The sequence below is a fragment of the Streptomyces sp. NPDC029526 genome, from assembly GCF_040637405.1.
Classification (GTDB): Bacteria; Actinomycetota; Actinomycetes; order Streptomycetales; family Streptomycetaceae; genus Streptomyces.
The window spans coordinates 1093232-1208574 of sequence record NZ_JBEZWE010000001.1 but is presented as its reverse complement, the minus strand read 5'-3'; the positions used below and the strand labels follow the sequence as shown (position 1 = coordinate 1208574).

Annotated in this window: 99 protein-coding genes, 3 tRNA genes and 1 pseudogene (1 of these 103 cut by a window edge); 40 read left to right on the top strand and 63 right to left on the bottom strand. The window is 72.9% G+C overall.

Annotated features, from left to right (window positions below):
* From AB0F01_RS05430 to AB0F01_RS05420, 3 genes are all read left to right on the top strand, one after another.
* Positions 1-1300, top strand: partial view of a peptidoglycan-binding protein gene (locus AB0F01_RS05430; protein ID WP_362090109.1) — the 3' portion only. Its footprint begins 11 nt before the window's first position; the window shows 1300 of its 1311 coding nt (coding positions 12-1311); the start codon falls outside the window, past its left edge; it ends in the stop codon at positions 1298-1300.
* A 122-nt stretch (positions 1301-1422) separates the two neighbouring features.
* Positions 1423-2550 (top strand): SPFH domain-containing protein, encoded by a 1128-nt coding sequence (locus tag AB0F01_RS05425; protein ID WP_362090107.1) that lies wholly within the window; start codon positions 1423-1425, stop codon positions 2548-2550.
* Positions 2551-2705: 155 nt separating this feature from the next.
* On the top strand, positions 2706-3311 hold the full coding sequence (locus AB0F01_RS05420; protein ID WP_362090106.1) for a lytic polysaccharide monooxygenase: 606 nt from the start codon (positions 2706-2708) through the stop codon (positions 3309-3311).
* Between the two features lie 224 nt (positions 3312-3535).
* Here AB0F01_RS05420 and AB0F01_RS05415 read toward each other — a convergent pair.
* From AB0F01_RS05415 to ehuB, 6 genes are all read right to left on the bottom strand, one after another.
* Positions 3536-3609, bottom strand: a tRNA-Lys gene (locus tag AB0F01_RS05415).
* A gap of 178 nt (positions 3610-3787) precedes the next feature.
* Positions 3788-4546, bottom strand: coding sequence for an IclR family transcriptional regulator C-terminal domain-containing protein (locus tag AB0F01_RS05410; RefSeq protein WP_362090104.1), 759 nt, complete (start codon positions 4544-4546; stop codon positions 3788-3790).
* 196 nt (positions 4547-4742) lie between these two features.
* Positions 4743-5534, bottom strand: a complete 792-nt coding sequence (gene ehuA, locus AB0F01_RS05405; RefSeq protein ID WP_362090102.1) for an ectoine/hydroxyectoine ABC transporter ATP-binding protein EhuA — start codon at positions 5532-5534, stop codon at positions 4743-4745.
* Entirely contained in the window at positions 5524-6174 is a 651-nt protein-coding gene (gene ehuD / locus AB0F01_RS05400; protein ID WP_362090101.1) for an ectoine/hydroxyectoine ABC transporter permease subunit EhuD, read from the bottom strand. The genes ehuA and ehuD overlap by 11 nt, the downstream gene beginning before the upstream one ends.
* A complete protein-coding gene (ehuC, locus tag AB0F01_RS05395) occupies positions 6171-6869 on the bottom strand; it encodes an ectoine/hydroxyectoine ABC transporter permease subunit EhuC (protein WP_362090099.1) in 699 nt (232 codons plus the stop codon). The genes ehuD and ehuC overlap by 4 nt, the downstream gene beginning before the upstream one ends.
* Entirely contained in the window at positions 6866-7783 is a 918-nt protein-coding gene (gene ehuB / locus AB0F01_RS05390; protein ID WP_362090098.1) for an ectoine/hydroxyectoine ABC transporter substrate-binding protein EhuB, read from the bottom strand. The genes ehuC and ehuB overlap by 4 nt, the downstream gene beginning before the upstream one ends.
* A gap of 97 nt (positions 7784-7880) precedes the next feature.
* Here ehuB and AB0F01_RS05385 point away from each other — a divergent pair, with 97 nt between their 5' ends.
* Positions 7881-8375 (top strand): DUF3830 family protein, encoded by a 495-nt coding sequence (locus AB0F01_RS05385; protein WP_362090096.1) that lies wholly within the window; start codon positions 7881-7883, stop codon positions 8373-8375.
* Here AB0F01_RS05385 and AB0F01_RS05380 read toward each other — a convergent pair.
* Together AB0F01_RS05380 and AB0F01_RS05375 are read right to left on the bottom strand one after the other, a co-directional pair.
* Positions 8356-9921 (bottom strand): amidase, encoded by a 1566-nt coding sequence (locus AB0F01_RS05380; protein WP_362090095.1) that lies wholly within the window; start codon positions 9919-9921, stop codon positions 8356-8358. The two genes, AB0F01_RS05385 and AB0F01_RS05380, sit on opposite strands and share 20 nt — an antisense overlap.
* A gap of 17 nt (positions 9922-9938) precedes the next feature.
* Positions 9939-10922 carry a D-2-hydroxyacid dehydrogenase gene (locus AB0F01_RS05375; RefSeq protein WP_362090093.1) on the bottom strand — a complete coding sequence of 328 codons (984 nt, stop codon included), beginning with the start codon at positions 10920-10922 and terminating at the stop codon, positions 9939-9941.
* 181 nt (positions 10923-11103) lie between these two features.
* On the opposite strand from AB0F01_RS05375, the gene AB0F01_RS05370 reads away from it, so the two are divergent.
* Positions 11104-11937 carry an aspartate/glutamate racemase family protein gene (locus tag AB0F01_RS05370; protein ID WP_362090091.1) on the top strand — a complete coding sequence of 278 codons (834 nt, stop codon included), beginning with the start codon at positions 11104-11106 and terminating at the stop codon, positions 11935-11937.
* Positions 11934-12665, top strand: a complete 732-nt coding sequence (locus tag AB0F01_RS05365; protein ID WP_362090089.1) for an aspartate/glutamate racemase family protein — start codon at positions 11934-11936, stop codon at positions 12663-12665. The genes AB0F01_RS05370 and AB0F01_RS05365 overlap by 4 nt, the downstream gene beginning before the upstream one ends.
* A gap of 168 nt (positions 12666-12833) precedes the next feature.
* Here AB0F01_RS05365 and AB0F01_RS05360 read toward each other — a convergent pair whose 3' ends face one another.
* Entirely contained in the window at positions 12834-13199 is a 366-nt protein-coding gene (locus AB0F01_RS05360) for an antibiotic biosynthesis monooxygenase (RefSeq protein WP_362090087.1), read from the bottom strand.
* Between the two features lie 442 nt (positions 13200-13641).
* Between AB0F01_RS05360 and AB0F01_RS05355 the strand changes: the two genes are divergently transcribed.
* The gene (locus AB0F01_RS05355) at positions 13642-14760 is read left to right on the top strand and encodes an LLM class flavin-dependent oxidoreductase (RefSeq protein ID WP_362090085.1); all 1119 of its coding nucleotides are present in this window, start codon (positions 13642-13644) and stop codon (positions 14758-14760) included.
* A gap of 41 nt (positions 14761-14801) precedes the next feature.
* On the opposite strand, the gene AB0F01_RS05350 is transcribed toward AB0F01_RS05355, so the two are convergent.
* Positions 14802-16775 carry an EAL domain-containing protein gene (locus tag AB0F01_RS05350; RefSeq protein WP_362090083.1) on the bottom strand — a complete coding sequence of 658 codons (1974 nt, stop codon included), beginning with the start codon at positions 16773-16775 and terminating at the stop codon, positions 14802-14804.
* 336 nt (positions 16776-17111) lie between these two features.
* Here AB0F01_RS05350 and AB0F01_RS05345 point away from each other — a divergent pair, with 336 nt between their 5' ends.
* Complete coding sequence (locus AB0F01_RS05345) at positions 17112-18443, top strand: M6 family metalloprotease domain-containing protein (RefSeq protein WP_362090081.1); 1332 nt, start codon at positions 17112-17114, stop codon at positions 18441-18443.
* Positions 18444-18545: 102 nt separating this feature from the next.
* Here the strand turns inward: AB0F01_RS05345 and AB0F01_RS05340 are convergent.
* From AB0F01_RS05340 to AB0F01_RS05310, 7 genes are all read right to left on the bottom strand, one after another.
* Positions 18546-18619, bottom strand: a tRNA-Lys gene (locus AB0F01_RS05340).
* On the bottom strand, positions 18610-19320 hold the full coding sequence (locus tag AB0F01_RS05335; protein ID WP_362090079.1) for a hypothetical protein: 711 nt from the start codon (positions 19318-19320) through the stop codon (positions 18610-18612). The genes AB0F01_RS05340 and AB0F01_RS05335 overlap by 10 nt, the downstream gene beginning before the upstream one ends.
* Positions 19321-19571: 251 nt before the next feature.
* Positions 19572-19937: a hypothetical protein gene (locus tag AB0F01_RS05330; protein WP_362090078.1), complete on the bottom strand. Its 366-nt coding sequence runs from the start codon at positions 19935-19937 to the stop codon at positions 19572-19574.
* Positions 19938-20068: 131 nt separating this feature from the next.
* Positions 20069-21418 (bottom strand): AAA family ATPase, encoded by a 1350-nt coding sequence (locus AB0F01_RS05325; protein WP_362090076.1) that lies wholly within the window; start codon positions 21416-21418, stop codon positions 20069-20071.
* On the bottom strand, positions 21415-23010 hold the full coding sequence (locus tag AB0F01_RS05320) for a hypothetical protein (protein ID WP_362090074.1): 1596 nt from the start codon (positions 23008-23010) through the stop codon (positions 21415-21417). Before AB0F01_RS05320 ends, AB0F01_RS05325 begins: the two co-directional genes overlap by 4 nt.
* Entirely contained in the window at positions 23001-24143 is a 1143-nt protein-coding gene (locus AB0F01_RS05315) for a hypothetical protein (RefSeq protein ID WP_362090252.1), read from the bottom strand. Before AB0F01_RS05315 ends, AB0F01_RS05320 begins: the two co-directional genes overlap by 10 nt.
* Positions 24094-25089 (bottom strand): phosphatase PAP2 family protein, encoded by a 996-nt coding sequence (locus AB0F01_RS05310; protein ID WP_362090072.1) that lies wholly within the window; start codon positions 25087-25089, stop codon positions 24094-24096. Before AB0F01_RS05310 ends, AB0F01_RS05315 begins: the two co-directional genes overlap by 50 nt.
* 186 nt (positions 25090-25275) lie before the next feature.
* On the opposite strand from AB0F01_RS05310, the gene AB0F01_RS05305 reads away from it, so the two are divergent.
* Positions 25276-25875: a histidine phosphatase family protein gene (locus AB0F01_RS05305; protein WP_362090071.1), complete on the top strand. Its 600-nt coding sequence runs from the start codon at positions 25276-25278 to the stop codon at positions 25873-25875.
* Positions 25876-26221: 346 nt separating this feature from the next.
* Here the strand turns inward: AB0F01_RS05305 and AB0F01_RS05300 are convergent, their stop codons facing one another.
* Positions 26222-27682, bottom strand: coding sequence for a hypothetical protein (locus tag AB0F01_RS05300; RefSeq protein WP_362090069.1), 1461 nt, complete (start codon positions 27680-27682; stop codon positions 26222-26224).
* 289 nt (positions 27683-27971) lie between these two features.
* On the opposite strand from AB0F01_RS05300, the gene AB0F01_RS05295 reads away from it, so the two are divergent.
* A complete protein-coding gene (locus AB0F01_RS05295) occupies positions 27972-28415 on the top strand; it encodes a hypothetical protein (RefSeq protein WP_362090068.1) in 444 nt (147 codons plus the stop codon).
* A gap of 188 nt (positions 28416-28603) precedes the next feature.
* Positions 28604-29473 carry a fused MFS/spermidine synthase gene (locus AB0F01_RS05290; protein ID WP_362090066.1) on the top strand — a complete coding sequence of 290 codons (870 nt, stop codon included), beginning with the start codon at positions 28604-28606 and terminating at the stop codon, positions 29471-29473.
* A 246-nt stretch (positions 29474-29719) separates the two neighbouring features.
* On the opposite strand, the gene AB0F01_RS05285 is transcribed toward AB0F01_RS05290, so the two are convergent.
* A complete protein-coding gene (locus AB0F01_RS05285) occupies positions 29720-30292 on the bottom strand; it encodes a hypothetical protein (RefSeq protein WP_362090065.1) in 573 nt (190 codons plus the stop codon).
* A gap of 110 nt (positions 30293-30402) precedes the next feature.
* Between AB0F01_RS05285 and AB0F01_RS05280 the strand changes: the two genes are divergently transcribed.
* Together AB0F01_RS05280 and AB0F01_RS05275 are read left to right on the top strand one after the other, a co-directional pair.
* The gene (locus tag AB0F01_RS05280; RefSeq protein ID WP_362090063.1) at positions 30403-31137 is read left to right on the top strand and encodes a response regulator transcription factor; all 735 of its coding nucleotides are present in this window, start codon (positions 30403-30405) and stop codon (positions 31135-31137) included.
* Entirely contained in the window at positions 31134-32612 is a 1479-nt protein-coding gene (locus AB0F01_RS05275; protein WP_362090062.1) for a HAMP domain-containing sensor histidine kinase, read from the top strand. Before AB0F01_RS05280 ends, AB0F01_RS05275 begins: the two co-directional genes overlap by 4 nt.
* Before the next feature lie 447 nt (positions 32613-33059).
* Here AB0F01_RS05275 and AB0F01_RS05270 read toward each other — a convergent pair whose 3' ends face one another.
* The 4 genes from AB0F01_RS05270 to AB0F01_RS05255 all read right to left on the bottom strand — a co-directional run bounded on the left by AB0F01_RS05270 (position 33060) and on the right by AB0F01_RS05255 (position 37964).
* Complete coding sequence (locus AB0F01_RS05270) at positions 33060-34496, bottom strand: GH1 family beta-glucosidase (RefSeq protein ID WP_362090060.1); 1437 nt, start codon at positions 34494-34496, stop codon at positions 33060-33062.
* 166 nt (positions 34497-34662) lie between these two features.
* Positions 34663-35571 carry a carbohydrate ABC transporter permease gene (locus AB0F01_RS05265; RefSeq protein ID WP_362090058.1) on the bottom strand — a complete coding sequence of 303 codons (909 nt, stop codon included), beginning with the start codon at positions 35569-35571 and terminating at the stop codon, positions 34663-34665.
* Positions 35572-35583: 12 nt separating this feature from the next.
* On the bottom strand, positions 35584-36603 hold the full coding sequence (locus tag AB0F01_RS05260) for a sugar ABC transporter permease (RefSeq protein WP_362090250.1): 1020 nt from the start codon (positions 36601-36603) through the stop codon (positions 35584-35586).
* 5 nt (positions 36604-36608) lie between these two features.
* A complete protein-coding gene (locus tag AB0F01_RS05255) occupies positions 36609-37964 on the bottom strand; it encodes an extracellular solute-binding protein (RefSeq protein WP_362090056.1) in 1356 nt (451 codons plus the stop codon).
* A gap of 355 nt (positions 37965-38319) precedes the next feature.
* Between AB0F01_RS05255 and AB0F01_RS05250 the strand changes: the two genes are divergently transcribed.
* Positions 38320-39375 carry a LacI family DNA-binding transcriptional regulator gene (locus tag AB0F01_RS05250; RefSeq protein WP_362090054.1) on the top strand — a complete coding sequence of 352 codons (1056 nt, stop codon included), beginning with the start codon at positions 38320-38322 and terminating at the stop codon, positions 39373-39375.
* Positions 39376-39596: 221 nt separating this feature from the next.
* On the opposite strand, the gene AB0F01_RS05245 is transcribed toward AB0F01_RS05250, so the two are convergent.
* From AB0F01_RS05245 to AB0F01_RS05230, 4 genes are all read right to left on the bottom strand, one after another.
* Positions 39597-39669, bottom strand: a tRNA-His gene (locus AB0F01_RS05245).
* 115 nt (positions 39670-39784) lie between these two features.
* Positions 39785-40387, bottom strand: coding sequence for an oligoribonuclease (orn, locus tag AB0F01_RS05240; RefSeq protein ID WP_362090052.1), 603 nt, complete (start codon positions 40385-40387; stop codon positions 39785-39787).
* 251 nt (positions 40388-40638) lie between these two features.
* Complete coding sequence (locus AB0F01_RS05235; protein ID WP_362090050.1) at positions 40639-41910, bottom strand: helix-turn-helix domain-containing protein; 1272 nt, start codon at positions 41908-41910, stop codon at positions 40639-40641.
* 410 nt (positions 41911-42320) lie between these two features.
* Positions 42321-42608 (bottom strand): hypothetical protein, encoded by a 288-nt coding sequence (locus tag AB0F01_RS05230; RefSeq protein WP_362090048.1) that lies wholly within the window; start codon positions 42606-42608, stop codon positions 42321-42323.
* Positions 42609-42946: 338 nt separating this feature from the next.
* Between AB0F01_RS05230 and AB0F01_RS05225 the strand changes: the two genes are divergently transcribed.
* Positions 42947-43474: a universal stress protein gene (locus tag AB0F01_RS05225; protein WP_362090047.1), complete on the top strand. Its 528-nt coding sequence runs from the start codon at positions 42947-42949 to the stop codon at positions 43472-43474.
* 597 nt (positions 43475-44071) lie between these two features.
* On the opposite strand, the gene glmS is transcribed toward AB0F01_RS05225, so the two are convergent.
* The 8 genes from glmS to AB0F01_RS05185 form a co-directional block, all read right to left on the bottom strand.
* Positions 44072-45889: a glutamine--fructose-6-phosphate transaminase (isomerizing) gene (glmS, locus tag AB0F01_RS05220; protein WP_362090045.1), complete on the bottom strand. Its 1818-nt coding sequence runs from the start codon at positions 45887-45889 to the stop codon at positions 44072-44074.
* A 49-nt stretch (positions 45890-45938) separates the two neighbouring features.
* The gene (locus AB0F01_RS05215; protein WP_362090043.1) at positions 45939-46196 is read right to left on the bottom strand and encodes a hypothetical protein; all 258 of its coding nucleotides are present in this window, start codon (positions 46194-46196) and stop codon (positions 45939-45941) included.
* Positions 46197-46281: 85 nt separating this feature from the next.
* Positions 46282-47199: a DUF4429 domain-containing protein gene (locus AB0F01_RS05210; protein ID WP_362090042.1), complete on the bottom strand. Its 918-nt coding sequence runs from the start codon at positions 47197-47199 to the stop codon at positions 46282-46284.
* A 96-nt stretch (positions 47200-47295) separates the two neighbouring features.
* The gene (locus tag AB0F01_RS05205) at positions 47296-49068 is read right to left on the bottom strand and encodes an IucA/IucC family siderophore biosynthesis protein (RefSeq protein ID WP_362090040.1); all 1773 of its coding nucleotides are present in this window, start codon (positions 49066-49068) and stop codon (positions 47296-47298) included.
* Positions 49065-49604, bottom strand: coding sequence for a GNAT family N-acetyltransferase (locus AB0F01_RS05200; protein WP_362090038.1), 540 nt, complete (start codon positions 49602-49604; stop codon positions 49065-49067). The genes AB0F01_RS05205 and AB0F01_RS05200 overlap by 4 nt, the downstream gene beginning before the upstream one ends.
* Positions 49601-50902 carry a lysine N(6)-hydroxylase/L-ornithine N(5)-oxygenase family protein gene (locus AB0F01_RS05195; RefSeq protein WP_362090037.1) on the bottom strand — a complete coding sequence of 434 codons (1302 nt, stop codon included), beginning with the start codon at positions 50900-50902 and terminating at the stop codon, positions 49601-49603. Before AB0F01_RS05195 ends, AB0F01_RS05200 begins: the two co-directional genes overlap by 4 nt.
* Positions 50886-52328: a lysine decarboxylase DesA gene (gene desA, locus AB0F01_RS05190; protein ID WP_362090035.1), complete on the bottom strand. Its 1443-nt coding sequence runs from the start codon at positions 52326-52328 to the stop codon at positions 50886-50888. Before desA ends, AB0F01_RS05195 begins: the two co-directional genes overlap by 17 nt.
* A 1066-nt stretch (positions 52329-53394) precedes the next feature.
* Positions 53395-54438 carry an ABC transporter substrate-binding protein gene (locus AB0F01_RS05185; RefSeq protein ID WP_362090033.1) on the bottom strand — a complete coding sequence of 348 codons (1044 nt, stop codon included), beginning with the start codon at positions 54436-54438 and terminating at the stop codon, positions 53395-53397.
* 139 nt (positions 54439-54577) lie between these two features.
* On the opposite strand from AB0F01_RS05185, the gene AB0F01_RS05180 reads away from it, so the two are divergent.
* Complete coding sequence (locus AB0F01_RS05180; RefSeq protein WP_362090031.1) at positions 54578-54967, top strand: hypothetical protein; 390 nt, start codon at positions 54578-54580, stop codon at positions 54965-54967.
* Between the two features lie 112 nt (positions 54968-55079).
* On the opposite strand, the gene AB0F01_RS05175 is transcribed toward AB0F01_RS05180, so the two are convergent.
* From AB0F01_RS05175 to AB0F01_RS05160, 4 genes are all read right to left on the bottom strand, one after another.
* Positions 55080-56240 (bottom strand): acyl-CoA dehydrogenase family protein, encoded by a 1161-nt coding sequence (locus AB0F01_RS05175; RefSeq protein ID WP_362090029.1) that lies wholly within the window; start codon positions 56238-56240, stop codon positions 55080-55082.
* Positions 56241-56245: 5 nt separating this feature from the next.
* Positions 56246-57193 (bottom strand): hydroxymethylglutaryl-CoA lyase, encoded by a 948-nt coding sequence (locus AB0F01_RS05170; RefSeq protein WP_362090027.1) that lies wholly within the window; start codon positions 57191-57193, stop codon positions 56246-56248.
* Positions 57190-59199, bottom strand: coding sequence for an acetyl-CoA carboxylase biotin carboxylase subunit (locus tag AB0F01_RS05165; RefSeq protein WP_362090248.1), 2010 nt, complete (start codon positions 59197-59199; stop codon positions 57190-57192). Before AB0F01_RS05165 ends, AB0F01_RS05170 begins: the two co-directional genes overlap by 4 nt.
* A 62-nt stretch (positions 59200-59261) precedes the next feature.
* A complete protein-coding gene (locus tag AB0F01_RS05160; protein WP_362090025.1) occupies positions 59262-60878 on the bottom strand; it encodes a carboxyl transferase domain-containing protein in 1617 nt (538 codons plus the stop codon).
* Between the two features lie 87 nt (positions 60879-60965).
* On the opposite strand from AB0F01_RS05160, the gene AB0F01_RS05155 reads away from it, so the two are divergent.
* The 3 genes from AB0F01_RS05155 (at position 60966) to AB0F01_RS05145 (ending at position 63893) form a co-directional block, all read left to right on the top strand.
* Entirely contained in the window at positions 60966-61574 is a 609-nt protein-coding gene (locus AB0F01_RS05155) for a TetR/AcrR family transcriptional regulator (RefSeq protein ID WP_362090023.1), read from the top strand.
* 224 nt (positions 61575-61798) lie between these two features.
* The gene (locus AB0F01_RS05150; protein ID WP_362090021.1) at positions 61799-62956 is read left to right on the top strand and encodes an acyl-CoA dehydrogenase family protein; all 1158 of its coding nucleotides are present in this window, start codon (positions 61799-61801) and stop codon (positions 62954-62956) included.
* Positions 62957-63008: 52 nt separating this feature from the next.
* Positions 63009-63893, top strand: a complete 885-nt coding sequence (locus AB0F01_RS05145; protein WP_362090019.1) for an acyl-CoA thioesterase II — start codon at positions 63009-63011, stop codon at positions 63891-63893.
* Positions 63894-64033: 140 nt separating this feature from the next.
* Here AB0F01_RS05145 and AB0F01_RS05140 read toward each other — a convergent pair whose 3' ends face one another.
* The gene (locus tag AB0F01_RS05140) at positions 64034-64753 is read right to left on the bottom strand and encodes an NUDIX domain-containing protein (protein ID WP_362090017.1); all 720 of its coding nucleotides are present in this window, start codon (positions 64751-64753) and stop codon (positions 64034-64036) included.
* A 135-nt stretch (positions 64754-64888) separates the two neighbouring features.
* Between AB0F01_RS05140 and AB0F01_RS05135 the strand changes: the two genes are divergently transcribed.
* The 6 genes from AB0F01_RS05135 (at position 64889) to AB0F01_RS05110 (ending at position 72692) form a co-directional block, all read left to right on the top strand.
* Positions 64889-66949: an Hsp70 family protein gene (locus AB0F01_RS05135; protein ID WP_362090016.1), complete on the top strand. Its 2061-nt coding sequence runs from the start codon at positions 64889-64891 to the stop codon at positions 66947-66949.
* The gene (locus AB0F01_RS05130; RefSeq protein ID WP_362090014.1) at positions 66946-68262 is read left to right on the top strand and encodes a GTPase; all 1317 of its coding nucleotides are present in this window, start codon (positions 66946-66948) and stop codon (positions 68260-68262) included. The genes AB0F01_RS05135 and AB0F01_RS05130 overlap by 4 nt, the downstream gene beginning before the upstream one ends.
* 353 nt (positions 68263-68615) lie before the next feature.
* Entirely contained in the window at positions 68616-68909 is a 294-nt protein-coding gene (locus AB0F01_RS05125) for a hypothetical protein (protein WP_362090012.1), read from the top strand.
* A complete protein-coding gene (locus tag AB0F01_RS05120; RefSeq protein WP_362090010.1) occupies positions 68906-70924 on the top strand; it encodes a dynamin family protein in 2019 nt (672 codons plus the stop codon). Before AB0F01_RS05125 ends, AB0F01_RS05120 begins: the two co-directional genes overlap by 4 nt.
* On the top strand, positions 70921-71505 hold the full coding sequence (locus AB0F01_RS05115; RefSeq protein ID WP_362090008.1) for a hypothetical protein: 585 nt from the start codon (positions 70921-70923) through the stop codon (positions 71503-71505). Before AB0F01_RS05120 ends, AB0F01_RS05115 begins: the two co-directional genes overlap by 4 nt.
* Positions 71502-72692 (top strand): hypothetical protein, encoded by a 1191-nt coding sequence (locus tag AB0F01_RS05110; RefSeq protein WP_362090007.1) that lies wholly within the window; start codon positions 71502-71504, stop codon positions 72690-72692. The genes AB0F01_RS05115 and AB0F01_RS05110 overlap by 4 nt, the downstream gene beginning before the upstream one ends.
* A gap of 145 nt (positions 72693-72837) precedes the next feature.
* Here AB0F01_RS05110 and AB0F01_RS05105 read toward each other — a convergent pair whose 3' ends face one another.
* Entirely contained in the window at positions 72838-73635 is a 798-nt protein-coding gene (locus tag AB0F01_RS05105) for a phosphatase (RefSeq protein WP_362090006.1), read from the bottom strand.
* 153 nt (positions 73636-73788) lie between these two features.
* The gene (locus AB0F01_RS05100) at positions 73789-73947 is read right to left on the bottom strand and encodes an Arc family DNA-binding protein (RefSeq protein ID WP_362090004.1); all 159 of its coding nucleotides are present in this window, start codon (positions 73945-73947) and stop codon (positions 73789-73791) included.
* A 104-nt stretch (positions 73948-74051) separates the two neighbouring features.
* On the opposite strand from AB0F01_RS05100, the gene AB0F01_RS05095 reads away from it, so the two are divergent.
* Positions 74052-75209, top strand: a complete 1158-nt coding sequence (locus AB0F01_RS05095; protein WP_362090247.1) for a transposase — start codon at positions 74052-74054, stop codon at positions 75207-75209.
* A gap of 55 nt (positions 75210-75264) precedes the next feature.
* On the opposite strand, the gene AB0F01_RS05090 is transcribed toward AB0F01_RS05095, so the two are convergent.
* Positions 75265-76770: a helix-turn-helix domain-containing protein gene (locus AB0F01_RS05090; protein ID WP_362090002.1), complete on the bottom strand. Its 1506-nt coding sequence runs from the start codon at positions 76768-76770 to the stop codon at positions 75265-75267.
* Between the two features lie 188 nt (positions 76771-76958).
* On the opposite strand from AB0F01_RS05090, the gene AB0F01_RS05085 reads away from it, so the two are divergent.
* The 3 genes from AB0F01_RS05085 to AB0F01_RS05075 are packed head-to-tail and all read left to right on the top strand — an operon-like array spanning position 76959 to position 81134.
* Positions 76959-78428 (top strand): sodium:solute symporter, encoded by a 1470-nt coding sequence (locus AB0F01_RS05085; protein WP_362090000.1) that lies wholly within the window; start codon positions 76959-76961, stop codon positions 78426-78428.
* A 55-nt stretch (positions 78429-78483) separates the two neighbouring features.
* Complete coding sequence (speB, locus tag AB0F01_RS05080; protein WP_164334629.1) at positions 78484-79452, top strand: agmatinase; 969 nt, start codon at positions 78484-78486, stop codon at positions 79450-79452.
* A complete protein-coding gene (locus tag AB0F01_RS05075; RefSeq protein WP_362089998.1) occupies positions 79449-81134 on the top strand; it encodes a thiamine pyrophosphate-binding protein in 1686 nt (561 codons plus the stop codon). The genes speB and AB0F01_RS05075 overlap by 4 nt, the downstream gene beginning before the upstream one ends.
* Positions 81135-81637: 503 nt before the next feature.
* On the opposite strand, the gene AB0F01_RS05070 is transcribed toward AB0F01_RS05075, so the two are convergent.
* The 4 genes from AB0F01_RS05070 to AB0F01_RS05055 all read right to left on the bottom strand — a co-directional run bounded on the left by AB0F01_RS05070 (position 81638) and on the right by AB0F01_RS05055 (position 85542).
* Entirely contained in the window at positions 81638-82252 is a 615-nt protein-coding gene (locus tag AB0F01_RS05070; RefSeq protein ID WP_362089996.1) for a hypothetical protein, read from the bottom strand.
* A gap of 534 nt (positions 82253-82786) precedes the next feature.
* Positions 82787-84070, bottom strand: coding sequence for an ATP-grasp domain-containing protein (locus AB0F01_RS05065; RefSeq protein ID WP_362089994.1), 1284 nt, complete (start codon positions 84068-84070; stop codon positions 82787-82789).
* Positions 84071-84548: 478 nt separating this feature from the next.
* Positions 84549-84758, bottom strand: a complete 210-nt coding sequence (locus AB0F01_RS05060; protein WP_362089992.1) for a DUF397 domain-containing protein — start codon at positions 84756-84758, stop codon at positions 84549-84551.
* The gene (locus AB0F01_RS05055; RefSeq protein WP_362089991.1) at positions 84748-85542 is read right to left on the bottom strand and encodes a helix-turn-helix transcriptional regulator; all 795 of its coding nucleotides are present in this window, start codon (positions 85540-85542) and stop codon (positions 84748-84750) included. Before AB0F01_RS05055 ends, AB0F01_RS05060 begins: the two co-directional genes overlap by 11 nt.
* A gap of 166 nt (positions 85543-85708) precedes the next feature.
* Between AB0F01_RS05055 and AB0F01_RS05050 the strand changes: the two genes are divergently transcribed.
* Positions 85709-86032 (top strand): hypothetical protein, encoded by a 324-nt coding sequence (locus AB0F01_RS05050; RefSeq protein ID WP_362089989.1) that lies wholly within the window; start codon positions 85709-85711, stop codon positions 86030-86032.
* A gap of 56 nt (positions 86033-86088) precedes the next feature.
* Positions 86089-86382: a hypothetical protein gene (locus AB0F01_RS05045; protein ID WP_362090245.1), complete on the top strand. Its 294-nt coding sequence runs from the start codon at positions 86089-86091 to the stop codon at positions 86380-86382.
* Here the strand turns inward: AB0F01_RS05045 and AB0F01_RS05040 are convergent.
* Complete coding sequence (locus AB0F01_RS05040; RefSeq protein WP_362089988.1) at positions 86345-87175, bottom strand: endonuclease; 831 nt, start codon at positions 87173-87175, stop codon at positions 86345-86347. The genes AB0F01_RS05045 and AB0F01_RS05040 overlap by 38 nt on opposite strands.
* Positions 87176-87457: 282 nt before the next feature.
* Here AB0F01_RS05040 and AB0F01_RS05035 point away from each other — a divergent pair, with 282 nt between their 5' ends.
* From AB0F01_RS05035 to AB0F01_RS05025, 3 genes are all read left to right on the top strand, one after another.
* Positions 87458-91171: an ABC transporter ATP-binding protein gene (locus tag AB0F01_RS05035; RefSeq protein WP_362089986.1), complete on the top strand. Its 3714-nt coding sequence runs from the start codon at positions 87458-87460 to the stop codon at positions 91169-91171.
* A gap of 202 nt (positions 91172-91373) precedes the next feature.
* Positions 91374-91760, top strand: coding sequence for a hypothetical protein (locus AB0F01_RS05030; RefSeq protein ID WP_362089984.1), 387 nt, complete (start codon positions 91374-91376; stop codon positions 91758-91760).
* Between the two features lie 121 nt (positions 91761-91881).
* The gene (locus AB0F01_RS05025; protein WP_362089982.1) at positions 91882-93315 is read left to right on the top strand and encodes a S28 family serine protease; all 1434 of its coding nucleotides are present in this window, start codon (positions 91882-91884) and stop codon (positions 93313-93315) included.
* Between the two features lie 16 nt (positions 93316-93331).
* Here AB0F01_RS05025 and AB0F01_RS05020 read toward each other — a convergent pair whose 3' ends face one another.
* The 5 genes from AB0F01_RS05020 to AB0F01_RS05000 form a co-directional block, all read right to left on the bottom strand.
* Positions 93332-93985 carry a hypothetical protein gene (locus AB0F01_RS05020; RefSeq protein ID WP_362090243.1) on the bottom strand — a complete coding sequence of 218 codons (654 nt, stop codon included), beginning with the start codon at positions 93983-93985 and terminating at the stop codon, positions 93332-93334.
* Positions 93986-94186: 201 nt separating this feature from the next.
* Entirely contained in the window at positions 94187-95974 is a 1788-nt protein-coding gene (locus tag AB0F01_RS05015) for a glycoside hydrolase family 3 protein (RefSeq protein WP_362089980.1), read from the bottom strand.
* Positions 95975-96731: 757 nt separating this feature from the next.
* A complete protein-coding gene (locus tag AB0F01_RS05010; protein WP_362089979.1) occupies positions 96732-97532 on the bottom strand; it encodes a sugar phosphate isomerase/epimerase family protein in 801 nt (266 codons plus the stop codon).
* A gap of 83 nt (positions 97533-97615) precedes the next feature.
* Positions 97616-98221, bottom strand: a complete 606-nt coding sequence (locus AB0F01_RS05005; RefSeq protein ID WP_362089978.1) for a dihydrofolate reductase family protein — start codon at positions 98219-98221, stop codon at positions 97616-97618.
* 565 nt (positions 98222-98786) lie between these two features.
* A complete protein-coding gene (locus AB0F01_RS05000) occupies positions 98787-99833 on the bottom strand; it encodes a LacI family DNA-binding transcriptional regulator (RefSeq protein WP_362089977.1) in 1047 nt (348 codons plus the stop codon).
* A gap of 184 nt (positions 99834-100017) precedes the next feature.
* Here AB0F01_RS05000 and AB0F01_RS04995 point away from each other — a divergent pair, with 184 nt between their 5' ends.
* A complete protein-coding gene (locus AB0F01_RS04995; protein ID WP_362089976.1) occupies positions 100018-100149 on the top strand; it encodes a hypothetical protein in 132 nt (43 codons plus the stop codon).
* A gap of 330 nt (positions 100150-100479) precedes the next feature.
* Here the strand turns inward: AB0F01_RS04995 and AB0F01_RS04990 are convergent, their stop codons facing one another.
* From AB0F01_RS04990 to AB0F01_RS04950, 9 genes and pseudogenes are all read right to left on the bottom strand, one after another.
* The gene (locus tag AB0F01_RS04990) at positions 100480-101010 is read right to left on the bottom strand and encodes a pentapeptide repeat-containing protein (RefSeq protein ID WP_362089974.1); all 531 of its coding nucleotides are present in this window, start codon (positions 101008-101010) and stop codon (positions 100480-100482) included.
* Positions 101011-101762: 752 nt separating this feature from the next.
* Positions 101763-102282, bottom strand: a pseudogene (locus tag AB0F01_RS04985) (HD domain-containing protein).
* 201 nt (positions 102283-102483) lie between these two features.
* Complete coding sequence (gene rbsD / locus AB0F01_RS04980) at positions 102484-102873, bottom strand: D-ribose pyranase (RefSeq protein WP_362089972.1); 390 nt, start codon at positions 102871-102873, stop codon at positions 102484-102486.
* Positions 102870-103787 carry a ribokinase gene (locus AB0F01_RS04975; RefSeq protein WP_362089971.1) on the bottom strand — a complete coding sequence of 306 codons (918 nt, stop codon included), beginning with the start codon at positions 103785-103787 and terminating at the stop codon, positions 102870-102872. The genes rbsD and AB0F01_RS04975 overlap by 4 nt, the downstream gene beginning before the upstream one ends.
* A gap of 238 nt (positions 103788-104025) precedes the next feature.
* Complete coding sequence (locus AB0F01_RS04970; RefSeq protein WP_362089969.1) at positions 104026-105981, bottom strand: substrate-binding domain-containing protein; 1956 nt, start codon at positions 105979-105981, stop codon at positions 104026-104028.
* A complete protein-coding gene (locus AB0F01_RS04965; protein WP_362089967.1) occupies positions 105971-107572 on the bottom strand; it encodes a sugar ABC transporter ATP-binding protein in 1602 nt (533 codons plus the stop codon). Before AB0F01_RS04965 ends, AB0F01_RS04970 begins: the two co-directional genes overlap by 11 nt.
* Positions 107569-108756, bottom strand: a complete 1188-nt coding sequence (locus tag AB0F01_RS04960; protein WP_362089965.1) for a LacI family DNA-binding transcriptional regulator — start codon at positions 108754-108756, stop codon at positions 107569-107571. Before AB0F01_RS04960 ends, AB0F01_RS04965 begins: the two co-directional genes overlap by 4 nt.
* Positions 108757-108919: 163 nt before the next feature.
* Positions 108920-109306 (bottom strand): ankyrin repeat domain-containing protein, encoded by a 387-nt coding sequence (locus AB0F01_RS04955; protein WP_362090241.1) that lies wholly within the window; start codon positions 109304-109306, stop codon positions 108920-108922.
* Positions 109307-109380: 74 nt separating this feature from the next.
* A complete protein-coding gene (locus tag AB0F01_RS04950) occupies positions 109381-109791 on the bottom strand; it encodes an ATP-binding protein (protein ID WP_362089963.1) in 411 nt (136 codons plus the stop codon).
* A gap of 218 nt (positions 109792-110009) precedes the next feature.
* Between AB0F01_RS04950 and AB0F01_RS04945 the strand changes: the two genes are divergently transcribed.
* From AB0F01_RS04945 to AB0F01_RS04930, 4 genes are all read left to right on the top strand, one after another.
* The gene (locus tag AB0F01_RS04945) at positions 110010-110846 is read left to right on the top strand and encodes a helix-turn-helix transcriptional regulator (RefSeq protein WP_362089961.1); all 837 of its coding nucleotides are present in this window, start codon (positions 110010-110012) and stop codon (positions 110844-110846) included.
* Positions 110847-110851: 5 nt separating this feature from the next.
* A complete protein-coding gene (locus AB0F01_RS04940) occupies positions 110852-111040 on the top strand; it encodes a DUF397 domain-containing protein (RefSeq protein WP_362089960.1) in 189 nt (62 codons plus the stop codon).
* 92 nt (positions 111041-111132) lie between these two features.
* Positions 111133-111675 carry a DapH/DapD/GlmU-related protein gene (locus AB0F01_RS04935; protein ID WP_362089958.1) on the top strand — a complete coding sequence of 181 codons (543 nt, stop codon included), beginning with the start codon at positions 111133-111135 and terminating at the stop codon, positions 111673-111675.
* A gap of 34 nt (positions 111676-111709) precedes the next feature.
* Complete coding sequence (locus tag AB0F01_RS04930) at positions 111710-111898, top strand: DUF397 domain-containing protein (RefSeq protein WP_362089957.1); 189 nt, start codon at positions 111710-111712, stop codon at positions 111896-111898.
* A gap of 180 nt (positions 111899-112078) precedes the next feature.
* On the opposite strand, the gene AB0F01_RS04925 is transcribed toward AB0F01_RS04930, so the two are convergent.
* Positions 112079-112630: a lamin tail domain-containing protein gene (locus tag AB0F01_RS04925; RefSeq protein WP_362089955.1), complete on the bottom strand. Its 552-nt coding sequence runs from the start codon at positions 112628-112630 to the stop codon at positions 112079-112081.
* A gap of 441 nt (positions 112631-113071) precedes the next feature.
* On the opposite strand from AB0F01_RS04925, the gene AB0F01_RS04920 reads away from it, so the two are divergent.
* A complete protein-coding gene (locus AB0F01_RS04920; protein ID WP_362089953.1) occupies positions 113072-115342 on the top strand; it encodes an ATP-dependent RecD-like DNA helicase in 2271 nt (756 codons plus the stop codon).
* Position 115343 lies beyond the last annotated feature (1 nt).

Here is a 115343-nt window from a genome sequence, read left to right as displayed (position 1 = left end):
GGTATTCGAGGAATTCGATCCCGCGAGCGATTGCGAGTGCCCCGGCTGTGTTCACGGGCGTCGAATTCTGCCGCAGGGGCCGGCCGGCCGTCCGGCCGCCCACCGGACGGTGGTCGTGGCGGCCGCCGCCTCGACGGTGATCGGGGGCGCCGCGGTACCGGCCCTCGCCGCCCCGCAGTCCGCCCAGCGGCCCGGCTCCCCGGACGTTTCCGCAGCTGACGAGCCCGACACTCCCCAGGGGCAGCGGGCCCCGCTGCACGGCCCGAGCGCCCAGACGGCCCTGCCCGCGGCCCCCACGAGCACCCCGGCGACCACCCGGGCGGAGATCATCAACCGGGCGAAGACCTGGGTCGCCGCGAAGGTCCCGTACAGCATGACCGCGTACTGGTCCGACGGATACCGGCAGGACTGTTCGGGTTATGTCTCGATGGCCTGGAACCTCGCCGGAAACGAATGGACCGGAAGCCTCGGAAAGTACGCCGACAAAATCACCAAGGACGAATTGCAGCCCGGCGACATGCTGCTCTTCCACAACCAGTCCGACCCGCACGCGGGATCCCACGTCGTCCTGTTCGGCGGCTGGACGGACCACACGCGCACCGCCTACGTGGCCTACGAGCAGACCCGCCCGCACACCCGCCGGCTGAACACCCCGTACGCCTACTGGAGCGACTCCTCCCGCTACGTCCCGTACCGGTACAAGGGGGTGACGAGCGGCACGGCCGGCTCCGAGCCGGACACCGCGAAACCGGCCACCCCGGTGGCCACGCCCTTCCCGGGGGCCGCGTACTTCGGGCCGGGGGCGAACAACGCCCACGTCACCCGGCTCGGCCGGATGCTGGTCGAGCGCGGCGGCGCCCGCTTCTACACCGTCGGCCCCGGCCCGCGCTGGACGGAGGCGGACCGCAGGGCGACCCGGGCGTTCCAGGAGGCCCAGGGCTGGCGGGGGGCCGAGGCGGACGGGCTGCCGGGGCCGGTGACGTGGGAGCTGCTGGTGACCGGCCGCGGCAAGGACGTCCGGGCCGCGGCCCCCGGCGCCGGGACACCCGCCTCGCCCGGGGTGCCCGGCTACCCCGGGCGGGCCTTCTTCCGGCCCGGCGCGCACCACGACCACGTCACCGTCCTGGGGCGGCAGCTGGTGAAGAAGGGCTTCGGCCGGCACTACACGACAGGACCGGGCCCCCGCTGGAGCGAGGCCGACCGCCGCAACGTCGAGGATTTCCAGCGGGCCCAGGGCTGGCGGGGCGGGGCCGCCGACGGCTACCCGGGTCCGGAGACCTGGCGGCGGCTGTTCTCCTGACGGCCGGGGAGCCCCCGGCCCGTCCGTGCGCCCGCCGGTGACGCGGGCGGCACCCGGCCGCCCGGCCCGGCCGGCCGGACCCATCCGATGTGACGCATCTGGCGCGGAGGCTGGAGGCACGCATGACCACGACCACGTCCCACACCCCGGAGTCCGAGCAGCCCGCGGAGGGCGGGCCGGCCGCTCGTCCGGCCCGGCTCATCCACACCGAGTCCACCACCGAGATCCCCGTCCACCTGCTGTTCCGCGACGACCCCGACCCGGCGCCGGTGCCGCTGCGGCCCGCCGTGGTGGCGCGCCGGCAGGGCACCGGGGAGCAACCGCGGCTGCGGCGCCCGGCCCCCGAGAGGCCCGAGGCGCTGCCCCGGGTCGACCCCGACCTGGTGGAGCGGCCCGCGCGGGTGCTGCCGGGAGCCGTGGGGGTGCTGGCCGGTGTGTGCGGGGCGGCCGGCTGCCTGGCCACCGCGTGGTGGAGCGGGGCGCTCCCGCCGCTCGCGGCCGGGGCGCTGGGGCTGCCGTCCTCGCCTGTGGCCGGGGCCGGCCCCGCGCAGTGGGCGGCGTACGCGGTCGCGGGGGCGGCCGGACTGTTCGGCTTCGGCGGACTGGCCCGCGGGCGGACCGGCCGGGCCTGGGTGCTCGGCCTGTTCGGTCGCTACCGGGGGACGGTGCGCCGGACCGGGCTGCTGTGGGTGAATCCGCTGCTGCTGCGCCGGCGGGTCGACGTGCGGCTGCGGCACTGGCGCAGCGAGCCGATGCCGGCGGCGGACCGGGGCGGGGTCGCCCTGCGGGTGGTGGTCACGGTGGTGTGGCGGGTGCGGGACACCGCGCGGGCCACGCTCGGGGTGGAGGACCACGAGACGTACCTGCGCGAGTGCGTCGAGGCGGCGCTGCTGCGGCTGCCGGTGGAGGCGCCGGGCGCGGGCCAGGGGGCGATGGACGCGCTGCGTGACGCGCTGACCCGTCAGGTCGCGACGGACACCGCGCCGGTGGGGGTGGAGGTGTTCGCGGTGCGGCCGGTCCGGGTGGAGTACGCGCCGGAGGTGGCCGCGGCGATGCACCGGCGCCGGATGGCGGCGCTGGACGCCCGGCACCGGGCGAGCGTGCTCAGTTCGGTCGTGGACTCGGTGGAGGACACGGTGACCCGGCTGACCGTGCGCGGGCTGGTCGAGCTGGACGACTACGAGCGCAAGGCGCTGGTGAAGGACCTCACGGTGGCGTTCTGCGCGGGGCGGGGCGAGGCGGTGCCCTGACCCGCGTGAGGGCCGTCCTCCGTGGGTGGTTGAAAGCGTCGTGCATCTGGTCTGGACATGTCCATGCCGCAGTCCTACGCTCAGACTTGGTCTAGACCTACTCGCACCACCCTGCACGGCTCACTGACACCCCCACGTTCACCAGGAGCGGCAGCATGCGCACACGGACCAAGCTGTACGCAGCCGCGGTGGGACTGGCCACGACCGGAGCACTCGCGTTCTCCTCCGGCGGGGCCAGCGGCCACGGCTACACCGACCTGCCGGTCAGCCGGCAGAAGCTCTGCCAGAACGGCACGGTCACCAACTGCGGCGCCATCCAGTGGGAGCCGCAGAGCGTCGAGGGACCGAAGGGCTTCCCCTCCTCCGGGCCCGCCGACGGGCGGATCTGCTCGGGCAACAACACCCGGTTCTCCCAGCTCGACGCCCCGCGCACGCCCTCGGGCGGCGCCTGGCCCACGACCCGGGTCAGCGGCGGCCAGAACTACACCTTCCGGTGGCAGTTCACGGCCATGCACGCCACGACCGACTTCAAGTACTACGTGACCAAGCCGGGCTGGAACCAGAACCACGCCCTGACCCGGTCCGACCTCAACCTCACCCCGTTCTTCACGGTGCCCTACAACGGGCAGCGGCCCCCGCAGACCCTCTCGCACACCGGAAGGCTGCCCTCGGGGCTGAGCGGACACCACGTGATCGTGGCCGTCTGGACGGTCGCCGACACGAACAACGCGTTCTACGCCTGCTCGGACGTCACCTTCTGAGCCGGCCCGGCGGGGCAGCCCCGGAACCCGGCCGCCCCGCCGGAGCGAACCGCCGGGACCGTACCGGCCGAGCGGGCCTCGAGCCCCGAGCCCCGAGCCCCGAGCGCGAGCCGGAGCCGGAGCCCGGGCCTGAGTCCGGGCCGGCGCTCGAGCCCGGGTCGGCGCCCGACCCCGGGCCGGAGAACACCGAAGGGCCTCCCGCTCCCACGAGAGGCCCTTCACCGTGCGCCGCCAGGGACTCGAACCCCGGACCCGCTGATTAAGAGTCAGCTGCTCTAACCAACTGAGCTAGCGGCGCATGACTCCCGCCGTCCGCTTCCCGCGGTCGGCGACGCGAAAAATAATACCCGCTGCCCAGGGGTGCTCCCGACCACCGCCCGCCACCGCCCGGACCACCGAGCCGGGCCCGCCGCGGGGCCTCGCACCGGGCGCCGCTGCGGGTCTCGCACCGGGCGCCGCTGCGGGCCTCGTGCCGCTCAGATCGTCAGCGACAGCAGCACGGGGGCGGCGCTGCGGTTCAGGGTCTCGGCGGCCCGGCGCAGCCGGTGGGCGTGCTCGACCGGAAGCGACAGGGCCAGGCAGCCCACCGAGGAGCCCGCCGTGATCGGGACGGCCGCGCACACGGTGCCGACCGCGTACTCCTGGAGGTCCAGCACCGGGACCGAGGGCGGCTGGGTGGCCAGCTGGGACAGCAGCAGCTTGTCGCTGGTGATGGTGCGCGAGGTGAGCCGGGCCATCCGGTGCCGGGCGAGGTGGTCGCGCCGTCCGCTGTGGTCCAGCTGGGTGAGCAGGCTCTTGCCGACCGCCGTGGCGTGCGCGGAGCTGCGGAAGTCCACCCACTCGTTGACCTTCGGGGTGGCCGGGCTGTCGGCGTACTGGGTGACCTTGACCTCGCCGTCCTCGTACCGGCTCACGTAGACGGCGGCGCCGACGCGGTCGCGCAGCCGGTCCAGGGTGCGCTGGAGGGTGTCCCGCACCGCCTCGTCGTGGCCCTCGGCGGCACCGAGGCGGGCGAACGCCTCCCCGGTGACGTAGGCGCCGTCGGCGACCTGCTCGACGTACGCCTCGCGGCGCAGCATCCGCAGCAGGGTGGTCAGCCGCTGCCCGCCGAGGCCGCTCTCGCGGGCCAGGTCGTGGTCGGTGACTCCGGTGGTGTGCCGCGCCACCGTCTCCAGGACGCGCAGGGCGTCCTGGGCCGAGTGGTACGGCGCGGTCGGCTCGTGCTTCAGCGCCACGGTTTCCCCCTGCGCTCGCTCGGTGGGCCGCGATCCGGTCGGCGAATCCCGTCCACGATAGCCGCCGAGCGGCCGTCGCAGAGGGGGTGTTGACAAGATTGCGGCACCTCCGAACTGCGGCGCAGACCCTCTGGCATATGCGGGCGACATGAGCCAAGGCGTGGACCTCGGCTCTTCGCCCGCACACACCCCGTGGTCAGAGGACCGCGCTGAGGAACTCCCGGGTCCGGTCGTGCTCCGGTTCGCTGAAGATCTTCTCCGGCGGCCCGGACTCGATGACCCGGCCCGAGTCGAACATCAGGACCTGGTCGGAGATGTCCCGCGCGAAGTTCATCTCGTGGGTCACGCACAGCATCGTGATGTCCGTGGAGCGGGCGATGTCCCGCAGCACGTCCAGCACGCCCGCGACCAGCTCCGGGTCCAGCGCCGAGGTCACCTCGTCCAGCAGCAGCACCTGCGGCCGCATGGCGAGCGCCCGGGCGATGGCCACCCGCTGCTGCTGGCCGCCGGACAGCTGCGCGGGGTGCTTGTCGGTCTGGTCGGTGAGGCCGACCAGCTCCAGCAGGTCCCGCGCCCGCTCCTCCGCCTCGTCCTTCGACAGGCCGAGGACGGTGACCGGGGCCTCGGTGATGTTCCGCAGCACGGTCATGTTCGGGAACAGGTTGAACTGCTGGAACACCATCCCGATCTTCTTGCGGACCTCGCGGACCTGCTTCTCCGGCGCGGGGAAGAGCTGGTCACCGTCGACGGTGATGGTGCCCTCGTCCGGCTTCAGCAGGGTCATCAGCAGCCGCAGGATCGTGGTCTTGCCGGACCCCGACGGGCCGATCAGCGTCACGTGCTTGCCGGCGTCGACGGAGAAGTCCAGGTGGTCCAGGACCGTGTGGTCGCCGAACCGCTTGGTGACCTGCTCCAGCCGGATCAGCTCTCCGGTGCTGCGCGGGGTCCCGGGCTTCTTCTCGAACGGTACGTGGGTGTCAGTGGACAAGGCGTCGCTCCAGGGCTCGCAGGGCAAGGGATGCCAGGTAGGAGATGACGATGAAGGCGACGCCGATCACCGTCAGCGGCTCGGTGAACTGGAAGTTCTGCTGGGAGAACAGCCGCGCCTGGCCGAGCATCTCCAGCACGGTGATGGCCATCAGCAGCGGCGTGTCCTTCAGCATCGAGATGACGTAGTTGCCGAGGGCGGGCACCACCCGGCGCACGGCCTGCGGCAGGATCACCACGGTCCACGTCCGGCGCAGCGGCAGGTTCAGCGCCGTCGCCGCCTCCCACTGGCCCACCGGCACGGCCTCGATGCCGGCCCGGTAGACCTGCATCGTGTACGTCGAGTAGTGCAGCCCGATGGCGAAGACGCCGGTGGTCAGGGCCGAGAAGGTGACCCCCCACTCGGGCATCACGTAGTAGAGGAAGAACAGCTGCACCAGCAGCGGGGTGTTGCGGACGAACTCCGTCACCGCCCCCACCGGCCAGGTCACCCAGCGCGTCGGCACCCGCATCAGCAGCGCCCACACCAGTCCCAGCGCGAACGAGATCAGCGAGCCCAGGACCAGGATCTGCAGGGTGACCAGCAGACCGTCCCAGAAGTACGGCATGAAATCGGCGACCGCGCCCCAGTCCCACTTCACGAGACACCACTTCCCTCGGGCACGCGCACGGCGGTCTTCTTCGTCGGGGTCCGGCCGACCCCGGCCTTCAGCTTCTTCTCCAGCCCGCGCATGAGGCGGGTCAGCAGGAAGGCGATCACGAAGTAGATCAGCAGGATGTAGGTGTAGATCTCCGCGCTCTCCTGGAGCGCCAGGCGCACCAGGTTGGCGCTGAACGCCAGGTCGCCCATGCCCATGATCGACACCAGGGCGGTGCCCTTGAGCAGCTCGATCAGCAGGTTGGAGAACGGCGGGATCATCTCCGGCACCGCCTGCGGCAGCAGGATCAGCCGCATCCGCTGGGCGGGCGTGAAGCTGAGGGCGATGCCGCCCTCACGCTGGGCCGGGTCGACCGCGGCGAGCGCGCCGCGCACGATCTCCGAGCCGTACGCCCCGTAGGTCAGGCCGAGCGCCAGCGTGCCCGCCCACAGCGGCACCAGCTGCCAGCCGAACGCCGGGGGCAGCACGAAGAACACCCAGAAGATCATCACCAGGGCCGAGGTGCCGCGGAACACCTCGGTGTAGAAGCCCGCCAGGAAGCGGACGAACTTCAGCCGGTGCGTGCGCGCGATGCCGACGACGAACGACACGGCCGTCGCGAGCAGCGCGCTGAGGACGAGCAGCTGGATCGTGACCCAGACGCCCTCCAGTACGCGTTCCCAGAGTCCTGAGGTCATCCGCCGCACAACTCCTTCGCGGTCAGATCCGTCATCTCGTCCTCGGTGAAACCGAAGGGCTTGAGGATGCGGAGCAGCTCACCGCTCTTCTTCAGTTTGTGCAGCTCCTCGTTGAAGGCGTCCCGCAGCTTCGTCTCCGTCGGCCGGAAGGCGAACGCGCCCCCGTCGACGTGCGGCTTGCCGTTGACGATCGGCTTGAACGGCTGGGTGACCTCCGCCTTCGTCGACTTCTTCACCACCTCACGGGTGGTGAGCGCGGTCCCCGCGAACACGTCGACCCGCCCGGCCTCGACGGCGTTCAGGCCGGCCACCTGGTCGGGGACGATCAGGATGTCGCTCTCCTTGTACCCGGCCTCCACGGCGTACGCGATCTCCGCGTAGCCGGTGCCGGTGGCGAACTTCGCCTTCTTCTCGACGACGTCCTGGTAGTTGTGCAGCCCCTTCGGGTTGCCCTTGCGGACGATGAAGGAGTCGAGCATCTGGTAGTCGGGGTCGGAGAAGATGACCTGCTCGCAGCGGTCGGGGTTGACGTACATCCCCGCGGCCACGATGTCGAACTGCTGCGAGTTCAGTCCCGGGATCAGGGAGCCGAACTCGGTGGGGACGGGCTGCACCCGGTCCACGCCCAGCCGTTTGAAGATGACCTGGGCGAGCTCCGGCGCCTCGCCGGTCAGCTCGCCGTCCTTGTTGATGTAGCCGAAGGGTATCTCGCCGGCGATGCCGAGCCGGGCGACGCCTGCCGCCCGGAGCCGTTCCAGCAGGTCACCGCCGTCCGCGCTCGACTCCGTCGGCACCCGCGAGCAGCCGACGGCGCCCAGTGCGCCGAGCGCCGCGACCCCCGCGAGCAGCGACCGGCGCGAGGGCCCGGAGGCAACTCCGTTACGTCTCAGTGGTTGTCCCAGTGGTGGAGCCATGGCGGCGCAGCTACCCGATGGGATGACACTTATTCCGGCCAATTTCAGCCCCGTTCGGCGGTCGGGCGGTCTTGACCGGCACGGGACCATGGGACACATGGTCGACCGATACATCGAGGTCTCGCTGGTCACGCGCGGCGTCACCGCGACCGCCCGGCTGCTGGACGACCGGGCGCCGGTCACGTGCGCGGCCGTCTGGGACGCGCTGCCCCTGAGCGGCGACGTCTACCACGCCAAGTATGCCCGGAATGAGATCTATGCGCTGTTCGAGCCGTTCGCGCCGGCCGAGCCGCCCCTGGAGAACCCGACGGTCACGCCCATCCCCGGTGACCTGTGCTACTTCTCCTTCGCCGGTGCCGAGCTGGGCACCACGGCGTACGGCTACGACCGCGAGGTCCGCCCCGGCGCCACCGTGGTGGACCTCGCCCTCTTCTACGAGCGCAACAACCTGCTGCTCAACGGCGACGTCGGCTGGGTGCCCGGCATCGTCTGGGGGCAGGTGGTGGACGGGCTGGCCGGGCTGGCCGAGGCGTGCAACGACCTGTGGCGCACCGGGGCGGCGGGGGAGACGCTCAGCTTCCGCCGGGCGTGACCGCGCTGCCCGCGCCGGCCGCGCGGGCCACGCCCGCCGCGTACAGCGCGTGCGCGGCGCGCAGCACCAGCGCGTCCCGGTGGCGGGCGGCCACCAGCTGCAGCCCGATCGGCAGCCCGTCCGCGTCCGTCCCCACCGGTACGGTCGCCGCCGGCTGCTGGGTCATGTTGAACGGGTACGTGAACGGCGTCCAGCCCGTCCAGCGGCCCAGCCCGGAGCCCCGGGGCACCTCCGCCCCCGCCTCGAACGCCGTGACCGGCATCGTCGGGGTGACCAGCAGGTCGTAGGTGTCGTGGAACAGACCCATCCGGCGGCCCAGGTCCATGCGCACGTCCACCGCGGCCAGGTAGTCCAGCGCCGACAGCCGCGCACCGGTCGCGCACACCTCCCGCAGCCCCGGATCCAACCGGGCCCGCTGCTCCCGCCCCAGGTGCTGGGTCACCCGGGCCGCCCCGGCGAACCACAGCGTGTGGAAGGCGTCCACCGGGTCGGCGAGGTCCGGGTCGGTCTCCTCCACGTACGCGCCGAGCCCGGCCAGCGCCTCGACCGCCCGCCGCACCGCCGCCGCCACCTCCGGCCGCACCGCCACCTGCCCGCCCAGCGCCGGCGAGAACGCCACCCGCAGGCCGCGCACCCCGCCGTCCAGCTCCGCCGAGAAGGAACCGGCGGGCGGGGCGAGCGCCGACCAGTCCCGCGAGTCCGCGCCGCCGATCACGTCCATCAGCAGCGCCGCGTCCGCCGCGTCCCGGGTCATCGGACCGACGTGCGCCAGCGTGCCGAACGCGCTCGCCGGATACAGCGGCACCCTGCCGTACGTCGGCTTCAGCGCGAAGATGCCGCAGAACGACGCCGGGATGCGCACGCTGCCCCCGCCGTCCGTGCCCAGCGCCAGCGGCCCCGCGCCCCGCGCCACCGCCACCGCCGCGCCCCCGCTGGAGCCGCCCGCGGTGCGCGCCGGGTCGTGCGGGTTGCGGGTGACGCCGCTGAGCGGGGAGTCCGTCACGCCCTTCCAGCCGAACTCCGGGGTCGTCGTCTTGCCCAGGAACACCGCCCCGTGCTCCCGCAGCCGGGCCACCGAGGGGGCGTCCTCGTCCCAGGGCCCCGCCGGGTCGACGGTCAGCGAGCCCTTCAGCGTCGGGGCGCCGCGCAGCAGCAGGATGTCCTTCACCGTGACCGGCACCCCGTCCAGCAGCCCGCACGGCTCACCGCGCCGCCACCGTTCCTCCGACCGGGCGGCCTGCTCCAGCGCCTCCTCGGGCATCAGCCGCACGAAGGCGCTCAGCTCCGGCTGGATCTCCTCGGCCCGCGCGAGCGCCGCCCGGGTCGCCGCCACCGGGCCGGTCTCCCCGGCGCGGTAGGCGGCCAGGAGCCGCAGGGCCGTGAGGCCCGTCGGGTCGGCGGGGGCGGCCGGGTCGACCGGGTCGGTACGGTCGGCCGGATGCGCGGCGCCGGCCGGGTCCGTCGGACGGGCGGGGCGGGCGGGGCCGGTCCGTTCGCGGGGCGCGCCGGATCCGCTGGGCCTGCTCGACTCGGTGAACTCGGTCATCCGCCCTCCCGGGGACGTCAGTGGCCGGGTACGTACCCGCGCTGCTTGTCGACCACGTTCGGCAGCGGCTCGCCCGCCGCCCACAACTCGAAGAACTCCACGAACTGGGCGGCCAGTTCGTCCCGCCAGCCGACCGTGTCACCACTCATGTGCGGGGACACGACCAGCCCCGGCACCTCCCACAGCGGGCTGTCGGGGGCGAGCGGCTCGCTCTCGAACACGTCCAGGGCCGCCCCCGCGATCCAGCGCCGCCGCAACGCCTCGGCCAGAGCGTCCTCCACGACGAGCTGCCCCCGCCCGACGTTCACGAAGTACGCGGAGGGCTGCATCACGCCGAACCGGCGTGCGTCGAACATGCCCCGGGTGGCGTCCGTCAGGGGCGCCGCGGCGACCACCCAGTCCGCGCGGGACAGCAGCCGGTCCAGCTCCCCGGGCCCGTACACCCCCGGGCGCGCGGTCCGCCCGACCAGGGCCGTCGTCACCCCGAGCGCGCGCAGCGTGCCCGCGATCGCCCGGCCGATCGGCCCGGAGCCGACCACGCAGGCGCGCGTCCCGGCGACCCTGCGGGTCTCCCGGTGCCGCCAGGTCCGCCCGCGCTGGAGCTCCAGCGTCCGCGGCAGGTCCTTCGCGTGCGCCAGCACCAGCGCGGCGACGTACTCGGCGATCGCCCCGTCGAAGACGCCCCGCGCGTTGGTGACGACCGTGTCGGAGCCGGCCAGTTCCGGACCGAGCAGATGGTCCACGCCCGCGCTCGCCGTGTGCACCCAGCGCGGCCGGGGCCCCTCGCCGGGCCAGGCGGCGCGCACCGCGTGCGAGGTGAAGTCCCAGACCAGCAGGACGTCCGCCTCCGGCAGCCGCTGGTCGAGCGTCGAGGCGTCCGCGTGCTCGATCCGGGCCCGCCCGGTCAGCCGGCCGAGCCGGGGCGGGGGCTCCGCGTCCAGCACGAGGACCGTGGGGACGGCCGGTACGGGAGGGACGGAAGGGGTGCGGGGGGTGGTCATGACCGCCGTTTCTGCGCTGTGGCCGAAAGTCTCAGATGCGCGGATTGACCACGCTGGCACCCGAACCTACCGTCGTCAACACGGGCGTTCCGACGATCCGTTGCGTGCTCCTTGCGTGCTCCTCACGGGCCGTTCGACGGTCCGTCGTGGGCTCGTCCCCCAGCGTGAGGCCGGTGCTGACATGGACGTCTCCCTTCTCGGTGGACCGGGGCCGCAGCGCGGGGTCGGGGTCGTGGCCCCCTTCGACTTCGCCCTGGACCGGGAGCTGTGGCGCTGGGTCCCCGACGAGGTGTCCCTGCACCTGACCCGCACGCCCTACGTGCCGGTCGAGGTGAGCCTGGACCTCGCCCGCCTCATCAGCGAGCACGAGACCCTCGGCAACGCGGTGCGCACCCTCACCGCCGTCGCCCCCGAGGTCGTCACCTACGCCTGCACCTCCGGCAGCTTCGTCGGCGGCGTGATGGGCGAACGCGCCATGTGCGAGGCCATGAGCCGCACCGGCCGGGTCCCGGCGATCACCACCTCGGGCGCCCTGCTGGAGGCGCTGGTGGAACTCGACGTGCGCCGGGTCGCGCTGGTGACCCCCTACACCGTGTCGGTGACCCGGGCGCTGGAACGGTACGTCGGCCAGGCGGGCGTCGCGGTCACCGGCTGCGCCTTCATGGGCCTGACCCGGCACATCTGGACGGTCACCTACCGCGAGGTGGTCGACATGGCCCGGCAGGCGGCGGTGCGCGGGCCCCTCGGCCCGGCCGACGCGCTGTTCCTGTCCTGCACCAACCTGCCGACCTACGACGTCATCCCGCAGCTCGAAGCCGAACTGCGCATCCCGGTCATCTCGGCCAACCAGGTGACCATGTGGGCGGCGTTGCGCCGATTGGGTACCCGGGCGGTGGGACCGTATCAGGCGCTGATCGACGTGTCGGCGCGCTCCGGGCCCGTACTGCCGGACCAGGCGTCCGGCCCCGTACTGCCGGACGTGCCGGAGAAGAAACAGCAGGAAGGCTGGACATGACCGCACTGGGATTCCTCTACCCGGGACACTCCGCCGAGGACGACTACCCGCGCATGGAGCAGTTGCTGGGCAGCGACGTACGGGTGGACCTGGTGCACACCGACATCGGTGAGGACGCGCACCGGGTCGACGCCCTGCGCGAGATGGGCTCCCCGGAGCGGCTCGCGGCGGGGGTGGAGCACCTGCGGCTCACCGGCGCGGACGCCGTGGTGTGGGCCTGCACCAGCGGCAGCTTCGTGCACGGCTGGGACGGGGCCCAGCAGCAGGTGCGCTCCCTGGCCCTGGCCGCCGGCATGCCCGCCTCCTCGACCTCCTTCGCCTTCGTGCACGCGGTCCGCGAGATGGGGGCCCGGCGCGTGGCCGTCGGGGCGACCTACCCGGACGACGTGGCCGGACTGTTCGCCGACTTCCTGCGCACCGGCGGCATCGAGGTCACCGGCGTGCGCAGCTCCGGCATCGTCACGGCGGCGGAGGTCGGCACCTGGGAGGAGACGGAGGTGCTCGCCCTGGCCCGCGCCGCCGACCACCCCGACGCGGAACTTCTGCTGCTCCCGGACACCGCCCTGCACACGGCCGCCCACATCCCGGCCCTGGAGAAGGAGCTGGGCAAGCCGGTCCTCACCGCCAACCAGGTCACCGTCTGGGAGGGCCTGCGCCTGGCCGACCGCCGGGTCAACGCCCCGTCCCTGGGCGCCCTGTTCACCCGGGAGCCGATCGTCCAGGCGTGAAGGGACGGCTCATCCGCGCGTCAGGGGACGGCTCATCCGGGCGTGAGGGGACAGCTCGTCCGGGCGTGAGAGCGGTCGGGCGTGCGTGCGGCCGGGGGTGCCGATGCCGCCGGGGCGGGGCGGGCGGCCGGGGGCTGCGGGGAACGGGAGGGAGCGGGGCTTCGGTTCTCAGGTGCTCGGCGCCGCCGGGCCGGTCGCCGTGGCGGTCGCCGTAGTGGGCGTTCCGGCCTCGACGTAGTCGGCCACGTCCGCCTCGACACCGGCCCGTGCCAGGAAGTCGGCCGGACTGAACCCGGCGGCCCGGTGCGACGCCTCGACCACCGGCCGGGCCGCCGCCAGGTCGTCGGCGGAACGCCACCGGACCAGGGTGACCACGTTGAACCGGCCGGGCCCGGACCGCTGCTCCAGCAGCACGTCGTCCAGGAAGCCCGGCTGCTCCCGCAGCAGCGCGTGTGTGCGGCGGACCTGGCGCCAGAACTCCTCGCGGGCGGCGTCGGGCACCGCGAACTTGTCCACGCGGTAGACGGTCGTCATCGGGAACCTCCGGGGTGGGTGTCGGTGTCGGTGTCGGGCGGGGCGAGCGCACGGAACGGAACGGGGCGGGTGGGGCGAGGGCCCGTGCGGAGGCCAGTGCGGAGGTCCGTGCGATCGGCTCGGACCGTCGCTGCGGAACCGGTCACGACGCTAGGAGCTCAAGCCCGCTTGAGGTCAAGCACGGGCCGGCCGCCGGCCGCCCCCACGCGTCGGCCGGCCCGACAGTCGGTCACGGAGGCCCGGCGGCGGCCACCCCGGGGCCCAGGCGCCCGCGGCCCCCGCGCACCCGGGAATAACCGGGGACAGTCCCCTGTTCTGCCCTGAAGGCACCGCACCGCATGCGCGCGCCCTTCCGGCGCAGCCGCGCAGCGGTACCACTACCGCCGGGTACCTGCCGGGACCCGGCGAACCGAACGGCCGAGCACTCAGGAGGCACCCCACCGTGGCCGCAGACGACACCGCAGCCGACGAGATCCGCGGCACGGCGCGGGGGAGCGCCCCCGTCCCCCTGTCCGTCCTGGACCTGGTCACCGTGGGCGCCGGGAGCACCGCCACCGACGCCCTGCGCACCAGTGTCGAGCTGGCCCGGCTCGCGGAGTCCCGCGGTTTCCACCGCCACTGGGTCGCCGAGCACCACTCCATGCCGGGGGTGGCGTCCTCCTCCCCGGCCGTGATCCTGGCCCACCTCGCCGCCCACACCACCCGCATCCGCCTCGGCTCGGGCGGCGTGATGCTGCCCAACCACGCGCCGCTCGTCATCGCCGAGCAGTTCGGCACGCTGGAGGCCATGGCGCCGGGACGGATCGACCTCGGCCTCGGCCGGGCCCCCGGCACGGACGGCGCCACCGCCGCCGCCCTGCGCCGCACCGACCGGCTCCACGAGGGCGCCGACGAGTTCCCCCAGCAGCTCGCCGAGCTGACCCGGTTCCTGGACGACGACTTCCCCGACGGCCACCCCTACCGCCGCATCCACGCCGTGCCCGGCCCGGTGCAGGCCACCTCGCCCGGCGGGGTGCAGTCCCCGCACCGGCCGCCGATCTGGCTGCTCGGTTCGTCCGGCTTCAGCGCCCGGCTGGCCGGCATGCTGGGTCTGCCCTTCGCCTTTGCCCACCACTTCTCCGCGCAGAACACGATCCCGGCGCTGGACCTGTACCGCGAGTCCTTCCGCCCCAGCGAGGTGCTCGACGCGCCCTACGCGCTCATCGGCGTCTCCGCGCTCGCGACCGAGGACGAGAAGGAGGCCCGCCGGCAGGTGCTGGCCGCCGCGCTCAACATGGTGCGGCTGCGCACCGGCCGCCCCGGACTCGTCCCCACCCCGGAGGAGGCCGAGGCGTACCCCTTCAGCCCGACGGAGCGGGACTTCGTCGACTCCTGGAACGCCAACGTCGTCTTCGGCACCCCGGACGAGGTCCGCGCCGGTCTCGACGACCTGCAGAAGCGCACCGGCGCCGACGAGCTGATGATCACCGCGAACGCGCACGGCAGGGAGGTGCGCCTGCGCTCGTACGAACTCCTCGCCGACGCCTACGGGTTGCCCACCTCGCCGGCGTCCACGGGGTGACCGCGTCACCAGCGTCCACGGGTTGACCGCGTCACCGGCGTCTACGGTTTGACCGCGACGTCCGCCTGGACCCCGGGCGTGGCCAGCAGCTCGGAGATGCGGTCCGGGGACACCGGGCGCGAGTACAGCCAGCCCTGCCCGGTGTCGCACCCGATCCGTCGCAGCCGGGTCGCCTGCGCCGAGGTCTCCACGCACTCGGCGGTGACGGTCAGGCCCAGCCGGTGGGCGAGCTGCACCATCGCCTCGACGATGACCTCGTCCGCCGGGTTGGGCGGGGCGGCGGCCCGCTCCTCGTACTGGAAGCCCCGGACGAAGGAGCCGTCCAGCTTGAGCACCGACACCGGCAGCCTGCTGAGGTAGGCCAGGTTGGAGTAGCCGGTGCCGAAGTCGTCGATGGCGATCCGCACCCCCATGTCGCTGAGCGCCTTCAGCGCCTGCAGCGGGCGGCCCGAGGACCCCATCACCGCCGACTCGGTCAGCTCCAGTTGCAGCAGGTGCGGGGGCAGGCCCGTCTCGTCGAGGGTCTCGGCGACGTCGGCCACCAGGTCGGAGTCCCAGACCTGGCGGACCGCCACGTTCACGCTGACGAAGATCGGCGGGTCGTCGGGATGCTCCACCTGCCACCGGCGGGCCTGCTCGCAGGCGGTGCGCAGCACCCAGCGGCCGAGCGGCACGATCGAGCCGTCCTCCTCCGCCAGGTGGATGAACCGATTCGGCGTCAGCGTGCCGAACTGCGGGTGGTGCCAGCGGATCAGGGCCTCGACCCCGTGCACCCGGTCGTCCTCCATGCCGACGAGCGGCTGGTACTCCAGCGCGAACTCGCCCCGCTCGATGGCCGGGCGGAGGGTGGAGGCGAGGGCCTGCCGGGTCATGCGGTGGGCGTTGCGCTCCGGGTCGAAGAGGGTCCAGCGGGACTTGCCGTCGGCCTTCGCCCAGTACAGCGTCGTGTCGGCGGCCTGCATCAGCGCGGTCGGAGTGGTGCCGGCGGCGTGCCGCTCGACCACCCCGATGGACGCGGAGACCGACAGCCGCCGCCCGCCGAGGTCGAAGGGCTCCTGGACCGAGGCGAGCACCGACTCGGCCAGTTCGGCGAGCTGTTCGGTGCCGGTGGAGTCCTCCACCAGGACGGCGAACTCGTCGCCGCCGAGCCGCGCCACCAGCGGGGTGGCCGTCCTCGTGCGGCCCGCCTCCTCGGCGCAGCGCGTGAGGCGTTCGGCGACGGCGGTCAGCAGCCGGTCGCCGATGCGGTGGCCGAGGGTGTCGTTGACGGCCTTGAAGCCGTCCAGGTCCAGGTAGCACAGGCCGATCCGGCCGCTGCCGCCGCGTGCGGAGGAGTCCTCCTCCAGGGCGGCCGTCAGCCGTTCGAAGAACAGGGTGCGGTTGGGCAGCCGGGTCACCGGGTCGTGCATCTCCAGGTGGCGCAGCCGCTCCTGCAGTTCGCGGCGGGCGCTGATGTCGGCGACGGCCAGCAGCACGCCGTCGGCGCCGTCCTCGCCGGGGGGCAGCCGGGTCACGGTCACCTGCACCCACAGGGCCCCGGCTGTCGGGTGCTTGAGCCGGCGGGCGCAGCTCAGCTCCGGTCGGCGCCCGCGCAGGACCTCGAGGTAGGCGTGCCAGGTATGGGCGTCGGAGGAGAGGTCCACCAGATCGGCGGCGACCGCGCCGGTCAGTGCGTCCGGGGTGCTGTCCAGCAGGGCGGCGAGGGTCGGGTTGACGCCGGTCACCGTGCCCTCGCGGTCCACCACCGCCATCGCCAGCGGCGCGGCGGTGAAGACCGAGCGGTAGGACGGCACGGAGGGGGGCGGGGAGGAGCGCGTGAACGACGGGGGCGACGGCCGGCCGGTGGGGGAGACCGAGGGGGCGGGGGCCGTACCGGAGGGGGCGGGGGCCCGGTCGGCGGCGGCTGCGGTCGTGGGGGAGGGGCCGGTACGGGTGGACGCCACGATCTCACTCTCCGTGACGCCCGGTCGGTCCAGACCCACTGCGGACGCCGGTCCTTCGGAGGTTCCGCTCACCGCTCGCTCCCGCCGTGCACTCGATTGCCGTTCGTGCAGGAAACTCTCAGGAAGTCTCAGAAAGTGTGCCGATCATAGAGCTCGGCACCACACCCTTCCAGCCGGTGTTCAGTCTCGGGCATGGTCCGCATCTCTGCCAGATCGTTTCTGCTCGCAGGTGGCGGCCTTGCGGGGCCCATCGACCGGTTGTGACGTTCCGTGAACACGCCGGGGGTGTCGCTCGGGCGCGCACAGCGGCGCTCGCTCACCCGTCCGGTGCAGCCGAACAGGGCGTAGTACGACAAACCCCCACAGGCTGGGTGCGGTGTCCCGTGAACCGTCTTCCGGAGGTCTCCCGTGCCGCGTCGGCTCCCGCTGCGAGGACTCGGTCGGCAGGCCCTCCGGGCGGTGGGCCGATCGGGGGTACGGCCCCGACTGCGCAGCACGGCCGCGGTGTTCACCACCATGTCGGCCCTCGCCGCGACCTCGACCCTCTCCGCCCCCTCGGCGGCCGAGCCCTTCTCCCCGGCGGCCTGCGCGCTGACCCGCACCGACGCCCACCACTCCGAGGGCCTGGACACCTGGAACGCGGCCTACCCCCGCCCCACCCGCCGGCTGGACGCGGTGATGGTGTTCCTGTCCTTCCCGGACTCCCACCCCCTGACCACGCCCGCCGACCTCACCGCCGACCACTTCCCGGCCACCACCGACTTCTTCGAGCGGTCCTCCTACGGCAGGTTCACGCTCCGCCCGCACGCCCTGAAGCACTGGATCCGGATGCCGAAGCCGTCCACCGCGTACGCCGTGCAGCGCGACTGGACCCTCGCTCACCGGGCCGCCTACCTGCGGGACGCGCTCGCCGCGGCCGACCCCGAGGTCGACTTCTCGCAGTACGACATCGTGTACCTCGTCGCCGATCCGGACGCGCCCGGCGTGGACTCCGACGCCACCAAGGTCGTCAACCTGGACACCCCGCTGCGCGCCGACGGCACCGACATCCGGCGCGTCGTCACCGTGTTCGAGAACCACCCCCCGGACCGGCTGGTCCTCGCCCACGAGACGGGGCACGTCTTCGACCTGCCCGACCTCTACAACCGCCCCGTCGACGGCAAGGGCGACTGGGACACCTACGTGGGCGACTGGGACCTGATGGGCAGCCAGTTCGCGCTCGCGCCGGACCTGTTCGGCTGGCACAAGTGGAAGCTGGGCTGGCTGGAGCCCCGGCAGGTGCGGTGCGTACGGGGCACGGAGCCGGTGCGGCTGACCCTGGAGCCGCTGGGCGCGGGCCCGGGCGTACAGGCGGCGGGAGCGGGCGGCGCCCCGGCCTTCGGGCTGGGCCGCGGCACCAAGCTGGCGGTCGTGCGCACCGGGCCCGACAGCGTCCTCGCCTTCGAGGTGCGCGACCGGCTGGGCAACGACGCGGCGGCCTGCCGGCCGGGGGTGCTGGTCTACCGGGTGCGCAGCGCCACCCGCTCGGGCGGCGGCCCCGTCGAGGTGATCGACGCCCACCCGCACACCGAGGCCTGCGCGGCCGAATCGGTGTACCCGCCCCTCGCGGACGCCCCGGTCGCCGTCGGCGAGAGCTTCACGGTGCCGGGGGAGAACGTCCGGGTGGAGGTCGAGGGGCGGACCGCGTCGGGGGCGTGGACGGTCCGCATCACCCTGGCGACACCTCCGCGGAAGACCTGACCGGAGGCACCCGCGGAGGGGCGCCGCGCCGGGCGGGGGGTGGAGGCCGCTGACGGGCATATGGAAAGGCCCCCCGCTTTCGCGAGGGGCCTTTCCATGTCGTGCGCCGCCAGGGACTCGAACCCCGGACCCGCTGATTAAGAGTCAGCTGCTCTAACCAACTGAGCTAGCGGCGCCTGCTGACGTCGTAGACATTAGCATCCTGATCGGCGGGAGGAAAAATCGATATCCGCACGGCCGCACGGGCCGCCCGGACGGCCGCCCAGAGCAGCACCTCCGGCCCCGGCAACCAGGGATGACGCGTGTCGGGGGCCACCAGCCAGCGCGCCCCGTGACCGCCCTGCGCGGCGGCCCCCACGGCGGGCGGAACGGTCACCGCGTCCCCCGTCCCGTGGCACAGCAGCGGCGGCACCGCGCCCGCCCGGCCCGCCTGGCGGGCGCCCCGGGCGGAGGTGCCGGGTGCCCGGGACGCGCCGGAGGCCCCGGCCATGTCGCGGACCGGCGTGGCGCAGGCGTCCGCACGGCCGGTGCCGAGGGCGTGATCCGGCCCGGGGGTGCCCCACTCCTCCCACTCCAGCAGCGCGGGCAGCCGCTGGGCGGTGCCGGGCGCGGCGAACAGCTGGATCCGGCCCCGGTACTGCGCGACCGGCCCCGACCCCGGTCCCTCGTCCCACATCCGGTCCAGCATCCGGCGGCCGAACAGGGCGGGCGCGCTCACCACGTCGAAGACGGCACCGCAGGGCAGAACCAGGGGGGCCTCCGGGCGCTCCTCCCACAGGGCGAGCGTGCTGCGCGGATACGCCCCCGCCGAGGCGAGCCAGGCGGCACCGTCCGGGGTGATACCGCTGACGTCGGAGACCTTGCGTGTCCTGCTCATGGACACCAGGTCTACCCGCCGTGAGGGAACGGTTCTCCAGAGTTGCCGGAAACGGGGACAGGGCGCCGGGTGGCGGGGTATCTTGCCCACCTGGCATATGCCACGCCTGTTCGACCCGGTCCGGTCGGCTCGGACCGCACCGACTCCGGTCGGCTCGGACTGGCTCGTGCCGACCTTCGTCCTCCCGGTGCGGCTCGCGGCGCGCCGCCTCCCCCTGGGCCGGTGGCGTCCGGCGTGCCGCATCGGTCGCGTCACAGGGTGTCGACGGCCCCCGGGCCCTCCCCGGCGCGCAGCAGGTCACGGCCGAACTCGACCATCTTCTTCGCGTAGTCCTCGGTCCACTGGGCGCGCTCCGCGATGTCGGCCGTCGTCAGCCGGTCGAAGCGCCGGGGGTCGGCCAGCTGGGCGGCCGCCAGCGCCTGGAACTCCACCGCCCGGTCCGCCGCCGCCCGGAAGGCCAGCGTCAGCTCCGTCGCGCGCTCCAGCAGGGCGCGCGGGTCGTCGATCGACTCCAGGTCGAAGAAGTGCTCCGGATCGGCGGCCGACGCCGCCGGCTCGAACAGCAGGGGCGCGGGGCGTAGCCGCGGTGGGTCCTGACGCGGCCTGGGCTCCGCCATGTGCGTCTCCTTCTCGTACGTCGTCGCAGTCGTTCTCCCCGCGAGCGGGGACACCCCTGGGCAAGCGGGCCACCGTCCATTGTCCCGCGCCGCCGCAAGGGGGCGTCGGGGCCAACGGCTCGCCCCGACGTTCACCCCCGCCACCCCACCCGGTGTTCCCGCAGGTGCGCCAGGACCGCGTGGTTGGCCTCCCAGCCGTCGGGGAACTTCACCAGCGTTCCGAGCTGGACCGGTTCCGTGGACGGGTAGGCGTCCAGGAGGTCGTCGACGCCTTCGCGGCAGACGACGATGCAGGCGTGCCGGTGGCGGGAGGCGAGGACGCAGAGGCGGCCGGTCTCCAGGTGGAAGGCGGTGGCGTCGGGGCGGCCGGAGAGCGGGTGGAGGACGACGGTGACGTCGTACTCGCGACCCTGGAGGCGGTTGGCGGTGTCGACGACGACGTCCCGGACACCGAGGGCGGCGAGGGCGGAGCGGACCGCCGCCGCCTGGTCGCGGTGGGCGGTGCCGACGGCGATGCGGTCGGCGGTCAACGGGGCCGGGTCCGGGGAGCGTTCGGAGGTGGCCGCGCCCTCGCGGTCCAGGAGGCGGCGGACCACCTGGGCGACGGCGCGCACCGCCTCCGGGTCGGTGCGTGGGGTGTGGGCGGCCGGGAGTTCCAGCAGGCCCCAGCCGGAGGCGGCCGCCTCGTCGATCACCCGGTCCGGGCCCGAACCGTCGGACGGGACGGTGAAGGCGAGGGTGCGGTCGCCGTGGCCGGTGCCGGAGCGGAACGGGGTGTAGGGGTAGAAGGCGTCGGAGACCAGCGGGGCGGCGGAGGCGGGGAGGCGCCAGGAGACCGGGAGGCGGTGCTGGGGGAGGTCGGGGTTGTGCGCGAGGAGCGTGGTCACCGCCGACGCCGACGGGTCGTACGACAGGCCCGCCCACTGGTCGCCGCCCACGATGGAGAACGGGTCGAGCTGGCCGGGGTCGCCCACGAACAGCGCCCGTTCGAACAGGTTGGCCACGGCGAGCAGGGCGTCCGAGCGCATCTGGTACGCCTCGTCGACGATCGCGTGCCCCCACGGCTCGACGCCCTTGACGTGCGCCCACTTCGCGGCCGTGGAGATCACCACGTCCAGGCCGGCCAGGTCGGCCGCCTTCGCCGAGGTCCGTACGTTGTCCAGGGCGTCGAGGGCCTTGTCGTAGGGGTCGGTGTCGCTGCTGTGCAGGCGGCCGACCGGCAGGTCGGGGTCCTTCTCGGCGAGGCGGAGGACGAGGTCGTCGACCTGGGCGTTCGTCTGCGCGACCACCATCAGGGGGCGGCCGGCCGCGGCCAGCTCCAGCGCGGCCCGCACCACCAGGGTGGACTTGCCGGCGCCGGGCGGGGAGTCCACGACGACGCCGCGCGCGGTGCCGTGCAGGGTGTCGTGGAGGATCGCGTCGGTGGCGCGGGTGGCCTCCGCTCCGGGGTGGAACACCGTCTCCTCGGCGGGGGCGGTCACAGCACGTCCTCCTCGGTCACCGGGTCGGCGGGCTCCGGCGCCCGGTCCTGGCCGGGCGGCCCGCCGTGCGTCCAGGGCGTCTCCTCCGGGTCGGGCAGCGTGGCCCCGCCCCGCGGCTCGTGCTCGAACAGCGTGAAGCAGAGCCGGTCGCCCTTCTCCGGCACGGACCCCGGGGCGGGTTCCTTGCCCCGGCCCATCCGGTCCATGATCCGCAGCACCAGCAGCGCCCCGTCCTCCTCGGCCGCCACGAACTCCGCGGACTGCGGCTTGCCGTCCAGCGAGCGGTACACCCGGGCCCGCTCGGCGAGGTGCGGCCGGTCGTCGGTGCGGACGGTGACCAGGGGGCGCGGGCTCGGGCGCTTGCTCTCGCTGTACGCCATCACCACGTCCGTGACCTCGCCGGCGAACGCCTCCCCGGACAGCCGGCGGGCCGCCATCTCCAGCGGGTCGTCCAGGGCCTCCTGCGCCTGGAGCCGGGCCTGTTCGCGCTCGCGGGTGGCCAGCTTGTTGGCGGCGGTGACGGCGTCGTCGCGGCGGGGCTGGGGCGGCTCGCCGGCCGCCACGCGGTCCCGGTGCCCGGTGAAGGACCACCGGTCGCGCGTCCAGCGCTCCTCGACGTGGGCGCCCTCGGGCAGCGTCCGCAGCAGGTCCAGGCCCCGCCACACCGCGTCCCAGGTGGGGCGCGTGCGGCTTTCGACCAGGTCGCGGATGCGCTGCTCGGCCGCCGTCAGGTCGCCGAGGCGGCCGTCGGCCTCCAGGCCGTCCTGGGCCGCCGCCAGGGCGGTGCGGGCGCGGTCGTAGCGTTCGATGGCCGGGGCGAGCAGCTTGTTGTCGAAGGCCGGGTCGGTCGCCGGGCCGGCGGGCGGATGCAGCAGCTGCCCCCGGTCGTCGCGGGCCAGCTCCGCCTCCTCGGCGGCCTCGGCGCCCGAGCGGCCCCCGGGCGGGTCGATCCAGGCGAGCAGCGCCCCCAGGTGCTGGTCCTCCAGGGTGGACTGGCCGGTGGCCCAGTGCCGGGACAGCACGTCGGTCAGGGCGAGCAGCAGCGACGAGCCGGGGACCCGCGCCCGCTCCCCGAAGTGGGTCAGCCACCGCCCGAGCAGCGGCACGCGGGGCGGCGCCGGGAACGGCGCCTCCGGGTCCTGCTCCGCCGTGCGCCGGAACCGCGTGGAACGGCCCAGGAGGCGCACCAGATCGACACCGCCCCGGCTGGGCACGATCAGCTGCGGCGCGTCCGCGCACAGCTCCACCTCGACCTTGACCCGCTTGCCGGTCTCCGGGTCCGTCTCGGAACGCTCCGCGGCCTCCACCCCGTCCGCGTACGCGTCCACGTAGGGGAGCACCACGTCGGCGAGGTCGGCGAGGAACGCGAACCGCTGGTCCCGGTCGCGCGGCTGCGGCACCACCAGCAGTCGGGGCGCGTCCCGGTCGGTGCCGACGAGCGCGCCGAGCGGCGCCCCGGCCTCACCGGCGGTGGTGAGCGGCACGAACACCAGCGGACGGTCGGACAGGTGCCGGTGCCGGACGGTCGCGGCGGGCTGGGCGCGGCCGGTGCCCACGGCCTCCAGGCGGGCCAGGGTGGTGATCAGGGACACGGGGCGACCTCCGCCCGGGCCGCTTCCAGGGCCTCGGCCCGCAGGGCCGCCGCCCGGCGCAGCGCGGCCACCGCCGGGTCGTCGGCGTCGCCCGCCTCACCGCGGGCCGCGGCCAGCACGTCCTCCACGGTCGTCAGACCGCCCAGCTCCGCCCGCACCGGGCGGCCCAGGGAGGTGACCGCGCCGGCCTCGCGGGAACGGTCCCGGCAGTGGAACGCCAGCTCGCAGGAGGACAGGCACTCCGGCGCGTACGTCGCCGGGACCGCCTCCACGGCCGCGGTCAGCTCCTCGGCGGGCAGCTCCGGCGAGAAGCTGACGCCCTCGGGAAGCGCCGCGGCGATGTCCTCGACGCGGGTGAGCCGGGCCAGCTGGCGGGCGGTCACCGCGCGCTGCTTGCGCACGTCCACGGCGGAGGCGGTGGGCAGGTTGGAGAAGTCCTTCGGGCAGACCAGCAGGATCCGGTGCCGCACCCGGGGGGCCGGGTCGAGCCGCGCGGCGACCTCCTCCAGAGCCAGCACGTACACCGCGGCCTGCCGGGCCGCCGCGCCGACCTTCGCGGGGTCGGCGGCGCCGTCCAGCAGGGGGAACGACTTGATCTCCACGACCGTCCAGCTGCCGTCCGGGTGCACGATCACCGCGTCCGGCTCCAGGAAGGCGACCGACCCCGCGACGTCGAGGGCCAGCATCGGGTGGTCCAGCAGCGTCCAGGAACCGGGGGAGCCGGCGGCCTCGCGCAGCGCCAACTCAGTACGGGCCGTGCGGCCCGAGGGACCGGCCGCGGTCAGGTCGGGCACCAGGGCCCCGGTGGGCGGTTCGGCGGCGCGGTCCAGGTGCTCGTGCGCCAGGCGCAGCAGCTCCGTACCGCCGTCGCCCTTGACCTTGGCCTCGAAGGCGTTGCCCCGCACGAGCGCGAACTGGGACTGCCCGAAGGCCGACGGGGAGCCCAGGGCCCGGGCCAGCGCCGCCTTGTCCACCCCGGCGCCGTCGAGGATCGCGCGCCGGCCGCAGCCCGGGTTGGCGGCCAGGGCGGCCAGGGCGCGCGCGTCCAGCGCCTTCGGCGGCACCTGTGGGCCGCCGCGCAGCTCAGCGAGCCGGTGCCGGAGCGCCTTCCCCTGTGTCCGCGGGGGCGGCACTCGGTTCGGCTCCGGGCCCGTACCGCGGCTCGTGGTGCCGCTGCCGTGGAATTCGCTCACCCGCGGAAGTCTGGCATCCGTCACTGACATTCGCGGAACCGGCGGCGGAGACGGGGGCGGAACCGGAGGCCGCACCGGTGCGGGCGGCGACCGCTGCGGGCAGCGCCAGGCGCGGCAGGAGCCGGGCCTTGACCCGGTCCGCGTACCGCATCGCCGGGGCGGCCAGCAGCAGTCCGGCGCCCATCACGGCGGCGCCCGCGACGGCGTCCAGGAGGTAGTGGTTGGCGGTGCCCATCACCACGATGGTGGTGACCAGCGGATAGACGACGGCGAACGTCTTCGTGGTGCGCGTCCGGCCGTGCCGCCAGAGGATCACGCCGCACCACAGCGCCCAGCCCACGTGCAGGCTCGGCATCGCCGCGTACTGGTTCGTCATGCCGCCCAGGCCGCGCGGGGCGCTGGCCTCGCCGCCCCACCAGCCCCAGGAGCTGTAGTGGGCCATCGTGTCGACGAACCCGTGGCTCGCGTCGAGCAGCCGGGGCGGGCAGGTGGGCAGCAGGGTGAAGCCGATGAGGCCGATGAACGTGGACACCATCAGCCAGGTGCGGGCCGCCCGGTAGTGCACCGTGCGGGACCGGAACAGCCAGACCAGGACGGCCGGGGTGACCAGGTAGTGCAGGGAGGCGTACCAGAAGTCGGCGGGTATCCCCAGCCAGGGCTCCTCGGTGAACCAGCGGTTCAGCGGGCTCTCCGCGTTCAGGTACAGCGCCTTCTCGATGCGCAGGATGGCCAGGCCGTGGTCCACGGCGTCCGAGACGTCGCCCCGGACGACCAGGCGCCCCAGCGAGTAGCAGGCGTACACCAGGACGATCAGCGGCAGCTCGGTCCACCAGCGCAGCCGGGTCACCGGGGCCTCCTCCATGCCCGGTTTCTCGCTGTGCGGCATCCGCTCGCCCTCCCCCTTCGTCCTCGCTCACGCCAACGGCGGTCAGCCACTCTACGGCGTGGGCCCACGCCCCCCGTGAGGCGCCCTCGGCCCTGATAGACGCGGAGATCGGGCCCGGGGTTGCGCCCGGTCGGGGTGCGCGATGATGGGCGGGATCCACCTGCGTTTCACCGGAAGGTCTCCCCCATGGCACCCCGCATTCTGCTGGCCCGGCACGGACAGACCGCCTGGTCGCTGTCCGGAAAGCACACCGGGCGGACCGACGTGCCGCTCCTGGACGAGGGGCGGCGGGGCGCCGAGCTGCTCGGCGAACGCCTGCGCCGCGCCCCGTACGACGGGCTGCCCGGCGTGGAGGTGCGCACCAGCCCGCTGTCCCGCGCGCGGGAGACCTGCGAACTGGCCGGGTTCGGGGAGCGCGCCGAGACCTGGGACACACTCATGGAGTGGGACTACGGCGCCTACGAGGGGCTGACCCCGGGCGAGATACAGGCGCGCCGCCCCGGCTGGCTCATCTGGCGCGACGGCGTCCCCGAGGGCGGGGAGAGCCTGGCGGAGGTGACCGCCCGCGCGGACGAGGTGGTGGCCTGGGCGCGGTCCGCCGACCGGGACGTCATGGTCTTCGCCCACGGCCACATCCTGCGCTCGATCGGCGCGCGCTGGCTGGGGCTGCCCCTGGAGTTCGCGGCCCGCATCCGGCTCAACCCGACGTCCCTGTCCGTCCTGGGCTGGGCCTACGGGGAACCGGCCGTGGAGAGCTGGAACGATCAGGGGCACCTGGTGGCCTGAGCGTCGCGGGGCCCGCCCGGCGGCTTCGGGAGCCGCCGCGGGGCCGGCGGTCGCCCGGGAGGCGTCGCGAACCCTCGCGGGACCGCCGGCAGTCCGGGAGCCGCCGGGAGCCGTCGCGGGGCCGCCCGGTACCCGCACTGGGCCGGCGTCCGCACGCGCCGGCTTCCGCGGGCCGGGTCGGCGTCCGCACGCGCCGGTCTCGGCGGGCCGGGGGCGCGGGGGAGCCGGTGCCCGCGCCCCCGGCGGGGCCGGGTCCCGGTGTGCTCCGCGACGGTGTCGGCGTCCGTGGCGGGAGACACGTGGGGGAAGGCCCGGCAGGGTGGGTACGACGTGGGGCCGGCCCCCGTCACACCCCGCGCGGCAGGGAGGCGTGGCGGTCCAGGAAGGCCGAGACGCCCGAGGCGCGGCGGTGCGGGAGCAGGACGCGCGCCGTGCCGGCCAGCATGCTCTGCACCCGCGACGACTGCACCTCGTTCAGCAGGTCCAGCACGCGCATCCCGGCCGTGGCCGCCTCGTCGGGGCGTCCGCCGCGGGCCAGGTCGTCCGCCAGCTCCGCCGTGTAGAGCGCGATGTTGCGGGTGAAGTGCGGATCCTGCAGCTCGGCCGCGCGGCGGGCGTGGCGGGCGGCGCGCGGCCAGTCGCCCAGCATCGACCAGCACTGCGCCTCCAGACCCTCCAGCTCCGCCTCGCCGTAGAAGGTCATCCACTCCGGGTCGGCCTCCGAGGGGCCGCGCTCGAAGTACGCCTGGGCGCGGGCCAGCGCCTGCTCGCAGCCCGCCCGGTCGGCCAGTCCGGCCCAGCCGCCCGCCTCCCGCAGCGCGAGCAGCGACATCAGCCGCGGTGAGCCGAGCGGACGCGCGGCCCGCTGCGCCGCCTGCGCCGCGCGGACCGCCTCCCGGGGCCGGCCCGCGTCCCGGGCGAGGAACGCCGTGTTGCAGAACGCGTGGGCCTCCAGACCCGCGTCGCCGGTGACCCGGGCGGTCGCCAGCGCCTCCGCGTAGTGCGAGCGCGCGTCGTCGAAGCGGCCCGAGTCGTGCGCCAGCCAGCCGACCGAGATGGCCAGTTCGCCGGCGCCCGAGTACAGCCGCTCGGCCGTCCGCTGCCGGGACGTCCCGGCGTCGAGCAGGGCGTAGGCGGCACGCAGGGGCGCCGCGGCCCGCCGGTAGAGGCCGTCCGCCCCGTGCCGGTCGTCGAGCAGGCGGATCCTGCGGACGGCTTCCTCCAGGGCACCCGCGTCACTGGCCCCGGCACGGCGCACCGAGCGCTGTGCGGCCGAGGCGTCCCGGGCGAACCCGAGAGGGCCCAGCGAGGCGGCGGCCACCGTGGCGCCGCCGGTCATGAATGCGCGACGCAGCACGTCGCTCTCCTCGTAGTTGTCGTGCGTGTCGTACGGGTCCCGCGGCTCCCTATACGGATCCGGGGCCCCGCCGGTCTCACCGGTGTCACTCGTGGCGTCCGCCGGGCCCGGGAGGTGCGCCGTCGGGGACGGGTCCCCGCACTCGGCCTGCCGGGCCCCGCGACCGCGCACCGACGACCGGGGCGCGAAGCCCAGATCGGTCAGCGTGCGGCCGGGGAACATGTGCAGGAAGACCCGTTCATAGGCGTAGTTGGGACAGCGGATCTCGCCCGTCTCGACCCGGTGCACGTACCGCGCGTCACAGCTGACGCGCTCGCCGATCTCGTGGGCGGCACGCCGTACCGCCGCGGCGAACTCGCCCGGCGAGCGCGCTCCGCGCAGTTGCCGGAAGACGAGGTTCGGCCGTGCCGGCCGGTCGGAGTTGGACGAGGGCACCGATGACGACGCCATGGCCGGGTCCTCTCTGCGAACCGTCGAACCATGCCGGACACCGGGCGGAATCGATGGGTGTTCCGTCCTGTTTCCGGCGGGCAAGAACGTACCTGCTGTGACGGAGCCGGTACGCAGGGTTTGGCTACAAACCGGATATCTCATCCGCGATCCGCCATGAACTGCCATCCTTTGCGGCCAACTTCCGCCGTTGCCGTTGACGGCGTGGCGCGTTGAACCGCGTGGAACGGGAGACCGCCGACTCCCGACCCGCTCGTCCGACAGGGATTTCGTGTGGTGGAGGCGTGGGATGGCGACCAGCCGGAGCAGCGATCCTCGAAGAGGACCGGACCCGCTCGGTACGGCGCCCGGCGCGGGCGGCGCGGCGAGTGCGCCGGACCCGTCGTGCGACGTGGTGACGGTACCGGCCCGGCAGGGCCTGGAGGCGGTGGACATCCTGCGCCGCGGGGCCCGGGACGCGGTGGGACCGGTGCTGCACGACGACGGCGGCGGCACGTTGGGCTTCCTGGTGCCCCCGGGCACGGCGGCCGGGTGGGACGTCCCCGGCAGCACCTGCACGCAGACGGACGGCCACGGACTGCGGCTCGCGCCGGAACCCCCGGTGGAGGGCTCCGACTGGCTGCTGCCGCCCGGTGACGACCCGTCGACGGACCCCGCCACGGACCCGGCGCTGCTGCGGGCCGCCCTGGGCGAGGCCCAGCGCCTGATCGAGGCGGCGGACAGCTGCCGTTAGGCGGCGGGCCGACGGGGCGACGCGAGCCGCCCCGTGGGTCCGCCGCCTGCCGTATCTCGCTACCTCGCTACCTCGCGCCGCCTGCCCGCCGGGGCGCTTCCTCGGCCGCGGGCCCTGGTCGTCCCCGGGGCGGGCGGGCGCGGCGGACCTGACGGGCGTCGGCGACGGGCCCTTGGGACAATGCCGGAATGGCGAGGTCCAGGAACCCGGGGCGGCGGCAGACCGCGAGCGAGGCCGTCAGCGAGAGCGTCGACGGCGGGCTCGCCCGGCTCGTCCCCGACCGTGAGCGGCCGAGGGCCTGGACGCTGCTGATCGACGGGGCCCCGCAGTCGCACGTCGACCTGGACGACCCGGAGCACCTCTCCTTCGAGTACCAGCGCCGCTTCGGACACGTCGTCGACCTCGCCGCCCCGCCCGGCAAGCCGCTGCGCGCCGTGCACCTCGGCGGCGGCGCCTTCACCCTCGCCCGCTACGTCGCGGCCACCCGGCCACGCTCCACCCAGCAGGTCGTGGAACGGGACGCCGCCCTCGTCCGGCTGGTGCGCCGGGACCTGCCCCTGGACCCCGGGGCCCGCATCCGGGTGCGCTCGGTGGACGCCCGGGAAGGGCTCGCCAAGGTGCCCGACGGCTGGGCCGGGCTCGTCGTCACCGACGTGTTCAGCGGGACCCGCACGCCCGCCCACCTCACCTCGGTCGAGTTCCTCGACGAGGTCCGCCGCGCCCTCGCCCCCGGCGGGACCTACGCCGTCAACCTCGCCGACGGGCCGCCGCTGGCCCACCTGCGCGGCCAGATCGCCACGGCCGCCGCCCGGTTCGCCGAACTCGCCCTGATCGCCGACCCGGCCGTGCTGCGGGGCAAGCGTTTCGGCAACGCCGTCCTGGTCGCCTCCGACGCGCCGCTGCCGATCGCCGAACTCACCCGCCGTGCCGCGTCGGACCCGCACCCCGCCCGGGTCCAGCACGGCAGGGAACTCAGGGACTTCACCGGCGGGGCCCCCGTCGTGACCGACCTCGCGGCCGTCGCGTCGCCCGCCCCGCCCCCGTCCGTGTTCCACTGACCGGCCTGCGGGTCTTGCGGCTCATGCGGCTCATGCGGGCCATGCGGGCCGTGCCGCGGTACGGGTGGCGGGCACGGTACCGAATCGCGGTCGAATGGCGGTCGGAGGGCGCGTCGGAGCGGGCCTCGTAGAGCGATCGAGAAGTGGTCGGCGGATCCATCCCCACCGCGCCGTACGGCCGGTGAGCGCCGGCCTCCTCGTCGCGGCGCACGGCCGACGGCCGCCGGGCCCCCGCCCGCCGTCCGGTCAGTACGTGCCGATCTCCACGCGTGGCGGGCCGTCGTGCCAGGTGCAGAACACCGACACCCGGTCCGCGCCCGAACTGAACTCCACCCGGATCCACGACTCCGTCTTCCACACCTGCATCGACCAGCCGGGCCCGGGCGTCGCCGACACCAGGGACGCCGAGGCGGGGCCCAGGTCGAAGACCGCCCGGCCGCCGTCGGTGTCGTAGCCCCGGACCTGACCGGAGGTGGCCGGCGCCGGGTCGCCGGCCGGCGGTGGCGGCGTCGTGCGGTCGGGGTGCGGCGAAGAGGGGCGGGAGCTCTCCCGCGGGGTCGCCGACGGCTTCGCCCCGTCGGCCCCGTCGGCATCGTCCGCCTCGGGAGTTCGCGGAGCCGGCGGGTCGGACGGTCGCCGGGTGGAGGACGACACCGGGTTCGTGTCCTGCTCCGAGGCGCCCGCGACCGCGACGGGCAGGGCGCGTGGCGGGTCGTAGACCGTGCCCGCCATCACCGTGTGGACACCCCACCACGACAACGTGACCGCCGCGCCCGTGGCGAGCAGCCAGGCCAGTACGTGTACGAGTCCTCTGCGCATCGTCGGTCCATACTGCCCCACGCGCCCCACGGGTGTCCCGCCCGCGGGGCGGATCCGGAGTTGTCCACAGGCCCGCACCGGGCCTGCTCGCATGGCGTACGGTGCCGCCCATGGCAAGTGTTCTCGTGGTCGAGGACGACCAGTTCGTACGCTCGGCGCTCATCCGGCACCTGACCGATGCCGCGCACCTGGTGCGCAGTGTGGGCACGGCGCTGGAAGCGCTGCGCGAGGTCGCCCACTTCCGGTTCGACGTGGTCATCCTGGACCTCGGACTGCCCGATCTGGACGGCTCCGAGGCCCTGAAGATGCTGCGCGGGATCACGGACGTGCCGGTCATCGTCGCCACCGCCCGGGACGACGAGTCGGAGATCGTACGGCTGTTGAACGCCGGGGCGGACGACTACCTCACCAAGCCCTTCTCCGTGGAGCACCTCTCCGCGCGGATGGCCGCCGTGCTGCGCAGAGCCCGGTCCACCGCCGGAGAGGCGCCCTCCTCCACGGTCATCCGGGTCGGCGGCCTGACCGTCGACCCGCTGCGCCGCCAGGCCGAACTGGACGGGGTGCGACTCGACCTGACCCGGCGTGAGTTCGACCTGCTCGCCTTCCTCGCCGGGCGGCCCGGAGTCGTCGTGCCCCGTAAAGAGCTGCTCGCCGAGGTGTGGCAGCAGTCCTACGGCGACGACCAGACCATCGACGTCCACCTGTCGTGGCTGCGCCGCAAACTGGGGGAGACGGCGGCCCGGCCGCGTTACCTGCACACCCTGCGGGGCGTCGGCGTGAAGCTCGAACCGCCGGCCGCCGAAAGGCCGGTGGGCGGTGTCCCCGGGGCGGAGCCGCCACGATGAGATGGGCCCTGGTGAAGGTGTCGTTGGCGGTGACCGCGATGGTCGTCATCGCCTTCGCCGTGCCCCTCGGCCTCGTCATCCGGGAACTCGCCGCCGACCGGGCCTTCTCCCGGGCGGAGCGGGAGGCCGCCGCGGTCGCCCCCGCCCTGTCCATCACGACCGACCGCGAACAGCTCGAACGCGTCGTCGCCTCCGCCGGCACGGACGCCGCGATGGCCGTGCACGTCCCCCTCGGCGGCGGAGACGGCGAAGGCGGCGGAGGACGGGACGCGGGCGAGGGCGGGGGCGACGACGGCGAGGGGGCCGCGCTGCACATCGGGCGGCAGCGCGCCGCCGGGGCGGACATCGCCGCGGTACGGGACATGGGCCGGGCCTCCACCACCACGGTGGACGGCGGATTCGCCCTGCTCCAGCCGGTCGCCCTCAGCTCCGGCGAGATCGCCGTGGTCGAGGTCTACGTCCCGGAGGCGGAGGTCACCAACGGCGTGGCCACCGCCTGGGCGGTGCTCGCGGCCGTCGGCGTCGCCCTGATCCTCGGCTCGGTGGCCGTGGCCGACCGGCTCGGCGTCCGGATGGTGCGGCCCGCGCAGCGGCTGGTCGAAGGCGCCCACGAACTCGGGGAGGGCAAGCTCGGCGCACGTGTCCCCGAGGAAGGGCCGACCGAACTGCGGCTGGCCGCCGTCGCGTTCAACTCCATGGCCGACCAGGTCGTCCAGCTCCTCGCCAACGAGCGGGAACTGGCCGCCGACCTGTCCCACCGGCTGCGCACCCCGCTGACCGTGCTGCGGCTCAACGCCGCCTCCCTCGGCGACGGTCCGGCCGCCGACCAGACCCGCGCCGCGGTCGAGCAGCTGGAACGCGAGGTGGACACCATCATCCGCACCGCCCGGGACGCCAAGCCGCAGACCGCGGCGGCAGGCCCGGGCGCCGGCTGCGACGCCGCCGAGGTGGTCCGGGAGCGGATGGGATTCTGGTCCGCGCTCGCCGAGGACGAGGGCCGCAAGTGGCGCGTCGCCGGGGCCGACCGGCCGGTGCGCATCCCCGTCGCCCGCTCCGACCTGGCCGCCGCCCTCGACGCCCTGCTCGGCAACGTCTTCCGGCACACCGCGGAGGGCACCGCCTTCGCCGTCGACCTGCACAACGGGGAGGACGCCGTGATCGTGCTGGTCTCCGACGCCGGCCCCGGCATACCGGACCCCGAGGCGGCGATGGCCCGCGGCCGGGGCTCGGGCACCGACGGCTCCACCGGGCTCGGCCTGGACATCGTGCGCCGCCTCGCGGAGTCCACCGGCGGAGACGTGCGGATCGGCTCGTCGGTGCTCGGCGGCACCGAGGTGCGCGTCTGGATCCAGCTCGACGGCCGCGACGCGGCCCCACGGCGGAAGGGCCACCGCGGAGGCGTCCGCCGCCGGGGCCCCGGACGCCTGCTGCCCTCCCTCAACCGCTCGCCCGCACCGGCCGCGAAGGGACGGTGAGGAGTCCTGCGAGGGGACGGCGAGGCGCACGGCGAAGGGACGGTGAGGCGTCCTGCGCGCCGACGGTGAGACGCCCTGCGCGCGGACGGTGAGGCGCCCTGAGAAGGGACGGTGAGGCGGGGTCCCGGTCCGCCACCGGCGGCAACGGACAACGGGCTCCCCTTTCCGCACACCCCGGCACACCCGTGCCCGCGGTCCGCCCGGCAGGAAGGCGGACCGCGGGCACGCACGCGGGGCGCGGCGCTCCCCAAGGGCCTCTCGTGCGGATCAGGCCGGGCTCGCGGGCCCGGCACCGCGCCTCGCCGCGTTGTCGTCGGGCGGCAGGGCTCCACCCCGCCGCCCTCCTCCGCCGTGCGACGCACGGCACCGGACCCCGCTCCCTGATCCGGCCCGATCCGAACGAAGGACCCTAGGCCACCGCGACCGCACGCCCCCGTCCCGGAGTGGTCAGAGCTGCTCCGGGTCCGGCAGGACACCCGTCCGGGCCGCCCGGCCGTACCAGAGCGCACTCGACTTCGGGGTGCGCTGAAGCGTCGCGTAGTCGACGTACACCGCCCCGAAGCGCTTCTCGTAGCCGTACGCCCACTCGAAGTTGTCCAGCAGCGACCACAGGTAGTAGCCCCGCACGTCCGCGCCGTCGGCGAGGGCGCGGTGGACCGCCGAGAGGTGGCCGTGCAGGTAGGCCACCCGCTCCGGGTCGTGGACCGTACCGTCCGCCCCGGGCTTGTCGGGGTAGGCGGCGCCGTTCTCGCTGATGTAGAGCGGCAGGCCGGGAGCCTCCCGGGTGTAGCGCATGATCAGCTCGTGCAGGCCGGTCGGGTCGACGGTCCAGCCCATCTCGGTGCGCTCGCCCGGCGGCTGGTGGAAGGTCACGTCCCCGGCCCCCGGCCACGGCGAGTGCTCGCTCGCGCCGTGCCCGTCGGCGCGCGGGGCGGGGGAGGACGGGTCGGCCGCCGACACCAGGGTGGGCGTGTAGTAGTTGAGGCACAGCGCGTCCAGCGGCTGGTGGATCGTGTCGAGGTCGCCGTCCTCGATGCAGGACCAGTCGGTGAGCGAGGACGTCTCCTCGAGCAGCGTCTCCGGGTACGCGCCGTGCAGGATCGGGCCGTGGAAGATCCCACTGGCCAGATCGTCGATCTTGCGGGCCGCCGCCAGGTCCGCGGGCCGCTGGGTCAGCGGCCGGACGGCGGCGCTGTTGAGGCTGATCGCGACCGAGTTGCGGGCCGGCATCACCGCGCGCAGGGCCTTGGTGCCCAGGCCGTGCGCCAGGTTGAGGTGATGGGCGGCCCGCAGCGAGGCCGCGGCGTCGGTGCGGCCGGGCGCGTGCACGCCGGAGGCGTAGCCGAGGAAGGCGCTGCACCACGGCTCGTTGAGCGTGATCCACTGCTCGACGCGGTCACCGAGCGCCTCGCCGACGATCTGCGCGTACTCGGCGAACCGGTAGGCCGTGTCGCGCGCGGGCCAGCCGCCCGCGTCCTCCAGCTCCTGCGGGAGGTCCCAGTGGTAGAGGGTGACCGCCGGTGCGATGTCGTGCTCCAGCAGCTCGTCGACGAGCCGGCGGTAGAAGTCCAGCCCGCGCTGCACGGCCGGACCGCGCCCGGTCGGCTGCACCCGGGGCCAGGAGACGGAGAAGCGGTAGGCGGTCAGCCCCAGCTCCGCCATCAGCGCGACGTCCTCGCGGTAGCGGTGGTAGTGGTCGACGGCGACGTCACCGGTGTCGCCGCCGGCGACCCGGCCCGGGGTGTGACTGAAGGTGTCCCAGATGGACGGGGTCCGTCCGTCCTCGCGCACCGCACCCTCGATCTGGTACGCGGAGGTCGCGGCGCCCCAGAGGAAGACGGAAGGAAAGGCAGCCGGGGTCACCGGCGTTGCGGGGTCAGGCATGGAAGCGCTCCCATTGGTGGTCGTGGAGGACCGACGAGTCAGCGGACGGGGAAAACGGACGAGAACGTGGAGAGGCGGTACGGGGGCGAAGGACGGAGGACCGGCGGGAAGGGGGACGGGGAAGCGGGACAGGGAAGGGGAGACGGGGCCGTTGCCGGCGGCGCCGTCAGCCCTTCACGGCGCCCTGCATGATGCCGCCCACGATCTGCTTGCCGAAGATCGCGAAGACGATCAGCAGCGGCAGCGTGCCCAGCAGCGCACCCGCCATGATCAGGGACTGGTCCGGGGTGTAGCCGCGGCCGAGGGCCGCCACCGCGACCTGCACGGTCGGGTTGCCGTGCTGGGTCAGCACCAGGAACGGCCACAGGAAGTCGTTCCACGTCTGCACGAACATCAGCATGCCCAGCACCGCCATCGCGGGCCGCGCCGCCGGGAACACCACGTGCCACACCACGCGCCAGCTGCTCGCGCCGTCCACCCGGGCCGCCTCGATGATCTCGTCCGGCAGCGCCTGGATCAGGTACTGCCGCATGAAGAACACACCGAACGCGCTGACCAGCGACGGGAAGATGACGGCCTGCAGCTGGTCGGTCCAGTCCAGCTTGGCGACCATCATGTACAGCGGGATGATGCTGAGCTGCGGCGGCACCATCATCGTGCCGATGACGATCAGCATCATCGCGCCCCGGCCCCGGAAGCGCAGCTTGGCGAAGGCGAACCCGGCGATCGTCGACAGCACGACGATGGTCACCGCCGAGATGCCCGCCACGATCGTGGTGTTGAGGAAGGCCTCACCCAGGTTGGCCTCGGTCCAGGCGATCTCCAGGTTCTTGAACAGGTTGGAGCCGAACCAGAAGGGCGGCGGGGTCTGCGCCAGCCGCTGGTTGTCCCGCGAGGCGGCGATCGCCGTCCACACCAGGGGGAACAGCGACACCAGGGTGAACACGACCAGGATCGCGTAGGCGATCGGACCGCCGTGCAGCGTGCCGCCGGCACGGGCGGACTTCGGCAGGCGCGAGCGCTTCTGCTCCTTCGCCACGGGTGAGGTCTCGGGGGGCGTCACAGTCGTCGTCACGGCCACACCTCCTTAACTGCTGGCGCGCAGCCGGCGCGAGATGACGTAGTTGATGATGCCGATGACGATCAGGATCGCGAACATCGTCCAGGCGATCGCCGAGGCCCGGCCCAGGTGCTGGTTCACCCAGCCCTGCTCGTAGAGGTACAGGCCGAGCGTCTGGAACTGGTGCTCCGCGCCGCCGGACGCGCCCTTGTTGGCGTCGAACAGCAGCGGCTCGCCGAAGACCTGGCTGGCGCCGATCGTGGAGACGACCACGGTGAACAGAATCGTCGGGCGCAGCGAGGGCAGCGTCACGTGGAAGAACTGCTGCCACCGGTTGGCGCCGTCCAGCGCCGCCGACTCGTACAGGTCCTGCGGGATCGCCTGCATCGCGGCCAGGTAGATCAGCGCGTTGTAGCCGGTCCAGCGCCAGATGATGATCGTGGAGACGGCGAACTGCGAGGGCCACTTGTCGCCCTGCCAGTCCACCGGGTCGATCCCGACGAGGTCCAGGCCCCAGTTGATCATGCCGTAGTCACGCCCGAAGAGGAGCACGAACACCAGGGAGGCGGCGGCGATCGAGGTGGCGTACGGGGCGAGCATCGCGACCCGGTAGAAGGTCGAGGCGCGCAGCTTGTAGTTGAGGATGTGGGCGATGCCCATGGCCATCATCAGCTGCGGGACGGTGGAGATGATGCCGATGGTCAGCGTGTTCCGCGCCGCGTTCCAGAAGAAGTCGTCGTCGAAGATCCGGGTGTAGTTGCGCAGGCCCACCCAGTTCATGTCGGTGGGGGCGGTCAGCTCCACCTGGTGCAGCGAGGCCCAGCCGGTGTAGATCAGCGGGAACAGGCCGAAGGCGGCGAACAGCAGGAAGAACGGGGCGACGAACGCGTACGGGCTCCAGCGCTGGTCGCGCTGCCAGCGCCGGGAGAGCCGGTTGCGGCGCCGTTGTTCCTTGTCGACCGGCGCGGAGGGCTTGCGCTTGCGCGGACGGCCCGGGGCCGCGCCCCCCTTGACGGGGGACGCGGCGGTGTCGGAGCGGGTGGCCATGCCGGTCACTTGTCCAGGTTGTTGTCGATGGTCTTGGTGGCCGTCTCCCAGGCCTCCTCGGCGGACTTGCCCTTGGTCACGAGGATCACGCCGTTGTCACCCAGGCCCTGGCCGATGATCTGGTCCTTCGGGCCGATGACCTGGACCGGGATCTGCTTCGCGGCCTCGGCGAAGATCTCACCGATGGGGGCGTCACCCGTCATGTCGTTCTTGGCGCCGGTGACCGCCGGGCTGTCGTAGGCGCTCTGCGCGCTCGGGAAGCTGCCCTGCACCTCGAACAGCTTGGCCTGCTGCTCCGGCGCGGTCAGCCAGGCGACGAGCTTCTTGGCCTCGTCGACGTTCTTGCCGCTCTTGGGCACGGTCAGGAAGGAGCCGCCCCAGTTGCCGGACTTGGGCGCCACGGCGACGTCCCACTTGCCGGCCGCGTCGGGCTGCGACTTGCCCTTGATGTAACCGAGCATCCACGGCGGGCAGGAGATCGCGGCGAACTTGTTGTTGGCGATCGTCTGGTCCCAGGCGGGCTGGAACTGGGTCTGGGCGCCGACCAGTCCCTCCTCGGCGGCCTTCGCGGTCAGGTCGAAGGCGTTCTTCACGGCCGGGTTGGTCTTGTAGATGATCTCGCCGGACTTGTCGTAGAAGCGCTCCTCCTCACTGCTGAGGATGGCGTTGAGCAGGCCGCCGGGGGAGTCCATGAAGGTGGTGCCCTTGGGCGCCTTCTTCTGGTAGTCCTCGCCGACCTCGACCAGCTTCGCCCAGTCGCCGGCCCACAGCTTGCCGACCTCCTCGCGGTCGGTGGGCAGGCCCGCCTTTTCGAAGAGGTCCTTGCGGTAGCAGATCGCCATCGGGCCGATGTCGGTGCCGAGGCCGATGGTCGCGCCGTCCTTGGTGGTGGCCTGCTCCCACTTCCACTCGAGCCAGTCGGCCTTCTTCACGCCCGGCGCCTTGGAGAGGTCCTCCAGCTTGTCCGCCTGGGTGGCGACGATCTCCGCGATGTTGCCGACCTCGACGGCCTGGACGTCCTGCAGACCGCTGTTGGTGGTGAGGTGGTTGAGCAGCGCGGGGTAGTAGTTCTCGTTCCGCTCGATCACGTTCTCCGCGATCTTGATGCCGGGGTTCTGCTTCTCGTACTCGGCGTACAGGCCGGCTTCCTTGAAGCCCATGGTGCCGAACAGGCCCAGGGTGATCGTGGTCTTGCCCTTGCCCGACGAGGAGCCGGAGTCGCCGTCTCCGCCGTCGTCGGCGCAGCCGGCCAGCAGCCCGGCGCCGAGCGACACCACGGCCGCGACGGTCACGGCCCGGCGGACCCCGGGCCTGCCCCCGCTCGAGCGCAGCCGAGTGTGGGGGAGGGTACGTGCTCGCATTGCGTCCTCCTGTTGCCCTGACGTGCCGACCCCCCGGCCGACGGCGTTGTCGGTCCCGTTGTTGCGTGCTGCGGCTCGGGCGGGGAACGTGCGGGTTGTGTATGTGTCAGGTAGTGTGGGAGCGCTCCCACAAGTGATGTGTTGAAGAGTCCCGGCTCGGGACGGGGGTGTCAAGGGAGCGGACGCGGTGAGACGCGTTCAGTTATCGGGCTGTTAACTGGAGCGGCCCGGGACCCCGTTGAGGGTCCCGCCGGCCCCCGGGGGGTCCCGCGACGACGGTCACGCAGCGGCTTCGCCCGCCTACGGGGCTGTTAGATTCCAGGCCGGGGAGACACACGACGGAAGGCGGGGCCCGATGGCAAGCCACGGAGCGCGGGGCCGGAGCGGCGGCCGGCCCACCCTCGAAGAGGTGGCGGCGCGCGCCGGTGTCGGCCGGGGCACGGTCTCCCGGGTGATCAACGGCTCGCCCCGGGTCAGCGACGCCACCCGCGCCGCCGTCGAGGCCGCCGTCGCGGAACTGGGCTACGTGCCGAACACCGCGGCCCGCGCCCTGGCCGCCAACCGCACCGACGCCATCGCGCTCGTGGTGCCCGAACCGGAGACGCGGTTCTTCGCCGAGCCGTACTTCTCCGACATGCTGCGCGGGGTCGGCGCCGCCCTCGCGGACACCGAGCTGCAGCTGCTGCTGATCTTCGCGGGCAGCGACCGGGAGCGGCAGCGGCTCGCCCAGTACCTGGCCGCCCACCGGGTCGACGGGGTGCTGCTGGTGTCGGTGCACGCCGACGACCCGCTGCCCGACATGCTGTCCCAGCTGGAGATCCCGGCCGTGATCAGCGGCCCGCGGTCCGCCGCCGAGACGCTGACCTCGGTGGACTCCGACAACTACGGCGGCGCCCGGCAGGCCGTGGAGCACCTGATCGGCCGGGGCCGGCGGACCATAGCCCACATCACCGGCCGCCTCGACGTCTACGGCGCCCAGCGCCGCATCGACGGCTACCGGGACGCGCTGCGCGAGGCGGGCCACCCGGCGGACGAGCTGCTGGTGGAGGCGGGTGACTTCTCCGAGGACGGCGGCCGGCGCGCCATGGCGGCGCTGCTGGAACGCCGTCCCGACCTGGACGCGGTGTTCGCGGCCTCCGACGTGACCGCGGCGGGCGCCCGCCAGGCCCTGCGCGAGGCCGGCCGCCGCATCCCGGACGACGTGGCCCTGGTCGGCTACGACGACTCCGCCATCGCCCGCCATCTGCACCCGCCGCTCACCAGTGTGCGCCAGCCCATCGAGGAGATGGGCCGCGCCATGATCGATCTGCTGCTGGCCGAGATAGCCGACCGGCGTCCTGCCGTCGCCCGCGGTGCGGAACGGCGCCACGTGGTGCTCGCCACCGAACTGGTGCCGCGCTCCTCCACCTGAAACGTGAAGCGGCTCCGCCGGGGCGGCTCCGGGCCGGCCGTGCGCCGGTCCGCGGACGGCCCCTGAAGCACGGTCAGCCGGTGACGCGACGTCACCCGGTCCGTGTCCCGGTCAGGGCCCGTGTTCCCCAGCCGATCCGCAATGGCCGATCCGCGATCCCACGGGATCCGCACACGATCAAGGGCCGACCCGTTCCTCCAGGTCGGCCCTTGATCGTTCAGGGTGAGTGACGGGACTTGAACCCGCGACATCCTGGACCACAACCAGGTGCTCTACCAGCTGAGCTACACCCACCACGGCTGTCGGTCGGAAGTGGTGTCCTTCCCGACCGGCCGAGAAAGAGTCTACAGGGTCTTCGGGGGTGCTCGCGCCAGGGTTCGCTCCGGGGCCGGGTAACGCCCCTCACACGCTACTGACCAGGCAGGACGTGCTTCGCCGCGATCTTCCGCGAGGTCTCCGAGTCCGGGCCGGGCTGGGGGACGAACACGGCCTCGCGGTAGTAGCGCAGTTCCGCGATGGACTCGCGGATGTCGGCGAGGGCGCGGTGGTTGCCGTTCTTCTCGGGGCTGTTGAAGTACGCCCGCGGGTACCAGCGCCGGGCCAGCTCCTTGACGCTGGACACGTCGACGATCCGGTAGTGCAGGTAGTCCTCCAGCGTCGGCATGTCGCGCAGCAGGAACCCCCGGTCGGTGCCCACGGAGTTGCCGCACAGCGGTGCCTTGCCGGGTTCCTTGACGTGTTCCCGGACGTAGGCGAGGACCTGCTCCTCGGCGTCCTGCAGGGTCGTGCCGCCGGACAGTTCGTCGAGCAGCCCCGACGCGGTGTGCATGGTGCGCACCACCTCCGGCATCGTCTCCAGGGCCCGTTCCGGCGGGCGGATGACGATGTCGACGCCCTCGCCGAGGATGTTCAGCTCGGAGTCGGTCACGAGGGCGGCCACCTCGATGAGCGCGTCGTCCGACAGCGAGAGGCCGGTCATCTCGCAGTCGATCCACACCATGCGATCGTTCATGCCCCAACCCTACGGGCAGCGCGGGCCCGGGGGACCGGCCGGTTCCGCCTCCGTCGCGGGGAGACCGGCCGCGCCCGCACCGCCCGGTGGCGCACCGCTGCGGGGGTCTCACCGGGAGTGGTCACCACCGGCCGGGTGTCCCGCCCGGACACGCGGGAGGGGCCGGAGGCGCGATGCCTCCGACCCCTCCCCGGGGCGCCGGGCCCCTGCCTCATGTCACGCCCGGCCGCCCCGCGCGCGGCTCCTGCCGCTCACGTCGCGCTCCGCTGCCCGGGCACGCTCGCCCGGGTCGGCACGTACGCCTCCCGGGCGCCCTCCGCCGAGGCCGCCAGCCCGAGGGCGCCGGCCGCCGCGGTCCGCCGGGACTGGTGGGGCACCGACCCCTCCGGAGGCAGGCCGACGGAGGCCGGCTGGCCCGGATGGTGGCCGGGGTGGCTCGCCTGCCCCGGCGGCACACCGCCCGGCACGTGCGCGCCGGTGTCCTGGCCGCGGTCCCGCTCGGCCTGCGGCCGCCGGGCCCGGTACGCCGCCCGGTACGCGGCTGGGGAGGAACCCAGCTGGCGCCGGAAGTGACCGCGCAGCGCGACCGGCGAACGGAAGCCGCAACGGCCGGCGACCTCGTCCACCGAGTAGTCCGACGTCTCCAGCAGCCGCTGCGCCTGCAGCACCCGCTGGGTGATCAGCCACTGCAGCGGCGCGCTCCCGGTCAGCGAACGGAAGCGGCGGTCGAACGTACGGCGGCTCATGTACGCGCGGGCCGCCAGCGTCTCCACGTCGAACTGCTCGTGGAGGTGCTCCAGCGCCCAGGCGACGACCTCGGCGAGCGGGTCGGCGCCGATCTCCTCCGGTAAAGACCTGTCGAGGTAGCGCTCCTGACCGCCGGTCCGGCGCGGCGGGACCACCAGGCGGCGGGCCAGGGCCCCGGCCGCCTCGTTTCCGTGGTCCGTGCGCACGATGTGCAGGCACAGGTCGATGCCGGCCGCGGTGCCCGCCGACGTCAGCACGTCCCCGTCGTCCACGAAGAGTTCCCGCGGGTCGACGTGCACCGACGGATAGCGTTTCGCCAGCGTCGGCGCGTACATCCAATGCGTGGTCGCGGGCCTGCTGTCCAGCAGGCCCGCCGCCGCGAGCACGAAGGCGCCGGTGCACAGCCCGACGATCCTGGCGCCCTCCTCGTGGGCCCGGCGCAGCGCGTCGAGCGCCGCGTCGGGCGGTGGTGAGGTGATCGAACGCCAGGCCGGCACCACGACGGTGCCCGCCCGGGAGATCGCCTCCAGGCCATGTGGCGCGGTGAGTTCCATGCCCCCTGTGGTCCGCAGCGGGCCGTCCTCGCCTCCGCACACCAACAGGCGGTAGCGCGGTACGCCGGCGTCCTGGCGGTCAACCCCGAACACCGACAACGGAATGGAACTCTCGAAGATGGGGCCGCCGCTGAACAGCAGCACCGCGACGATCTCCTTGCGGCGGCGTCCGGCGAGTTTCCGGCCCGCAGTGTCCTGCGTGGCAGTGGAGTCGTGGCTCATACTGCTAAGCCCCCCTCGGTGGTCGCGGCTCCTCGGTCGTGTCGCTCCTGCACGTTTCCCCTCGGTCCTGCACGAGTCCCCCGCCGTAGACAGTCAAGATCGAATCTACTGTGTCCGGTCGTGCGCCGGTGGCCGGTTCGGCACCCGGTGCATTGTCGACTTGGCAACTTGGCGTGAAGCATTCGATCACGAAGCGTTGCACTCGGGGAGGGTGTCGGGAAGTGCGCCTCGTCGCGGTGGCCAATCCCTGTGGGGTGCGCGTGTCCCCCCGGACCCCTTCCGTGCAGGTCAAACGGGGGTTGGGGGGTGGTCGGGGCGAGGGGTGCGCCGGTACCGGAAGTTGGCTGAAAAGCTACGGCCGCGTGCATGGAAACCGGTCAGCCGACCGGTGATTCCACGCCGCCCCGGCGTCACCCCCGGTGGGCTCCGCCGCCGTGCCGGTGACGTCGGCCACGACGTCCCGGGCGGCCGGTCGCGGCCACCCGCCCGGAGCGGCGGATCAGCAGGTGGGCGGCGCCCGCCACGGCCCCCAGGCCCGCCGCGGTGCCCACCGCGTCGGCCGCGGGGAAACCGCACCACAGCAGGACCGTGCAGGTCAGGACGGAGCCGAAGGCCGACCAGCGGGCCAGCTCGCCGGCCGCGTCCGGGCCCGGCGTGGTCGGGCGGGCCGGGGTGCGGGCGGGGACGGGTCCGGTCATGGCGTGCTCCCTCGGGGCGCGGTTCACGGGGTTCAACGCACCGCCCGGCGCTCGGTCACCGCACGGCCGCGCACCCGCCCCGGCGCAACGGTTCCGGGCCCTGGCCGAACGGCACTGGTTGAATCCTGTGCAAAGCAGCTGTACGACGCACTAACCGTTGCGTCACGGGCGCCCGCTCGGGCATGCTCCGGGAAACCCGCCCGTCGGCGGGGCGAGGGCTGGGCCGTGGAGGAGTGCCGCCGTACCCTTGAGGGTATGGGGTGGGGAAGATGATTCCCGGACACAGCTCCGCCGCACCCCGTCGTCCCCCGTCAAAGGATCCCGACGCCGAGACAGCCATGGCCGGTCACGATTTCTTCGAACCCGCGGACCGCAAGCGACCGGTCGCCGACCCCACGGCGGCCGAGTCCCCGGCGGCCGACGAGGCGCGCCATCCGTGCGATCCCGCCTTCCGGCACGGCGTGGTGGTGGGCTTCGACGGCTCCACCTCCAGCGAGCGCGCCCTCGCCTACGCGATCGGCATGGCGCGGCGCCTGAGTTCCGGCCTGATCATCGTGCACGTCGCCAACCGGCTGCCCACCACGGTGTGGGCGGGGTGCGAACCGCCGGTCTTCGTGGACGTCCCGGACCACCGCACCGAGGTGCTCGGGCTCGAGCTCGCCTGCGCGGAGTACCTCGCCGAGGTGCCCTGGATCCTGGTGGAGCGCGGCGGGGACATCTGCCACGAACTGGAGGAAGTGGGGCAGGAGTACGAGGCCGACGCGATCGTCGTCGGCTCCACCCACGGGCTCGTGGGGCGGCTGTTCGGCTCCGTCGCCGGCCGCCTCGCCAAGCGCGCCCGGCGCCCGGTCGTCGTCATCCCCTGACACCCGGCTCCCCGCACCCGGCTCCCCGCACCGCAGCCGCACCCAGCACTGCGTACGTCTCCGCACGGTGCACGTCTGGGTACGTCCCGGCTGCCGCCGCCGGCCCTCCGGCTGCCCGCCGGCCGCCGACGGTGCGACCCCGCGGCTTGGAGACCGCGCCGACCTGCTGCCCCGCGGCCTTGCGGCCTTGAGGCCTTGCGGCCGTGCCGCCGTGTGGCCCTGCGTGCCGGTCGTCCTGCTCCCGGTGTCCGTCCGCTGACGCCTGCCACAGCGCCTGCCGCCCGTCCCGCTGCCCGTCCGTGACGCCTTGCCCGAGGGACCCCGCCGGTGTCCCCGCCGGCGGGGCCCGTACCCCGTGTTCTCCGCGGCCGTCGGGTCCCCGGCCCGCCCCGGTGCAAACCCGGGCCCGCCGCCCCGGCCGGGCCGGGCCGGTGCGGCAGCCCGGGCGGCACCCGAGACCGGGCGCCCCCGAGACGGATCGGCCCCGAGATGGATCGGCCCCGAGATGGATCGGCCCCGAGACGGATCGGCCCCGAAGCGGATTGCCTCCCAACCGATCGGCCCCCTCGCGCCGTGGGGCGGAGGGGGCCGGCCGTCCTACTCGACGGTGACCGACTTAGCGAGGTTGCGCGGCTTGTCGATGTCCCGGCCCAGGGCCAACGCCGTGTGGTAGGCGAGGAGTTGCAGCGGGATGCCCATGAGGATGGGGTCCAGCTCGTCCTCGTTCTTCGGCACCACGATCGTGTGGTCGGCCTTCTCCTGCTCCTGGTGGGCGACGGCGAGGATCTGGCCGCTGCGGGCCTTGATCTCCTCCATGGCCGCGCGGTTCTTCTCCAGCAGGTCGTCGTCCGGCACGATCGCGACCGTGGGCAGCGCCGGCTCGATCAGGGCCAGCGGGCCGTGCTTGAGCTCGGAGGCGGGGTAGGCCTCGGCGTGGATGTAGGAGACCTCCTTGAGCTTGAGGGACGCCTCGCGGGCCACCGGGTAGCCCCGGACCCGGCCGATGAAGAGCATCGAGCGGGCCTCGGCGTACTGCTGGGCCAGCTTCTCGATCTCCCCCTCCTGCTCCATGATCTCGGCGATCTGCTCCGGCAGCCGGCGCAGGCCCTCGATGATCCGCTTGCCGTCGCGCACCGACAGGTCACGGGTGCGGCCCAGGTGCAGGGCCAGCAGGGCGAACGCCACGGTGGTGTTGGTGAAGCACTTGGTGGACACCACGCACACCTCGGGGCCGGCGTGCACGTAGACGCCGCCGTCGGCCTCCCGGGCGATCGCGGAACCGACGACGTTGACCACGCCGAGCACCCGCGCGCCCTTGCGCTTGAGCTCCTGCACGGCCGCCAGCACGTCGTAGGTCTCGCCCGACTGGGAGACGGCGATGTACAGGGTGTCCGGGTCGACGACCGCGTCACGGTAGCGGAACTCGGAGGCCGGCTCGGCGTCGGCGGGGATGCGGGCCAGCTCCTCGATCATCTGGGCGCCGATCATGCCCGCGTGGTACGAGGTGCCGCAGCCGAGGATCTTCACCCGGCGGATCCGGCGGGCCTCGCGGGCGTCCAGGTTCAGGCCGCCCAGGCGCACGGTGGCGAAGCGGTCCTCGATCCGGCCGCGCAGCACCCGGTCCACGGCCTCGGCCTGCTCGTGGATCTCCTTGTGCATGTAGGTGTCGTGGCCGCCCATGTCGTAGGAGGCGGCCTCCCACTCCACGGTGGTCGGCTCGGCGGTGGTGCGGGTGCCCTCGGTGGTGTACGTGCGGAAGTCGTCCGCCTTGAGGGTGGCCATCTCGCCGTCGTCGAGGGTGACGATCTGCCGGGTGTGGGCGACCAGGGCGGCGATGTCGGAGGCGACGAACATCTCCTTCTCGCCGATGCCGAGCACGACCGGCGAGCCGTTGCGGGCCACGACGATGCGGTCGGGGAAGTCGGCGTGCAGCACGGCGATGCCGTAGGTGCCCTCGACGAGGCGCAGCGTGTCGCGGACCTTGTCCTCCAGCTCCACCGCCTGCGAGCGGGCGATGAGGTGGGTGAGGACCTCGGTGTCCGTCTCGGAGAGGAACTCGACCCCGTCGGCCTCCAGCTTGCGGCGCAGGTCGGCGGCGTTGTCGATGATGCCGTTGTGGACGACGGCGACCTTGCCCTCGGCGTCCAGGTGGGGGTGGGCGTTGACGTCGGACGGGGCGCCGTGGGTGGCCCAGCGGGTGTGGGCGATGCCGGTGGTGCCCTTGAAGCGCGCCGGTACCTTCGCCTCCAGGTCGCGGACCCGGCCCTTGGCCTTGACCATCTTCAGGCCGGACGCCTTGGGGGACGTGACCACGATGCCCGCCGAGTCGTAGCCCCGGTACTCCAGGCGCTGGAGGCCCTCCAGCAGCAGCGGCGCGACCTCGCGCCTCCCGATGTATCCGACAATTCCGCACATATGGGTTGTTCCTAGTCGTAGAGGTCGGAGGTGGACGATGCCGCAGGGTTCAGCCGTAGACGATGCGGCGCAGTTGCCGGAGCGAGAGCTCCGGCGGGGCCACCGCCCGGTGTCCGAGGTCCGCCGCGATCCGCTCGAAGATCGCCGCGTTGACCAGGCCCTGGGCCTGGAGCTCCCGGTGGCGGCGACGGACGAACTGCTCGGTCGTCTCGTCGAAGTAGGCGAGCACGTCCTGGACCACACGCAGCGCCTCGCCCCGGCTGAGGGGCGTGGACCGCGCCAGGTGGTCAACAAGTTCGTCGTGCACCCGACGATCCTGAAGTATGGCGGGGCCCTGCGCAAGAAATCTGCCCGATATCGGGCAGGACTGCGTCCGATTGGCCGTTGAGGGCCTACATCCGCTTGAGGATCGCCTGCTTCGCCAGGGCGAACTCCTCGTCCGTCAGCACCCCGGACCGGTGCAGCTCACCCAGCTCGCGCAGCCGGCGCAGCAGGGCGTCGTGCCCGTCCTCGGCCGGTGCGGCGGGGGCCGGGACGGCCGGTGCGGCGCCCGCGCCGGTCAGGGCCGGGACACCGTCCCGCTCCGTGCGGGCGCCCTCGGTGTCCCGGGCCGCCGGATGCGGCAGCCGGACCTGCACGGCGGCGGCGACCAGCGCCATCAGCGGGTCCTTCTTGAAGCCCCACAGCTCCACCGCGTTCGGGTCGTACTTGGCCGGCGTCTTGGTGGGGGCGTGGCGCACCACGAACCGGAGGTGGCCGTTCTCCAGTCCGGCCGCGGGCAGCCACTCCACGGCGGCTATGTCGGTGAGGGCGAGCGTGCGGGCCCCGGAGGCGGCCTTGGCGTCCTCGGTCTTCCAGTTCCACTCCAGGCGGACCTGCTCGCCGTCGAAGCTCACCGTGCCGTCTCCGGCGGACACCGACAGCGGCAGGGACGGCCCGGGCAGCAGGTAGGCGTCGACCGGGTCGGTGGGAACCCGGTCCAGCAGCAGGGCGTTGCGGACCTCTTCGGTGACGTACTCGGCGACGCCGTACCGGTCGGGTTCGACGACCAGCTGGTAGGGGTCGTGCGGCTCGGTCAGCCGGCCCCCGGACACCTGCAGCAGGGGGTCGGCACCGTCCCGCAGCCGCAGTCTGAGACGTCCCGCCTTCTTGCCGTGCTCGAACGAGATGCCCGCCAACGCCCGCAGTGGTACCTGAAGTTCACCGAGCGTGCGACGCAGCAGGCCGACGCTCTTGTCATGGCCGGGCGTCAGCCGCAGGGTCTCCCCGTCGAACGTCCAGGTGCCGTCCTTCTGGATGATTTCCACCATGGAGAGATTCTTTCACCCGAGCGGCGCCCCGGGCCCCGGCCCGGTGACGGGCACCCCGGAGGACCGTACTCCGGGGTGCCCGCCGGGCCGGTGGGGTCAGCGCCCCGCGAGCGGGTTCTCCAGGGTGCCGACCAGCTGGAGCGCGCCGGACGGATCCGCGAGGTCCACCATCTGCCGGTTGTTGCGCAGTTGCAGCCGGTTGAGGCAGGACAGCGCGAACTCGGGCGCGAACAGGTCGTACTGGGCGAACTTGTCGGCCAGTTCGGGCACCGACGCCTGGTAGGCGCGGGTGACCTCGGCGACCGTCCGCCAGAAGTCGTCCTCGCTGAGGATGCCCTCGGCGGCCAGGTCGGAGGCCAGGAACCGGAAGAAGCAGTCGAAGACGTCGGTGAAGACGGACAGCAGCTTCTGGTCCTCGGGGACCTCCACGCGGATCCGGGTCACCTCCGGCGGCAGCACCGCGTCCGGGTCCATCACCACGATCTCCTCGGCGATGTCCTTGTAGACCGCCCGCCGCACGACCCCGTCGCGCAGCACCAGGATCACGTTCTCGCCGTGCGGCATGAACGCCAGGTCGTAGGCGTAGAAGCAGTGCAGCAGCGGGGTGTAGTAGGCGTCCAGGTAGTGCCGCAGCCACTCGGCCGGGGCGAGTCCCGACCGCTCGATGAGGGCGCCCGCGAAGGAGGAGCCCTCGTGGTCCACGTGGACCAGGGACGCCATGGTGGCCAGTGACTCGCCCTCGCCCAGCGAGGCCACCGGGCTCTCCCGCCACAGCGCGGCCAGCATCTTGCGGTACGGCGAGGAGCGGTCCGTCGCCCGCTCGTACTCCAGGTGCCGGTACCCGACCGCGGCCCGCTCCCGGATGATCGACAGGCCCGTCGACCGCAGCACCGGGTCGCCCTCGATGAGCCGGGCCAGCCAGTCGTTGATGGCCGGGGTGGCCTCCATGTAGGCGGCGGACAGGCCGCGCATGAACCCCATGTTCAGCACCGACAGGGCCGTCTTCACGTAGTGCTTCTCGGGGTGCGAGGTGTTGAAGAAGGTCCGGATGGACTGCTGCGCCAGGTACTCGTCGTCGCCCTCCCCGAGGCACACCAGGTGACGGCGGGCGACCTCGGCGGCGAAGGTGACGGTGAGCTTGTTCCACCACTGCCAGGGGTGGACCGGGATCAGCAGGTAGTCGGCCGGGTCCAGGCCCTGCCCGCGCAGCACGCCCTCGAAGCGGGCCACGGTGCCGGCGCCCAGCTCTTGGCGGACGAACGACTCGTACTCGATGCCGACGCCCGCCGTGAACGCGGCCCGCGAGCGGTGCGCGGCCAGCCACACCAGCCTCACCGGGGCCGCCGCCTCCGGCGCGTACGCCCGGTACTCGTCGACGCCGAAGCCGAGCCGCCCGTTGTTGGCGACGAAGCAGGGGTGGCCCTCGGTCATGCCGGTCTCGATGGCCTGGAACCCGGCGCCGGCCAGCTCGGCCGAGGTGACCTGCGGCTTGGTCAGCTTGTAGCAGGTGCCGGAGAGGGTGGAGGAGATCTCCTCCAGGTACACCGGCAGCACCTCGTCGCTCAGCCCCAGCGACTTCTGCAGCTCGATGACGAGGTCCAGCGCCTCCAGCGGGAGTTCGGCCTCGCCCCGGTGCCGGGATATCGACCCGGCGTCCACCTGCCAGTGGTCCAGGGCCCGGCGGACGGCGGTGAAGCGGTACTCCGTCAGGCCGTCGTCGCTCCGCACGACGTAGCCGCCGTCGCCGGCGGCCTCGGGGGTGATGAGCCGCTCGTGCGCGAACTCGGCGAGCGCCTTGCGGACCAGCAGGCGGTTGGCCCGCGCCCACAGCTCGGGGGACAGGTGCGCCACGGCGTCGGACGGGGTCATGCGGTTGCTCCTCGGGCGGCCTCGAACTGCTCGCGCGTGCAGAAGCTCAGCAGCGCGCGCTTCTCCGGCTTGTCGATCTCACGCTCGGGGACGAAGCCGACGGCCTCGTTCAGCGCGTGCACGGCCTTGTTGCCGACGTCCGGCTCCACCACGACCCTGCGGGTGGCCGGGTCGGCGAACAGCTCCTCCATCACGGCGGTGATGACGGCCCGGGTGAACCCGTGCACCGGCCGGTCCGTGGGGGCGACCAGGAAGTGCATGCCGACGTCCCCCGGCTCGGGGTCGTACAGGCCGGTGAGTTCGACGTACCGGGGGTCGTAGCGCTCCATCAGGAACGCCGGTTCGCCGTCGTGCAGGCCCAGGTGGGCGTGGTGGTGCTGGTGGGCGGCGATGCGCAGGTACTCGCGCTCGACGTCCTGCCGGGTCGCGTCCTGCATCATCCAGAACGCGGCCTTGGGGTGCGTCACCCAGCCGTGCAGCAGCTCCGCGTCGCGCAGCGGGTCCAGCGGGCGGAAGGTGAAGGTGCCGATGGTCATACGGAGAACTCCTGGAACGCGATGGACTTCTCGACCGGGTAGACCTCGCGGCCCAGCAGCTCGCGGATGATGGAGCTGTTGCGGTACGGGCCCATCCCCAGGTCGGGGCTGGTCACGCTGTGCGTGTGCACCCCGGCGTTCTGCAGGAACACGCCGCGGCCGGTCACGTCGATGGCGTAGTTGCGGGCCACGTCGAAGCGGCCGTGGCCGTCCAGCCGCAGCCGGTCGCGGACGGGTTCCAGGAAGGCGGGCGGCTCGTAGTGGTAGCCGGTGGCCAGCACCAGGCCCTCGGTGCGGATCTCGAAGTCCTTGTCCTGCTCGTCCTGGTGGAAGCCGAGCGTGTAGCCGCCGTCCTGGTAACGCGCCGAGACCAGCGAGGAGTTGGTGAGCAGGCGGGTGGGGACGCCCCGGCCGCGGCTCTCCACGTTCTTCTGGTACAGCAGGTCGAAGATCGCGTCGACGAGCTCGGAGTTGATGCCCTTGAAGAGGCCCTTCTGCTGCTTCTCCAGCCGGTAGCGGGTCTCCTCCGGCAGCGCGCGGAAGTAGTCGATGTAGTCCGGGGAGGTCATCTCCAGGGTCAGCTTGGTGTACTCCAGCGGGAAGAACCGCGGGGAGCGGGTGACCCAGTTGAGCCGGTAGCCGTGCTCGTCGATCCCGGACAGCAGCTCGTGGTAGATCTCGGCGGCGCTCTGCCCGCTGCCGACGATCGTGATCGACTCCTTGTCGAACAGCTCGTCCCGCCGGTGCACGTACTGCGCGTTGTGGAACAGGCCGCCCTCCAGCCCGCGGCACGGCTCGGGCACGTACGGGACGGTGCCGGTGCCCAGCACCAGGTGCCGTGCCCGGTAGGTGTCCCCGGCGCCGGTGCGGACCGCGTACACCCCGTCGGCCTCCTCGTAGGTCACCTCGGTGACCGTGGTGCCGAAGCGGATGCTGCTCAGCTGCGCGGCGGCCCAGCGGCAGTAGTCGTCGTACTCCACGCGCAGCGGGTAGAAGTTCTCCCGGATGTAGAACGAGTACAGCCGGCCCTTCTCCTTCAGGTAGTTGAGGAAGGAGTACGGGGACGTCGGGTCCGCGAGCGTGACCAGGTCCGACATGAACGGCGTCTGCAGGTGGGCGCCGTCGAGGAACATCCCGGCGTGCCACTCGAAGTCCGGCTTGGACTCCAGGAACACCCCGTTCAGTTCGCCGATCGGCTCGGTGAGGCAGGCCAGGCCCAGGTTGAAGGGGCCCAGCCCGATCCCCACGAAGTCGTGGACGGTGCCGGTGGTGGCTTCGGCGTCAGGAAGCGCGGTCAAGGGACTCTCCCAGGTACTGCTCGGCGTGGCCGGCGATCAGGTCGAGGACGGCGGTGATGTCGGCCGTCGTGGTCTCGGGGTTCAGCAGGGTGAACTTCAGGTAGTGCCGCCCGGCGACCTTGGTGCCGGCGACGACGGCGTCCCCGGAGGCGAACAGCGCTTTGCGGGCGTAGAGGTTGGCCCGGTCGATCTCGGCCGGGTCGGTGACGGCGGCCGGGACGTAGCGGAAGACGAGGGTGGACAGCGAGGGTTCGACGACCACGTCGTAGCGGGGGTCGGCGTCGAGCAGCTTCCAGCCCTCGGCGGCCAGGTCGCAGACCTCGTCGAACAGGGCGCCGATGCCGTCGGCGCCCATCACCCGCAGCGTCATCCACAGCTTGAGCGCGTCGAAGCGGCGGGTGGTCTGCAGGGACTTGTCGACCTGGTTGGGGATCCGCTCGGTCACCGTCCGGCGCGGATTGAGGTATTCCGCGTGGTAGGTGGCGTGCCGCAGGGTGGCCGCGTCGCGCACCAGCACGGCGGACGAACTGACCGGCTGGAAGAAGGACTTGTGGTAGTCCACGGTCACCGAGTCGGCGCACTCGATGCCCGCCAGGCGGTCCCGGTTCCTCAGCGAGGTGAGCAGGCCGCAGCCGTAGGCGGCGTCCACGTGCAGCCACGTGCCGTACCGCTCGCACAGCTCGGCGATCTCCGGCAGCGGGTCGATGGAGCCGAAGTCGGTGGTGCCCGCGGTGGCGACGACCGCCATCGGGACCAGGCCCTCGGCGGCGCAGCGCTCCAACTCCCGGGCCAGGGCGACGGTCTGCAGGCGCTTGTCCTGGTCCACGGGGAGGGACACCACCGCGTCCGGTCCGAGGCCCAGCAGCTTCGCGGACTTCTGCACGCTGAAGTGGCTGACCTCGGAGGTGAAGACGCGCAGCCGCGCGGGGGCGTCGGTCTTGGCCTCCTCGCGGGCCAGCAGCAGCGCCTGGAGGTTGGACTGGGTGCCGCCGGAGGTGAACACCCCGTCGGCGGCGGGCCCCAGACCGATGCGGGCGGCGGTCCAGTCGATCAGCTTGCGCTCGATCAGGGTGCCGCCGGCGGACTGGTCCCAGGTGTCCAGCGAGGAGTTGAGGGCGGAGATCACCGCCTCGCCGAGCACGGCCGGGATGACGACCGGGCAGTTGAGGTGGGCGAGGTAGCGGGGGTGGTGGAAGTAGACGGCGTCCCGGAGGTAGACGTCCTCCAGTTCGTCGAGCGCGGCCGTGGTGTCGAGCAGGGGGCGGTCGAGGTCGATCCGCTCGATGAGGGGGGAGAGGTTGTCGGCCGTGACGCCGGTGAACGGCCGTTCGGTGGCGGCCAGTCTGGCGGCCACCCGCTCGACTCCTAGGGTGACGGACCTGCGGTACTGCTCCGCGGTGGTGTCGTTGAGCAGGTGCGAGCGCATGTGGGGGTCCTCCGGTGGGGACGGTCCGGTGCGTGGGAAGAGCGGGCCGGGGCACGGTACGGCGCGGGTCGGGGAGCGGTCCGGGGCGGCGCACGGCGCGAGGCCGAAGCGCGACTTAGGTTAGCCTAACCTCAGGCTGTTGGGGACCTTCGGGTGTCCATCGTGACCGCGGTCACGGCCGAAGGGCCGGTTCCGCACCAACTGCGTCCAGAATCCGCCCTGTTCGCGCGCCGGCCCCTCGGTCGTCCCGTACCGCCGGTACGCCGCGGACGTCACGCGGCGCCGGTCGTGCCGCGTCGCCCGGCGCGGTGCCGCCGCGGGCGCTGCACACCGCCGGCTCACCGGCGGCCCTGCGGAGGCCCGTTCCGTGCGGAGGTGTGTGGCGCGGCGGACGCCGTCCAGCGTCGACGGGGAACGGGGTTGGCCGGCACGGGGTTCGGCGCGCGGGGCGTCCGGTCTCCCGGGGCGCGCCAGGCCCCCGGGAGCGTCCTGGCCCGGAGGCGGGCGTCCAGTCCACCGGGCGGGCGTCCTGGCCCGGAGGCGGGCGTCCAGTCCACCGGGGGCGTCCTGGCCCGGAGGCGGGTCGTCCCGCCCGATCCGGCTGATCTCGGCCTCGGCCCGGTCCCGGCCGGGGTGCCAGGTGCCTTACGTCCACCACGTCACGGGCGTACGGCACGTCGAGCCAGGCGCGGCCCGGGGGGCCCGGCCGGCAGTGGCTCAGGGATCCGTCACCGCGGGCGGCGCGGTCCCGTCCCGTCGGCCCGCAGCGGCACCGCAGCGGTGTCCTCGGGCGGCCGGCAGTGGAGGCAGTGGAGGGCGCCGTCGTCGGCGACGGTGGGCCCGAGGAGCGCCCGGTCCCCGGGCGCGGCGAGCGCGGCCGGGGACCGGGCTCCGGGCGGTGCTCCGGGCGGTGCGCCGGGCGGTGCGGAGGTCCGCACCCGGGACGGGCCGAGCCGCCTCGTCCGTACCTCCCGCGGGGCGGAGAGGCGGGACGGGGCGGCTGCGGCAGGGGGCACGGGGGCGGCCTCGCGGGCGGGTGCGGGGCGGGGGCGCTCCGGACGTGGGGTCAGCTGACCTTCTTGGCCTTCTCGATGGCCTCGGCGAGACGCTCCACGATTGGCACGCACTTGTCGTACGACAGGATCGGCTCGGCGGCGCGCGGGATGACCTGGCCGGCCTTGACGGCGGGCAGCTTCTTCCAGGTCGCCTCGGTGATGTCGGCGGGCTGGATGGCCGAGGTGCGGTCGTCCATCATGATGATGTCGGCCGGGTACTTGTCGACGTTCTCCCAGCTCAGGCTCTCGAACCAGCCGCCGCCCTCGGCCTTGGCCTTCTCCGGCGGCTCGACGAAGTCCACGCCGAGGGCCTTGAAGTACTCCAGGTCGATGGAGAGGTTGGTGCCGGAGACGTAGAAGATCTCCTGGCTCGCGGAGCCGGCCATCACCTTGATGCCGGGGTTCGCCTTGACGGCCTTGCGCAGCCGCTCCGAGGCCGCCTCGAAGCGCTTCTTGGCGTCGGTCGCCTTCGCCGCCTTCATGTCGCCGCCGAGCGACTCGGCCAGCTCCCACATGCGCTCGAGCGGGCCGGTCAGCTGACGGTCGTAGACGGAGATGCCGACGCTCGGGGCCAGCTTGGCGATCTTGTCCTTGGACGCCTCGGGGACGTACCAGAGGGTGCCGGTGTCGTCGAACATCGTGGAGATGAGCACGTCGGGCGCCAGGGTCGCGTACTTCTCGACGTTGAACTGGTCCCAGACGTTGCCCAGGATGGTCACCTTGCTGATGTCCATGTCGCCGGCCTGGACGTCGGCCTTGCCGTCCTTGGTCTCGGTCGGGCCGAACACGCCCTTGACCTGGATGCCGTAGTCGTACAGCGCGGCGGCGACACCGGTGAACGCGACGATGTTCGCGGGCACCTTGTCCAGCTTCACCGTGGTGCCGCGGTCGTCCTTGAAGCTCCAGGGGCCGGACCCGGTGTCCTTCTTCGACTCCGAGCCGCCGCTTTTCGCGTCGTCGTTCCCACAGGCCGCGAGCACGGCGCCGAGTCCGAGGACACCGCCGGCGGTGAGCAGTCCGCGACGGGAGAGGCGGGCGGTTGTGGAATGCGACATGGGGCGGTCTGCTTTCGTGCGTACGGGAGCCGGAGGGTGCGCGATCGCGGGCCCCCGGGCCGGAAACAGCCTTAGGTTAGCCTAACCTCAGAGCTTGTCCAGGGGGCCGCCGGATGCATCCCCCCGCAGGAACCCGGACATGCCGTCCCGGTACCGTGATCCCGGTCACGCCGAGGGGGAGACGATGGACGCGATACGCCGATGGGGCCCGCCCGTGGCCGTGCACCTGATCCTCGGCGTGGTGGCTCTGGTGCCGCTGTGGCTGTCGATGATGTTCCTGGTGAGCCACCCGCTGGCCGCATGGGGCCTGACGTCCCGCGAACCCACCGACAATGACGGCGCGTTGCCCTGGCTGGTGCTCCTCGTGCCGGTGTGGGCCGTCTTCCTGGCCCTGTGGCTGCCCCTCGGCTCCCTCGCCCGCGGGACCGTCAAGGGGGTCTCCCGATGCCGCTACTGGGCCGTCGGCGCGGCCCTGGTGCTCACCCCCATGGTGTTCCTGACGACGCTGTTCTACGTCGTCGAGGGCTGAACACGGCGGTGAGCACGGCGGTAATCACGGCGGTGAGCACAGCGGCGGGCAGGTCGGAGGTCGGCGGGCGGGCCGTGGTGGACCGCCCGCCGGACCGGCGGAAGGGCGGGGATCAGCCCGTCAGCCCCAACTCCCGCGCGATGAGCATCCGCTGCACCTCGCTCGTGCCCTCGCCGATCTCCAGGATCTTCGAGTCGCGCCACATCCGCGCCACCGGGTACTCGTTCATGAAGCCGTACCCGCCGTGGATCTGCGTGGCCTCCCGGGCGTTGTCCACCGCGACCGTCGAGGAGTACAGCTTCGCCAGCGCCGCCTCCTTCTTGAACGGATCCCCGGCGACCAGCCGGCTCGCCGCGTCCCGCCACGCCAGCCGGGCCGTGTGGGCCTTCATCTCCATGTCCGCGATCTTGAACTGGATCGCCTGGTTGGCGCCGATCGGCCGGCCGAAGGCGTGCCGCTCCTTGGCGTACTTCACCGACTCGTCCACGCAGCCCTGCGCCAGGCCCGTGCCCAGCGCCGCGATGGCGATCCGGCCCTCGTCGAGGATCCGCAGGAACTGCGCGTAGCCGCGCCCCTCCTCGCCCAGCAGGTTCGCCGCCGGGACCCGCACGTCCTGGAAGGACAGCTCCCGGGTGTCCGAGGCGTTCCAGCCGACCTTCGAGTACGGGGCGGCCACCGTGAAGCCCGGGGTGCCCGACGGGACGATGATCGCCGAGATCAGCGGCTTGCCGTCCGGCTTGCGGCCGGTGACCGCGGTGACCGTCACCAGACCCGTGATGTCGGTGCCCGAGTTGGTGATGAAGCACTTGGTGCCGTTGATCACCCACTCGTTCGTCGCCTCGTCCAGCCGCGCCGTGGTGCGGGTCGCGCCCGCGTCGCTGCCGCCGTCCGGCTCGGTCAGCCCGAACGCGCCCAGTATCTCGCCCGAGCACAGGCGCGGCAGCCAGGTCCGCTTCTGCTCCTCGGTGCCGAACAGGTGCAGCGGCATCGCGCCCAGCGACACCCCCGCCTCCAGCGTGATGGCCACCGACGAGTCCACCCGGGCCAGTTCCTCCAGGGCCACCCCGAGCGCGAAGTAGTCGCCGCCCATGCCGCCGTACTCCTCCGGGAACGGCAGGCCGAACAGGCCCATGCGGCCCATCTCCCGCACGATCTCGTACGGGAACTCGTGCCGCTCGTAGAAGTCGCCGATCTTCGGCGCCACCACGTCGTGCGCGAACTCCTCCACGGTGCGGCGGAGTTCTTCCAGTTCGGGGGAGAGCTTGTGGTCCATGGTCGTCACTGCTCCTGGTGGGAGAGGGCTCGTACGGTGCGGGACGGGCTGGGTCGGCCCAGGTGTCCGGCCATCCACGCGCTGGTGGCGACGAGGCGGCCGAGGTCGACGCCGGTGTCGATGCCGAGACCGCGCAGCATCCACACCAGGTCTTCGGTGGCGAGGTTTCCGGTGGCGGACTTCGCGTACGGGCAGCCGCCGAGCCCGCCGGCCGAGGCGTCCACGGTGGTGACGCCGTGCCGCAGCGCGGTCAGGGTGTTGGACAGGGCCTGGCCGTAGGTGTCGTGGAAGTGCACGCCCACCACGCCGACCGGCACGCCCTCGGCTGCCAGGGCGTCGAGCAGCGCGCTCACATGGCCCGGGGTCGCCACGCCGATGGTGTCGCCGAGGCTGAGTTCGTCGCAGCCCATGTCCAGCAGGGCCCGGCAGACCCGGACCACCTGCCCGACCTCGACCGCGCCCTCCCAGGGGTCGCCGAAGCACATCGACAGATAGCCCCGCACGTGCACGTCGTCCGCCTTGGCCCGCCGGACCACCGGCTCGAACATGGCGAGCGCCTCGTCCAGCGAGCGGTTGAGGTTGGCGCGGGCGAAGGACTCCGTGGCACTGGCGAACACCGCCACCCGGCGGGCGCCGAGCGCCAGCGCGCGGTCCAGCCCGCGCTCGTTGGGCACCAGCACGGGCAGATCCACGGCGAGGTCGCTCACCCGCGGGAACAGCTCCTCGGCGTCCGCCAGCTGGGGGACCCACTTGGGGTGCACGAAGCTGGTCGCCTCGATCGTGGTCAGGCCCGCCCCGGCGAGGCGGCGGATGAACTCCGCCTTCACCTCCACCGGGACGACGCCCTGCTCGTTCTGGAGCCCGTCGCGGGCGCCCACCTCGTGGATGCGGACCCGGGCGGGCAGGCCCTCGGCCGGTACGGCCATCGGCAGCCCCAGGTCGTGCGCGTTCATGCCGTCTCCTCCTCCGCCGGGGCGATGACCGCCAGCACCTGGTCCATGGCGACCGTGGTGCCGGGGGCCACGTCCAGCTCGGTGACCGTGCCCGCGTGCGGGGCGGAGACGACGTGCTCCATCTTCATGGCCTCCACCACCAGCAGGCTCTGACCGGCGTCCACGGTGTCGCCGACGGCGACCTTCACCACCGTCACCGTGCCCGGCATGGGCGCGGTCAGCGAGTCGGCGCCGGCCCGGCCGGCCCGGCTGAGGGACTCCTCGACCGGGTCGTGGTCCCGCACCTGCCAGGCGTCGCCGTCCCGGCCCAGCCAGGTGCCGTCCGGCAGCGCGGCGAAGGTGTGGGTGACGCCGTCCAGCGCGAAGGTGAACCCGCTGCTGTCCAGCACGCCCGCGGAGCCCCGCACGGGGGCGTCGGCGCCCGGCAGCAGCAGTTCCGTGCCGCCGTCGGCCGTCTCGCGGACCCGCACGGTCACCGGGTCGCGGCCCGGGACGCGCAGGTGGTGCGCGGCCCACGCCCGCCGCCCGCCCAGCCGCCAGCCGCTCGTGGCGGCGAACGGGTCGGCCCAACCGGAGCCGTCCGCCGGGGCCGCGAGGGCGCGCTGCCGCAGCAGGGCCGCCGCCGCGTACGCCTCGGCCGGCACCTCGTCCGTCACCAGTGCGCCCGCCTCGCGCTCCACCAGCCCGGTGTCCAGGTCGCCGGCCACCACCGCGGGGTGCGCGAGCAGCCGCCGCAGGAACCCGGCGTTGGTCTGCACGCCCAGGGTGACCGTCCGGGCCAGGGCCGCCCGCAGGGTGCGCAGCGCGCTCGCCCGGTCCGGGCCGTAGGCGATCACCTTGGACAGCATCGGGTCGTACAGGCTGCCGACCTCGGTGCCCTCACCGAGCCCGGAATCGGTGCGCACGCCGTCGCCCTGCGGCTCGTGGAGCGAGAGCACCGTGCCGCCGGAGGGCAGGAAGCCGCGGGCCGGGTCCTCGGCGCAGATCCGGGCCTCCACCGCGTGGCCGGTGAGCCGGACGCCGTCCTGCCCGAACGCCAGCGGTTCGCCCGCCGCCACCCGCAGCTGCCACTCGACCAGGTCCAGGCCGGTGATCAGCTCGGTGACCGGGTGCTCCACCTGGAGGCGGGTGTTCATCTCCATGAAGTAGTAGGAGGCCGGGTCGTCGCCCGGGACGATGAACTCCACCGTGCCCGCGCCCCGGTAGCCGCAGGAGCGGGCCGCCTGGACGGCCGCCTCGCCCATCGCCGCGCGGGTCTTCTCGTCGAGGAGCACACTGGGCGCCTCCTCGATGATCTTCTGGTGGCGGCGCTGGAGGGAGCACTCGCGCTCGCCCAGGTGCACCACGTTCCCGTGGCCGTCCGCCAGCACCTGGATCTCGATGTGCCGGGGGCGGTCGATCCACCGCTCCACCAGCAGCGTGTCGTCACCGAAGGAGGCGCGGGCCTCGCGGCGGGCGGCGGCGATCTCCTCGGCCAGCCGCTCCTCGTCCCGCACCCGGCGCATGCCCTTGCCGCCACCGCCCGCCGACGGCTTCAGCAGCACCGGCATGCCGATCCCGCGGGCCGCCTCCACGAGCTGTGCGTCGCTCAGGCCGCTGCCACTGGACCCGGGCACCACCGGCACCCCGGCCGCCTTCACCGTCTCCTTGGCGCGGATCTTGTCGCCCATCAGGGAGATCGCCTCGGCCGGCGGGCCGACGAACACCAGGCCGGCCTCGGCGCAGGCCCGCGCGAAGGCGGCGTTCTCGGCGAGGAAGCCGTACCCCGGGTGCACCGCCTGCGCGCCGGTGCGGGCGGCGGCCTCCAGCAGCCGCTCCACCGACAGGTAGCTCTCCGCCGCCGGCGCCGCTCCGATCCGGACGGCCGTGTCGGCCTCCCGCACGTGCCGGGCGTCGGCGTCCGCGTCGGAGTACACCGCCACCGCGCGCACGCCCATCGCCCGCAGGGTGCGGATGACGCGGACCGCGATCTCGCCCCGGTTGGCCACCAGGACCGTGTCGAACATCCGCGGCGCCGTCCCGCCCGCGGCCGGGTCTGTCGTCAGAGCTGTCATCGTCATCGGTCCCCTCACATCCGGAAGACGCCGAACTGAGGGTCACTCAGTGGCGCGTTGGCGCACGCGGTCAGGGCCAGGCCCAGGACCTGCCGGGTCTCCATCGGGTCGATCACCCCGTCGTCCCACAGCCGGGCCGTCGCGTAGTAGGCGTTGCCCTGCTGCTCGTACTGGGCGCGGATCGGGGCCTTGAAGGCGTCCTCCTCCTCGGCCGACCACTCCTCGCCGCGGCCCTCCAGCTGGTCCCGCTTGACGGTGGCCAGCACCGAGGCGGCCTGCTCGCCGCCCATCACCGAGATCTTGGCGTTGGGCCACATCCACAGGAAGCGGGGCGAGTACGCCCGGCCGCACATCGAGTAGTTGCCCGCGCCGTACGACCCGCCGACCACCACCGTCAGCTTCGGCACCCGCGTGCACGCGACCGCCGTGACCATCTTGGCGCCGTGCTTGGCGATGCCGCCCGCCTCGTAGTCCCGGCCGACCATGAAGCCGGAGATGTTCTGCAGGAACACCAGCGGGATCCCGCGCTGGTCGCACAGCTCGATGAAGTGGGCGCCCTTCTGGGCGGACTCGGAGAACAGGATGCCGTTGTTGGCGACGATCCCCACCGGGTGGCCGTGGATCCGGGCGAAGCCGGTCACCAGGGTCTGCCCGAACTCCGCCTTGAACTCCGCGAACCGGGAGCCGTCCACCACCCGCGCGATGATCTCCCGCACGTCGTAGGGGGTGCGGGAGTCCACCGGCACCGCCCCGTACAGGCCCGCCGGGTCCACCTTCGGCTCCACCGGCGCCCCGACGCTCCACGGCAGCGGGCCGCGCGCGGGCAGCGTGGAGACGATGGTGCGCACCGTCCGCAGCGCGTGCGCGTCGTCCTCCGCGAGGTGGTCCGTCACGCCGGACACCCGGGAGTGCACCTCGCCGCCGCCCAGCTCCTCCGCCGTGACGACCTCACCGGTGGCCGCCTTCACCAGCGGCGGGCCGCCGAGGAAGATCGTGCCCTGGTTGCGCACGATCACCGCCTCGTCGCTCATCGCCGGGACGTACGCCCCGCCCGCCGTGCAGGAGCCGAGCACCGCCGCGATCTGCGGGATCCCGGCGCCGGACATCCGGGCCTGGTTGTAGAAGATCCGCCCGAAGTGGTCCCGGTCGGGGAACACCTCGTCCTGCATCGGCAGGAACGCCCCGCCGGAGTCGACCAGGTAGACGCAGGGCAGGCGGTTGTCGAGCGCCACCTCCTGCGCCCGCAGGTGCTTCTTCACCGTCATCGGGTAGTACGTGCCGCCCTTGACGGTGGCGTCGTTGGCCACCACCACGCACTCACGGCCGCTGATCCTGCCGATGCCGGCGATCACCCCGGCGGCCGGGGCCTGCCCCTCGTACATCCCGTCGGCGGCCAGCGGGGCCAGCTCCAGGAAGGGCGAGCCGGGGTCGAGGAGCGTGTCCACGCGCTCACGCGGCAGCAGCTTGCCGCGCGCGGTGTGCCGCGCGCGGGCCCGCTCGCCGCCCCCGAGCTCGGCGGCGGCCAGCTTGGCGCGCAGCTCCGCCACGAGGGCGCGGTGCGCCTCCTCGTTGGCCCGAAAGGCCTCGGACGCGGGATCGGCCGCGCTGTGAAGCTCCGGTGCCTCATGCATCCTGCGGGTCCCCTCACCTTGTTAATGAGCGTTAACGCATTTCCCTCAGGTTAACGACCGCTAACCTCGCTGTCTAGAATCGTCCTCATGGCCACCAGAACCGACGCCCCGACCCGCCGCGAGCAGATCCTCAAGGAGGCCGCGCGGCTGTTCGCCGAGCGCGGTTTCCACGGCGTCGGGGTCGACGAGATAGGTGCCGCGGTCGGCATCAGCGGACCCGGGCTGTACCGCCACTTCCCGGGCAAGGACGCGATGCTCGCCGAGCTGCTGGTGGGGATCAGCGGCTCGCTGCTCACCGGCGCCGAGCGGCGCCTCGCGGAGGCCGACGGGGTGCCCGCCGAGGAGGTCCTCGACTCCCTCATCGAGGGGCACATCGACTTCGCGCTGGACGACCGCCCCCTGATCACCCTGCACGACCGCGAGCTGGACCGCCTGCGGGAGGCCGACCGCAAGCTGGTGCGCCGGCTCCAGCGCCGGTACGTGGAGCTGTGGGTGGGCGTGGTCCGGGCCCTCCACCCGGACCTCGGCGAGCCCGCCGCCCGGTCCGCCGTGCACTCGGTGTTCGGGCTGCTCAACTCCACCCCGCACCTCGGCCGCCCCGGCGCCCTGCCCGGCCGCGCGGCCACCGCCGCGCTCCTGCACCGCATGGCCCGCGGCGCCTTCGAGGCGGCGGGGGCGGGGGAGCCGGGGGAGTGAGGGGTCCGCGCACCCTTCCGGAACGTCCGCCCCGGACGCCCGGCGGGGCCCGCGCGTGACGAGCGTTACGCCCGCCCCGCTCTGGACGATCGCCGATACCCGCCGGTATCTTGGAATCTGAGCAAGCGCTTAGCCATGCGGTGTCCCCGTCGGGGAATCCGCGGCGAGCAACCCCGTACGCGAGAGCGGCGCCGGCAGGGCGCGAGGAAGGGCGGTGGGCGTTCGTGCGCCGTACGCTGTTCAACGAGGACCACGAGGCGTTCCGGGAGACCATCCGCGCCTTCATCGAGGCCGAGGTCGTCCCGGTCTACGACGACTGGTTCGCGGCCGGCCAGGCCCCCCGCGACTTCTACTACCAGCTCGGCGAGCTCGGCGTCTTCGGCATCAGCGTGCCGGAGGAGTACGGCGGCGCGGGCATGGACACCCACAAGTTCGAGGCCGTCCTCTACGAGGAGACCGCCCGCGCGGGCGTCCAGTTCGGCGGCTCCGGCGTGCACGTCCTGCTGGCCCTGCCCTACATCAAGATGCTCGCCACCGACGAGCAGAAGAAGCGCTACCTCCCGAAGTTCGTCACCGGTGAGGAGATGTGGGCCATCGCGATGACGGAGCCGGGCACCGGCTCCGACCTCGCGGGCATGAAGACCACCGCCAAGCTCTCCGAGGACGGCTCCCACTACGTCCTCAACGGCGCCAAGACCTTCATCACCGGCGGTGTCCACGCCGACAAGGTCATCGTCTGCGCCCGCACCGCCGCGCCGACCGCCGAGGACCGCCGCCATGGCATCTCCCTGTTCGCCGTGGACACCAAGTCCGAGGGCTACTCGGTGGGCCGCAAGCTGGACAAGCTGGGCCTGCGCACCTCCGACACGGCCGAGCTGGCCTTCGTCGACGTCAAGGTCCCCGTCGAGGACCTGCTCGGCGAGGAGAACAAGGGCTTCTACTACCTCGGCCACAACCTGGCCTCCGAGCGCTGGGGCATCGCCTTCGGCGCCTACGCCCAGGCCAAGGCCGCCGTCCGGTTCGCCAAGCAGTACGTGCAGGAGCGCACCGTCTTCGGCAAGCCGGTCGCCCACTTCCAGAACACCAAGTTCGAGCTGGCCGCCTGCCAGGCCGAGGTGGACGCCGCCGAGGCCGTCGCCGACCGCGCGACCGAGGCCCTGGACGCCGGTGAGCTGACCCCCGCCGAGGCCGCCTCCGCGAAGCTGTTCTGCACCGAGGTCGCCCACCGCGTCATCGACCGCTGCCTCCAGCTGCACGGCGGCTACGGGTACATGAACGAGTACCCGATCGCCCGCCTGTACGCGGACAACCGCGTCAACCGCATCTACGGCGGCACCAGCGAGATCATGAAGTCGATCATCGCAAAGGACATGGGCCTGTAGCACTCGTCGGGCCCCTCCCGGCCCCCGCACGTACGGGTAACGACCGAACCCCATGAGTCAGGCACTCCGACAGCTCCTCGATCTGCTCGACCTCGAGCAGATCGAGGAGAACATCTTCCGCGGCCACTCCCGCTCCGCCGTCGTCCCCCGGGTCTTCGGCGGGCAGGTCGCCGCGCAGGCCCTGGTCGCCGCCGGGCGCACCGTCCCGGCGGACCGGCCCGCCCACTCCCTGCACGCGTACTTCCTGCGCCCCGGGGACCCGGACGCGCCGATCGTCTACGACGTGGACCGCATCCGCGACGGCCGCTCCTTCACCACCCGCCGGGTGGTCGCCGTGCAGCACGGCAAGCCGATCTTCCACCTCTCGGCGTCGTTCCAGGCGTACGAGGAGGGCCTGGACCACCAGGCGCCCATGCCGCCGTCCAGCGACCCGGCCACGCTGCCCACCGCCGAGGAGCGGATGCGCGCGTACGGCCACCTCGACCCGCGGGTCGTCGAGCGGTCGCTCCAGGCCCACGCGGCCGTCGACCTGCGCTACGTCGACGAGCCGCCCTACGGCCGCTTCGGCGAGCCGCGCGAGGCGCACTCCCAGGTCTGGTTCCGCACCAACGGCAAGCTGGACAGCGAGGCCGACGACCCGCTGCTGCACGTGGTGCTCGCCACCTACGTCTCCGACATGACGCTGCTGGACTCGGTGCTCCTCGCCCACGGGCGGGGCGGCTGGGCCGTCGGTGACGTCGTCGGCGCGTCCCTGGACCACGCCATGTGGTTCCACCGCCCCTTCCGGGCCGACGAGTGGCTCCTGTACGACCAGCAGTCCCCGTCGGCGCACGGCGGACGCGGCCTGGGCCAGGGCCGCATCTACACCCAGGACGGCCGGCTGGCGGTGTCGGTCATCCAGGAGGGCGTGGTCCGGATTCCCCGGGACGTCTCCTGAGCGCCTGGGGCAGAGGCGCGTTCCGCACGGAGACTCCGGTGCCGGGCGCAGCGGTTCGCGCACCGAGCCCGGAAGGCTCGCGCACCGCCGCCGCGTCGGCGCCGTCCTGCGCGACGTCCCGGGCGCACAGCCGACGCGGATCAGACGGGAACGCGGGACCGGGGACGCATCATCGGAGGCGTCAGTCGCGTAGCGGGCCCCGCACGGTAGAGCGCCGCGGGCCGGCCTCCCTGCGCGGTGCTCCGACGCCCGGTGGGAGTGAGGAAGCCGTCGGCCTCCGTCACCTTGCGGTGGAAGTTCGGGGGGTCGAGCCGGACGCCCCAGACCGCCTCGTACACCCCGCGCAGCTCGCTGACCGTGAACTCGGGGCCGCAGAAGCCGGTGGCCACGGTGGTGAACTGGAGGGCGCTGCGGGCCCGTTCGACGGCATCGCGCAGGATCCGGCCGTGGTCGAAGGCCAGGGACCCGCCGTCGGTGAGGAACGGGTCGACCGTGCGCAGGGTGGCGTCCCGCGCGTCGGAGCCCGCGGTGGGTGCGGGGAGGCGGGGGGCGATCGCCAGGAAGGCGCAGGTGACGACGCGACGGTCCCTGGGGTCGCGATCGGGGGCGGAGTAGACGCCGAGCTGTTCCAGGTGGAGGGCGTCCGCGTCGAGCCGTGTCTCTTCGCGGAGCTCCCTGGCCGCGGTTTCCTCGATGGTCTCGTCCCCGCGCATGAAGCCGCCGGGCAGGGCGAGACGGCCGCGGAAGGGCTCCGTCCCCCGTTCGACGAGCAGTACGTGCAGCGCGCTGTGACGGATGGTCAGGATGACCAGGTCGGCCGTTACATGCAGCAACAAGCGTTCACGATACACGTGCGTCATTCAGCGGAGAGTACTTAATTGTTCGATTGACAGGAACACCCGGGGGCATAAAGTCTTTGTGACAAGAAGGGTGCGGGGAGACCGCCCCGGCGCACGGCCGGGCGGCACAGGGGTGCCCTTCACACAGGGGGTCGCGTGCTGCTCTCCATCGACATAGGTGCCTCGCTGACGAAGGCCGCCGTCCTGCCCGGCCCGGGGGAGGACGCCGTCGCCATCAGGGAACAGGGTCGCGCGGAGTGGCCGACCGGGCTGCTGCTGCACCCGGACGGCAGCCTGACCACGGGACAGCAGGCGGAGAACGTCCGCAAGGCGCCCCGGTTCGCCGGCCGTTACGTGACCGGCCTCAAACAGCAGGTGAACGCGACCGGTGGCACGGAGCCGGTGCACCGGGAGCTGCTGTTCCCCTCGGGCGACTCCCTGCCCCTGGTGCGCGGTTTCGCCGCCGCGATCAGCCATGTGCTCGACGCGGTGCGTGAACCGTACGGAACACCCCGCCACCTGATCCTCAGTCACCCGGTGATGTGGTCCGAGCAACAGCGCGCCGTGCTGGCGGATGCCGCCCCGATGGCGGGCTGCCGGTCGTTCTCCCTGGTCGGTGAGGCGGCCGCGGTGGGCATGTTCGCGGCCCTGCGGCAGCCGGAGAGCCTCGGCGACCGCACCTTCGCCGTGTTCGACCTCGGAGCCTCCACGTTCGACTTCGCCCTGTTGCGTGCCGTCCCGGGGGACGTGCCCGAAGTGCTGTACTCGGCCGGACGGCACGTGGGCGGCGACGACTTCGACGTCCGGGCACTGCACGTCGTGCGCGACCGCGCGGACGACGAGACCCGGCGGGCACTCGACCGGTTCGCGCTGGAGAACCCCGAACTGCTCAAGTCGGAGGCCGAACTCCTCAAACTGCGGCTCTGCGAACACGAGACGGCGACCTTCACCCTCACCGACGACGCGTCGCAGGTGGTGATCGACCGGGAGGACTTCGAGGACGCCGTCGACGACCTCGTCCTCGGCTGCATCTCCACGGCGCGCACCGCGATCGACTCCTTCCCCGGGGATCCGCCCCACGCCCTGGTGCTCAGCGGGGGCGCCGCACGGAGCCGTGTGGTGCGCGACCGGGTCGCCGGTCTCGTCCGCGCGTTGTCCCGCACCCGGGGGAGCCGCGGTGACCGGCCCGACGAGGTGCGACTGATCGACCTCACCGGCGTCGAGGGGAGCGCGGTCGCGTGCGGTGCCCACTCCGGTACGCGCAGCGAGGACCGGCCGCCGCAGCCGGCCAGACCCTTCACTGTCCACCCCGCCGCCATCGTGCTGGACGACCCCGGCAGCGAGCTGGCGGCGTTACCCGGCGGCGTGCTGGAGCGCCGACCGGACCAGCGGGTGCGCGTCCACCGCAGCGGGTGGGACGGCCGGGGCGGGGGCGGTCCTCGCGACCCGGAGGACCGCCCGGCCGTGACGCGGGTCGCCGCCGATGTGACCACCGGCCGAGTCGTGCTGGCCCACCCCTCGCCCTCGTTCACCTGCACCACGACGAGCGCGTCCGGCGGGCTGCGGCTCGGCAACGTCCTCGGCTCACTGGCGGCGCTGCCGACACGTCCGGAGGGGACCGTGACGGCCCTGGCCCGTCGGGGACCGCTGTTCGCCTGGTCCCAGACCGGCCGTCGCGGCAGCACCCTCGTCGACGACGGGGCGCGCGGCTGGCTCCCGCTGCCCCTGCGCGAGCCGGTGCGGGAGCTGGCCTTCTCCGGCGAGCACACGCTGCTGGCCCGTGTCGCCGGACGGATCGTGCACCTCGACACCCGCACCGGCCGCGTGACCGGCGAGACGCCGCTGCCCGACGACGTTGCCTTCGTCGTCGGCCCCTCGGGGCTGTGCTGCGCCGTGTCCCCGGGGGACATCGTGGGCTGGTCCGTCACCGCCGGGGGACTGGAGCGGCTCTGGCGACGCACCCTGCGGACGGCGGGCGCCGTGGCCGTGATCGGTGAGGGGGACGCCTGCCTGGTCGTCGCGTACGACGCGGAGGTGCGGGTGTACCGCGCGTTGGACGGCCGGTGCGGACGCCAGGTCGCACTCCGGGACGCATGGCACCTGCCTCCCCCCGTCGCCCTGCTGCCCGGCGCCGACCCCGGTGTCGTCCACGCCCGCCGCCGGACGCCCGGCGGGACCGTGGTCGACCGGCTCCACCTCGCCCGGGAGCGGACGTGAGCGGCGTGCCCGACGCCCGCGGTGTCGTGGCCGGCTTCTGCGCGGACCTGTTGCGCGATCCCCGTCACCGGGACGACCCGGTGCTGCGGGACGTCCTCGCCCAGTGCGGTCAGCCCCTGCGCGTCCTGCTCGTCGGTGACGTCTCGGCGGGCAAGTCCACCCTGCTGAACGCCCTCCTCGCAGGTCACCACGCGCAGACCGACCATCGGGAGACGACCTCTGCGGTCACGTGGTTCCACGGCCCCGGCCTGCAGGCCGCGCCCCTGCCCGATCCCTCACACCGCGGAATCGCGGCCGACTTCCCGCTGGCCGGACGACTCATGATCGCCGACGCGCCGGGGCTGAACACGCACTCGGGGAACGCGAGGCACACCCGGCGCATGCTCCCGGGAGGGGACCTGGCCGGTGCGGCGGCCGCCTACGTGTTCCTCCTGCTGCGCGGCCGGGCCGACGGCGAGGCCGAGGCGCTGGCCGATCTGACGGCGATGACCGCCGGTCCCTATGACCTCACCGGCAACGTCGTCGCGGTGGCGGGCAAGGCCGACGAGGTGGCCTCGGACTTCGCCGAGATCGAGGAGCGCATACCCCGCGAAACCCGGCTGCCGATCCGGGCCGTCGCCGTCCATCAGAAGATGGCTGTGGCGGCTCGCGTCGCGGACGTGGGAACCCCGCTCGTGTCGGCCCTGGAGGCGATCCGGGCGAAGCCCGAGATCCTGACCCGTACGGTGCTGCACTGGCACCACCTCACACACCACCTGTCCCAGGGCCACGTGCAGGCGCTCGTCACCGCGCTGGGATCACCTTCCTGGCTGCCGGGGCTGCTCAGCCGGACGGCTCGGTCGGCCACCGCCGCCGACGTCCTGCGCGTGGTGGAGGACATGTCACGCCTGCCGGTGCTGGAGTCGGTGCTGGCGGACATCGCCGAGGACGGGGACCTGTTCACGGCCACCGCCGCTGTACTGCGGCTGCGGCGCTGGGCAGCGCGTCCGGCGTCCCACGACGGCGCAGCCGTCCAGGAACGGCTGCGGGCGCTCCACGGCACGGCCGCTTTCGACGGGTGGCGCAGACGGGCCGCCGCGCGCCTGGTCCGACACGGTGAGGTGGGTGCCGATCTCCCTCGGGACGACCGTGACGCGGCCTGTGAACTGTTGCGCTCCGGCAGGTGTCCCGACCCGCCCGCGCTCGCCACCCGCTGGTCCGCCTACGCCGTACACCCGTTGCGGTCGACCCGGAGCCGCGACGTGGCCGAACTGATCGTCGGACTGGCCCGTCGGGCGGACGCACCGCCCCGGCTGAAGGGAACCGCACGATGACCCCACGCACACCCCGCGACCCCGGACCGGCCCGTCGGCCGGGTCGTTCACCCGGACGGGTATGGACACCCCTGCCGGCGGGCCGGATCGCCGAGGGACTGCGGCGGATCGCGGACCGGCTGGAGCGTGCCGCCGCCCACCCCGCCCTGCATGCGGAACGGCGGCACCAGGCGCCGGACGCCGGTCCACCGGCTGCCGCCGGGAACCCCGTAGCCCCGCCCGCCCGTCCCCGGGCGGAAGCGCCCGCGCGCCCGCCCGGGCACGCCCCCGCCCGGAATCCGCGGCCTGCGACGCCGGACACGCACACCGCCCCGACACCCGCCGTACCGCCCGCGACGCGGGACTGCGTCGCCGTGGCCCGGGACGTCCTCGCGGTCGCCGACCGGCTGCGCAACGAGGAGCTCGCCCGCCGCCTCTTCGACGCGGTGGGCCGGCTTCCCGGCCTGCGGACGGTCCGCCCGTCACCCGGCGACCCCTTCGAGCCGGCCGAGCACCACTGGGACGAGACCCGGTCCACGGACGACCCCGCCCGGGAGGACACGGTCGCGGCCCTGCTGGCCCCCGGCTTCCTCGGCCCGCAGGACGAACTCATCCGCACCGCGAGGGTCGCCGTGTACGCGACCGGGAAGAGTGAGGACACGCCATGAACCAGCACCACGACGACGACACGGACACGCACGGCCAGGACGGCCCTCGCAGCGGGGCCGGGACGCCGGAGCAGGAGATGAACGCCATCGCCGAGGAACTGCTCACCCTCGCCGACGCACAGGGGATACCGCGGAGCGTAACCGCTCCCCTGAGGTCCTTGGCGGGCCGATGGCAGGAACCCTTCGCCCGGGTGGCGGTGCTGGGCGAGGTGTCCACCGGGAAGTCCACACTGATCAACTCCCTGCTGGAGCACGACCTGCTGCCCTCGGCGGTGCAGTCCCTCTCCTCGGTCCCGGTGGAGATGTCCTACGGGCCCGAACTGACCGGCACGGCCACCGTGTTCGACACCATCCGCGACGCCTTCGTCGAACGTGACCTCGACGGGGAGCAGGAGATCATCGACTACCTGACCACCTCGGGAGAACGCACCGTCACCGATCGCCACGGCCGGGGCGCGCAGGTCTTGCGTGCCTTTCTCCAGGTGCCGGCCAAGCTGCTGGCCGGCGGCTTACGCCTGGTGGACACCCCGGGCGTGGGCGGAGCGAACCCGGCACACCGCAGGCTGGCTCTGGCGGCGCTGTCCGACGCGGACGCGGTGCTCTTCGTGGCGCGGTCGGGTGAACCGCTCAGTGCCACCGAGCAGGACTTCCTGGCCCGGGCGGCGCAGCGCGTGGACCGCTGCCTCGTGGTTCAGACGCAGAGCGACCTCGCCTGGGACGCCGACCGCAGGCTGCGGGACGACCTCGCACGACTGCGCGCTCCGAGCACCTGGGCCGGGGTCACCGAGGACGAGGCCGCGGCCGAGCGGCTCGCCCGGCTGATGAGCGGGGTCGAGGGGCTTTCCGTGTCCGCGCGGCTCGCCCTCGACGCACAGCGGGCTCCGGCCGGGCCGCAGCGGGACGAGGACCTGGAGCTGAGCGGGCTGCCCGAGCTGACGGAGTGGCTGCGGATCCGTGTGGCGGAGGAGGTGGACCGGATCCACCGCCGGGCGATGGTGGATCTGACGGAGTCGACCACCGCGGCCGTGCGACGCCGGACCGAGGAGACGCGCCAGGTCATGCGCGGCGACGAGGAGGCACAGCGCGCCATCGAGGAACGCGAGCGACGGATCGCCGACTGGGAACGGACCGACGGCGACTCCTGGCGCGAGCACCTCAACGCTGCTCTCGCGTCCCTCGCCCTGGACCTTCCCCAGCAGGCGAAGGAGGACGTCGCGGCGCTGCGCGCCCACTACCGGGACCAGTTCGACGGCATGAAGCGGGCGGAGCGCAAGGAAGCGGCGAAGACGCTGCCCCAGCAGCCCCAGGCGGTACTGGACGAGATGCTGAGGACGGTGCAGGAACGCCTGCGGGAGGCGGTGCGCGGCATCGCCGAGCGGGACGACAAGGGCCTGGTCGCCGGACACCTGGAGCGGCTCGGAGGGTCGGCGAAGGTATCCGTGCGGATCCCCGGCCGGCCGAGGATGAGCGACGCCGCCTGGGAGCAGATGCTCAACGCCTTCATCGTGGCCAGGGCGGCGATCGGCCGGTCCCGCCGCCAGCGGCAGGACGAGGAGCCGGCCGGTGCACCGGACTCCGCGACGAGCCCGTCCCACGACCTCGCTCGGTCCACCGGCGCCACCGGGCCGCACCCGTCCGACGCCCGGTCGACGGCCATGGCGGTGTTCACCTCGCTGGCCCTGGGCACGGTCAAGGAACTCTTCGCGCGCCGGTCCGCGGAACGCGAGCAGCTGGTCACCCTCTTCGACAGGGTCGCCAAGGCGATCACCGAGGAAGCCGTCGCCGTGGCGTTGAAGGAGGCGAAGGCGGGCTGCGAGGCCGTCACGACGGTGATCGACGACCTGCTGGCCGAGCAGCGGGACGTGATCGAACGGGATCAGCAGGACCTTCGGCTGGCGCTGGAGGTGAGCCCCGAGGAGCGCGCCGAGCGGATCGCAGCCACCCGGCTGTGTCTGCGGCGGCTGGACGAACTGGCCGGCCGGACGGCCGCGGTCGGCCGGGAGTGGGATCTGTGACCGGGACCCCGGGCGTCATGGACGACAAGGAGCGCAGGGCCGCCCTGCGGGAGGTACTGCTTCTGGAGTACGAGGCGCTCAAGTCGGAGCAGAAGGCGCGGATCGTGGCCCGTGACCACCTCATGTACGCCACACTCGCCGGGCTGGTGTCCGTCCTGGCCGTCGTCCTCACGGCCGGCGCGCCGCCGGGGACGTTGCTCCTCCTGCCCCCCGTCTGTCTCGTGCTGGGATGGACCTACCTGGCCAACGACCTGAAGATCTCAGCGGCCGGACGCTACCTGAGGCGCGAACTCGCGCCGCGGATAGCCGAGTTGGCCGGTAGTCCGCCGGATGCGGTCCTGCGCTGGGAGAGGGCGCACCGAACGGAGCCGGGCAGGACCTCGACGAAGATCCTCCAGCTCTCCGTGGACCTGCTCATGTTCGTCGTCCCCGCCGCCGCGGCGGTCGCACTGCACTGGCCGGCGAGGGCTTCGGGGCGGGGCTTCCTCATCGTCTCCCTGGCAGAACTGTCCGCCGTCGCCGTCCTGGCCGTCCGCATCGTGCTGGCGGCCGACCTCACGTCCGAGAGGAGAACGCCGTGACGCACCGACGCGTCGGCGTCATCGTGCCCCTGCGCGAGGAGTTCGGCTACGTCAGCGAGGTCCTCGACCTCCTGGGCGACTTCCGCGAGCAGGGCCGGGTCTACCACACCTTCATCGTCCCCGGGACCGATGTGCACGGGCTGCTGACCGTCCTGCACGACATGGGGCAGCCGAGCGCCGCACTGGCCGCGCAGGACCTGATCCGCGTCTTCCACGTCCCGCTGGTGGCCGTGATCGGGACGGGGGCGGCACTGTCACCGGAGGTCGCGCTGGGGGACGTCGTGGTGGCATCGGAGATCGACTCCTACCTGCACCGGGCGAAAGCGGTCGAGGACACGGACCGCCCGGCGGGGACGACCTTGGCTCTCGCCGGGACGAGCTGGAAGCCGTCCGCGCCGCTGCTCGACCACGTCCGCAACTTCCCGCTGCGCAAGGCCAGCCGGGACATCGTCACGGACTGGTCGCTGGCAGCGCTGGCGCACTGTCCGCTCACCCGTGACCTCCGGCCCGCCCAGGGACCCGAACTGCGGGTCGCCCCCGTGGCCACGGGCGAGGTGGTGGTCGGCTCGGAGGAGTTCAAGGCCGTGATCCGGAACAAGAACCGCACGCTGGCCGCCGTGGAGATGGAGGCGGGCGGTGCCGCGCTGTCCGCCTACCAGTCCGACACCGCCGACGTTCTCGTCATTCGCGGCATCTCCGATCACGCGGCGAAGGACAAGACGGTGACGGACCGGGCCCTCGACGTCCACGGCAGACCCAACGCCTGGCGCCGCTACGCGGTCACCAACGCGTCGCGGCTCCTGGTGGAACTGCTCGCCGCCCCCGACTTCCCGTGGCGCGCGGTCCCCCCGACCGGTGCCGCCGCAGCCCCGGCCGGACCGGACCACCCCGGTGTGGTCATCTCCGGGGCCGCCGGTCCCGGATCGCCGTCGGGGACGAACGGGGGAACGCCCATCGAACATACGGTGGCCAGGCGGTCCGTCGGGCGGACGACGGCCGCGGCCGTGGGAGGCGCTGCCACGGCACTGGCCGCCGAGCACCTGATCCACCGACGCAGGGACATGGAGGAGGCCGTCGAGGCCGCCGGGCGCTCCCGAGACCCCGACGCCGAGAGCCGGGACACCGGAGCCAACCCGACGGAAGGGCATGACGGGCACGACGGGGCCCACGTGGATCCCCACCTCTGATCCGCAACCGGCGCCGGCCGTCCGCAGCGCCGCCCGCCCCGGTCGCCGCCCGCCCCGGTGGTCGCCCGGGGCCGGTCGGGCCGCGGCCGGTTCCCGGGGCGGACCCGCTGGTGTCGCGGCCCTCGCACCCGGCACGGCCGGCCCGTCAGCTCCCGCTCTTCAGCCCCGCCTCCGACAGCAGGTACGCCGTCATCGGGTCGTAGTGGCGGGGGCTGACCACGTGGTCGTCGAGGGGGACCGTCACCTGCACGGTGCCCTCCGCCTCCGCCAGGAACAGCGCCGGGTCGTTGCAGTCGGCGTAGCCGACGGAGTCCACGCCGTACTGTCCCGCCGCGCCCGCCCAGCCGTGGTCGGCGACGACCAGGTCGGGCAGCGGGCGGCCCGCACGCTCCAGCGCCGTCAGGATGGCCTTCATCGGTTCCCCGGAGTGCGTGTGCCACAGGGTGGCGCCGTGCTCCAGCATCGCCACGTCGGCGAACTGCATCACGTACCCCTCCTCCGTGGTCAGCCCGTCCGGGATCACCACGATCTCGCAGCCGGCCGCCCGCAGCGCGTCGGCGGTCGCCCGGTGCACGTCGAGCAGCCCGCCGGGGTGGCCGGTGGCCAGCAGCACCCGCTGCCCGCCGTCCGCCGCCTTGCGCAGCCGGGCCGCCATCCGCTCCAGCCCGGCCACCGTCAGCTCCGGGTCGATGGTGTCCTGCCCGTACCGGTACTCCGGGTCGTCGTTGACGCCGACCCGCTCCGCCATCACCGCGAGCACGTCCTGCTCGTCGCTCCAGCGGTCGCCGAGCTCCAGCCCGAGCCAGTAGTGGCGGTCACCGTTCGCCAGCTTGCGGTAGTGGGAGAGGTTGTTCTCGCGGGGGGTGGCGACATCGCCCGCGATGCGGGTGGCGGTGAGGTGGCCGAGCAGTTCGGCGCGGCTGGGGGTCCCGGGTATCGGCATGCCCCCCATTGTGGAGCAGCCGCCGGTGGGCGTCTCGGCCGTATCGCGCGCTGGGATGTGCGTCACCGGTTCTCCTTCGAGGATGCCCCGGCCTTCAGGCCGGGGAGGAATCGAAGCTCCCGCGTAGCGGGGCACGGAATAGAGCAATCGCCGTCAGGGCGATGGGTCGTCTCCATCCAGCGGGCCGAGCGCGACCTCAAGCAGGTGGATAATCTCGGAGTTGAGGGACCGCCGGTCGGCGCGGGCCTCCTCGACAAGGCGTGCATGCAGTTCCGTTGGCAGGCGGAGAGAGATCCGCTTCTCGTCTTCCACGCTAAAATGCTGCCGTGGCGACACCACGGCAGCAGCAGGGGGGTATCGGTCATGTCCGGTACACCTACCGGCTCCGCGTGTCGTCGACCGCCCGCGTCGGCCTGATGGCCGAGTGGACGCGCTGCCGGTGGGTGTGGAACGAGTGCGTGGCCATGTCCCGCAAGGTCCACGCCGCGAACCGCGCCAACCCGGACGACAAGGTGACGTGCGGCCCGGCCCAGCTCGACAAGATGCTGACCGAGGCCCGCACCGCAATGAGGTGGCTGCGGGAAGGCGCCTCGGTGCCGCAGCAGCAGACCATCCGCGACTTCGCCACATCCCGCGCGAAAGCGCTCAAGGACATCAAGGCGAAGCTGCCGGTCAGGCAGCGCGCCGGAATGCCTCGCATCAAGCGCAAGCGGGACGCGCTGCCGACGCTCAACTACACCCGGCGTGGATTCCGGCTCAAGGACGGTCGCCTCCACATCGCGGGCGGCATTGCCCTGACCGTGGTGTGGTCCCGCGACCTCCCGGCCGCCCCCACCTCGGTGCGCGTCCACCAGGACAGCGTGGGGCACTGGTTCGCGTCGTTCGTCGTCGCGACCGAAGTGCAACCCCTTCCGCAGACAGGCCGCGTGCTCGGCGTGGACTGGGGCGTCAAGGAGACCGCCACCACCACGTCCGACGCACACGACCTCCCCCATGCCGAGCACGGCAAGCGTGCGGCACAGCGCCTCGCCCGCTACCAGCGGATGATGGCCCGCCGCCGCCCTGCCAAGGGGCAGACCGCATCCAAGGGTTACCGGCACGCCCAGGCGCAGACCGCGAAGCTGCACAAGAAGGTGGCCCGGCAACGCCAGGACAGCGCCCGCAAGTGGGCCAAGTCCGTGGTCCGCGACCACGACGCGATCGCCGTCGAGGACTTCCGGCCGAAATTCCTCGCCAGGACCACCATGGCCCGCAAAGCCGCTGACGCGGCAATCGGCGCCACCAAGACGGCCCTGACCGAGATGGGCCGCAAGCACGGACGCGATGTGCGTCTGGTGCATCCCGCGCACACCACCATGGACTGCGCGTCGTGCGGAGCGAGAACCAAGCACGCACTTCCTCTTTCGGAACGTACCTACACCTGCACCGCGTGCGGAGTCGTATCCCCTCGGGACAAGAACTCCGCCCGCGTGATGCTGGTCCGGGCTGGTCTCAACCCGGCTGGTGCTGATCGTGTAAGAGCCGGCGGACCGCTGGTCCCCAGCCAACGTGAGCCAGGAATCCCCGTCCTTTAGAGCGGGGAGGATGTCAAGTACTCGGACGACTGCGTACAGGTACTCAGGCCGGTACTCAGCCCCGGCGCAGCGCGAACCACAGCTCCATGCGGACGTCCGGGTCGTCCAGGTCCGCGTCCAGCAGGGCCGCGCAGCGGGCGATGCGCTGGCGGACGGTGTTGCGGTGGACGGACAGGGCCACCGCCGTGCGGTCCCAACTGCCGTGCAGCGACAGCCAGGTGCGCAGGGTCTCCGGGAGGGCGGGGACCGCGGTGAGCGGCGCGAGCAGCGCCCGGGCGTGGGCCTCCGCGTCGGGGCCCGCGACCAGGTCGGTCAGCGCGGGCCGCCCGCCGTGCCGGACCAGGGGCGCGCGGGTGGCGCGGGCCCGGGCCAGTGCGCGGGCCGCCTGGGTGTCGGCGGCGGGCCACTCGCGCGGGCCGACGGCGGCGCTGACGCCGAGGGTCCAGCCGGGCAGCGCCTCCACGGTCCGGTCGCCCGGCACCAGCACCCGGACCGTGCGTCCGTCCGGGTCCACCAGCGCCGAGCCGAGCGCCGCGCCCAGGGCCGAGGCGGCCACGTGGTCCGGGGCCGGCCCGTCCGGCCGCGCGTGCACCACCCGCCATTCCTCCCCGCCGAGCAGGGCGGCCACGTCCTCGGGCGTGCTGCCCAGCAGCAGCCGGACGAGCGCGGACGAGCGGGCGGTGCCCCGGCCGCTCTGGTGCTCGCCGGTGAGCAGCGACAGCAGCACGGCGGCCACGGACGCGACGGTGTGGTCGCCCGGTTCCTGCCGGGGTGCGGCGACCCCGAGCACGAAGCCCTGGCCGGCCCCGAGCGCGTACGCGGTCAGCCGCGTCCCGGCGACCGTGTCGGCGGCCGAGGCGGGCCGCCCCGCACCGCCGGGGGCCGTGCCCGGCCGGTCGCGCCCGGTGGCGGGGGAGACGTCGGGCCGGACCACGTCCGCCAGTCCGGCCAGTGCGAGGCGGACCTCCTCGCCCGGTTCCCGGCCGGCCGCCGCGAGCCGGGTGCCCTCCGGGCCGTACAGCACCGCCCACCCGTCCAGCCGGCCCGCGAGCCGACGCACCACCGACGGCACGGGGTCCGGGCGGGCCGCCGCGGCGGCGAGGGCCTGCTGGGCCTCGGTCACCCGGCGCAGCTCCGCCAGCCGGGCCTGCGCCATCAGCCGCCACACCGCGCGGGCCACCCCGGAGAAGGTGGTCCGGGGCGGCACCTCCAGCAGCGGCAGGCCGTGCATCTCGCACGCCTCCACCAGCGCCCCGGGCACCGTGTCGTGCACCGGCGCGACGCCGAAGCCGAGCGCCGCCCCGCCCGCCGCGACGATCCGGGAGACGTACGCGTCGAAGTAGCCCGCGCCCGCCCCGTCCGGGACGTGGACGCCCGCCGACAGCAGCAGCTCACCGCCCAGCAGGTACGGATACGGGTCCGCCATCTCCGAGGTGTGCACCCAGTGCACCACCAGCCCCGGGTCGTCCGGACCGGCGATCCGGCGCAGGCCCAGGTCCGCGCGGGCCAGCAGCGCGTCCAGGGGGACGGGCGGGGTGGGCGGAACCGTGGGGTCCGGCATGGTGGACGCTTCCTCCATCCCGTTCGCTGCGAATGGATGAAACGTACACTTCGCAGTCGCTTTCCGGCCACCTAGGGTCAGGTCAGACCGGCGGCCCGCGGGTACGGGCGGATGTCCCCGCGACGAGCGGCCGGGCCACTCCCCCCAGCACGACACGCCACCGAGCAACCGCGTGAAGGAGGCCCCGCATGGCCGTGGACTACCTGGTCATCGTCGTCTATCTGGTCGGCATGCTGGCCATGGGCTGGTGGGGCATGCGCCGCGCCAAGTCCAAGAGCGAGTTCCTGGTCGCGGGCCGCCGGCTCGGCCCCGCCATGTACTCCGGCACCATGGCCGCCATCGTCCTCGGCGGCGCCTCCACCATCGGCGGCGTGGGCCTCGGCTACCAGTACGGGCTGTCCGGCGCCTGGATGGTCTTCACCATCGGCCTCGGCCTGCTCGCCCTGTCCATCTTCTTCTCCGCCCGCATCGCCCGGCTGAAGGTCTACACCGTCTCCGAGATGCTCGACCTGCGCTACGGCGGCCGGGCGGGCGTCATCTCCGGGCTCGTCATGTGGGCGTACACCCTCATGCTCGCGGTGACCTCGACCATCGCCTACGCCACGATCTTCGACGTCCTCTTCGACCTCGACCGCACCCTCGCGATCGTCCTCGGCGGCTCCATCGTCGTCGCCTACTCCACGCTCGGCGGCATGTGGTCGATCACCCTCACCGACATGGTGCAGTTCGTCGTCAAGACCATCGGCGTGCTGCTCCTGCTGCTGCCCATCGCCGTCGTCAAGGCCGGCGGCTTCGCCGAGATGAAGGCGCAACTGCCCACCGAGTACTTCGACCCGCTGGGCATCGGCGGCGAGACGATCTTCACCTACGTGCTGATCTACACCTTCGGCATGCTCATCGGCCAGGACATCTGGCAGCGCGTGTTCACCGCCCGCAGCGACCGCACCGCCCGCTGGGGCGGCACCGTCGCGGGCACCTACTGCCTCGCCTACGCCCTCGCCGGCGCCGTCATCGGCACCGCCGCCAAGGTGCTCTACCCGAACCTGGCCAACGCCGACGACGCCTTCGCCACCGTCGTCAAGGACGAACTCCCCCTCGGCGTGCGCGGTCTGGTGCTGGCCGCCGCCCTCGCCGCGGTGATGTCCACGTCCTCCGGCGCGCTGATCGCCTGCGCCACCGTCGCCAACAACGACATCTGGGCCCGGTTGCGCGGCCTCGCCCGCGCACCGCAGGGCGACGACCACGACGAGGTCCGCGGCAACCGCCTGTTCATCCTGCTCATGGGCGTCGCCGTGATCCTCACCGCGATCGCGCTGAACGACGTCGTGCAGGCCCTGACCGTCGCCTACAACCTGCTCGTCGGCGGGCTGCTGGTGCCGATCCTCGGCGGACTGCTGTGGCGGCGCGGCACCGCCCAGGGCGCCCTCGCCGCCGTCGCTGTCGGCGGGCTCACCGTCGTCGTCCTGATGGCGGCGTACGGCATCCTCGCCAACGAGCCGATCCTCTACGGCCTGCTGTCCTCCCTCGCCGTCTACGTCGTCGTCTCCCTGGCGACCCCGCCGACCGACGCGGCCGTGCTCGCCGCCTGGCGCGAACGCGTCGCCGGACGCGCCCCCGAAACCGAATCCGTGTCCGAACGGGTCCCCGCCGGCCAGTAGAGTCGTGCGGGCAGACATCACATACGCGACGAAGCGTAGGAAAGAAGGCAGTTCCATGAGCAGCAACGAGACACCCCGCGGGCCCGTCGACTCGTCCCGAGTCCCGCGGTACGCCGGGCCGGCGACCTTCGCGCGGCTGCCCCGCCTGGACGAGGTCGGCCGCGCCGACGTCGCCGTGGTGGGCATACCGTTCGACTCGGGTGTCTCCTACCGGCCGGGCGCCCGCTTCGGCGGCAACGCCATCCGCGAGGCGTCCCGGCTGCTGCGCCCCTACAACCCGGCCCAGGACGCCTCCCCCTTCGCCCTCGCCCAGGTCGCGGACGGCGGCGACATCGCCGTGAACCCGTTCAACATCAACGAGGCGGTGGAGACCATGGAGGCCGCCGCCGACGACCTGCTCGGCACCGGCGCCCGCCTGATGACCCTGGGCGGCGACCACACCGTCGCGCTGCCGCTGCTGCGCGCGGTCGCCAAGAAGCACGGCCCGGTCGCGCTGCTCCACTTCGACGCCCACCTGGACACCTGGGACACCTACTTCGGCGCCGAGTACACCCACGGCACCCCGTTCCGCCGCGCCGTGGAGGAGGGCATCCTCGACACCTCCGCCCTGTCCCACGTCGGCATCCGCGGCCCGCTCTACGGCAAGCAGGACCTCACCGACGACGAGAAGATGGGCTTCGGCATCGTCACCTCCGCCGACGTCTACCGGCGCGGCGCCGACGAGGTCGCCGACCAGCTCCGTCAGCGCATCGGCGACCGCCCGCTGTACATCTCCATCGACATCGACTGCCTCGACCCGGCGCACGCCCCCGGCACCGGCACGCCCGAGGCCGGCGGCATGACCTCCCGCGAGCTGCTGGAGATCCTGCGCGGCCTGGCGTCCTGCAACCTGGTCTCGGCGGACGTCGTCGAGGTGGCGCCCGCCTACGACCACGCGGAGATCACCTCGGTCGCCGCGTCGCACACCGCCTACGAGCTGACCACGATCATGTCCCGCCAGATTGCAGAGGCCCGCGCGAAGTGACTCACGACCACGACCTGGTGCTCCGCCCGACCGCCGCGCAGACGGAGGCGGCACTGAACCCGCCGCCCGGCCGCACGGGCGGAGACCTGGTCGTGGAGACCCTGGCCGGGCTCGGCGCGACCACCGTCTTCGGCCTGCCCGGCCAGCACGCCCTCGGCATGTTCGACGCCCTGCGCCGCTCCGACCTGCGCTACGTCGGCCTGCGCGTGGAGAACAACGCCGGGTTCGCGGCCGACGCGTACGGCCGGATCACCGGCGAGGCGGCCCCGCTGCTGCTGTCCACCGGCCCCGGCGCGCTGACCGCGCTGCCCGCGCTCCAGGAGGCGGCGGCGGCCTCCGCCCCCGTCCTCGCCATCAGCAGCCAGGTCCCGACGGCCGGGCTGGGCGGTGGCCGCCACGGCTACCTGCACGAACTCCCCGACCAGTCGGCCTCGTTCCGCGGCGTCGTCAAGTCCGTCCACACCGTGCGGACGGCCTCCCAGATCCCGTCGGCGATCACCGAGGCGTGGAAGTCGGCCCTGACCGTCCCGCACGGCCCCGTCTGGGTGGAGGTCCCGCAGGACGTCCTGCTCGCCGAGACGGTCCTGCCGGCGGTGACGGCGATGGACGCCACCCCCGACGAGCTTCCCCCGCGCCCCGAACTGACCGCGCTCGCCGCGCACCTGCTCGCCACCGCGGAACGCCCGGCGATCATCGCGGGCGGCGGGGTGATCCGCTCCGACGCCTCCGGCAAGCTGCGGCAGCTCGCCGAACGCGTCCAGGCCCCCGTGGTCACCACCCCGGGCGGCAAGGGCGCCTTCCCGTGGACCCATCCGCTCTCGCTCCAGTCCTGGATCGAGGACCGGCACACCACCGACCTCCTGGAGGACGCCGACGTCCTCCTCGTGGTCGGCTCCGGCCTCGGCGAACTCTCCTCGAACTACCACACGTTCAGGCCCCGCGGCCGGGTCGTCCAGATCGAGGCGGACCTCGGCAAGCTGGAGTCCAACCACCCCGGCATCGGCATCCACGCCGACGCCCGCCTCGCCCTCCAGGCGCTCCTGGAGACCGTGGAACCCCGCGAGGACGCGACCGCCCCGGAGCGGGTCCGCGCCCTGCTGGAACGGGTCCGCGCCCGCATCGCCGCCCAGGACCTCACCCTGGAGCAGCAGGTCCTCACGGCCGTGCGCCGCGCCCTGCCCCGGCAGTCGCCGTCCTTCTGGGACATGACGATCCTGGCGTACTGGGCCTGGTCCGCGTTCGACGCCATGGGCCCCAACCGGCTGCACTCCGCCCAGGGCGCCGGCGGCCTCGGTTACGGCTTCCCCGCCGCCCTCGGCGCGGCCGTCGCGGACCCCACCCAGCCGGTGCTGGCGGTCTCCGGCGACGGCGGCGCCCTGTACTCCGTCGCGGAACTGGCCACGGCGCGCCAGTACGACCTGGACGTGACCTGGCTGATCGTCGACGACGGCGGCTACGGCATCCTCCGCGAGTACATGACCGACGCGTTCGGCGAGCCCACGGCGACGGAGCTGACCCGCCCCGACTACGTCGCCCTCGCGGAGTCCTTCGGCGTCCCCGGCACCCGGACGACGCCCGAGACCCTGGAGCGGGACCTCGCCGAGGCCCTGTCGACCCCGGGGCCCTCGGTGGTCGTCCTCCCGGCGCTCCTGCGCATGTTCGCGCCGACGCACCTGGGCTGAGGCGAGCGGCCCCGGGCCGGGGGCCGGACCGGGACCGGGGGCCGGGGCGGGAGGTGGTCCGGTGCCTGTGGGGTGTTGCCGGGGGCGCCTCGTGAGGTGGTCGGTGTGGCCGGCCGCGACACGGGCCCCCGCCTGTGGCGGCGCGACGCGGATCCCGCCCGTGGCGGTGCGGCGGTACCGGGCCTTCGACCGGAGCGTGGCACGAGTCGCCGTTCCCGGCCCGACGGTCACCGTGCACCGTGGCCGGACGACCGCCATGGCCCGACGTTCACTGTGGCCAGGGGATCCCAGGCAGGGTGGCGAGACGGTCGGCAGGTCGTGCCGCTCGAACCGGTACTCGTCCCGGTCGGCCGTCTCGGCCCGTGCGGCCGGCCGGAAGGACAGCTCCGGGGCGGTCCGCGCGTCCGGGTGCCGTGCACGAGGAGTACGCGTCGGCCCGCGCAACGGAGTGCCGGACGCGGTGGGTCACCGGCGGAGGTGTGCCTCGGTGGCCGGCGCGAGCCTCAGCGGTCGGGGTGCCAGGGGGACAGGAGGTCGAGCGTCAGGTCGTGGAAGCCGGCGTCCAGCGGATCCTCGCGGGCCGGGTCACCGACCGTTTCGGCGCTGAGGGCGGCCGGGCGGGCGACCCACAGGATCTTCCACGGCCGGGACACCAGCCGTGAATCGCCCCAGACTCCGCCGTGCGGACAGAGCGGGTGCAGCAGGTCGCTGATGCGTTCGACCGCGATGCGCATCAGCGGACCGTCGACCGCGGTCGCACCGTGCGCCGCCCGGACTGCCTCGGGGGAGGACCGGGCCACGGCGGCGGTGGTCGGATGACGGCGCACCCGTCGCACCACCTCGGTCAGGTGCGCCGTGATCCCCGGCACCGTTCCGTCACTGGGACGGTCGCGGGCCGCCTCGTCGAAGGCGGCGGACAACTCGACGCCCAACGCCCGCGCGTGCAGGACGGACAGGCACTTCCAGTTGGCGTAGAGGAAGTTGCGCGTGACACCGCACTCGCGGGCGACGGAGGCCAGGGACACGTCGAGGCCGGCGGTGCGCATGAGGCGGCGCACGGTCGTGATGACGTGACCCGTGCTGTGGGGGTTGCGGCCGTAGGCCGTTTCCTGGCTCATGACGGGTGCGTACCGGAAATCGTGCGCAGGCGGCGGGGGAATGTCGTGGGGGCACTCGAATGAGTGAGGTGAAGGCAGTCGGGGCGGACGTGTTCGCGTTTTCCGGAGGGAGGCTTCGGTGGGTGAGGGTGATGCTCGGGGCCGGGAGAGACGCGCCCCTCCCGACACGCCGAGTGGCCTTCCGGCCGGCCGAAAACCGGCGTGTCGCAGCCGTCCGAGGTGCCGTGGTGCCGGTCCTTGTCCCGCTGGGTGGCGACCGGTTGCGTGGGGTTGACGGCGACGCCCGGGATCCCGTTGGCCACACCTCGCTACTTGGCTACCTCGGTACCGAGGTGTGGGTGGCGCGCGTCGGATGTGCTCGACGGGGTGGAGACGGTCGCCCGTCGGGCACCGGATGCCACCGAAGGGGCATCGCCCCACCGCCCCACCGGCGCGCGGACCGTGTGAGGGGGCGTGCGGGTGGGCGTCGCGTGGTACGGCACGGATGACCCGCCCGGCAGGGTCACGTCCCGCGGGCGTCGGAGGGAGCGGAGGTCACGCCTGCTCCCGGGGGCCCGTGTCGTCGGCGTAGTCGACGCGAACGGCACGGTCCAGATACCGGTGGAACGCCTCGGCCTCGGTGGTGTCCGTGTGCCGGGACAGCACGAACGCCGGGTAGCCGGTGAAGTCCGGGTAGGGCCGCACCACGTCGCCCGGGAAGAGCATCTGCACGACGTGGTCGACCCGGGGGTCGTCCCTCAGCTCGTCCAGGCCGCGGATCGCGGTGATCAGCCCGGAACCCTGGCACGGGACGATGTAGTTGGCCGCGGCCGCCACCGGCGTCGGCATCGGGCCGGGGCCCAGCGGCTCGGGGGTGATCCCGGCGGCGATGCGCAGGGCCTGCGCGGCGAAGTCGATGCCGGTCACCGTGGAGGCGATGTACTGGGACACCCCGGACCCTCCGATGCGGGCCCCCATCTCCAGGAGGTACGGCGTCACACCACCGCGCAGCCGCAACTCCGTGTGGGTCGGCCCGTCCGTGATGCCCAGAGCCCGGTGCGCGGCGGTCACCTCGCGCAGGACGTCGTCCCGGACGGCGTCGGGCAGCGCGGCCGGAGCGCGGTAGACGCCCTCCTCGAAGTGCGGTCCCTGGGGGTCGCCCTTGTAGCCGATGGCCAGGATCCGCACGTCACCACCGTGGGCGAGGGACTCGACGGCGAACTCGGGGCCGTCCAGGTACTCCTCGACCACCAGGCCGTCGACCCGTCCGAGCTTGCTCGCGCAGGTCCGCCACACCTCGTCCACGACGCCCTTCAGGCTCTGCGGGGTGTCCGCCTTGGTGACGCCGAGGCTGGAGAAGCCCTGCGCCGGCTTCACCACCACGGGGAAGGCGAGGTGGGCCGCCGCCTCCCAGTCCGCCGGGTCGTCCAGCCGGACGAAGCCGGGGGTGTGGAGGCCCGCCGCGGCCAGTCGTTCCCGCATGACGCGCTTGTCCTGCGCGCTGCGAGCCGCCTCGCGTCCGATACCGGGCAGCCCCAGCAGCTCGGCCGCCTCGGCGACGAACGGAACGGCGGGGTCGTAGAGGGTCACGATGCCCTGGAAGGGGTCCTCCTCGTACCGGCGCCGCAGGGCGGCCAGCGCGCCGGCGGGGTCGGTTTCGACGTCCAGCCGCACCACGTCCACCACGGCGGTCGGCAACCGGTGCTCGGACACGTCCTCGTCGGGCCGGGGAACCAGCACGAGGTCGATCCCGGCCCGCTCGGCGCTCTCGAAGACCCAGGGGAGGGTGGTGCGTTGGTACACGAGGACGAGGGTGGGCCTGCGGCTGTGCGTCGTCATCACGAGGTCCTTTGCCATCACGGTGCGTTGTGCCGGGTGTCGGCCCCGGGCCCCGGAGCCGTGCGGGCTACGGCTCCCGCCGCCGATGCGGTCGTCCGCCGGAGGCGCCTTCCGGACGGGCGCCGTGCGGACCGCCTGTGTGCAGGGGTGCGGGACGCGTTCCGTGCCGGTTGCCGCAGGGTGTACGGACTCCTCCGGAGGAGTACCGGTGGAACGACAGGTCGGATGTCGCTCGAGGGTCCCGGACAGCAGAGCATGCCGCCTCGGGAGTGATCAAGGGATGGGGTGGCCGATCCCGCGGGCTGAGATCAAGTGGCCGGACCGTGGTCCGCCGGTGGCCGACGGAAGCGGGCGCCTGCCCGTGAAGGGTGCGTGCCGGACGCCGTGAGCATGCGGCGGGGGAGTGTCGTGAGGCGACTCGGATGAGCGGGGAACCGGCGACGGGGCCGGTGTTGCTCACGCTTTCCGGGGAGGGGTGTCAGTTCTTGAGGTGGGCGACGAACGACGCCCAGACACCGCCCGGGAAAACCAGCACCGGCCCGTGCGGAACCTTCGAATCCCGTACGGGTATCACCGCACGGCACCCGTCGAGCACTTCGAGGCAACTGCCCCCGTTGGGGTCGCTGTACGAGGACTTGCGCCAGCGGCTCGATGCCGCGGCTCGGGACGGGACGCGCTCAGCCTTCATCTCCATAGTCCTTCGCAACGGCCCTGAGGAGGGCGAGTGAGTCCTGCAGCGACAGGGCGTCGCTCAGCGCGAGATCGTAGCGATGCTGCAAGTCCCGTACCACTGACGGCGCGTCATGCAGCCGCCCCATCCTCAGGCCCTCGCTGTATGCCACCGGCGGCTGGTCCTCGAACCACATGAGCGTGAGCATGCTGTCCAACAGTGGATGAAGTCCCACCCCGAACGGCATCACGTGGACCCGGATGCGTCCGGCGTCGGCCAGCTGGATCACGTGACGGACCTGCTCCGCCATGACGTCCGCGCCTCCCACCGGGCGCCGCAGCACCGCTTCGTCGAGCAACGCCCACACCACCGGAGTGACGGGGTCCGCCAGCACGTTCGCACGTTCCAGGCGTGTGACAAGGCGCCTGTCACATTCCTCGTCACTCACCGGAGGGAACGCCGACCTCAGAACCGCACGTGCGTACCTTTCCGTCTGGAGGATGCCGGGCAGGTACGACAGCGCGAACTCGCGGATGGTGACGGCTTGTTGTTCGAGCAGTCGCACCGCCTCGAAATAGTCGGCTGCTGCTACGTCCTCCCGCGGCAGGAAACTGCTCAGCACGTTCCCCGTGTTCAGCGCCGTGTCGAGGCGGCGCGCGTCCTCCTTCGACGGCACCCGGCGGCCCGCCTCGATGTGCGCGATGTGCGAACGCGTCATGATCGCCACGTCGGCCAGTTGCTGTTGCGTGAGGCCCGCCGCCTCGCGCCGGTCCTTCAGCCAGTCCCCGTACATCGTGCCCATCGCACCGCCCGCCTCTGTGACAACCGCTCTGTCACCAGCACACCTCTGGCGAGCCTAATCGCCGCGGTCTCACGCTGTGAGCGGATCGCTACAGAAAGCGAGTCCGTCCGACGGCCGTGTGACGGCCGCGGGCACGACACTCGACGTGCTCCGAGGTGCGAACGACATGACGCAGGTCACTGCCCTTCTCCTGGAGCCGCTGCTGCGGCTGCTCCTCCCGGGCCGGGGGCGGCGCCGACGTACGGCCGTCCCCGGCGGCGGCCGGCGGATCACCGTCCCGGTCCCCGGCGCGGTGACCGCCCGACCGCCGGGGCCCCCACCGCTGCGGGGAGAGGACAACGCCCTCGTCCGCCCCTACCTGATCGTCCACGAGCGCGAGGAGGAGGCCCGGCGGCAGCGCGCCCGGCGCCGGGTGCCGTCGTACACCGTGCACGGCGTCGGCAGCGACAACGTGCCACGCGTGCTGCACGGCGCGGGGGTGACGGCGTGACGTTCGACGGGTGCGACGGGTGCGACGGATACGACGGGTACGACGAGCGGCGCGAGGTGCGGCTGCTGCCCTGGACGGGGCCGGAGGGCAGGCCCTGCTACCTGATCACCGACGGGACGGGCCCCCTCTCCCGCCGGGCCGACGTGATCGAGGAGACCCGGCTCGCGATGGCCGCCGAGCTGCTCGGTCACGCGGCGGACCTGCTGGAGGACCGCCGTGCGACCCCCGAGCAGCTGCGGTTCCTGCTCGCCCGCATGCGCGAGGCGCTGACCGACGTGTGCCGGGTCGCGGAGAGCAGGGGCGGACGGCCGGCTACCAGATCGACTCGACCCACTCCGGGTGGTCGATGAACGGGTTGCGATTGTGCTGGAACGAGTCGTGGATGACGTCGTTGCGGCGCTTCTCGAAGGCGTCCGGCGGGTCCTGCTGGTGCCAGTCCTTGAGCACGGAGAGCTTGCCCATGTAGGGGGTGCTGCCGTTGTTCACCTGGCCGTTGACCTCCAGGTCGGGCCAGCCGTCGGTGCCCTCGTAGCGGACCGCCATGTAGAAGATCATGCGGGCCACATCGCCCTTCACGGCGTCACGGGGCTCGAAGGAGTCGGAGTCGGTGAGGCTGCCGCCGCTGTCGGTGAAGGCGCTGCCGCCGTTGTCGAAGTCCTTGTTCCCGCGGACGCTGTTGACGCGGACGTCGGACGGGCGCAGATGGTGGATGTCGGTGCCCGGACCGATGGAGGTGCCGAAACCTCCGTGGGACTTGGCCCACACGTGCTCGCGGTTCCAGTCACCGGTGTCCCCGCCGTTCAGGGACTTGCTGCGGGAGATGCCGGAGTACAACAGGATCACGTTCCCGCTGTCGGCGGGGTCCTCGTCGGTGGTCTTCAGCGCGTCCCAGACCGCCGAGTACGACAGCTTCGTCTGGTCACTGATGATCGTGTGCAGGGCGTCCTTGAGGGCCTCGCCGGTCTTGCCGGCCGCGGCCTCGTAGTACGCCGGGTCGTAGTCCGCGGTGCCGTAGGAGGCCGACGCGGCGGCCGGGGTGGCCGTGGCGGTGGACGCGGTCAGGGCGGGAGCGGTGAGGCCGGCGAGAACGGTGGCCGTGGCGAGGGCGACGGCCCTCCGGCGACGTATGCGTGTCGTGAGCATGTGGGGGTCCCATCTACGCGGGTTGCACTGGGGTGATACCCGTGACAGTGACATGCACATGCGAGCCGACGAGTGGAGGGAACGTGGCGATTGCGTGACGGGACATCGTCGCTCCGCCCACGGCACCCGCCCGGCCCCGGACGGTCGCCATGACCCGTCGCCCCACCCCACCGCCCGGCCGCGAACCGTCGTCACCCCGCCCCCGACCGTGACGGAGGGATGAAATCCGCGGCGGCCCGCGTTGGTGCTTGCGGAAGATCAGGACGACCGGAGGGCACCCGCGTGACACCGCAACGGGGATGGGCACGACGACTGACCGGGTACGCCTGGCGTCATCCGAAGGACGTCGTCCTCGCCCTCGGGGCCTCCCTCGGCGGGATGGCCGTGATGGCACTGGTCCCGCTGATCACCAAGGTGATCATCGACGACGTCATCGGCGACAAGACCCGGTCCATGACCACCTGGGCCGGACTCCTCGTCGGCGCCGCGCTCGTCGTCTACGTGCTCACCTACATCCGCCGCTACTACGGCGGACGGCTCGCCCTGGACGTGCAGCACGACCTGCGCACCGACATGTACTCGACGATCACCCGGCTCGACGGCAGACGCCAGGACGAGCTGTCCACCGGGCAGGTCGTCGGCCGCGCCACCAGCGACCTCCAGCTGATCCAGGGCCTGCTGTTCATGCTGCCCATGACCATCGGCAACCTGCTGCTCTTCGCCATCTCCCTGGTGATCATGGCGACGCTGTCGCTGCCGCTGACCGGCATCGCCCTCGCCGTGGCGCCCGCCCTGTGGTGGATCGCCAAGCGGAGCCGCACCCGGCTGCACCCCTCCACCTGGTACGCGCAGGCCCAGGCCGGAGCCGTCGCCGGGGTCGTCGACGGGGCCGTCAGCGGCGTCCGCGTCGTCAAGGGCTTCGGGCAGGAGGACCAGGAGACCGCCAAGCTGCGCGCGGTCGGCCGACGGCTGTACGCGGGGCGGCTGCGCACCGTCCGGCTGAACTCCCGCTACACCCCGGCGCTCCAGGCCGTCCCCGCCCTCGGCCAGGTGGCGATGCTGGCGCTGGGCGGCTGGCTGGCCGTGCGCGGCAACATCACCCTGGGCACCTTCGTCGCCTTCTCCACCTACCTCGCCCAGCTGGTCGGCCCCGTCAGGATGCTGGCCGTGGTGCTCACCGTCGGACAGCAGGCCCGCGCCGGCACCGAACGCGTCCTGGAACTGATCGACACCGAGCCGTCCCTCACCGACGGCACCAAGGACCTGCCCGCCGACGCGCCCGCCACCGTCGAGTTCGACGACGTCGCCTTCGGCTACGACCCCGACCGGCCGGTCCTGGACGGCCTGTCCTTCGACATCCGGCCCGGCGAGACCCTCGCCGTCGTCGGCTCCTCCGGCTCCGGCAAGTCCACCGTCTCCCTGCTCCTGCCGCGCTTCTACGACGTGACCCGGGGCGCCGTCCGCGTCGGCGGCCACGACGTGCGGGACCTGACCACCAGCTCCCTGCGCGCCGCGATCGGACTGGTCCCCGAGGACTCCTTCCTCTTCTCCGACACCGTGCGCCACAACATCGCGTACGGCCGCCCCGACGCCACCGACGAGCAGATCACCGCCGCCGCCCGCGCCGCCCAGGCCGACGGCTTCATCGGCGAACTCCCCGACGGCTACGACACCACCGTCGGCGAGCACGGACTGACCCTCTCCGGAGGCCAGCGCCAGCGCATCGCCCTGGCCCGCGCCATCCTCAGCGACCCGCGCCTGCTGGTCCTCGACGACGCGACCTCCGCCGTGGACGCCCGCGTCGAGCACGAGATCCACGAGGCGCTCCAGAGCGTCATGCGGGGCCGCACCACCCTGCTGATCGCCCACCGCCGCTCCACCCTCAACCTCGCCGACCGCATCGCCGTCCTCGACGGCGGCCGGCTCGCCGACATCGGCACCCACGACGAACTCCAGCAGCGTTGCGCCCTCTACCGCAGGCTGCTCACCGACCCCGACGAACTCGGCGGCGTCTCCCCGGGCCACACCCCGCCCGCCCGGGAGCAGGAGCCGGCCGAGGACACCTCCGTCCGCGCCGAGCTGGACGCCGAGTTCGACGCCGAACGCGGGGTCACCCCCCGGCTGTGGACGGGCGACCGCGAGCCCCGCGACACCGCTCTCGCCGAAGCCCCGGCCACCCCGGAACTCCTCGCCCAGGTGGAGGCCCTGCCCCCGGCCGACGGGGTGCCCGACGTCGACGAGGAAGCCGCGGTCCGCCCCGAGGACTCCTACGGCCTGCGCCGGCTGCTGCGCGGCTTCCGCACCCCGCTGCTGATCAGCCTCGGCCTGGTCGCCGTGGACGCCGGGATGGGCCTGCTGCTGCCCGTGCTGATCCGGCACGGCATCGACCAGGGCGTCACCCAGGCCGCCCTGGGCGCGGTGTGGGCGGCGGCCCTGCTGGGCCTGGTCACCGTGCTCGCCCAGTGGGCGGCGCAGACCGGCGAGATCCGGATGACCGGCCGCACCGGCGAACGCGTCCTGTACACGCTGCGCCTGAAGATCTTCGCCCAGCTCCAGCGGCTCGGCCTGGACTACTACGAGCGCGAGCTGACCGGCCGGATCATGACCCGGATGACGACCGACGTGGACGCCCTGTCCACGTTCCTCCAGACGGGCCTGGTCACCGCGTTCGTCTCGGTGGTCACCTTCTTCGGCATCATGGTCGCCCTGCTGGTGATCGACGTCGGGCTCGCCCTGGTCGTGTTCGCCACCCTGCCCCCGCTGATCATCGCCACGTACTTCTTCCGCCGGGCCAGCGTCAAGGCGTACGAACTGGCCCGCGAGCGGGTGTCGGCGGTCAACGCCGACCTCCAGGAGTCGGTGTCGGGGCTGCGCATCGTGCAGGCGTTCCGCCGCGAGCGGGACGGCGAGGCCCGGTTCACCGCGCGCAGCGCGAGCTACCGCAGCGCCCGCATCCGGGGCCAGTGGCTGATCTCGGTGTACTTCCCGTTCGTGCAGCTCCTGTCCTCGGTGGCGGCCGCGGCGGTCCTGGTCGTCGGCGGCGCCCGGGTCGACGCGGGGACGCTCGCGATCGGCTCGCTGGTGGCGTACCTGCTGTACATCGACCTGTTCTTCGCGCCGGTGCAGCAGCTGTCCCAGGTGTTCGACGGCTACCAGCAGGCGTCCGTCTCGCTGGGCCGCATCCAGGAACTGCTGCGCGAGCCGACCTCGACCGTGCAGGCCGACGAGCCGCTCGACGTGCCGTCCCTGCGCGGTGAGATCGCCTTCGAGAACGTGCACTTCTCCTACGGGGACGGCGAGGAGGCGCTGAGCGGCATCGACCTCACCATCCCCGCCGGGCAGACCGTCGCCTTCGTCGGCGAGACCGGTGCGGGCAAGTCCACCCTGGTCAAGCTGGTCGCCCGCTTCTACGACCCGACGAGCGGCCGGGTCACCGCCGACGGCACCGACCTGAGGGACCTCGACCTCACCGCGTACCGGCACCGGCTCGGCGTCGTGCCGCAGGAGGCGTACCTGTTCCCGGGCACCGTCCGCGACGCGATCGCCTACGGCCGGCCCGACGCCACCGACGCGGAGGTCGAGGCGGCGGCCCGGGCGGTCGGCGCGCACGAGATGATCGCCACCCTGGAGGGCGGCTACCTGCACGAGGTCGCCGAACGGGGCCGCAACCTGTCCGCCGGGCAGCGGCAGCTGATCGCGCTGGCCCGCGCCGAACTCGTCGACCCCGACGTGCTGTTGCTCGACGAGGCCACCGCCGCGCTGGACCTGGCCACCGAGGCCCAGGTCAACCGGGCGACGGACCGGCTGGCGGGCCGGCGCACCACCCTGGTCGTCGCCCACCGGCTGACCACGGCCGCGCGCGCCGACCGGGTGATCGTGATGGACCAGGGCCGGGTCGCCGAGGACGGCACGCACGAGGAACTGCTCCGCCTCGACGGCACGTACGCCGCCCTGTGGCGCACCTTCGTCGGCGAGGACCTCCCGGCGGTGGCCTGACGGGGGCCCGCACCGGTCCCGCGCGGACGGGACGAGGCCCGGCCCTGGGGCCCCGCCCCGCGGCACCGGGAGGGGGCGCGCGGCCCGGCCCGGGCAACCATCCGGCCCGCGCCGCGCGTCCGTACAGCCGTACGCCGAAGGCAGGACGACACAGCCGTACGCCGAAGGCAGGACGACGCGGCAGGCGCGGGGAGGAACGACCGTGGACAGTGGACCGATATTCCGGCGGCTCGCGCTCGGCCTGGCCCTGTTGACCGCGTCGGGGATGCTCGTGGTGGCGTCTCCCGGCGACGCGCAGGCGGCGGCGCACTGCCCCGGACGCAAGGTCCGCACCGTGTCGTTCTCCACCGGCGTCGTCGCCGTGTACAAGCGCGGCGGGTACCGCTGCGCCGCCACCCTCGCCAAGAAGCCCGGCACGAAGCGGACGATGTCGGTCAGCATCCGGGCCCGCGGCGGCCGGGCGGTCGCCGACACGGGCCGCTACCGGCGCCACGCCGGGCCGGTGACCGTGTACGCGGGACAGCGCTGCGTGTGGGTGAAGGGCCGGGTGGGCGGCGGCTCGGCCGACTCCGGCTGGATCCTGTGTTGACCCCGCTCCCGGCGCGGTGGTGCCGCCTCCCGCACCCGCAGGGTTTTCCCTATGTCCCCTGGTGCTGCGGGGAGTTGGTCCGCTAGCTTCCGGCGCACATCTGTCACACAGGGGAGTGCGCATGCGCAAAGCGCTCAGATGGCTTCTGACGCTCACGATGCTCATAGGCACGGTGAGCGCGGCGAGCGCGGCCACCGCCGCCGAGCCGGGGGCCGACGGCGTCACCGACATCGAGGAACGGCTGCTGTCCATTCCGGGCATGAGCCTGGTCGAGGAGAAGCCGTACGCCGGATACCGCTTCTTCGTCCTGGAGTACACTCAGCCGGTCGACCACCGCAGGCCCCGGAAGGGCACCTTCCAGCAGCGGATCACCGTGCTGCACAAGGACACCGCGCGGCCGACCGTCTTCCACACCGGCGGGTACCACGTCTCCACCACCCCGCGCCGCAGCGAGCCGACCCAGATCGTGGACGGCAACCAGGTCTCCATGGAGTACCGCTACTTCACGCCGTCCCGGCCCGAACCGGCCGACTGGTCCAAGCTGGACATCTGGCAGGCCGCCAGCGACCAGCACCGCATCTTCACGGCGCTGAAGAGGATCTACCGCGAGAACTGGATCTCCACCGGCGGCTCCAAGGGCGGCATGACCGCCACCTACTACGAGCGCTTCTACCCGCGGGACATGGACGGCGTGGTCGCCTACGTCGCCCCCAACGACGTGGTGGACAAGGAGGATTCGGCCTACGACCGGTTCTTCCGCACGGTGGGCACCAAGGAGTGCCGGGACCGGCTGAACGGCGTGCAGCGCGAGGCGCTGGTCCGCCGGGCACCGCTCAAGGAGAAGTACCGGGCCCTCGCCGCCGAGAACGGCTACACCTTCGACACCATCGGCAGCCTCGACCGTGCCTACGAGGCCGTCGTCCTCGACTACGTGTGGGGCTTCTGGCAGTACAGCACCGTCAAGGACTGCGAGCAGATCCCGGCGGACGCCCGCAACGCCACCGACGACGAGATCTGGACCTCGGTCGACACCATCTCCGGCTTCTCGTTCTACACCGACCAGGGCCTCAGCCCGTACACGCCGTACTACTACCAGGCCGGTACGCAGCTGGGGGCGCCGACGATCCGCTTCCCGCACATCGAGAAGAAGTACCTCCGCTACGGCTACCAGCCGCCGCGCAACTTCGTGCCGCGCTCGATCCCGATGCGGTTCGAGCCGTGGGCGATGCGGGACGTCGACACCTGGGTGCGCCACAACGCCCGCAACATGCTGTTCGTCTACGGCGAGAACGACCCGTGGGGTGCCGAGCCGTTCCGCCTGGGGCGCGGCGCGAAGGACTCCTACGTGTTCACCGCGCCCGGCATGAACCACGGCGCGAACGTGGCCGGGCTGAAGGAGAAGGAGCGGGCCCTCGCCACGGCCCGCATCCTCGACTGGGCGGGAGTCGCGCCGAGCGCGGTCCGTGAGAACCCGGCGGCGGCCAAGCCGCTGGCGGAGTTCCACGCCGGGCTGGACCGGTACGACGTGGAGCAGGAGCGGACGCTGCGTCCGTGACCGGACCGGCGCGGACCTACACCGGACGGGCGCAGCCCACCGGTGACGTCCCGCCGAGCCGCACGTAGAGGGCCGTGGACGCCGGGCACTTCGACCGGGCGTCCACGGCCTTCGTCACCCGGTACTGCGGCGCGTGTTCGCCCTCGCCGTCGCACCGGGTCTCACGGACCCTGCCGTCGCCCAGGTCGTGGACGCAGTCGCCGACGATGGTGCGCGGCCCGCCCCCGCCGCCCGGGTCGCCGGGGTGCGGCGGCTGGAGGTTGCGCATGCAGGCGTAGCCCCGCGGCACCGTGCCGTCACCGTCCTCGTCGGCGGAGGGGCGCTGCTCGCTGATGTGCAGCACGAAGTCGGTCGTCGCCGGGCAGCGCGGCCCGTCGCGCACGGTGCCGTCGTGCCGGGCGACGACCCGGGCCGCGGCCCGCTCACCGGTGCACGGCACCTCCGTGAAACTGGTCCGGCCGAAGGAACTGCACTCGTCGACCGCCAGGAACACCGCCCCGTACCCGGACGTGCGGACCGGCGCCGGTGAGGTCGCCGCCCGCCCGCCCGTCGGGTCCGCCGCCCCGCTCCCGCCGCCCGGCGCGCCCTGGCAGCCGGTCAGCAGCAGCGCGCCCAGCGCCCCGAGCACGACGAGGGCGCGGACCGCACCCGGAGAACTGCTCACGTGCATCGTCATCCCCCCGAACCCCCCCGACCAGCGTGACCGGCGTCGCCGGGCCACGCCAGGGATCTGGGGTGCTTTGCGCACATTGGGGGGAGTGTGCCGGATCGGAGGCGTACGGGATCTACGCCCGGCGGGCCGGCGCGCGTACGCACCCCGCCGCGCCCACCCGCCGTACGGCGTGGTGGGCGCGGCGGGCCGGGCGGCGCGTCAGTACCGCAGCCCGTGCCCGACCGGGTAGAGCACCGCCGCCGGATCGTCGGCGCGCTGCACGGGCACCGGCAGCGTCCCGCGGGGCCGCACCCGGCCGGCGATGACGCGGGCCGCCGCCCGCAGTTCGACGTCCGTCCAGGAGTAGGCCGCCAGGTACGCCGGCACGCCGGGCAGGTGGGCCACGTCGTACGGGTTGCGGATCGCCACCGCCACCACCGGCCGTCCGGTGGCCAGCAGCCGCTCGACCAGCGTCCGCTGGCTGCTGCCCGCCGAGACGTTGTACGTGCCCACGACCACCGCGTCCGCCTCCCCGGCCGCGGTGACCGCGCGGTCGATGACCGCCGCGGAGGGTGCCGTGCCCGTGGACAGGGCGGTGGCGGTGAAGCCCAGCTCGGTCAGCGCGTCCGCGAGCACGCCCGTCGGCGGGCCCGTGGTGCCGGACGGGGAGGCCGGATCGGCGCCCACGACGAGCACCTTCGGGTGCCTGCGCCTCGACAGCGGCAGCAGTCCGCCCTCGTTGACCAGCAGCGTCGTGGTCCGCTCGGCGATCCGGTCGGCCGCGGCCAGGTGCGCGCGGGTGCCGACGGTGCGGTCCACGCCGCCGTGGGAGACGTACGGGTCCTCGAACAGGTCCAGCTTCGCCTTCAGCCGCAGGATGCGCAGGATCGACGCGTCGAGGCGTTCCTCGGTGAGCTCGCCGTCCCGCACCGCCCGCAGGACGGCGTTCCAGGCGACGTCCAGGGAGGGCGGGTTGAGCAGCTGGTCCACGCCCGCCTTCAGGGCGAGCACGGGCACCCGGTCGTCGCCGTACTTGGTGCGCACGCCCTCCATGCCGAGGGAGTCGGTCACCACGACCCCGTCGTAGCCCAGTTCCTCGCGCAGGATGCCGGTGAGGATGGGCCGGGAGAGGGTGGCGGGGTCCTCGGAGGGGTCGAGGGCCGGGACGACGATGTGGGCGGTCATGATCGAGTCGATGCCGGCGGCGATCGCGGCGCGGAACGGCGGGGCGTCGAGCTGCTGCCACTGCTCCCGGGTGTGGTGGATGTAGGGCAGCTTGTCGTGGCTGTCGTCGACGGTGTCGCCGTGCCCGGGGAAGTGCTTGGCGGTCGCCGCCACCCCCGCCTGCTGGAACCCGGACACCTCGGCCGCCACCAGGCGCGCCACCGCCTCCGGCGACGAACCGAAGGACCGCACGCCGATCACCGGGTTGGCCGGGTTGACGTTCACGTCGGCTACCGGCGCGTAGTCCTGACGGATGCCCAGGGCCCGCAGTTCGCGCCCGGCGATCCTGCCGAGGGTGCGGGCGTCCGACCGGGACCCGCCCGCCCCGACGGCCATCGCGCCCGGGAACAGGGTGGCCGGCTCACCGACCCGGGCCACGATGCCGTGCTCCTGATCGGTGGAGACGAGCACCGGCAGCCCGCGCGGCAGGCCCAGGGACGCCTTCTGGATGCCGTTGGACAGGTCCGCGATCTGGTGCGGGTCCCGCGTGTTGTGGGCCCAGGAGAAGTAGATGATGCCGCCGACCCGGTACCGCTCCAGCAGCTCCGCGGCGGTGCGGACGCCGATCTCCTTCAGGTTGGCGTCGATGTCGGCCTGGTCGGGCTCGGTCGCGGAGTGACCGTAGACCCGCATCACGAACAGCTGGCCGACCTTCTCCTCCAGCGTCATGCGGGAGATCAGGCCGCGCAGCCTGCGGTCCTCGGCGGCGGAGCGGCCGGCGGCGGCGTGCACGGAACCCCCGGCGGCGAGGGCGGTGCCGACCCCCGCCGTGGCGGCGAGCACCGCGCGTCTGGACGGCCGTGCGGCCCGCCCCGTGCTTCCGGTACCGCTGTCGCTTCCTGTGCTTCCTGTGCTTTCCGTGCTTCCCGTGCTTGCCGTGCTGCTGTCGGGCACGTGCGCTCCTTCCGGAGGTGATCCGCGCGGATCTGCTGAAGGAAACTTCCAGGGAGTCAGCAATATCCGGGAAGTTTCTGCCAGTCAAGGGAGTGCACAGTAACCAACGCGGGGGCCGCCACCGGCGCAAGGGAGGGGGCGCGCCGATGACGGCGTGCTGCCGGCCGTGGCACGGCGGAGAGGGTGGGTCGGCGATCGCAGCCGGCAGCGAGGGCCGACACCGTGCCACGCCAGACTCTCCCGGCAGCCTGCGTAGGGGACGGGCGGCACGGGCCGCGGGTTCCACGGCCGGGCGCGGCGCACCGAGGTCGGGACGGAGGGTTCCGGACGAGGGACACCTGGACGGGCACCGGGACGACCCGGGAAACCGGACGCGCGCTGTGACCGCCGAGGAAGGCCCGGAGGCGACCCGGACATCCTCCGGGAGAAGCCGGGAGGACGTCCGGGGGACGCGGGCGACCTGGGAGAAACCCGGAGGACTTTCGGGAGATGCGGGCGCCCCGGGAGAAGCCCGGAGGACTTTCGGGAGACCCGGGAGCCCCTGGAGACCCGGGAGACCTCACATACCTCAGAGACCCGAGGGAGGCCCTGACCGGCCGCCCTCCCGTCGGCCCGCGTCAGGCGGCGGCCCGCCTCGTCCGCCGCGTCACGCCGACTCGTTCAACAGCCGCGCCAGGTGCTCCCGCCCGGGGGCGAGCAGTCCGCTCAGCTCCGGCACCTCCGGGTACCACCGCTTCTCGTACTCCCAGCACAGCCAGCCGTCCCAGCCGTGCCGGGACAGGACCTCCACGCAGTCCGCCAGCGGCAGGATGCCGTCACCGAGGGCCAGCGGGGTCGTGTCGTCGGCGGAGGCGATGTCCTTGACCTGCACGTATCCCAGGTGGGGGGAGAGGGCGGCGAAGCTGTCCACGGGCTGCTCACCACCGAGCCAGGTGTGCATCACGTCCCACAGCGCGCCCACGCGGCGGTGCCCCACCAGGCCGAGGACGCGCATCGCGTCGGCGGCCGTGCGGTGCGAGTCGTGCGTCTCCAGCAGGATCCGGACCCCGAGGTCGCCCGCGTACTCGGCGGCCGTGCCGAGCCGGCGGGCGGCCGTCGCGTCGGCGTCCTCGGGGCTCTGCTCCGGGGTGCCGCCGGGGAAGACCCGGACATAGGGGGCACCGAGGTCGCGGGCCAGTTCCAGCAGGGCGCGCAACTCGGCCAGCACCGGGTCGTCGTCACCGGGAGCGGCCACCCGGACGTATCCGGCGGCACTCAGGATCTCGACACCGGCCGCCTTGAACGCGGCGGCGACATCGGCCCGTTCGGCCGGAGCGAGGCCCGGGTGCACCGGTTCCTCCGGGTGGGCGCGCAGTTCGACGCCGTGGTAGCCGTGCGCGGTCGCCAGCTCCAGCACGTCGGTGACGGGCAGGCCGGGAACGCCGAGGGTGGAGAACGCCAGCTTCATGCCCACGGACCCTACCCGCGGACCCCGACGCCGACTCCTCCCTGACACCCCGATGTCGCCACGTGCCGCCGACCCCGTGACCGTCAGCCGTTCGCCGGCGCCTGCGCCGGCCGGTACACGCACACCTGGGCGCCGGTCTTCGCGGCCGTGGTGGAGACGAGCTCGAAGGGCCGCTTCGCACCGTCGGCGGGGAAGATCGACTTGCCGCCGCCGAGCATCACCGGCATGACGATCAGCTGGAGCTCGTCCACCAGGTCCTCGGCCAGCAGGGTCCGCACCAGCGTCGGGCTCCCCATCATCGCCAGGTCGCCGCCCTCGGTCGCCCGCAGCTCACGGATCCGTTCCAGGGCCTCACCGCCCGGGATCAGCCGCGAGTTGTTCCAGGTCAGGTCGGCCTCGCCGAGGGTGCCCGAGACGACGTACTTGCGCAGACCGTTCATCAGGTCGGCGAACGGGTCACCGGCCCGCCCCGGCCACGCCGCCGCCATCGTCTGCCACGTCCGGCGCCCGAACAGCAGGGCGTCCGCCTTCCTCAGCCCCGCGTCGAAGGCCCCGCCGAGCACCTCCGGGTCGAAGTACGGGTGCGACCACCCACCGTGCGCGAACCCCCCGTCGGTGTCCTCCTGAGGCCCACCCGGGGCCTGCGAGACACCATCGAGGCTGATGAACTCGGTCACGACAATCCGCATGACGACCACTCCCACAACGATCGGAACCACTGACGAACCTACAGACCGCCCCCCGCCCGGAAACTCATCGCCACAACACCATCCGCCCCGAACACACCCCTTCAGGCGCGCGGGAAACGGCGCCAAACCCCAGCCCCGCCCCGCACCCGCAGGGCTCCTCAGGGGCGCGGGGAACTGCGCGAACTCCCCTCCACGCCCCGCAGACGCCGAGCAACGGTTTCGGGGCCGCGGGGAACGGCGCAAACCCCAGCCCCGCCCCGCACCCGCAGGGCTCCTCAGAGGCGCGGGGAACTGCGCGAACTCCCCCACGCCCCGCAGACGCCGAGCAACGGTTTCGGGGGCGCGAGGAACGGCGCAAACAAACCCCGCCCCGCACCGCACCCGCAGGGCTCCTCAGGGGCGCGGGGAACTGCGCGAACTCCCCCCACGCCCTGCAGGCAGCGACCGTCCTCCCCAGGGGCGCGGGGAACCGCGCGGAACAAGCACGCGCCCGCAGACGACGACCGGCCCCACAAGGGACGCGGGGAACTGCGCGAACCGACCCGCAACACCCCGGCAGGGCCTCTCACACCCGAGGCCCCGCCACAGATCCCCGCACCACCAACTCCACCCGCACACAAGCCACCCCACCCCCCGGCGCCTCCTCGCGCCCCATGGCGATCCGTCCCGCCCGGCGCCCCGCCTCCGCCAACGGCACCCGCACCGTCGTCAGCCCCGGCACCACGTCCACGCCGAACGGCAGATCGTCGAACCCGGCCACCGACACGTCCGCCGGGATCCGCCGCCCGGAGTCCCGCAGCGCCGCACACGCCCCCAGCGCGACGGAGTCGTTCGCCGCCACCACCGCCGTCAGCGACGGATCCGCCCGCAGCAGCTCCAGCGTCCCCTCGTACCCGGACCGCCGGTCGTACTGCCCGTGCACCGTCCACCGCGGGTCCTCCGCGACCCCGTGCGCGGCCAGCGCGTCCCGGTGGCCGTCCAGCCGGTCCCGGGTGGTGGTGCGCTCCGGCGGGCCGGCGATGTAGCCGAGCCGTCGGTGGCCGAGGCCGAGCAGGTGCCCGGTGAGTTCCCGCGCGCCCTCGCGGTTGTCGAAGGTGAGCGCCACCGCTCCCGTCTCCGGCGCGGGCGGGCGCCCGCACAGCACCACCCGCGTCCCGGCGTCCACCAGTTTCCGCAGCTTCGTGCTCATCGCGGCCGTGTGAGCCGGGTCCTCGCTCGCGCCGCCGGTGAGGACGACCGCCGCCGCGCGCTGCCGTTGGAGCAGGGTGAGGTAGGTCAGCTCCCGCTCGGGGGAGCCGCCGGTGTTGCAGACGACGGCGAGCCGTTCCCCGCCCGCGCGCCCGCCCGGCCCGCCGATCTCGGCCTGGACGGCGCTCGCCATGATCCCGAAGAAGGGGTCCGCGATGTCGTGGACGAGGATGCCGACGAGGTCGGACGTGGCGGCTGCCAGGGCGCTGGCCGGGCCGTTGAGGACGTAGTCGAGTTCGTCGACCGCTCTGAGGACGCGTTCACGGGTGGACACCGCCACCGGGTAGTTGCCGTTCAGCACGCGCGACACCGTCGCCGGGGAGACCTGTGCACGGGCCGCCACGTCCGCCAGGGTCACCGTCATGTTCGTCCTCCGCCTCGCACGCCTCGCCGTACGCCGTCGTACGCCGTCGTGAACCCGCGGCGCGGGGGCCGCGGCACCGACCAGACGATAAGGCCACACACCGCGTTGTTCGCCCCCTCGAACAAGCCGGGCTCGTGGCGCTCTTGTCCCCCTGAGGGTGCGAGGAGGCGAACGGAGTGACGCCGTGACCGACGTCCCCCGCTTCAGCATCCACCAGACGACGGGCAGGCAGTTCTCGCTCCCGCAACTCGGCGACGCCTGCCGGGACATGGGCATCCCCGCCATCGGCCCGTGGCGGGAACCCGTCCGGGCGTAGGCCGTGAAGGCGGCCGGGAGACGTCGGTCCGGCCCACCGCGACACCCGGCTTGCGGTGACGCCCCCGTGCCGGGGCGGCTTCCTCACCGCCACCGACCCCGCCGAACGGACCGCAGCCCTCGCCGACAACCGCCGCGGTCTCGTGGCCGGTGCAAGCGGCTGAGCGCGTGCCCGAGTTCGGTCCTTCAGTCTTCCCGGAACGCCCAGAACGCCCAGAACACGGTGACCTCGGTGGCGGATGCGGCTGTCTTCGTTGAGTTCTTGTCTCACATCGTCGGGATGCAGATGACTGCCTGTCAGGGCCGGACGCATAACAGTGACTGGCCCCTGTCATCTCCTTCTCTCAAGAACCTCGGCATTGCTGCCGCGTGCCCGAAGCCACTGCTCCAGATCTGTCCCGCCGATTTCTTCCTCACCGCCCTGACCGATCAGCTGAACCGGGCCGAACAGGGTGCCCGACATTCCCGTGAACTTCGTCTTCTCATCAACGGTCACCTTGAACGTGTTCTCGCGGACGACCGCCTGGGACAAGTCCGAGCCGCGGAAATCGACATCAATCAACGAGCAGCCCATGAGGCGGGTTCCCCGCAGTGAGGCGAACGACGCGTCGACCCCGTACAGCGAGGCTTTGACCAGGTCTGCGCCGTCGAGTACTGCGCCTCGAAGCACTGCATCGTCCAGATTGGCGCGCACCAACGAAGCCCGGGTCAAGTCGGCCCCGGAGAAATCAGCTCCCTGGGCATCGGCGCGGTAAAAATCCAAGCCGATCAGTTTTGCGCCGACCAGTCGGGCGTCGCTGAACCAGGATTCCTGGAACATCCCCCCGGAAAGGTCGGCTCCGCTGAGGTCGAGGCCGATCACGTCGACTCCGCCTGTCCCACCCTGCTGGTGCCACTCCAGAAGCCGGGCCGCTGCAGCGGAAGCGTGACCCGGAGGTCGATTCACACTCCTGCGTGTCATGGAGTGTGAGTTTCGTCGTCGCCCGGATCCGTCCGTTGGTCGGCGTCCTCGGGCCAAGGTAGGAGAACAGGTCGGCGACGCCAGTACCACGGCAGGTTCGCGGGTTCTATGCGCACCTCGGAGGACAGGGCCAGACCGCCATCGTCAAGGGTGAAACGTCGGTATACCTCATCCAGTTGCTCCACGGCCTTCCTGGCGGTGTGGAATGTGCTCACCGGTGTGAGCGTCGCCATGGATTCCTCCAGCCTTTCTCGGTTCTCCAAGTCCTCGCGATACAGGTCTGCTGGAAACCATCCATGCGGAGGGAATCCCGAGCGAAGCCTCGAACACAGGGTCTCCCAATTCCTCAGGAGGCTGGTGATCCCGGAAGCTGCTCCCCCGGGTCCCGTTTCTTCGAACGAGTCGGTGATCGGGGTCGGGGGATTGTAAACACGTGCTGTGAGGGATTCCGGTACGACATGCAAGAAGTCATCGAGAAGCTCGATTTCGAGCACGAGGACTGGGAGTACTCGACGAAGAACATCGACTGGTACACCCAGGACACCATCTTCTTCTCCATCACCGGATGACCGATCCGGAAGCCGGGCAGGTCGGCGACGACCACAGACGGGTGACGCGGACATCAACGGTCCGCCCCTGGCAGTAAGTCGAAGTCAGCGGAGAGAGATCTGCTGCCATTCGATCGATGTCATGGTGAGTGCCGCATCGGCGAGGGACTGAGCGGAGGCCGTCCGGAGCTTGGCGACGCTGCTGTCGATCCAGGGCTGGAGGTCCGGGCAGCCCTGGTCACGGTACTCGACGGCTTGGAGGAGGCGTTCGAGTTTGTCCGCGTCGTACGCGTAGACCCCTTCCAGGGAATCGCCGTTCTCGTACTCCTCGACGATCCGCTGGGCCCCGGCCCTTACAGCAGGATGTGCGGCGGATACCTGGTCCGCGGTGACCTTCTCGTAGCTCGTGACTTCGACGTAACGGCGGCCGACTACGGGATGTCGCCGACGCGGGTCTCCTGGGTGTCGTGCCAGAGCCCGAGAAGGGCTGCCGCGCAGGGTCCACTCCCTTCGTCATAGCGAGTACGGAGCCGATGAGGGCCACGCGGAACGCGTGCTCGGCGATCGTTTCGGGGTCCGTCACCCCGGCGATTCACCAGCCTGTCCGCTTGGCACGCTTGAGCATCCCCTCCAACTCGCCTGCCGCAGGAGCTTCACAGAACCGTGCAACCCTCCTGCCGCCTCGCGGGTCGTACGTGCTGTCAGAACTTCTGGGTGGGGACCCGGGGGGGATCGAGAGGTTCTGACGGGGGAGGGAAGCGAAGGGGCCCGGTCGACGGACCGGGCCCCTTCGAAGTGCGTCCGCGGTTGCTCCGACGCGGTCGGCTCAGAAGAACACCCCGCACCGCAGCAGTACGTTCGCGTACGGCCGGGCCTCGCCTGTGCGGACGACGAGACGCGCGCCCGCCGTCAGGGCCTTCAGCTGCTCGTGGGGGACCAGGTGCAGCCCGGGGAAGTGGCCGGTGAGCAGGTCGGCGGCGGCCGGGTTGGCGTCGTGGATCTCGGCGGCGGCCGTCGCGCCCTCGACGACCAGCTCCGCCAGCAGTCCGTCCAGGACCTCCGCGAACGACGGCACCCCGGCCCGGAAGGCGAGGTCGACGACGCGCGGCCCGTCGGGGATCGGCATGCCGACGTCGCACACCAGCACCCCGTCGCCGTGCCCGAGTTCGGCGAGAGCGCCGGAGAGGTGCCGGTTCAGGATTCCGTGCTTCTTCACAGGGCCGCGACCTCCGCCGCGGTCGGGAAGGACACCTGTGCGCCCTGCTTCGTCACCGTCACCGCGCCGACCCGGGCCGCGTACGCCGCCGCCTCCGCGAGGGACTCGCCCGTGCCGAGCCGCCAGGCCAGCGCGGCGGTGAACGCGTCGCCCGCGCCGGTGGTGTCCACGGCGTGGACCCGGACCGAGGGGACCCGGGCGGTGCCCTCCGCGGAGGCCACCAGTGCGCCTTCGCCGCCCAGGGTCACCACCACCGACCGCGGGCCCGCGGCAAGCAACCCCCGTGCCCAGTCCTCCGGTTCGTCGCCGAGGCCGCCCGCACCGCCGGTGTCGCCCAGGATGACCTTCGCCTCGTGCTCGTTGACGATGAGCGGGTCGCAGGCGGCCAGTACCTCCGCGGGCAGCGGCTGCGGCGGCGACGGGTTGAGGACGAACCGGCTGCCGGGCGCGAGGCTGCGCACCACCTCCGCCACCGTCTCCAGCGGGATCTCGAGCTGGGTGGAGACGACCCGGGCGCTCCGGAACAGGCTCCGGGCGGCGCGCACGTCCTCCGGCGTGAGCCGGCCGTTGGCGCCCGGTGAGACGACGATGCTGTTGTCGCCGGACGGGTCCACGGTGATCAGGGCGACCCCGGTCGGTGCCCCGCCCACCAGCACGCCTCCCGTGTCGACGCCGGCTGACCGCTGCGAGTCCAGCAGCAGCCGCCCGTGCGCGTCGTCGCCGACCCGGGCCAGCAGGGCCGTACGGGCCCCGAGGCGGGCGGCGGCTACCGCCTGGTTGGCGCCCTTGCCGCCCGGGTGGACGGCGAGGTCGGAGCCGAGCACCGTCTCCCCGGCGGCCGGACGGCGCTCGACGCCGATCACCAGGTCGGCGTTGGCCGACCCCACGACCAGGAGGTCGTAGTCGTCGTTCATGTCGTGCTCCCCACGTGCGTGTGCGGGGCGGACGGCCGTCGTGGCCGCCCGCCCCGGGGCTGCCGGGTCCCGTCCCGTTCGGGCCGGGACCCGGAAGATCCTGTCGGTCGTGCTCGGTCCTGTCCGGTCCTGTCCGGTCCGGCTCGTGCAGGTCAGGTCGGGTCCGGTCGCTCGTTCGTTGTCCGGACCGGCTCGTCCTGTCCGGACCGGCTCTCCTGTCCGGTCCGGCCGGCGGTGGTCAGCCGCCGAAGTCGGCCACGTTCTCCTTCGTGACCACCTTCACCGGGACCTTCACCGTCTCGTCGAGCTTCTTGCCGTCGGCCGCGCGCAGCGCGTTGGTCACCGCGATCCTGCCGAGTTCCTTCGGCTGCTGCGCGACGGACGCGTACAGCGTGCCCGCCTCGACCGCCTTCAGGCCGTCCGGCGTGCCGTCGAAGCCGACGACCTGGACGGACGTGCCGGCCTTCGAGCCGAGCGCCTTGATCGCGCCGAGCGCCATCTCGTCGTTCTCGGCGAACACGCCGTCGATGTCGGGGTGCGCCTGGAGCAGGTTGGTCATCACGTCCAGGCCCTTGGTGCGGTCGAAGTCGGCCGGCTGCTTGGCGACGACCTTGATGCCCGGGTAGTCCTTCAGGCCCTCGGCGAAGCCCGCGCCCCGCTCGCGGCTGGCGGACGTGCCGGCCTGGCCCTGGAGGATCACGATGGTGCCCTCGCCGCCCAGCTTCTCGGCGAGCGCCTTGGCGCCCTGCCGGCCGCCGGCCACGTTGTCGGAGGCGACCAGCGCGTCCGTCTCGGCCTTGTTGACGCCCCGGTCCACGGCGATCACGGGGATGTCGGCCTGGTTGGCGGAGCGCACGGCCGGGCCGGCCGCGTCGGAGTCCACCGGGTTGACGATGATCGCGCCGAGGCTGCCGCTGGTGAAGTTCTGCAGCTGGTTGGCCTGCTGGGAGGCGTCGTTCTGGGCGTCGGTGACGGTCAGGTCCACCCCCTGCTTCTTCGCCTCCTCCTTCGCGCCGGCCTGGATCTGCACGAAGAACGGGTTGTTGAGCGTCGACAGGGACAGCCCGACCTTCTCGTTCTTCGCGGTGGAGGAACCATTGTGCAGGAAGGACATGGCGCCGACGATCGCCGCCGCCACGACCGCGGCGAGGAGGTAGGTCGCCGCCTGCTTCTTCCGGTTGCCGCCGCCGGACGCACCGGTCACCGGGGTGGCGCCCGCCTTGCGGCGCAGCGTGTCCAGCAGCACGGCCAGCGCGATCACGACACCGATGACGACCTGCTGCCAGAACGCCGACACCGACAGCAGGTTGAGGCCGTTGCGCAGCACCGCCAGGATCAGCGCGCCGATCAGCGTGCCGGACGCCTTGCCGGTGCCGCCGGCCAGCGAGGCGCCGCCGATGACGACCGCGGCGATGGCGTCCAGTTCGTAGCCCTGCGCGGCCTGCGGCTGCGCGGAGGCCAGCCGGGAGGCGAGCACGATGCCCGCGGCGGCGGCGAACAGGCCGGACAGCGCGTAGATGGCCAGCTTCTGCTTCTTCACCCGCAGCCCGGACAGGCGGGCCGCCTCCTCGTTGCCGCCGATCGCGTACATGGAGCGGCCGATGTAGGTGCGGCCGAGGATGAACGCGGTGATCAGGCCCATGCCGATCATCACGAGGACCGGCACCGGCAGCCAGCCGCCGAGGGTGTCGCCGAGGTGGGACACGGAGTCGGGGAAGGCGATCGGGGAGCCCTGGGAGATCACCAGGGACAGGCCGCGGGCCACCGACAGCATGGCCAGCGTGGCGATGAACGACGGGAGTTTCCCGTACGACACGAGGATGCCGTTGACCAGGCCGCACGCGATGCCGGTGGCGATGGCCAGCAGCACCGCGAGGACCACCGGGACGCCCGCGGAGGTGGCGCTCCAGGCGAGCACGGTGGCCGACAGGGCGGCGACCGAGCCGACCGACAGGTCGATGCCCGCGGAGACGATGACGAAGGTGACGCCGAACGCGAGGATCGCGACGACCGCCGCCTGGACGCCGATGTTGAGCAGGTTGTCGGCGGTCAGGAAGTCACCGGACAGCGCCGACATGGCGATGACCAGGACGATGAGCGCGGTGAGCGCGCCGTTGTCGAGGAGCAGGCGGCGCAGGCCGCCCGGGGCGCCACCCTGCGCGCCCGGCTTGCTCTTGAGCGTGTCAGTGGCCACCGGTGGCCTCCGTTCCGTTGCTGTGGGGGCTGTCGTGCGGGCCGGCGCTGCCGGCGGTGTCCGAGGCGTCGGGCGAGGTGCCGGGCGAGGCGCCGGGCGAGGTGCTGACGGCCAGGGCCATCACGGCGTCCTGGGTGGCGTCCGCGGCGGCCAGTTCGCCGGCGACCCGGCCCTGCGCCATGACGACGACCCGGTCGCTCATGCCCAGCACCTCGGGCAGGTCGCTGGAGATCATGAGCACCGCGGCACCCGCGGCCGTCAGTTCATTGATGAGCTGGTAGATCTCGACCTTCGCGCCGACGTCGATGCCGCGCGTCGGCTCGTCGAGGATCAGCACCTTGGTGTTCGCCAGCAGCCACTTGCCGATGACGACCTTCTGCTGGTTGCCGCCGGACAGGGTGCGCACGTGCTGCCCGAGGCCCGCCATCCGCACGCCGAGCTGCCGCGCGATGCGGTCGGCCGCCTCGTGCTGCCCCTTGAGGTCGACGAGGCCCGCGCGGGAGGTGGACCGCAGGGTGACCAGACCGAGGTTCTCCTCGACGGACGCGTCGAGCACCAGGCCCTGCCCCTTGCGGTCCTCGGGCACCAGCCCGACCCCGGCCGCCATCGCGGCGTTCACGTCGTGCCCGCGCAGCGGCGCACCGCCGATGTGCACCGTCCCGGCGTCGTACGGATCCGCGCCGAACACCGCCCGGGCCACCTCGGTGCGCCCGGCGCCGACGAGCCCCGCGATGCCGACGACCTCACCGGCCCGCACCTCGAAGCTCACGTCGTGGAACACATCGTCCCGGGTGAGTCCTTCGACCTTGAGCAGGGCGTCACCGGCGTCGGTGCGCTCGCGCGGGTACTGCTGCTCGATGGACCGCCCGACCATCAGCCGGACCAGTTCCTCCTCGCCGGCCGTGGCGGACACCTGTCCGACGCTGCGGCCGTCCCGGATGACGGTGACCCGGTCGCCAAGGGCGGCGATCTCCTCCAGGTGGTGGGTGATGAAGACGATGCCGACGCCGTCCTCGCGCAGCCGCCGCACGATCGCGAACAGCCTGTCGACCTCTTCGGAGGTCAGTACGGCGGTCGGCTCGTCCATGATGAGCACCCGCGCGTCCAGGCTGAGCGCCTTGGCGATCTCGACCATCTGGAGCCGGGCGATGCCGAGTTCACGCACCCGCGCCCGGGGCGACACGTCGACGCCGACCCGCTTCAGCAGCACCTCGGCGTCGGCGTCCATCGTCTTCCGGTCGATCATCCCGAAGCGGCGCGGCTGGCGGCCGAGGAAGATGTTCTCGGCGACCGTCAGGTCGGGCACCAGGTTGAACTCCTGGTAGATGGTGGCGATCCCGAGCCGCTCGGAGTCCTGCGCACCCTGGATGCGCACCTCCTCGCCGTCGACCACGATCCGCCCGGCGTCGGGCGTGTAGGCACCGGAGAGCATCTTGATCAGCGTGCTCTTGCCGGCTCCGTTCTCGCCGAGGAGCACGTGCACCTCGCCCCGGCGCAGGTCGAAGTCGACGCTGTCGAGCGCGACCACGCCGGGGAAGGTCTTGCGGATGCCCTCGATGCGCAGCAACTCGTCCGGACTGCGGCTGCTCACGGCGTACTCCTTCGTACGGGGGAGGGGGACTGGGGGGAGGACTCGGCCGGCGACGGCGACGGCGACAGCGACCGTGACGGCGCCGGAGACGGTGCCGCGGACGGCGCCGGAGACGGGGTCGCGGACGGCGCCGGGGACGGGGACGCGGACGGCGCCGGGGACGGGGGCGGTGATTGCGGGTCCGTCGCGGGTGCCGGCTCGCCGCACGAGCGGCGCACGACCAGCCGGGCGGGAAGGGTGACCGACTCACCGGGCCGCCCCTCGATCCGGTCGACCAGCGCCCGCACGGCCGCGCGGCCCAGCTCGCGGGTCGGCTGGGCGATGGCGGTGACCGGCGGATCGGTGTGCACGAACCAGGGGATGTCGTCGAACGCGGCCAGCGCGATGTCGTCGGGCACGCGCAGTCCGCGCTCCCGGATCGCGTCCAGCGCGCCGAGCGCCATCAGGTTGTCGGCGGCGAACAGCACGTCGGGCGGTTCGGCCAGCGCGAGGAAGCCCTCGGTGACCCGGCGTCCGCTCTCGGCCTGGAAGTCGCCCTGGCCGATGTGGGCGTCGGGGAGGTCCAGCCCGTAGGCGCCGAGCGCCTCCCGGAAGGCGTCCACGCGCTCCCGGCCGGTGGTGGTGGCCGCGGGCCCGGCGATGATCGCGAGCCGCCGGTGCCCGAGCCCGTACAGGTGGGCGACGAGGTCGCGGACGGCGTCGCGCCCGTCCGACCGGACGACGGGCACGTCGACGCCGGGGATCCAGCGGTCGACGAAGACCATGGGCGTCCCGGCGCGGGCGGCACCGAGCATCCCGGGCGACCCGCCGTCGGTGGGGGAGACGAGCAGCCCGTCGATGCGCCGGTCGAGGAGCGTGGTGACGTGGTGGTCCTGGAGGTCCGGCCGCTCGTCGGCGTTGCCGATGATCACGCTGTAACCGAGCGCGCGGGCCTCCTCCTCGACGGAGCGGGCCAGCTCGGTGAAGTACGGGTTCATCACGTCGCTGATGACCAGGCCGAGGGTGCGGGTCTGGTCGGTGCGCAGCGACCGGGCGACGGCGTTCGGCCGGTAGCCGAGCCGCTCGACGGCGGCCGTCACCCGCGTCCGGGCCTCCGCGCTGACCGAGGGGTGCCCGTTCAGCACCCGCGACACCGTGGCCACGGACACGCCGGCCTCGGCGGCGACGTCCTTGATGCTCGCCATCGTCGTTCCACCTCCTCGTGGAATCGATTACACGAGGGATTGGAATCGATTACACGGAGAAGGGCAAGGGGGTGGCCGGTGGCCGAAACTGAATCGTGACCGACGGGGCGGCCCCGGGACGGCCTCCGCCTCTCGCCTCTGCGCGCAGGCTGCGGGCGACGTCCTACCCGACCGCCCGCGGGGCCGCGCCCGCCGCGACGAGCACGCCGGCCGTCTCCGGGTGGGGCCCAGCGTCCGCCCACTCCAGCGGGGTCCGTCCCGTGCCGTCGTCCTCGCGCAGGTTCGGGTCGGCACCGTGCGTCAGCAGCTCCCGGACCGCCTCGGTGTGCCCCCAGCACGCGGCGGCGCACAGCGGCGTGCCCTCCGACCCGGCACCGCGGCTCTCGGTGTCGGGGCGTGCCCCCGCCGCCAGCAGCAGGCGGACCGTCGCGGCGTCCCCGTTCACGGCGGCCACGTAGAGCGGGGTGGTGCCGTCGGTGTCCCTGCCCTCCGGGTCGGCACCGGCCCGCAGAGCGGCCCGGGCTCCCGGGCTCCCGGCCGGGCCCCCCAGTACGCCCGGCGGGCTCCGGGTCGGCCACGTGGTGGTTGATCCCGGCGTCGAAGAGGATCAGCGGATCCCGGCGCTCACGCGGCAGCCAGCTCACACCACACGTACTTGCCTCGGCTGCCGTCCCTGGCCAGCGGCTGCCACCCCCACACGTCGGCACAGGCCCGCACCAGCGCCAGCCCTCGCCCGTCCTCCGCTTCGGCCTCCTCGTCGAACGGTCGCGGCGGTTGCGGAGGTTCGGGGTCCGCGTCCCAGGCCCCGATGCGCAACGTGCCCGGCGGCGACCAGTGCACGCGCAGTGCGGCCGGGCCCTTGGTGTGGCGCACGGCGTTGGACACCAGCTCCGTGGCCAGCAGTTCGGCGACATCCACCAGACCGATCAGCCCGTGCATGGTCAGGATCAGGCGCAGGGTGCGCCGGCTGACGGTGACGGCGCGGACGTCGTTGGGGAGGTGGAGGGAGTACTCCCAGGGTGCGTTTTCGGGCATGCGGAACTCCGTCGTGTGCTGGGGAGGAGGGGGAGAGGGTCCCGGTGTCATTGCCGCAGCCGTCATGGCAGGACGGGGCGGTGCGCTTCCGGTGGCCGGTGTCGCACGGTGTGCGTTGTGTCACTGAACGTAGATCTAAATGTAGGGACGCGGCAAGTCGTTCGCGTAACCTGACTCCGAACGGGTTGCACCAACAGGTGTGTCAGGAAGGTCAGTCGATGGTGAAGAGGCGGGAACCCACGGCACGCCAGATGCGACTGGCGACTGAACTGCGCAGACTCCGTGAGGCTGCTGGTCTCAACTCCCGCCAAGCGGCCGCGCTGCTCGGCGTGGCCCCCGCCCAGATCACCCACATCGAGTCCGCTCTCGCGGGTGTGAGCGAGCAGCGTGTTCGTCGTCTCGCTTCTCACTATGCCTGCACCGATGAGAAGTTCATCGACGCCCTCGTGGCAATGGCCACCGACAGGACGGACGGCTGGTGGGAGGAGTACCGAGGCTTGCTGCCCACGCCCTTCCTGGATCTGTCCGAGCTGGAGCACCATGCTCGGTTCCTCCGCCACGTAGCCATTCTTTACGTGCCGGGCTTGCTGCAGACCGAGGACTACTCGCGTGCCGTCTTCTCCTCCCGTCTGCCGGAACTGACGGCCGAGGAAGTGGAGTTGCGTATTCAACACCGCAGGCAGCGCCAGAGGCTCGCGACTTCCTATGAAGCGGTCATCCACGAGGCGGCACTCCGTATCAGGGTCGGCGACCGTGCCACCTCAAGGGCTCAACTCGTGCGTCTTCTGGAGCTGTCCGAAGCGGACTGCATCACCGTGCGCGTCATCCCCTTCGACCTGGACGGTTTCGCAAGAGCTTCCAGCACGATGACGTACGTGGGCGGCCCTCTGCCCAGACTGGACACCGTGGTCCGTGACGCCCTGCACGGCTCGGTCTTCCTGGACTCCGAGGCTCAACTCAACACTTACCGAACGAGTTTCCGTAAGGTGGAGGCTGCGTCACTCGATCCCCTCCAGTCGCGTGATTTCATCCACAGCCTGGCGAAGGAGCTCTAGGACCCATGGAGAACTGGCGGAAGTCGTCCTACTCGGGGCCGGGCGACGGCAACGAATGCGTAGAGATCGCGAACGCCCCCACCCGCATAGCCGTCCGCGATTCCAAGGCCCCCGCCCGGGCCACCCTCACCTTCTCCGCCGCTGCGTTCGCGGTGTTCGTCGAGGAGCTGAAGAGGCCGACGAGCGGATCATGACCTGCACCGCTCCCGCCCCTGACAACTGACGTGAGCCGTCCTCCCGCCCGGTGACTCTTGCCCCTCCACCCGTGCACGGAAAGAATCGCGGCATGCCCAGTGACCGTCTCATGCGCATCCACAGTGCCGAGTTCCAGGCCATGGCCGAGAGGGTCCTGCGGGTCACCGAGCTGACCTCCCGCCTGAACGTCCTGCCCTTCGATGACGAAGCGGGCAGGGCGGAACTGTTCGAGCGGATCCTCGGCAAGCCGCTGCCGCCGCGAGTCACGATCTACCCGCCCTTCTACACGGACCACGGCCTGAACATCGACCTCGCCGAGCGCGTCTTCGTCAACCAGAACTGCACGTTCCTGGACTACGCCGGTATCCGGATCGGCAAGCGCGTGATGATCGGGCCGAAGGTCACGTTCATCACCAGCGGCCACCCGGTGGATCCCGGGGAGCGGCGGCTGTACCTCACCGGCGCACCCATCGACGTGGCGGAGAACGTGTGGATCGGTGCCGGGGCCACGATTCTGCCCGGCGTCAGCATCGGCCGGGACGCCGTGATCGCCGCCGGCGCGGTCGTGGCCGACGACGTACCGCCGGCAAGCCTGGTGACCGGTGGCAAGGCGACCGTGCACCGGACGTGGTGACGTCCGCAGCCTGACGAAGGAGCCGTAGCACCCCATGGACAAGTGGCGGAAGTCGTCCTACTCGGGTCCCGATGACGGCAACAACTGCGTAGAGATCGGGCACGCCCCCACCCGCACAGCCGTCCGCGACTCCAAGGCCCCCACCCGGGCCACCCTCTTCTTCCCCGCCTCCGTCTTCGCGGTCTTCCTCGACGCGCTCAAGGAGCCGGCGCGGAGGCCGTGAGGCGCCCGGGGTGATGCGGAGCCGCCCTGCCGCGAGGGCCGGCCGGGCCCGGCGCCCGCATCGGGCTGCGTACACGCGCGTGTGCCGGGCGGCGTAGGGCTGCCCGGCACACGTGTGGTCGTTTCCAGGAGTGCTGAGGCTGTCGGTGGAGTGGACGTCCGGCGGCCTCAGCACCCTGGGTCAGCGGCGGTTGCGGTTGTCGCGGTTGTCGCGGCGGTCGTCACGGTCACGATGGTCGTCGCGGCGGTCGTCACGGTCGAAGCGGCCGCGCCCCCACGACTCGGTGTCGACGACGCGCCCGCGGTCGTTGCGCAGGGTGGCCGTGTCGGAGCGGTTGTCCCAGATGTGGTTGCGGCGGTCCTGGAACACCCGGGTGCGGGTGTCACGGCCGATGCCGGTGTGGACGTGGATCGAGCTACGGCCGGCGAGGCGGACGTTGTTGAAGCGGTAGCGCTGGCCCGCCTCGTTGCGCAGCGTCCATCCCCTCAGGTTGACCGCGTGGCGGGTGGTGTTGGTGATCCGGACCCACTCACCGTTCACGGAGCGGTTGTTACGGGTGTCGGGACCCGGGGCGTTGTACTGCACGTCGGTGATCTGCACGGCCGGCCGGTGCTCGGCCGCCGAGGCCGGCGCCGTCAGGACCGCCGTCAGGGCGCCGACGCTCAGCGCGGCGGCGGTGAGGCGGCGAGCGTTGACAGACGTGGACGTGGACGTGGACGTGGACTTGGACACAGGGTCCCCCTGCTCGGTGCGGGCGCAGCCTCCCGGTCCGGCGTGCCGGCGGCGGGGGCTGTGCCTGGTGCGAAGGGCGGCCGGTCGGCTGCCCACGCACACCGTGCCCACCCTTGGCCGGTCGGTGAAGGAGGCGTGAAGGGTCGTTACGATCTGGCCACATCGGCGTGAATGTCGCCTGTAATATCCATTTACCGAGTCAATGCATCAGGTTGACGGCGAATGGGACGCCGAGGCCTTGTGGGCACTGACCGCGAACCCGATGGCGCCACGGCACGCCACCCCGGCCCTCGCAGCGACGTCACCCGAAAGTGGGTAACAGCGCCCCGCCTCCGATCATTCGACGCGTGCCCGCACCTCTGCGGCACGGTGGACGCCCAGCGCCTTGCGTGAACTCGGGGACCGGGCGCCCCTGTCACACCCCACCGGTACCGTCGGATCATGTCCAACCAGCCCGCAGCGGCGTCCGGGGGGCCGCGCCTCGCCGTGCTCGAAGGCGTCCTGGAGCGCATCACCTACGCCAACGAGGAGAACGGCTACACGGTCGCCCGCGTCGACACCGGCCGGGGGGCAGGTGATCTGCTCACCGTCGTCGGGGCGCTGCTCGGCGCCCAGGTGGGGGAGTCCCTGCGGATGGAGGGCCGTTGGGGGTCGCACCCCCAGTACGGCAAGCAGTTCCACGTGGAGAACTACACGACCCTCCTCCCCGCCACCGTGCAGGGCATCCGCCGCTACCTCGGGTCGGGGCTCGTCAGGGGCATCGGGCCGGTGTTCGCCGACCGGATCACGCAGCACTTCGGGCTGGACACCCTGAAGATCATCGAGGAGGAGCCCGAGCGGCTCATCGAAGTGCCGGGGCTCGGACCCAAGCGGACCAGGAAGATCGCCGACGCCTGGGAGGAGCAGAAGGCGATCAAGGAGGTCATGCTCTTCCTCCAGACGGTCGAGGTGTCGACGTCGATCGCCGTGCGCATCTACAAGAAGTACGGCGACGCCTCGATCTCGGTGGTGAAGAACCAGCCCTACCGGCTGGCCGCCGACGTCTGGGGCATCGGCTTCCTCACCGCCGACAAGATCGCCCAGTCCGTCGGCATCCCGCACGACAGCCCGGAGCGGGTGAAGGCCGGCCTGCAGTACGCCCTGTCACAGTCGGCCGACCAGGGCCACTGCTACCTGCCGGAGGAGAAGCTCATCGCCGACGCGGTGAAGCTGCTCCAGGTGGACACCGGCCTGGTCATCGAGTGCCTCGCCGAACTGGCCGCGGAGCCGGAGGACGGTGAGGACCCCGGCGTCGTGCGCGAAAAGGTGCCCGGGCCGGACGGCGGTGAGCCGGTGACCGCGATCTACCTCGTCCCCTTCCACCGCGCCGAACTCTCCCTCTCCGCCCAGTTGCTGCGCCTGCTGCGCACCGACGAGGACCGCCTGCCGGGCTTCGGGGACGTCGACTGGGACAAGGCGCTCGGCTGGCTGCGCGGCCGGACCGGCGCCGACCTCGCCCCGGAGCAGGAGGCCGCCGTGAAGCTGGCGCTGACCCGGAAGGTGGCCGTCCTCACCGGTGGCCCCGGCTGCGGCAAGTCGTTCACAGTCCGCTCGATCGTGGAGCTGGCCCGCGCCAAGAAGGCGAAGGTCGTCCTGGCGGCGCCCACCGGCCGGGCCGCGAAACGCCTCGCCGAGCTGACCGGTGCCGAGGCGTCCACCGTGCACCGTCTGCTGGAGCTGAAGCCGGGCGGCGACGCCGCCTACGACCGGGACCGGCCCCTGGACGCCGACCTGGTGGTGGTCGACGAGGCGTCCATGCTGGACCTGCTGCTGGCGAACAAGCTGGTCAAGGCCGTCCCGCCGGGGGCGCACCTCCTCCTCGTCGGGGACGTGGACCAGCTGCCCAGCGTCGGCGCGGGGGAGGTGCTGAGGGACCTGCTCGCGGACGGGAGTCCCGTGCCGGCCGTGCGGCTGACCCGGATCTTCCGACAGGCCCAGCAGTCCGGCGTGGTCACCAACGCGCACCGCATCAACGCCGGGCAGCATCCGCTCACCGACGGCCTGAAGGACTTCTTCCTGTTCGTCGAGGACGACACCGAGGAGGCCGGCCGCCTCACCGTGGACGTGGCGGCCCGCCGCATCCCGGCGCGGTTCGGCCTGGACCCGCGCCGGGACGTCCAGGTCCTGGCCCCCATGCACCGGGGCCCGGCCGGTGCGGGCACCCTGAACGGCCTGCTCCAGCAGGTGGTCACCCCCGGCCGGCCCGACGTCCCGGAGAAGCGGTTCGGCGGCCGGGTCTTCCGCGTCGGCGACAAGGTGACCCAGATCCGCAACAACTACGACAAGGGCGCCAACGGCGTCTTCAACGGCACCGTCGGCGTGGTCACCTCGCTCGACCCGGTCGAGCAGCGGCTGACGGTCCTGACCGACGAGGACGAGGAGGTGCCGTACGACTTCGACGAACTGGACGAGCTGGCCCACGCCTACGCGGTGACCATCCACCGTTCCCAGGGCAGCGAGTACCCGGCGGTCGTGATCCCGGTGACCACCGGGGCGTGGATGATGCTCCAGCGCAACCTGCTCTACACCGCCGTCACCCGGGCCAAGCGGCTGGTCGTCCTCGTCGGCTCCCGGAAGGCGATCGGGCAGGCGGTGCGCACCGTCTCGGCCGGCCGCCGCTGCACGGCACTCGACTTCCGCCTCTCGGGCCCCCGCGGCCCGGCCGCCCTCTGAG

Coding starts and splice junctions, on each gene's coding strand:
- AB0F01_RS05425 (WP_362090107.1), top strand. CDS start 1,423: ATGACCACGACCACGTCCCACACCCCGGAGTCCGAGCAGCCCGCGGAG.
- AB0F01_RS05420 (WP_362090106.1), top strand. CDS start 2,706: ATGCGCACACGGACCAAGCTGTACGCAGCCGCGGTGGGACTGGCCACG.
- ehuC (WP_362090099.1), bottom strand. CDS start 6,869: ATGACCTCAGGACTCTGGGAACGCGTACTGGAGGGCGTCTGGGTCACG.
- ehuB (WP_362090098.1), bottom strand. CDS start 7,783: ATGGCTCCACCACTGGGACAACCACTGAGACGTAACGGAGTTGCCTCC.
- AB0F01_RS05385 (WP_362090096.1), top strand. CDS start 7,881: ATGGTCGACCGATACATCGAGGTCTCGCTGGTCACGCGCGGCGTCACC.
- AB0F01_RS05380 (WP_362090095.1), bottom strand. CDS start 9,921: ATGACCGAGTTCACCGAGTCGAGCAGGCCCAGCGGATCCGGCGCGCCC.
- AB0F01_RS05375 (WP_362090093.1), bottom strand. CDS start 10,922: ATGACCACCCCCCGCACCCCTTCCGTCCCTCCCGTACCGGCCGTCCCC.
- AB0F01_RS05370 (WP_362090091.1), top strand. CDS start 11,104: ATGGACGTCTCCCTTCTCGGTGGACCGGGGCCGCAGCGCGGGGTCGGG.
- AB0F01_RS05365 (WP_362090089.1), top strand. CDS start 11,934: ATGACCGCACTGGGATTCCTCTACCCGGGACACTCCGCCGAGGACGAC.
- AB0F01_RS05360 (WP_362090087.1), bottom strand. CDS start 13,199: ATGACGACCGTCTACCGCGTGGACAAGTTCGCGGTGCCCGACGCCGCC.
- AB0F01_RS05335 (WP_362090079.1), bottom strand. CDS start 19,320: ATGAGCAGGACACGCAAGGTCTCCGACGTCAGCGGTATCACCCCGGAC.
- AB0F01_RS05330 (WP_362090078.1), bottom strand. CDS start 19,937: ATGGCGGAGCCCAGGCCGCGTCAGGACCCACCGCGGCTACGCCCCGCG.
- AB0F01_RS05310 (WP_362090072.1), bottom strand. CDS start 25,089: ATGCCGCACAGCGAGAAACCGGGCATGGAGGAGGCCCCGGTGACCCGG.
- AB0F01_RS05305 (WP_362090071.1), top strand. CDS start 25,276: ATGGCACCCCGCATTCTGCTGGCCCGGCACGGACAGACCGCCTGGTCG.
- AB0F01_RS05300 (WP_362090069.1), bottom strand. CDS start 27,682: ATGGCGTCGTCATCGGTGCCCTCGTCCAACTCCGACCGGCCGGCACGG.
- AB0F01_RS05295 (WP_362090068.1), top strand. CDS start 27,972: ATGGCGACCAGCCGGAGCAGCGATCCTCGAAGAGGACCGGACCCGCTC.
- AB0F01_RS05290 (WP_362090066.1), top strand. CDS start 28,604: ATGGCGAGGTCCAGGAACCCGGGGCGGCGGCAGACCGCGAGCGAGGCC.
- AB0F01_RS05285 (WP_362090065.1), bottom strand. CDS start 30,292: ATGCGCAGAGGACTCGTACACGTACTGGCCTGGCTGCTCGCCACGGGC.
- AB0F01_RS05280 (WP_362090063.1), top strand. CDS start 30,403: ATGGCAAGTGTTCTCGTGGTCGAGGACGACCAGTTCGTACGCTCGGCG.
- AB0F01_RS05275 (WP_362090062.1), top strand. CDS start 31,134: ATGAGATGGGCCCTGGTGAAGGTGTCGTTGGCGGTGACCGCGATGGTC.
- AB0F01_RS05270 (WP_362090060.1), bottom strand. CDS start 34,496: ATGCCTGACCCCGCAACGCCGGTGACCCCGGCTGCCTTTCCTTCCGTC.
- AB0F01_RS05260 (WP_362090250.1), bottom strand. CDS start 36,603: ATGGCCACCCGCTCCGACACCGCCGCGTCCCCCGTCAAGGGGGGCGCG.
- AB0F01_RS05255 (WP_362090056.1), bottom strand. CDS start 37,964: ATGCGAGCACGTACCCTCCCCCACACTCGGCTGCGCTCGAGCGGGGGC.
- AB0F01_RS05250 (WP_362090054.1), top strand. CDS start 38,320: ATGGCAAGCCACGGAGCGCGGGGCCGGAGCGGCGGCCGGCCCACCCTC.
- orn (WP_362090052.1), bottom strand. CDS start 40,387: ATGAACGATCGCATGGTGTGGATCGACTGCGAGATGACCGGCCTCTCG.
- AB0F01_RS05235 (WP_362090050.1), bottom strand. CDS start 41,910: ATGAGCCACGACTCCACTGCCACGCAGGACACTGCGGGCCGGAAACTC.
- AB0F01_RS05230 (WP_362090048.1), bottom strand. CDS start 42,608: ATGACCGGACCCGTCCCCGCCCGCACCCCGGCCCGCCCGACCACGCCG.
- AB0F01_RS05225 (WP_362090047.1), top strand. CDS start 42,947: ATGGCCGGTCACGATTTCTTCGAACCCGCGGACCGCAAGCGACCGGTC.
- glmS (WP_362090045.1), bottom strand. CDS start 45,889: ATGTGCGGAATTGTCGGATACATCGGGAGGCGCGAGGTCGCGCCGCTG.
- AB0F01_RS05210 (WP_362090042.1), bottom strand. CDS start 47,199: ATGGTGGAAATCATCCAGAAGGACGGCACCTGGACGTTCGACGGGGAG.
- AB0F01_RS05205 (WP_362090040.1), bottom strand. CDS start 49,068: ATGACCCCGTCCGACGCCGTGGCGCACCTGTCCCCCGAGCTGTGGGCG.
- AB0F01_RS05200 (WP_362090038.1), bottom strand. CDS start 49,604: ATGACCATCGGCACCTTCACCTTCCGCCCGCTGGACCCGCTGCGCGAC.
- desA (WP_362090035.1), bottom strand. CDS start 52,328: ATGCGCTCGCACCTGCTCAACGACACCACCGCGGAGCAGTACCGCAGG.
- AB0F01_RS05185 (WP_362090033.1), bottom strand. CDS start 54,438: ATGTCGCATTCCACAACCGCCCGCCTCTCCCGTCGCGGACTGCTCACC.
- AB0F01_RS05180 (WP_362090031.1), top strand. CDS start 54,578: ATGCCGTCCCGGTACCGTGATCCCGGTCACGCCGAGGGGGAGACGATG.
- AB0F01_RS05175 (WP_362090029.1), bottom strand. CDS start 56,240: ATGGACCACAAGCTCTCCCCCGAACTGGAAGAACTCCGCCGCACCGTG.
- AB0F01_RS05170 (WP_362090027.1), bottom strand. CDS start 57,193: ATGAACGCGCACGACCTGGGGCTGCCGATGGCCGTACCGGCCGAGGGC.
- AB0F01_RS05165 (WP_362090248.1), bottom strand. CDS start 59,199: ATGTTCGACACGGTCCTGGTGGCCAACCGGGGCGAGATCGCGGTCCGC.
- AB0F01_RS05160 (WP_362090025.1), bottom strand. CDS start 60,878: ATGCATGAGGCACCGGAGCTTCACAGCGCGGCCGATCCCGCGTCCGAG.
- AB0F01_RS05155 (WP_362090023.1), top strand. CDS start 60,966: ATGGCCACCAGAACCGACGCCCCGACCCGCCGCGAGCAGATCCTCAAG.
- AB0F01_RS05145 (WP_362090019.1), top strand. CDS start 63,009: ATGAGTCAGGCACTCCGACAGCTCCTCGATCTGCTCGACCTCGAGCAG.
- AB0F01_RS05140 (WP_362090017.1), bottom strand. CDS start 64,753: ATGACGCACGTGTATCGTGAACGCTTGTTGCTGCATGTAACGGCCGAC.
- AB0F01_RS05120 (WP_362090010.1), top strand. CDS start 68,906: ATGAACCAGCACCACGACGACGACACGGACACGCACGGCCAGGACGGC.
- AB0F01_RS05105 (WP_362090006.1), bottom strand. CDS start 73,635: ATGCCGATACCCGGGACCCCCAGCCGCGCCGAACTGCTCGGCCACCTC.
- AB0F01_RS05095 (WP_362090247.1), top strand. CDS start 74,052: ATGGCCGAGTGGACGCGCTGCCGGTGGGTGTGGAACGAGTGCGTGGCC.
- AB0F01_RS05090 (WP_362090002.1), bottom strand. CDS start 76,770: ATGCCGGACCCCACGGTTCCGCCCACCCCGCCCGTCCCCCTGGACGCG.
- AB0F01_RS05085 (WP_362090000.1), top strand. CDS start 76,959: ATGGCCGTGGACTACCTGGTCATCGTCGTCTATCTGGTCGGCATGCTG.
- speB (WP_164334629.1), top strand. CDS start 78,484: ATGAGCAGCAACGAGACACCCCGCGGGCCCGTCGACTCGTCCCGAGTC.
- AB0F01_RS05070 (WP_362089996.1), bottom strand. CDS start 82,252: ATGAGCCAGGAAACGGCCTACGGCCGCAACCCCCACAGCACGGGTCAC.
- AB0F01_RS05065 (WP_362089994.1), bottom strand. CDS start 84,070: ATGACGACGCACAGCCGCAGGCCCACCCTCGTCCTCGTGTACCAACGC.
- AB0F01_RS05060 (WP_362089992.1), bottom strand. CDS start 84,758: ATGAAGGCTGAGCGCGTCCCGTCCCGAGCCGCGGCATCGAGCCGCTGG.
- AB0F01_RS05055 (WP_362089991.1), bottom strand. CDS start 85,542: ATGGGCACGATGTACGGGGACTGGCTGAAGGACCGGCGCGAGGCGGCG.
- AB0F01_RS05050 (WP_362089989.1), top strand. CDS start 85,709: ATGACGCAGGTCACTGCCCTTCTCCTGGAGCCGCTGCTGCGGCTGCTC.
- AB0F01_RS05040 (WP_362089988.1), bottom strand. CDS start 87,175: ATGCTCACGACACGCATACGTCGCCGGAGGGCCGTCGCCCTCGCCACG.
- AB0F01_RS05025 (WP_362089982.1), top strand. CDS start 91,882: ATGCGCAAAGCGCTCAGATGGCTTCTGACGCTCACGATGCTCATAGGC.
- AB0F01_RS05020 (WP_362090243.1), bottom strand. CDS start 93,985: ATGCACGTGAGCAGTTCTCCGGGTGCGGTCCGCGCCCTCGTCGTGCTC.
- AB0F01_RS05010 (WP_362089979.1), bottom strand. CDS start 97,532: ATGAAGCTGGCGTTCTCCACCCTCGGCGTTCCCGGCCTGCCCGTCACC.
- AB0F01_RS05005 (WP_362089978.1), bottom strand. CDS start 98,221: ATGCGGATTGTCGTGACCGAGTTCATCAGCCTCGATGGTGTCTCGCAG.
- AB0F01_RS05000 (WP_362089977.1), bottom strand. CDS start 99,833: ATGACGGTGACCCTGGCGGACGTGGCGGCCCGTGCACAGGTCTCCCCG.
- AB0F01_RS04975 (WP_362089971.1), bottom strand. CDS start 103,787: ATGAACGACGACTACGACCTCCTGGTCGTGGGGTCGGCCAACGCCGAC.
- AB0F01_RS04960 (WP_362089965.1), bottom strand. CDS start 108,756: ATGGCGAGCATCAAGGACGTCGCCGCCGAGGCCGGCGTGTCCGTGGCC.
- AB0F01_RS04950 (WP_362089963.1), bottom strand. CDS start 109,791: ATGCCCGAAAACGCACCCTGGGAGTACTCCCTCCACCTCCCCAACGAC.
- AB0F01_RS04945 (WP_362089961.1), top strand. CDS start 110,010: ATGGTGAAGAGGCGGGAACCCACGGCACGCCAGATGCGACTGGCGACT.
- AB0F01_RS04940 (WP_362089960.1), top strand. CDS start 110,852: ATGGAGAACTGGCGGAAGTCGTCCTACTCGGGGCCGGGCGACGGCAAC.
- AB0F01_RS04935 (WP_362089958.1), top strand. CDS start 111,133: ATGCCCAGTGACCGTCTCATGCGCATCCACAGTGCCGAGTTCCAGGCC.
- AB0F01_RS04930 (WP_362089957.1), top strand. CDS start 111,710: ATGGACAAGTGGCGGAAGTCGTCCTACTCGGGTCCCGATGACGGCAAC.
- AB0F01_RS04920 (WP_362089953.1), top strand. CDS start 113,072: ATGTCCAACCAGCCCGCAGCGGCGTCCGGGGGGCCGCGCCTCGCCGTG.